Origin of the sequence: Pseudomonas sp. 2957, from assembly GCF_031456345.1 — a bacterium.
Lineage (GTDB): Bacteria > Pseudomonadota > Gammaproteobacteria > Pseudomonadales > Pseudomonadaceae > Aquipseudomonas > Aquipseudomonas siliginis.
The window spans coordinates 285,979-398,408 of sequence record NZ_JAVDUL010000001.1; the positions used below are offsets into that span (position 1 = coordinate 285,979).

A 112,430-nucleotide genomic window follows, 5' to 3' on the forward strand; every position below is an offset into this window, starting at 1 on the left:
ATTGATTACCGAGGGTGGCGGATACCCCCCAGACAATCAGTTCCGGCTGCCAATGACGCAGGCGGGCGAGGGCCAGTTGCAATTGCACGCCGCGTTTGTTGCCGAGCAATTCGTGCCATTCATCCACGACGATCATGCGCAGGGTCGACAACGCCGTGCGCGCATCGGCGCGGGCGAGCAACAGGGTCAGGCTTTCCGGTGTGGTGATCAGCGTCGTTGGCAGACGTCGGCCCTGACGCGCGCGTTCGCTGCTGCTGGTATCGCCGGTGCGCAGGCCGATACTCCACGGAATCTGTAAGTCATCCACCGGAATCTGCAACGCGCGGGCGGTATCGGCGGCGAGGGCGCGCATCGGCGTGATCCACAGCACCGTCAGCGGTTCGGCCGGCGGTTTGCGTTTGCGCGGTGTAGCCACGGGCGGTTGCAGGCGGGCGAAGCGGTTGAGCGCAGCAAACCATACCGCATAAGTTTTGCCGGCGCCGGTGCTGGCGTGGAGCAACCCGGATTCGCCGTTTTTCACCGCCGCCCACACCTGTTTCTGAAAGGCGAACGGCTTCCAGTCGCGGGCGCTGAACCAGGTTTTTGCAAAGTCGGGGGATTTCGCCATGCCGGCTGCGTGCGCTCTGGAGGTGTTGTTTCAGAGACAGCGAAGCGGGGCGACAAGTTTAACTTTGTCGGTCGATGGATTCCCCCTGTGGGAGCGAGCCTGCTCGCGAATGCGATTGCACATTCAACATTGATGTTGACTGATAAACCGCTTTCGCGAGCAGGCTCGCTCCCACACAGGGGTGGGTTGCCAACCTTATTTAAGATTGCCGCTGAGGAACTGCTTCAGGCGTTCACTCTTGGGATTGCCCAGCACTTCTTCGGGCGCACCTTCTTCTTCCACCAGACCCTTATGCAGAAACAGCACCTGATTCGACACCTTGCGCGCAAAACTCATTTCGTGGGTGACCATGATCATCGTCCGGCCTTCCTCGGCTAGACCCTGAATCACTTTCAGCACTTCGCCGACCAGTTCCGGGTCGAGTGCCGAGGTCGGTTCGTCGAACAGCATCACTTCCGGTTCCATCGCCAGTGCCCGGGCGATCGCCACGCGTTGTTGCTGGCCGCCGGACAGAAACGCCGGGTATTGATCGGCGACCCGCGCCGGCAAGCCGACTTTGTCCAGATAACGTCGGGCGCGATCCTCGGCTTCCTGTTTGCTGCAACCCAGCACCCGGCGCGGGGCCATGGTGATGTTTTCCAGCACGGTCATGTGGCTCCACAGGTTGAAATGCTGGAACACCATCGCCAGCCGCGTGCGCAGGCGTTGCAGTTCATCGGCGTCGGCAACGTGCATGCCGTGGCGGTCGGTGACCATGCGGATCGCCTGGCCATCAAGGCTCATGGCGCCGTCATTCGGTTGTTCAAGGAAGTTGATGCAGCGCAAAAAGGTGCTTTTGCCCGAGCCGCTGGCGCCGATCAGGCTGATCACGTCGCCGGTTTTGGCCTTGAGCGAAACGCCTTTGAGCACCTGATGATCGCCATAGCTTTTGTGCAGGCCTTCAACGGTCAGTTTGTACATGGACGAGCATCCTCAAGGCGAAAGTAGGTAGCCGCTGCGATAGGCCTGGGCGCCCGCGACGTGGGCGATGACCATGCCGGCAGTGGCCATGCGCCGCAGCGAGCGCGCATACAGCAGGCCGGCGGCGGTGCAATGAATGGGGGTGACCTTGTCGTGGACCGGGTCGATGATTTCGGCGATCTGCTGGCCGGCTTCCAGGTATTGGCCGGGCGTGGCGCAGTACACCAGCAGGCCGCCGACTGGTGTGGTCACCGGTTCGACCCCGGCCAGCGGCGTGGCAGGGTACGGCAGTGGCGGTTGCGGCTTGGTCTCGCCGACGATGGCATCGAACTGGATCAGATAGTCGATCAGCGCCTGACAATCGCGGCTGGCCAGCGGGTGATTGACGTCGCCCTGGCCGCGCAATTCGACGGTCACCGAAAAGCTGCCCAGCGGAATCTCGAACTGCTCACCGAAGCGCTCGCGCAGTTGCCACCAGAGCAGGGTGAAGCACTCGTCGAACGACTGCCCGCCGGAATCGGTAGCAAGCAGGCTGGCCTGCGCTTCCATGTAGCGCGCCAAGGGCTCGACCTGTGGCCACGCCTCGGGCGTGGTGTACAGGTGCACCACCGATTCGAAGTCGCAGTGCAAGTCCAGCACCATGTCGGCATCGCAGGCCAGGCGTTGCAGGGTCAGACGCTGGGATTGCAGTTGTGTGGTCGGCTTCTGACGGTCGAGGGCGTTGCGCAGGCTGGCGCGGATCAGTTCGAGGTTGTGCTGCGCATCGTCGTTCAATAGGCCTTCGATGGCGTTGCCGATTTCTTCGCTGAGGTCGACGAACCAGCGATTGAAGTTCTGCCCGCTCTCCAGGTCGTAACGGCCCAGCGGCACGTCCATCAGCACTTGTTCGAGGCCGACCGGGTTGGCCACCGGCACCAGGACGATTTCGCTGCGCAGGCGGCCGGCAGCTTCCAGTTCGGCCAGACGCTGTTTCAGGTGCCAGGCGACCAGCATGCCCGGCAGTTCGTCAGCGTGCAGCGACGCCTGGATGTAAACCTTGCCCTTGGCCTGCGGTGGGCCGAAGTGGAAGCTGTGAATCTGCCGTGCGGTCCCCGGCAGCGGGGCCAGCAAGTCATGGATCTGGTGGCGCATTGTTATCTCTTTATTTTCAAACCGGTGCTAGTGAGTCGGCCCGAGGAAGGCCAGCCAGCGGCGTTCGGCGAGGCGGAACAGGCCGACCAGCGCAAAAGTAATGGTCAGGTAGATCAGCGCGGCGATGCCGAATGACTGGAAGGTCAGGAAGGTCGCCGAGTTGGCATCCCGCGCGACTTTCAGAATATCGGGAATGGTCGCGGTGAACGCCACGGTGGTCGAGTGCAGCATCAGGATCACTTCGTTGCTGTAGTAAGGCAACGAGCGGCGCAATGCCGACGGCATGATCACGTAGGCGTACAACTTCCAGCCGGTCAGGCCATAAGCCTTGGCCGCTTCGACTTCGCCATGGTTCATGCTGCGAATCGCCCCGGCGAAAATTTCCGTGGTGTACGCGCAGGTATTGAGAGCGAAGGCGAGGATCGTGCAGTTCATCGCGTCGCGAAAGAAACTGTCGAGGATCGGCTGCTCGCGCACGGCGGCGAGGCTGTAGATGCCGGTGTAGCAGATCAGCAACTGGATATACAGCGGCGTGCCCCGGAACAGGTAGGTGTAGAACTGCACCGGCCAACGGACGTAGAAGTGCGGCGAGACGCGGGCAATCGACAGCGGAATCGAGACGACGAAGCCGATGCAGATCGACGCGGTCAGCAGCCACATCGTCATCGCCAGCCCGGTGATGTTCTGGCCGTCGGTATAAAGGAAGGCGCGCCAATATTCCTGGAGAAGTTCGATCATCGTACGGCCTCCCGGGCACCGGCGGCGTAGCGGCGTTCGAGCCAGCGCAGGATGAAGTTCGAAGCACTGGTGATCAGCAGATAGATCAAAGCGGCGAGGACCAGAAAGTAGAACAGTTGATAGGTGCTTTTACCGGCGTCCTGGGCAGCCTTGACCAGATCGGCGAGGCCAATGATCGACACCAGCGCGGTGGCCTTGAGCATGACCATCCAGTTGTTGCCGATGCCCGGCAACGCGAAGCGCATCATTTGCGGAAACACCACGAAGCGAAAACGCTGGCCACGTTTGAGGCCATACGCGGTGGCGGCTTCGACCTGACCACGCGGCACCGCGAGGATGGCGCCACGGAAGGTCTCGGTGAAATACGCGCCATAAATGAAGCCCAGCGTCAGCACGCCGGCGCTGAACGGGTCGATTTCGATGTATTCCCATTCCATGTAGTCGGTCAGCGACGTCAACCAGGTTTGCAGGCTGTAGAAGATCAACAGCATCAGCACCAGATCCGGCACGCCGCGAATCAGCGTGGTGTAGAGCTGCGCGGGCAGGCGCACCAGTTTGACTTTCGACAGTTTGGCACTGGCGCCGAGCAGGCCGAGCAACACGGCCACCAGCAGCGACATTGCCGATAATTTGATGGTCATCCAGGTGCCTTGCAGCAGCAACGGGCCGAAGCCCTGCAGACTGAACGAGGCCAGCCCCAGATTTTGCAGGAGGGTTTCAAACATAAATCAGCAACCTGAGCGGATGGAAAAGGCGCCCATCGAGGATGGGCGCCGGGGCATTATTTGCCGCTGTACAGATTCAGGTCGCCAAAGTGTTTCTTTTGAATCTCGGCGTATTTGCCGTCGTCGTGTAACGCTTTGATACCTTTATCCAAAAGTGCTTTCAGCTCAGTGTTACCTTTCTTGATACCGATAGCGGTTTTCGACGGCAGCAATTCGCTGTCGACCGGCTGGCTGACTTCGTAACCTTCGCCTTTCGGCGACTTGAGGAAGCCCAGTTCGGCTTGCAGCATGTCCTGGATGGCTGCGTCGAGGCGGCCGGAGGTCAGGTCGGAATACACCTGATCCTGGTTCTGATAGGCCTGGGTTTTCACACCGGCCTTGTCCAGCACGGCTTTGGCGTAGGCTTCCTGGATGGTGCCCTGCTCATAGCCAACAGTCTTGCCCTTCAGCGACGCAACGTCTGCGCTCAGGCCGGAGCCTTTCTTGAACACGTAAGCGGTCGGGCCGGAAAACAGTTCGCTGGAGAAGTCGATGACCTTCTCGCGCGCCGGGGTCACGGTCATCGACGAGATCACACCGTCGAACTTGTTGGCCTTGAGGCCCGGAATCATGCCGTCGAAATCGCTTTCGACCCATTTGCACTTGACCTTCAGTTCGGCGCAGATCGCGTTGCCCAGATCGATATCGAACCCGACCAGGCTGCCATCGGCCGCTTTCGACTCGAACGGTGCGTACGAAGGGTCAACGCCAAAGCGCAGCTCTTTGTATTCCTTGGCCAGCGCGGAGCCGGCGGCCATGCACAACGCCAGTGCAGAAAGGGTCAGCAATGCTTTTTTCATTATTCAATCCCTAAGAACCAATATGAGCGCTTGTGGCGCAGAATTATTGTTACTGCAACGCTTACGACCTATAGAAAGTAGCAATTTCCGAACCAGAGTGCCGAACAGGTGTTTTAAAAGGTTGAGCGGAGAGAGGCAAGGGTAGTTGAATGCACGGAAACGGGCATTGCTGTTTGCATGCACTGTTTCGGTTCAAGCGCGTGGCTCAGAGCAGGGAAAAACTGTGGCAAGGGATTTGTCCCCGATGACTGATCGTTCCCACGCTCCTGCGTGGGAATGCATCAACGGACGCTCCGCGTTCGGCTCTGGGGGGGACGCAGAGCGTCCCGGGCTGCATTCCCACGCAGAGCGTGGGAACGATCAGTGAAAAGGGGTTAGGCCAACAGATCTTGAAGGGTAGCGAGGCTGTCCGCTTCTTCGACGGTCTTGTCCTTGCGCCAGCGCAGCATGCGCGGGAAACGCACGGCGATGCCGCTCTTGTGCCGGCGCGACAGGGCGATGCCTTCGAAGCCCAGTTCGAACACCAGGCTCGGTTTCACGCTGCTGACCGGGCCGAATTTCTCCACGGTGGTCTTGCGCACGATGCTGTCGACCTGACGCATCTCTTCATCGGTCAGCCCCGAATACGCCTTGGCGAACGGCACCAGCGAGCGTTGACTGGATTCCGGCGGGCCGTCCCACACGGCGAAGGTGTAATCGCTGTACAGACTGGCGCGACGACCGTGTCCGCGCTGGGCATAAATCAGTACCGCGTCGACGCTGAACGGGTCGACCTTCCACTTCCACCACACGCCCATGTCCTTGGTCCGGCCGACGCCATACAGCGAATCGCGGGCCTTGAGCATCATGCCTTCGACGCCGAGTTTGCGTGACGCTTCGCGCTGGAGGCCAAGGTCGAACCAGTCCTCGCCGGTCAGTACCGGGGAGGGCAGCAGTACCGGGCTGTTGCAGCGCGCGATGACTTCCTCGAGTTGCGCCCGTCGCTTGACCTGCGGCTGGTTGCGCCAGTCCTCGCCCTGCCATTCCAGCAGGTCGTAGGCCAGCACTACCACCGGTACTTCTTCGAGAATTTTCTTGTCGAGCGTCTTGCGACCGATGCGTTGTTGCAGCAGGGCGAACGGTTGCACGGCCGGCGGCTCATCGGATTGCGGATCGAAGGCATCTTCGGTGGTCGGATGGGTGCTCTTCCACACGACGATTTCGCCGTCGATCACCGTGCCGTCCGGCAAGCCGTGGACCAGCACATCGAACTCGGGGAAGCGCTCGGTCACCAATTCCTCGCCGCGCGACCACACCCACAGCTTGCCGTCGCGCTTGACCACTTGCGCGCGGATACCGTCCCACTTCCATTCCACCTGCCAGTCGCTGGCGGGGCCGAGCAGGGCTTCGAATTCCTCGACCGGTTGCGCCAAGGCGTGGGCAAGAAAGAACGGGTAGGGCTGGCCGCCGCGCTGGGCATGTTCGTCTGCGGATTCCGGGGCGATGAGTTTCAGGTAACTCGCGGCGTTGGGCCGGTTCGACAGATCGGTGTAACCGACCAGACGCTGAGCCACGCGTTTGCTGTCGAGGCCGGCCATCGAGGCGAGGGCGCGAGTGACCAGCAACTTCGACACGCCGACGCGGAAACTGCCGGTGATCAGCTTGATGCACAGCATCAGGCTCGGCCGATCCAGTTGCGCCCACAACATCGGCAGTTGGCGCGCCAGATATTCCGGGGTTTCACCGCGAAGTGGCAGCAGCTTGTCTTCGATCCATTCGGCTAGACCGGCCTCGGAGCTGTGGGAATTTTCCGGCAGCACCAGAGAAATGGTCTCGGCCAGATCGCCGACGGCCTGATAGCTTTCTTCGAACAGCCACGGCTCCAACCCTGAAACTTCTACCGCCAGCTCACGGAGGATGCGCACCGGCACCAGTTGACGAGGCCGACCACCGGAGAGGAAATACACCGCCCATGCGGCATCTTCCGGCGCGGCCTGCGCGAAGTACACCTGCATCGCCGCCAGCTTGGCGTTGCTCGACGTGGTGGCGTCGAGTTCGGCATATAACTCGGCGAACGCTTTCATGGGGACGTCTCGGCAACGGTGGGTTCGGTGGCGATGTTGTCGTCTTCGTCATCGCCGTATTCAGTGGTGAAGCCTTGTGCATCAAGACCCTGTTCGCGCAGATGACGTACGAGCACGCCGATCGAGCCATGAGTGACCATCACCCGCTCCGCGCCGGTCTGGTTGATCGCCCAGAGCAGGCCGGGCCAGTCGGCGTGATCGGAGAGGACGAAACCGCGATCGACGCCGCGCCGCCGCCGGGTCCCGCGCAAGCGCATCCAGCCGCTGGCGAAGGCATCGCTGAAGTCGCCAAAACGGCGCATCCACGTGCTGCCGCCCGCCGACGGCGGAGCAATGACCAAAGCCTGGCGCATGATCGGATCGCTTTTTTTCACGTCGCCCGCATAGATCGTCGGCGGCAGGTACACACCGGCATCGCGGTACACACGGTTCAACGGTTCGACCGCGCCGTGGCTGAGGATCGGCCCGAGGGTTTCGTCGATGCCGTGGAGGATGCGTTGGGCCTTGCCGAAGGAATAGCAGAACAGCACGCTGGCCTTGCCGGCGGCGATATTGGCCGCCCACCACTGATTGATCTCGGCGAAGATCTGCGCCTGCGGCTGCCAGCGGTAGATAGGCAGGCCGAAGGTCGATTCGGTGATGAAGGTGTGGCAGCGCACCGGTTCGAATGGGGCGCACGTGCCATCCGGCTCGACCTTGTAATCCCCCGACGCGACCCAGACTTCGCCGCCGTATTCCAGGCGCACTTGCGCTGAACCGAGGACATGCCCGGCGGGGTGAAAGCTCAGGGTCACGCCGTGGTGGGTCAGGCGCTGGCCGTAGTCGAGTGTTTGCAACTGGATGTCCTGACCCAGACGCGCGCGCAGAATCCCGGCGCTGGCGCTGCTCGACAGGTAGTGCTGATTACCGGTGCGCGCGTGATCGCCATGGGCATGGGTGATCACCGAACGCTCGACCGGCCGCCACGGATCGATATAGAAATCTCCGGCGGGGCAGTAGAGACCTTCAGGTCGGGCAATAACAAGATCCATGTCGTGACCGGAATGGGGGGCTTGTTAGCTATGAGGCGGGCGTGAGGCTGGAAGTTCGATCGGCTTTGAAGCGCTACCCTCACCCCAGCCCTCTCCCAGAGGGAGAGGGGGCCGACCGAGGTGTCTGGTGAGGTACATCGACCTGGGAGACCGAGTTGAATATGGATCCGGCACAGCCTTGAGCCTGATCCAATGTTGGATTCACCTCGCTTTGTAGAGGGGCCGACCGAGGTGTCTGGTGAGGTACATCGACCTGGGGGACCGAGTTGAATATGGATCCGGCACAGCCTTGAACCTGATCCAATGTTGGATTCACCTCGCTTTGTAGAGGGGCCGACCGAGGTGTCTGGTGAGGTACATCGACCTGGGGGGCCGAGTTGAATATGGATCCGGCACAGCCTTGAGCCTGATCCAATGTTGGATTCACCATCTCTCTTTCAGGTCGGCGCAAGACCCAAGCATCCCCCAATCAGTCCCCTCTCCCTCAGGGAGAGGGCTAGGGTGAGGGGCTGTTGATCTTGCTCTATTTCCCGGGGGTGAGGGTCAAGCGGGCCTTGCCATACACCCGATCAAAGTTCTGCGGCTGCATCGGCAGGCCGATGTACTGACCTTTCAGCCACGCATCGATCCCGTTCAGGTAGTTCGGACTCAGTGGATTGCCCGACTGCCCCGTACCGTTCTGCGCCATCAGTGGCTCGCTCTGGCCGAAGTCGACGATAAAACGCATCGACGGCGCGCGCGTGGTGACGAAGTCCTGGCCCCAGGCAAACGCCGAGCTGTTCAGCGTGGTGTGATCGCCTCCAGCCGCCAGCGGCCCGCGTACAGTCTGACCGTTGCTGTTTTTCCACGCATAGCTGTGCAGTTTGCCCCACTGCCAGGCGCGATGATCGCCGCCCAACTGGCTGTCGCCCGCTGTAATCGCTGCAGCGAGACTGCGGGCGAGAATCACGGATTTGTCTTCCTTCTGCGGCGTGCGCAGGTCATCCCAGAACGGACTGTCCTCACGCCCCAAGAGATGATCGGCCTGCGCCGCGTAGGACAGATCGCCATTGGCGACAAAGGCCTTCCACGCCGGGCTCGACTCAGGACCCAGTTCATCGAGGAAGATCTGCTTCATGCTTTCCTGCAGAAACAGTTCATAAATCGCCGCATCCGCCGAGGTCGGGCTGAGCTTGCCGTCGAACGCCATCAAGCGCGTGAAGGCTTCGCGGGCCTTGCTGCGTTCGGCTTCCGGCAGGGCGTCGATCGCCTGTTTCAGCGGTTGTTTCATCCCCGGCGCTTCGAAGACTTTTTTCAGCTTGGCGGCGAAGGTGGTGGTCTGGTCGTACTGCATGGCGATCACGCTGCGGCTGTCGTGCTTGCCGCTGCCGGCCATTTCCGCCAGGCGCTCGCCGCGCTCCGGTGCCGCCCAGGATTTCGACAACTGCATGCCGTAGCCGTCGGGAATTACACGCTGGTTGGCGGTGCCGAGCCAGCCTTGTGCCGGGTCCTGATCGTAGGGGTGCAGCATCGGGTCGGCGTAACCGTCCCAGTCGTAGCGACCGTCCCAACCCGGCGAGGGCAGCAGGCCTTCACCTTCGCGACGGTTGGGGAAGCGCCCGGTGACTTGCCAGCCGATATTGCTTGCATCGGCAAAGACCAGATTCAGGGTAATGGCGCGGATTTCGCGGCTGGCGTCCGAGGCGCGCTCGACGTTCTGCGCGCGGGTCAGATCGAAGAAGGCATCCAGGGTTTTGTCGTCGGTGAAGCTTGGCGTCTGTAAAGCGAGACCGAAACCGCTGCCCTGCGCCGCTGCGTGGGCACTGTTGAGCAGCGCGCCGTGGCGGGTTTCGTAAACGGCTTCACGAATCGGCCGCTGGCCTTTGACGAAATAGGTTTCGTTGCGCACGCCCAACGGCTGCCATTTGCCGTTGACTTCATAAGTGAGGCTGCTGCCCTGACGGCGGATTTTCTCGAGGAACAGGTCCTGATTGTCGCCGAGCACGCTGGTCATGCTCCACGCCACTTTGCCGTTGAAGCCGCCGAGCACCATCGGCAGACCGGCAACCGTGACGCCGGCCGCCTGATATTTCGGCGCGCGGATCTGCACGAAACTCCACAGCGAAGGCGCGGCCAGCGGCCCGTGCGCATCGCTGGCAAGCAGGCTCTTGCCGCTGCGGCTGCGTTGCGGGGCGATTGCCCAGTTGTTCGCAGTCGGTGTGGCGAGCAGGTTCAGCGCCGACAGTTGCTGGCTGGCGTTGCTCAATTCCGTCAGCCCCGGAATCTGCCCGTTGAGCTTGAGGCCTTGCAGTTTGTCGGCTTCAGCAACCGGCAGGTTTTCATCAGGCGCCGACGGGCTCAGCCAGGCGAGTTTGTCAGTGGTCACGGTTTGCGCGAGCACCAGTGACTGGATTTCCTCCGGCAGGTTGGCCGACTGGCTGAAATTCAGCAGGGCGAAAATCAGCGCCGAATCTTCCGGTTTCCAGTATTCGGGCTTGTAACCGCTGGCGGCGAGGTCGCCCGGCAACTTGTCGGCGTAGCGGAACAGGTAGGCGTTGACGCCCCGTGCATAGACTTCGAAGAAGCGCTTGAGCCGTGGCGACGAGGCCTTGTACAGCTCGCCGGCGCTCTTCTTCAGATTGACCGCGCGCATGTAGCGGTCGGCATCGAGCATCGACGCGCCAGACATTTCCGCCAACCGGCCCTGAGCCAACAGGCGCAGGGTGACCATCTGGTTGATGCGGTCGCTGGCGTGGACATAGCCGAGGCTGAACAGCGCGTCATGGAAGCTGTTGCTCTCGATCAACGGCATGCCCATCGCATTGCGCCGCACTGACACGTTCTGCGCCAGGCCCTTGAGCGGTTGCACGCCGGAGGTCGGCGGCAGGCTGTCCTGGGCATTCCAGGTCTGGCAACCGGACAGGCCGAGGACACCGGCCACTGCTGCGGCAACGCCGAACCGGGGAAGAAAATGTGTAAGGGCTGGCGAGGCCATGGCGAAGCTCCTGCGGGGGTATAAGGCTGGGGGCGCAATAAAGCCGCTACGTTAGTGACGGCGCGAGGGCCGCGCAAGCGGGGCGAGCGGTTATTTGTGCTGTTGTCGGCTGATCGGTCAAAGCTGTGACAGTTGCTTGTGGGAAAGCGCTGATGTTGAACTGCGGAATGAGTCCCGAGACCTGTCAGGAGAAAGATCGCTATGGAGCTTCAAAGCAACGCTGCGCTGATCATCATCGACCAGCAGAAAGGCATTCTGCATCCGCGTCTGGGGCGGCGGAATAATCCTCAGGCCGAAGAGCGAATGCTTGAGTTATTGGCGCTGTGGCGCCTGCGCGGGCGCCCGGTGATTCACGTGCAGCACTTGTCGCGCTCACCTGATTCGGTGTTCTGGCCGGAGCAGGACGGAGTGGAGTTTCAGCCGCGCTTTATGCCGCAGGACGCTGAATGGCTGATCCAGAAACAGGTGCCCGATGCGTTTTGTGCCAGTGGGCTGGAGGCGCAGTTGCGTGAGGCCGGGATCGGGCAACTGATCATCGTTGGTGTGGCGACCAATAACTCTGTTGAGTCGACGGCGCGCACTGCGGGCAACCTGGGTTTCGACACATGGGTGGCAGAGGATGCGTGCTTTACCTTCGACAAGGCCGATTATTTCGGCAAACCGCGTACCGCTGAAGAGGTGCACGGGATGTCGCTGGGCAATCTGCATGAGGAGTATGCGACGGTGGTCGGCTCTTCACAGATTCTGGCGGCGGGCTGAAATTTTGTAGCGTATGTGCCGCCGCCTTCGCGAGCAGGCTCGCTCCCACATTCGAGCGCATTTCGTCAGAAGGAATGCAATTCACTGTGGGAGCGAGCCTGCTCGCGAAGCGGTGTGTCAGGCGAAGAAGATCTTCGCCCGTGACATCAAGCGCCGTGGCACTTCTTGAATTTCTTGCCGTTGCCGCATGGGCAAGGGTCGTTGCGGCCGACGTCTTTCAGGGCGTTGCGCACCGGTTCCTGGTGGGCGTGGCCGCAGTTCGGGCCGTGGACATGGCCATGGTCGTGATCATGATGGTGGTCATGATCGTGGTTGCAGTCAGGGCCATGGACATGGGGTTGCTGGGTCATCGAGGTCACTCCGGAGTTAGATCGGCGGGGATTATCACGCCATTGCGCTCAAGGTGCACGTAGTGGGCGATGAATAAACCGGTTTCCATTTCCCCCTGCAATCGATAGGGAATCTGCTGGTTCGGATTTTTCAGCAGTTTCACCACCTGTTTGACCTTAGGCCACAGGTTGGTGCGGATCGGCACTTTGAAGTAAGCGCTGCGCTTTGGCCCCACGGTAAACCAGTGCTCATGCTCGCCTTCGGTGAGCAGCATGTCGGCGAGGTGAATCCGGTATTCGAGGCCGCGCACGGTCAGGTCGCTGTCGTTGGGATTGTCGACGCGAAAGTGCAGGATGAATTTTTGCTCGAGCAGTTTGGCCCGCACCACCTCGACTTTCACCAGATGCACGGCAGGCTCGACGCTGTCATCGCTGAACCACGAGGCACAGCCGCCGAGGTTTACGATCAGCATCAACAGCAGAAAATGTAATGTGCGCCGACGACCGAGCATGAAATTGACTCCCTTTGTGCCCAGTCTAGACCTTAAAAGATTTCAGTCTTCGGCTAATCCCGTGTAGGAGCTGCCGACGGCTGCGATCTTTTGATCTTGGCTTTCAAGCGCCGAAATAACCCGAACAACACTTCTTGAACTTCTGGCCGCTGCCGCAAGGGCAGCCGTCATTGCGCCCCAGCTTCAGCTGCACCGTGGGATCGATGAAGTACCAGCGCCCGCCGTTCTGCACAAACGAAGAGCGCTCGCGATGGCTGTGCTCGCCCTGGCTGTCGTGCCAGCGCGCGGTGAATGTCACAAAAGCGTGTTCCGGCTGGCCGCCGAAAACCTCCGAGCTTTCCACCTCAAGGCCGAGCCAGGTGCTTTGCGCACTCCAGTCGCTGATCGATTGTCGGTTCAGCCCCGCCTGCTGCGCGGGCAGGGTGGTCGCCACCAGATAGTCGATCAGCCCCAGCACATAAGCGCTGTAGCGCGAACGCATCAAGGCTTCGGCACACGGTGCCGGGTGGCCGTCGTGATAAGGGCCGCAGCAGGCATCCAGCAGATTGCCGCTGCCGCAAGGGCAAATGGCTGTACTCATTGCATTACCACCAGTATTTCCCGAAGTTTTCCGGATTGGCCCAGAAGCGTGAATTGAGCCAGTCGGGGACTTGTTTGTAGTCAAGCAGATCGTAGGTAAACAGGGTCAGCACCTGCTCGTCGCGCTGGAAACGCTCGCTGGCCTGCAGTGCCAGCGAATAGAAATCGGTTTCCTGCCAGCCACTGGCGGCCAGATCCGCCAGCACCGCGATGCGACTGGCGTTGAGATTGCGGATGCCGCCCAACAGGTTCAGGCCATCGCGTTTGGGCAAATGTTCCAGGCAATCGACTACCAGCGCCAGATCGAAGCGTTGCGCGGCCAGCTCAGCCGGCAGTGCGCCGGGTGCGGCGTGGGCGACCACGGTGTCTGAATGCGCGTCCTTGAAAGCGCTCAAGGCGGGAAACTCGCTGGCGCCGATCAGCAGCAGACGGGCCGGGGCGTAGCGATCCAGCAAAGCGGCCAGCGCCTGTTGTGGCGTGCGCGAAGAAATGGCGGCGTTCATCGAAGCTCCTCAGTCAGACCGCCAAGACTAGCCTGCCAGGCCGCGTCGGCAAAGCGCCCGGTGGCAGCGGTTTTCGCCAAAAGAGGCAAACCCCTGTGAACACGGTCGCAAACAGCGGTGGCCTATTGCTGGCGGAGATTAAAACTCCGGTCTTTACTCCCTGAATCGGTTTTAAGCCGATCCCTCAGGAGAAAACTAGATGAGCATAGTTCGGACAGCATTACCCTTGGTTCTGCTAACCAGTGTGTTGACTGGTTGTGCAGGTTTGCAGAAAACCGACTGGCCGACCTGTGCGGCGGTCGGCGGTGTGGTCGGTGCCGGTCTCGGCGCGACGGAAAGCGCTTCGTGGGCAGGTTACGGTGCACTGATTGTCGGTGGTACGGCGGCGGCCTATTGCTGGGTGCACGGTGATGGTGATGAAGACGGCGATGGCGTGCCGGACAGTCGCGACAAGTGCCCTGGTACGCCTAAAGGCGTGCAGGTCGATGCTGACGGTTGCCCGCCACCGACGCCTGCGCCAGTGGTCGAAGAAGCGGTTGTGGTCAAGGAAGAAACCATCGTCATTCGTGATGTGCATTTCGAGTTCGACAAAGCCACGCTGACCGGCCCTGACAGGCAAGTGCTGGACAAGGTCGCCGATCGCCTGAAACAGGAATCCTCTACCGCGCAACTGACCGTGACCGGTCACACCGACAGTGTCGGCAGCGATGCCTACAACAAGAAACTGTCGGATCGTCGTGCGCACTCGGTGGTGGAATACCTGATCCAGCAGGGCGTGCCACGTGCCAGCTTCGTTTCGGTGTCGGGCCTTGGTGAAAGCCAGCCTGTGGCTGACAACAAGTCGGCTGATGGTCGTGCACAGAACCGTCGCACCGAAATCAAAATCGTCCGCTAGCCCCTCTCGCATCCGCGGCTTGTGCAGTCGCGGATGCGGGTCTTTACTCCTGTGTAACCGGTATGGGCCGGTACACAGGAGCGTTCACAAATGCGTCTTTTCTCAAGGTCCGTCTTGCCGGTGCTGCTGCTTGGCAGCTTGCTCACCGGTTGTGCCACTCACAGCGATGGCACCGCCCCCCTCAATCAACGTACGTGGCCGATCTGCAGCCTGCTTGGCGGTCTGGTCGGCGGCGGTCTTGGCGCCATTGAAAGCGCCGGCTGGGCCGGCGGCGGCGCGGCATTGGGTATCGTCACCGGCGGGCTGATCTGTTACGCCCAGGATGGCGACGAAGATAGCGACGGCGTCTTCGACCGCCGCGACCGCTGCCCGGACACTCCGGAAAACACCGAAGTCGATCACCGTGGCTGCCCGCTGCCGCAATATCCGGTGGCAGTCAAACCGGTCGAACCGGCGCCGCAATCTGAAGTGATCACCTTGAGCGATGCCGGCAACGTGCTGTTCGATTTCGACAAGTCCGATCTTACCCCGGCGGCCAAAGCCCAGCTCGACACCTTGATGGACAAGCTGCGCAATGCCGATGTGGTCAGCATCAAGGTCATCGGGCACACCGACAGTAAAGGCTCCGACGCCTATAACCAGGCTTTGTCCGAGCGGCGCGCGAGCAGTGTCGCAGCGTATCTGTTGAGTCAGGGGCTGGCGCCGAACAAGCTCACCAGCGAGGGCCGAGGCGAGAGTGAGCCGGTCGCCGATAACGCCAGCGATGAAGGCCGCGCGGACAATCGCCGGGTCGAGCTGCACATCAATCGTTAGCAACCGTCTGTAGTACGCAGGCTAGAGCTGCCGGGTCGAGATCGTCGCCCCGGCAGCCATTTCATCCGCGTTTGCACAAATTTCATTTTTCCCTCTGGCTTATCCCCCGCAGAAGCCGGTACTGTGCGTGCAAAGAATAATTCGCAACACGGGGGAGCGTATGAAGGTGTTCTGGGGGCTGGGGCGTTTGCTGACCCTGCTGTTCTGCTGCGTGGTACTGGCCAATCAACTGGTGCCGTTTGTTCATCCGCTGCATCTGCTGGTGAATCTGGCCGGCGCTCTGTTGTTGCTGATTCATCTACTCGAAGTGCTGCTGTGCAACCGCAGCCTCAAGGGCCGTCCGCACCCTTGGCGAGATCGTGGCCGCATCCTGTTGTTCGGCGTTTTCCACCTGCAAACCATCCCGGCCCCGGCCGCTCCGGAGGCTTCTTCCCATGCGTAAACTCTGCCTGCTCGCTGCATTCATCAGTCCACTGGCCTGCGCCCAGGTGGTCAACGTGCAAAGCAATTCTTTGATGCGCTTGCCCAACACCACCAGCACGCTGCAACTGGAGAAACTGGAAGTCGCCGATTACGGCACCTTGCTGATCCCGTCCAACGTGATTGAATTGAACATTGATGAACTGCGTCTGGGCCACGAAGCACGTATTGCTATCGTTCCGGCTGAACAGGCGCTGGAAGTGAAGGTCAAGCGCGCTGAATTGAGCGAGGGCAGCCAGATCACCGCGCGCGGCGCCCCCGGCACTTATGAAAAAGCGGCCCGGGCCGGGCGCAATCTGAATCTGCAATTTCAGGCCCTGAGCGCGCCGCAACTGACGGTCGATGCCCGTGGCGGCAGGGGCGCGCCGGGTTTCGTCGGCCTCGACGGCGGCAACGGTGAAGATCCGGGCTGCACCTATGGATCGGCCGGCCACGGCGCCGATGGCAGTGACGGCAGCGATGGCCAGCCAGGCGCGCCGGGTGCGCTGGTGCGACTCGCCGTACCACGGGATTTTCCGGCCGAGCTGATCAAGGTCAACGTGGCTGGCGGTGCCGGCGGCCCGGCGGGTGTTGGCGGCAAGGCGGGCAAGGGTGGCAAGTCCAAGGGCTGTCTGGTGTACCGCGCTGACGGCGGCAAGAACGGCAAGGCCGGCGCGGATGGCCAGCCTGGGCCGGAGGGGGCAGCGGGTTCGGTTACCGTGCAACGGCTCTGAAACTGCGACCCACTCTCTGATCAATAAAATGCTTTGGTGAGTGAAGATCTTTGGTGAGTGAAGATCTTTGGTGAGTGAAATTATGTGGCGAGGGGATTTATCCCCGCTGGGTCGCGAAGCGGCCCCGCTCTAAAAATCAAAAGCGGGACTGCTACGCAGCCCAGCGGGGATAAATCCCCTCGCCACAACTGTGTTCACAGCAGAAAAATAGTGCGATTCAGAGCATCGGTCTCGCCGCCGCTACCGCCACCAGCACCAACCCGACAAGCAGATTAAGCCCCACCACCCGCCGAATCCGCCCCAGCACCGCCGCACCCGCCGGCCAATCCTTCGCCTCAACCGCCTTGCGCAATTCTGGCAGCATCAACCCCTGAATGCGGATGAACAGTGCCGTCATCACCACATACAAACCGATCATCACCTGCACGTACTTCGGCGCGGTTTCAAATCCGACCTGCTGCAGATGCAACATGCCCACGCCGCTGATCGGCAACAGGATCACCGCGACCCAAACCCAACGGAAAAAACCTTGAAACACTTCCACCCACAGGGTCAGGCGAGCGGGGCCGTCCAGAGCCTTCACAGCCGCAGGGCGCAAGACCATCCAGGCGAAAAACATACCGCCGACCCACACCAGAGCGGCGAGGACATGCAGGGGGTAAACGAGGCTAAAAGGTGTCATTGGGTCACTCCGTTCTGCGCGGGATCGATTAGCGGGGTATGATAGCCGCCGAATCAAACCACTGAAAATTTATCCAGCGTTTTGCGCCCGACACTCAATGATCAGCACTGAACTCAAAACCACGATCCAGGGCGCCTATTCGCGTTTTCTAGAGGCCAAGAGCCTCAAGCCGCGTTACGGCCAGCGCCTGATGATCGCTGAAATCGCCAAAGTCCTCGGAGATATCGACACCGACGACGAGGGCCGGCGCAGTGGCGACCCCGCGATTGTCGCGGTGGAAGCCGGCACCGGTACCGGCAAGACCGTGGCCTACAGCCTGGCGGCGATCCCCACGGCGAAACTGGCCGGCAAGCGTCTGGTCATTGCCACCGCGACCGTCGCCCTGCAAGAGCAGATTGTCTACAAGGATTTGCCCGACCTGATGCGCAACAGCGGGCTGAATTTCAGTTTTGCCCTGGCCAAGGGCCGTGGTCGCTACATGTGCCTGTCCAAGCTCGACATGCTGTTGCAGGAAGGCCACGCACAAACCGCCACCGCGCAGCTGTTCGAAGAAGAAGGTTTCAAGATCGAAGTCGACGAGGCCAGTCAGAAGCTGTTCACCAGCATGATCGAAAAGCTCGCCGGCAATAAATGGGACGGCGACCGCGACAGCTGGCCGAACGCGCTGGAAGACGCCGACTGGGCGCGCCTGACCACCGATCACAGCCAGTGCACCAACCGTCATTGCCCGAACTTCGGCCAGTGCGCCTTCTACAAGGCTCGCGAAGGCATGGGCAAGGTTGACGTGATCGTCACCAACCACGACATGGTCCTGGCTGACCTGGCACTGGGCGGCGGCGCCGTGCTGCCGGACCCGCGCGACACAATTTACGTGTTCGACGAAGGCCACCACCTGCCGGACAAGGCCATCGGCCACTTCGCTCACTACACGCGCCTGCGTTCCACCGCCGACTGGCTGGAAACCACCGCCAAGAACCTGACCAAGCTGCTGGCCCAGCATCCGTTGCCGGGCGATCTCGGCAAGCTGATCGAGCAGGTGCCCGAGCTGGCGCGGGAGATCAAGACGCAGCAGCAGTTCATGTTCACCGCCTGCGAGCAGATCGCCGATTTCAAACCGGGCGAAGACGTCGAAGGCCGCGAGCGCCCGCGTCATCGCTTTGTCGGCGGGGTGATTCCCGAGGATATGCGCGAGATGGGCATCGAGCTGAAAAAAGGCTATTCGCGCCTAAACGACCTGTTTCAACGCCTGACCGACCTGCTCAAGGAAGGCATGGACGGCGAGGTCAACATCGGTATCGCCAGCAATCAGGCCGAAGAATGGTATCCGCTGTTCGGCAGCCTGCTGTCCCGCGCTTCCGGCAACTGGGAATTGTGGACCGCGTTCACCGCCGAAGACCCGGAAGACAGCCCGCCCATGGCGCGCTGGCTGACCCTGGCCGAAAGCGGGTCGCTGTTCGATATCGAGGTCAACGCCAGCCCGATTCTGGCGGCGGAAACCTTGCGTCGCAGTTTGTGGAACGTCGCTTACGGCTGCTTGGTGACGTCGGCGACGCTGACGGCGCTGGGCACCTTCGACCGTTTCCGCATGCGCGCCGGTCTGCCGAAAAAAGCCGTCACCGCCGTAGTGCCGAGCCCGTTCCATCATGCCGATGCCGGCGTGTTGCGTGTGCCGGACCTGAAGGCCGATCCGCGCGATGCCGCTGCTCACACGGCGGCGATCATTCGCGAACTGCCGGATCTGGTCGACGGTTCCCGTGGCACGCTGGTGCTGTTCTCCTCGCGCAAGCAAATGCAGGACGTATTCGACGGTCTCGACCGCGACTGGCGCAAGCAAGTGTTCATTCAGGGCAACCTGTCGAAACAGGAAACCCTGAACAAGCACAAGGCGCGGGTCGATGGCGGTGATTCCAGCGTGCTGTTCGGGCTGGCCAGTTTTGCCGAAGGTGTCGATTTGCCGGGGGCCTACTGCGAGCACGTGGTGATCGCCAAGATTCCGTTCTCGGTGCCCGATGATCCGGTTGAGGCCGCGTTATCGGAGTGGATCGAGGCGCGCGGTGGCAATCCGTTCATGGAAATCTCCGTGCCCGATGCCTCGCTGAAACTGGTTCAGGCCTGCGGCCGTCTGCTGCGCACCGAAGAAGACCGCGGCACCATCACCTTGCTCGACCGGCGTCTGGTCACTCAGCGCTACGGCAAGGCGATCCTCAATGCGTTGCCTCCTTTCCGTCGTGAAATATCCTGAGACACGGGTGGGCCGATTGGCCCGCCGCGTTGTCTATCTCTCTGCCACCGCTTTTCCACTGGCCTTGACTGGTCGTTAGGGAGAACTCCGTTCTTATGATCCGCCGTTCGTTGCCCGCTGTTTTCGCCTTGATCTTTGCCGCGCCGTTGCTGGCGGCCCCTGCCGGTCAGCAGACGCTGTTCAACTTCGTACGCCCGGCCGACGTGGTCAAGGTCGCCACGGAAAACGCCGACCTGCCACAGGCCAATGCCGAACAGACCGCCGAAGGTGAAGTGCTGCGCCGGGTGACGTTCAACCCGGTCGCCCGCCCGACCTTGCGCCTGACCCCACAGACTGGTGCTTGGGACTGGTCGCAGTCCGACATGATGACTCTGCGTCTGCAAAGTGCGATGAATTGGGCGGTCACAGTCTATGTGCAGATCCAGAGCAACGATGGCCGCACTCTGGTCAGCCGCGTCGATCTGCCGGCCGGCCCCGCGCAGACCTTGCTGGTGCCGCTGGTGGCGTCGACGCCACTGAGCCAGGGCATGAAAGCCGGGCCACCGATGCCGATGACCGTCGATGGCCAACGCATCCTGCTGGCCAGCAGCACGGGCGAGATCGACCGCAGCCAGGTGGTTTCGGTGAGTCTGTCGATGGATCAGCCGAAAGTTGCGCAGAGCCTGTTGCTCGAGCGGTTCGGCGTGCAGGACGGCGAATCGGTGACGCGGGCGGTGTACGGCAATCTGGTCGACGCCTACGGTCAGTCAACCCGTAGTAAATGGCCGGAAAAAGTCAGCAGCGACGAACAACTGAAAAGCGCCGCCAGCAAAGAGCAGCAACAGCTGAATACGTGGCTGGCCGAGCGTGAAAAGGCTTCGCTGGACAAGTTCGGCGGCTGGAACAAAGGCCCGGCGTTCAAGGCCAGCGGTTTCTTTCGCACGGAAAAACGCGATGGCCGCTGGTATCTGGTGACCCCCGAAGGCCACCCGTTCTATTCGTTGGGCGTCAACACCGTCAGCGCGCAGGTCAACCAGACCTACGTCGCCGGCCGTGAATCCATGTTTGAATCGTTGCCTAAGAACGACGACCCGCTGGCCGCGCATTTCGGTGAGGGTGACAACCGTGGCGGCAATGGCGCCGACCAGGGGCGTGGCTACGGCAACGGCCGCTGGTACGACTTCTATGGCGCCAATCTGCAACGCCTGTACGGCGAACCGTGCAAGGCAGACAGCGACAATAAGGCCGGGATTGCCGAAGCGGCGAAGGCTGGGGCGGCTGAGGCCGGTTCGGTGCAGGCCGCTGAAACCGCAGCGGTGCCTGCCGAGCCAAAATCCGGTATTGCCGAAGCGGCGCAGACCGATGCGGTGCAAGCGTCCAGCGCGCAAACCACTCCGTGCACAGCCGCAATTGATGAAGAACGCTGGACCCGGCATACCCTCGATCGGCTGCAAGCCTGGGGCTTCAACACAGTGGGCAACTGGAGCGCGCCGTCGCTGGCGGATGCTGAGCGCGTACCGTACACCTTGCCGCTGTCGATCGTCGGCGATTACACCAGCATCAGCACCGGCAGCGATTGGTGGGGCGGCATGCCGGATCCGTTCGATCCGCGTTTCGCCATGGCCACCGAGCGCGCCGTGGCCATTGCCGCCCGCGATCACCGTGACGATCCGTGGCTGATCGGTTATTACGCCGACAACGAACTGGCCTGGGCTGGCCCTGGCGACGATCCGAAAGCTCGCTACGCGCTGGCCTACGGCACGTTGAAAATGACCACCGACGTGCCGGCCAAACGCGCCTTTCTCAAGCAATTGCGCGACAAGTACCGCAATCAGGCCGGACTGTCCAAGGCCTGGGGCATTGAGTTGCCGGCGTGGGAGTTGATGGAAGATCCGGGCTTCGTGCCGCCATTGCCGAACCCGGAGCATCCGGAGATCGAAGCGGATTTCAAATACTTCCAGAAGGTCTTCGCCGATACCTATTTCAAGACCATTTCCGATTCGCTGAAATGGCACGCGCCGAACCAGATGCTGCTTGGCGGCCGCTTCGCTATCAGTACGCCTGAAGCCGTGGCGTCCTGCGCGCAGTACTGCGATGTGTTGAGCTTCAACATGTACACGCTCAAGCCGCAGGACGGTTACGACTTCGCCGCACTGGCGGCGCTGGACAAACCGGTGCTGATCACCGAATTCAACTTCGGCTCGGCTGACCGAGGGCCGTTCTGGGGCGGCGTGACGCAGTTGGCCAAGGAAGAAGAGCGCGGCCCGGCTTATGCCAACTTCCTCAAACAGGCGCTGAGCGAACCGTCGATTGTCGGCGTGCACTGGTTCCAGTATCTCGACCAACCGGTGACCGGGCGTTTGCTCGACGGCGAGAACGGCCATTTCGGTCTGGTCGGGGTCACTGACCTGCCGTATCAGGGCTTTGTCGAGGCGGTGCGTAAAAGCAATCTGCAGGCGCTGGAGCAGTTGGGCAAGGAGGCGCAGAAAACCCCAGCTGCCGAGGTGGCAGGCGGGCGCAAGGCCGAGGCCGGCAAAGCGCCGGGGGCCGCGCAGGCGGGTGGGCATTCGGGGAATGGTCACTAGGTTTCAGACCGCGTTATCGTTCTTCGCGAGCAGGCTCGCTCCCACAGGGGATCTGCGCTGCTGTTGAGATCCAGCGTGGGAGCGAGCCTGCTCGCGAAGGGATCACCATAAATTGCCGATCAACCGTCTGGCCCGCGCCTGTTCCCAAATCCCTCAAGGGCTGGAACAATGCGGGCCACTTTGTAGAGCGTTTTCGCGGGGGAGTTGCGGGTGCAGATTCAGGGACATTACGAGCTTCAATTCGAAGCGGTGCGCGAGGCTTTCGCCGCACTGTTCGACGATCCCCAGGAACGCGGCGCAGCCCTGTGCATCAAGGTCGGTGGAGAAACCGTCCTCGACCTCTGGTCCGGTACTGCCGACAAGGACGGCGCCGAGGCTTGGCACAGCGACACCATCGCCAACCTGTTCTCCTGCACCAAGACCTTCACCGCCGTTACCGCGCTGCAACTGGTGGCCGAAGGCAAGTTGCAACTCGATGCCCCGGTTGCCCGCTACTGGCCGGAATTCGCCGCCGCCGGCAAAGAATCCGTCACCCTGCGCCAATTGCTTTGCCATCAGGCCGGCCTGCCGGCGCTGCGCGAACTGCTCGCGCCTGAAGCCCTTTACGACTGGCAAACCATGGTCGACGCCCTCGCGGCCGAAGCGCCATGGTGGACTCCGGGCACCGGTCACGGTTATGCCGCGATCACCTACGGCTGGCTGGTCGGCGAATTGCTGCGCCGCGCCGACGGTCGTGGACCGGGTGAGTCGATTGTCGCTCGGGTCGCCAAACCCTTGGGCCTGGATTTCCATGTGGGCCTGGCCGACGAAGAGTTTCATCGCGTGGCGCACATCGCCCGTGGCAAGGGCAACGCCGGCGACGCTGCGGCGCAGCGCCTGCTGCAAGTGACCATGCGCGAACCGACTGCCATGACCACCCGCGCATTCACCAATCCGCCGTCAGTGCTGACCAGCACCAACAAGCCGGAATGGCGCCGCATGCAGCAGCCTGCGGCTAACGGCCACGGCAATGCGCGCAGCCTCGCCGGGTTTTACGCCGGCCTGCTGGACGGCAGTCTGCTCGAAAGCGAGATGCTCGAAGAGCTGACCCGCGAGCACAGCCTTGGCGATGACAAGACCTTGCTCACCCGCACCCGTTTCGGCCTCGGCTGCATGCTCGATCAACCGGACGTGCCCAACGCCACCTACGGCCTCGGACCACGCGCGTTCGGTCATCCGGGAGCGGGCGGCTCGATCGGTTTTGCTGATCCGGAGCACGATGTGGCTTTCGGTTTCGTGACAAATACCCTGGGGCCTTACGTTTTGATGGATCCGCGCGCACAGAAGCTGGCGCGGGTGCTTGCCACTTGTCTGTAAAGCTTCAACAGAGGTTCCAGGGTCGGAACCTCGAAGGGATTTTCGTTTCAAAACGGCTGTTTATCCGGGCGAAAGTGCTCTGATTTTTCATTACTTCATTTTGTGGATTTTCAATGTCATCTAAAAAGACCCTCGCCCTGGCCCTGTGTGTAGCGATCACCGGTTGCGCACAGACTCCGAAAAACGATGCAGATGGCGGCAGTTGGTGGCCGTTCGGTTCTTCCGACAAAGTCGCGGCCAAAGATTCGACTTCGGCTCCAGCTCCTTTGAAACCTGCGGCGACCGCGCCAGTGGCCAAGGCCGAGAGCAGCAACCCGTGGTACTGGCCGTTCGGTTCCAGCGATGAAGCGGCCAAGGCTGATCTGAAAGCCGAGGTCAAACCTGAAGCCAAACCGGTCGAGGTGGCCAAAGCCGAGGCGCAGTCCAATGGCAAATGGTGGTGGCCGTTCGGCGGCAAGGACCAGCCAACCGCCAAAGCCGTGCCGATGCCCGATCCGAAGGTGACTCAGGCCTGGCTCGACGACTACGAGCCGCGTCTGCGTGAAGCGGTGAAAGACAGCAATCTGCAACTCGAGCGTCGCGATAACGTGCTGGTCGTAACAGCCCCTGTCGAAGGCTCGTTCAACCCGGATCGCCCGGCGATGCTGCTGCCGGTCACCCTTGGCCCGTTCACTCGCGTAGCGAAAATCCTTGAAGCCGATCCGAAAACCGCAGTGCTGGTGCTCGGTCACAGTGACACCAGCGGTGCCGCACCGGCCAACGTCAAGCTGAGCCAGGAACGTGCGCAATCGGTGGCAGCGATCTTCCGCCTCAGCGGCTTGCAGCGTGATCGCCTGATGCTGCGCGGCATGGGTTCCGAAGCGCCGCGTGCGGCCAACGACAGCGTTGAAGGCCGCGCCTTGAACCGTCGTGTCGAACTGCTGGTGACTCCGCAAAACACCATGGTTGCGCTGCTGAGCAAATACAACATGCCTGCGCCGAAGCCGGTGACGATGGTTGCTGCGCAAGACGTCAAGCCAGTGGCCAAACCGGTTACCCCGGCGCCTGCCGCGAAAAATGCCGCTGTGCCGGCGGCGAAAAAGGCGCCAGCCAAGAAAACCGCCGCCAAGGCTCCTGCGAAGAAGGCACCGGCCAAGGCTCCAGCGAAAAAAACTGCACCAGCCAAAGCCGCCGCGACCGACAAGAAAGTCGCCGCAGCCGACGCTGCCAAGAAGTGATCCGCTAACGAAAAGGAATCCGCCATGACCCAGGCTCTGGCCGATATGCGTCGCGACTACACCCGTGACGGTTTGACCGAGGCGCAAGCCCCGGCCGAGCCGTTTGCGCTGTTTCACCAGTGGTTCGCCGATGCGGTGAAAACCGAGCAGGCGCCGGTGGAAGCCAATGCCATGACCCTGGCCACGGTCGATGCCGACGGTCGTCCGCATTGCCGCATTCTGTTGCTCAAGGGCCTGGACGAGCAGGGCTTCACCTTCTTCACCAACTACGACAGCGCCAAGGGCCAGCATCTGGCGGCAAACCCGTTTGCCGCCATGACCTTCTTCTGGCCCACCCTGGAGCGCCAGGTGCGCATCGAAGGGCGGGTGGTCAAGGTCACGGCGCAAGAGTCCGACGCGTATTATCAGGTGCGTCCGCTGGGTAGCCGCCTCGGCGCCTGGGCCTCGCCGCAGAGCCGGGTCATCAACGGTCGTGGCGAACTGGAGGATTTGCTCAAGGCCACCGAGCAACGCTTCAGCGACAGCCAGCCGCACTGCCCGGAACATTGGGGCGGTTACCGCTTGTTGCCTGAGCGCATCGAGTTCTGGCAGGGCCGTCCGAGCCGCCTGCACGATCGCCTCAACTACCGCCTCCAGGGCGCCGAGTGGATTCTGGAACGTCTGGCACCCTGAGCAGTCTACCGAGCGAGATAAACGCGGATGGCGCAGGATCGTTGATTTGCCGCTACCTTGAGTGGACGCTCGCGGGCATCTGTACCAGGCCTGAATGGAAGCCAATTTTATCCGGATGGTGTCGTGACAGGCGCCAGGCCACGGGGTTTAATGAACACATGTTCTTTTGGAGTTGATGCTATGCGTAAGTCTGTTCTGCTGGTTGCTTCCTTTTCGACGATGGCGATGTTGCTGACCGGCTGCCAATCGAGCCTCACCGGCGACTCCTACTCCCGTGACGAAGCGCGTCGTGTGCAGACGATTCGCATGGGCACCATCGAATCCCTGCGACCGGTAAAAATCGAAGGCACCAAGACCCCGATCGGCGGCGCAGCAGGCGCAGTGGTCGGCGGCGTCGGCGGCAGCGCTATCGGCGGCGGCAAGGGCAGCATTGTGGCTGCGGTCATCGGCGCAGTGGCCGGCGGCCTGCTTGGCTCGGCCACCGAAGAAGGCCTGACCCGCACCCAGGGCGTGGAAATCACCGTCCGCGAAGACGACGGCAGCATGCGCGCCTATGTGCAGCAGGTTCAGGAGAATGAAGTATTCCGCGTTGGCGAGCGGGTACGGATTTCCACCGTTGGCGGAACCAGCCGCGTTTCGCACTAAGCGGGAAGCCGGGTAAAAGAAAACCCCGATCAGGTGACTGGTCGGGGTTTTTCTTTGTTTGTGAATTGCTCATTCAGTATGTTGCGCAGGTGCCCATGAAGTATTCGAGGCCCTTTGGAAAACTGACGTTGAGCAGGTTTTCCAATGCGGTTACCTGATCCTGAGTCAACAACAGCTCGCCGGGTTCCACCTCATCCAAGGGCTTTGATTCAATGAGCTGAGCCACTTTTTCATTCATCTCGCTGCCTGTGATATCCAGCTCGAATTGCAAGGAGTCGTCTTGGGCTTCGTCAGGGAAAAAACCGGTAATTAAAAGAAAGTGCATGGAGCTAATACTTCCGGGGCTGTTAGCCGTAATCAAACGAAATTTGATAGTCGTGAACTCTCAAATCGATTTGATGTTGAAAATACGGCTGAATGGTGGCGAGCCAATTTTGAGCGACGTTGAAACTGCCATTGTTGATGTTGTCCGCGGCGGGAATCCCCAAGGCGTTTAACACTGACTCGTCACCACCCAGGTCTTTTGACGACTCTTCCCCCTGAAACTCCAAGGTTGCTGTGTCGTACCATTCCAATCTCAGTTCCAGTCCCATCTACCATTGATCCCGGTAAACGAACGATACCTGATAGTCGTAAGAAGAAAATTGAATGGAATGCTGGAAGTGGGGCTGGAGAGTCTTGATCCAATCGGCTTTTACATCAAATCCGCCGTTATTGAAGCTTTTCGACGGTAGGCCTAATGCTTCCATTAATGAGCCGTCCTCGCCAAAGTCTTTCGACAGTTCCTCCCCCTCACCCAGTTCGGTTTGTTGGTCGTACCATTCGAGTCTGGCTTTGAGTCCCATGTAATCCTCATAAATATTTTTTAATACTACGGTTTTTTTTGGGTGGATCTATCTGTTCACCAGTTCTGTGGTCGTAAGAGCCTAAATGGCTGCCATCACTTGCGCGGTAGCCTTCAAGCTCGCCGTGTAAATAGTCCCATTCATAAATTATTCGGCCTTTTGCATTGATCCAGCGATCCCGGAGCCCACCGTTGAACGGCGTTTTCTTTTTTGCTCTTCTTAAATCGGGAAAGGCTGTGATATCCGACGTTTCGGGAGCGGTGTGATAGGTATGTCCCGCTTCAGCGGTGCCTTTCGCAGAGCTGACAACGATGTAAATCGGTTTTACACCCGAGTCTGTGGGAAACACCAGAATGAAATCTTTGTACTCCGGCGGATAAAGCGGATTCACCAGTATCCCGTCCGCCGCCTTCGTCGGTGGATACACCCAGATATGCGGTGCCTGCGGTGCGGCCTCCAGTGCTGGAATGCCGAGAATGTCCGAGCCATCCACCGCCGGGGTCCAGAGCAGTTCGACGCCTTCACCCAGATCGGCAACGAACCGGTCGCCACGCGCAATGAACTGCACGACATCGACCATTTCCCAATCGCGGTTCTTACCGGTGTAGAAACCGTAACCCTTGAGGCTGCCATCGGCCTGTTGCTCGACGCGCAGGCGCACGCGGGTTCGGGCTTGTTTGAGTGTGCTCAGTTGCTCATCGGTGTAGAGCGCGCTGTCGCCCAGGCTGGATGGCATCAAAAGCGCAATCAGCCCCACCAAAGTCGCAGCCGCCGCAGGGGAGGCGAGCGCCGGTAGCACTTCAAAAGCCGAGCCTGCCAAGGCCAGACTGCCGAACCCGACCGGGATGGTGTTGGCGCTGATTTTCTTGAGAGGAATGCCGCCGCTTGCGTCGGCTTCGCGAGCGCCGAGCAGGATCAGCTCGCCGTAATCCTTCAGGCTGTCGGTCGGCACCATGCCGGAAGGATTGCTGTAATCGATAATCGCATCCGGCAACTTGCAGGACTTGGCGAATACACAGCCGGCACGCACGGCTTCAGGTTTTTTCGCAGCCACTTCACGGCTGCGCTCGAACGCCTCCTGCCGCGCCAGCATCGCGTCGTAAGCGTTTTGCCCGGCTTCGCGCTCGGCCAGTTCTGCGGCCGTCATATACCGCCAGGTAACGTGATGCCCGTCGCCCTGCGGTGGGTTTTGCACCCGGGGAATGTCCTTGTTCCGCGCCACTGATCGTCCCTTCGTTCATCATCGACAGCCCCTCGGAAAGGGGCTGCACGACGTTATCGAAGCGGAGAAAGTGTGGCTGTAGGACGGGTCGCTAATGACGTGGGGATTGTTCGCTGCGTAACTGTCAGGCGGAGAATCTGTGGCGAGGGCCAAGCTCCCTCGCCACAGGGGTCATTGCAGTTGTGAATTCTTGCGACTCGCCGCCGCCGTCACCGCATAACCAATCACCGCCGCGAGAATCGAGCCGGTGAGGATGCCCATGCGATCCATGCCGGCGTAATCACTCACGCCCGGTTCGAAGGCCAGCGAGCCGACGAACAGGCTCATGGTGAAGCCGATGCCGCAGAGGATTGCCACGCCGAGGACCTGACCCCAGTTGGCGCCTTGGGGCAGGGCGGCGATGCCAATCTTGACCGCCAGCCAGGTCAGGCCGAACACGCCGATGGTCTTGCCCAGCAGCAGGCCGATGGCGATGCCCATCGGTACGTCGTGGGTGAAGCTTTCGACGGTGACGCCGCTCAGTGACAGGCCGGCGTTGGCGAAGGCGAACAGCGGCAGGATGCCGTAGGCGACCCAGGGGTGCAGCGCGTGTTCGAGGGTCAGCAGCGGCGACGACTCGGCGTTTTTCGTGCGCAGTGGAATGCAGAAAGCGAGGGTCACGCCGGCCAGTGTCGCGTGGACACCGCTCTTGAGCACGCAGACCCAGAGGATCAGGCCGATGATCATGTACGGCCCGAGCTTGACCACGCCGAGCCGGTTCATCGCCACCAGCGCGGCAATGCACGCAGCCGCCAGGCCAAGGGACAGGGTCGAGAGTTCGCCGGAATAGAAGATTGCGATGATGACGATGGCGCCCAGGTCATCGATGATCGCCAGGGTCATCAGGAACAGTTTCAGCGACACCGGAACGCGTTTGCCGAGCAGGGCCAATACGCCGAGGGCGAAGGCGATGTCGGTGGCGGTCGGAATGGCCCAGCCGCTCAGGGCGGCGGGGTTGTCGCGGTTGAGGAACCAGTAGATCAGCGCCGGCACCAGCATGCCGCCGATCGCCGCTGCGCCGGGCAGGACGATCTGCGAAGGCTTGGACAATTGGCCGTCGAGCACTTCGCGTTTGACTTCCAGACCGATCAGCAGGAAGAACATCGCCATCAGGCCGTCATTGATCCACAGCAGCAGGGGTTTGGCGATTTTCAACGCGCCGATCTGCGCCACCACCGGGGTGTCGAGCAGGCCGGTGTACAGCCACGACAGCGGTGAGTTGTTGATGATCAGCGCGAGAACGGCTGCGGCGATCAATAGCAGACCGCTGGCGGCTTCCAACTGAAAGAAACGCGTGAAAGTGCTACGCAGAGGCAAGGTCGCTCTCCATCGAATCAAGAAAAAGGTGAAACACCCTAACCCGTACCGTTAGTTGTTAAAACAAAAGTTATATTCTTTTTTGTTATATGTCGTTACAGGCTGTCTGGCTCGGGCAGCACTGAGCCTAGCAGTTGCCCGACACATTGAGACTCAGCTGTATCTTTGCCGTCTGCGGGATTTTTCCTAAGCTTGCGGCAGACCTTTTTCAGGAGACCGACCTCCTGGCTGATTCAATGAGAACCGAAACCATGAGCGACAACCGACAGTGGGCACGCGAAGCCATCCGCATCATCGAGGCGGACTTCCAGCGCAGCGCCGACACCCACCTGATCCCTTTGCCGCTGCCCGGTTTTGCCGGCATCGAGTTGTATTTCAAGGACGAATCCAGCCACCCGACCGGCAGCCTCAAGCATCGCCTGGCCCGTTCGCTGTTCCTTTACGCGCTGTGTAACGGCTGGCTGAAACCCGGCGCGCCGGTGATCGAGGCATCCAGCGGCTCGACGGCGATTTCCGAAGCGTATTTCGCGCGCATGCTCGGATTGCCGTTTATCGCGGTAATGCCGGCGACGACTTCGAAAGAGAAGATTGCCCAGATTGCCTTCTACGGTGGCCAGAGCCATCTGGTGCAGGATCCGACGCAGATCTACGCCGAATCCGAGCGCCTGGCCCGCGAGCATGGCGGTCACTTCATCGATCAGTTCACCTACGCCGAACGTGCCACCGACTGGCGAGCGAACAACAACATCGCCGAGTCGATCTTCCAGCAGATGCGCTACGAAAAGCACCCTGAGCCGACGTGGCTGATTTCCAGCCCCGGCACTGGGGGGACTACAGCAACCCTCGGCCGTTACGTGCGCTATCGCCAGCACTGTACCCGCGTGTTGTGTGCCGATGCCGAGCGTTCGGTGTTCTTCGATTTTTACCAGACGGGAGATGCCAGCCTGCGTCTGGATTGCGGTTCACGCATCGAAGGCATTGGCCGGCCTCGGGTGGAAGCGTCGTTTCTGCCCAAGGTGATCGATGCGATGGTCAAAGTGCCGGACGCCCTGTCGCTGGCGGCCATGCATTACCTGGCGCAGCGTTTAGGGCGGCATGTCGGCGGGTCGAGCGGGACCAATCTGATCGGTGCGCTGATGGCGGCGCAACAGATGAAAGCGGCGGGGCAGTCGGGGTCGATCGTGGCGATCCTGTGCGATGGCGGCGAGCGTTATGCCGACACGTATTACGATCAGCAATGGCTGAAGGCGCAGGGTTATGAACTGGGTGATTTGATTGCAGCGGTGGCGGCGAGTGCCGAGCGCGGGGAGGCGCTGCCGACCTCGGTGCTGCGCGCGAATATCTAAAGCTCAACGCAGAAACCACTGTGGGAGCGAGCCTGCTCGCGAAGGCGGAATCACATTCAACAACTTCGTTGAGTGACAGACCGCTTTCGCGAGCAGGCTCGCTCCCACAGGGTTTTGTGTTGGGTCAGCTGATGCTGATCAGGCTTCCAGTCCGAGGATATCGCGAGCCACTGCCTCGGCAATGCGAATCCCGTCAACACCCGCCGAGAGAATCCCGCCGGCATAGCCCGCGCCTTCACCGGCCGGGAACAGGCCTTTGACGTTCATGCTCTGCAGCGACTCGTTGCGGGTGATGCGCAGCGGCGATGAAGTGCGCGTCTCGATGCCGGTCAGCACGGCGTCGTGCAGCGAATAACCGCGAATCTGCTTCTCGAACGCCGGCAAGGCTTCACGGATCGCCTCAATGGCAAAGTCCGGCAGCGCCAGCGCCAGATCGCCCAAGGCCACGCCCGGCTTGTACGACGGCTCGACTTCGCCCAGCTCGGTCGATGGAATGTCGTTGATAAAGTCGCCAACCAGTTGCGCCGGAGCCTTGTAGTCGCTGCCGCCCAGAATGAACGCGTGGGATTCCAGGCGCTCCTGCAACTCGATACCGGCGAGCGGGCCGCCCGGATAATCGACTTCCGGGGTAATGCCGACGACGATGCCGGAGTTGGCATTGCGCTCGTTACGGGAGTACTGGCTCATGCCGTTGGTGACCACGCGATTGGGCTCGGACGTCGCCGCGACCACGGTGCCGCCCGGGCACATGCAGAAGCTGTAGACCGAACGCCCGTTCTTGGCGTGGTGCACCAGCTTGTAATCGGCAGCACCAAGTTTCGGGTGGCCGGCGTACTTGCCCAGGCGCGCGCGGTCGATTAGCGATTGCGGGTGCTCGATGCGGAAACCCACCGAGAACGGCTTGGCTTCCATGAACACGCCACGGCTGTGGAGCATGCGGAAGGTGTCGCGGGCGCTGTGGCCGAGGGCCAGAACTACGTGTCTGGAGTGCAGGGTTTCGCCGCTGGCCAGTTGCACGCCGACCAGTTGGTCGTCTTCGATCAGCACGTCGCTGACGCGCTCCTGGAAGCGCACTTCACCGCCCAGTGCGCGGATCTGCTCGCGCATGTTTTCGACCATACCGGTCAGGCGGAACGTACCGATGTGCGGCTTGCTGACGTAGAGGATTTCTTCCGGTGCGCCGGCCTTGACGAACTCGTGCAGGACTTTGCGGCCGAGGAATTTCGGGTCCTTGATCTGGCTGTAGAGTTTGCCGTCGGAGAACGTGCCCGCGCCGCCTTCGCCAAACTGTACGTTGGACTCGGGATTGAGCACGCTTTTGCGCCACAGGCCCCAGGTGTCCTTGGTGCGCTGACGGACTTCGGTGCCGCGTTCGAGAATGATCGGTTTGAAGCCCATCTGCGCCAGCAGCAGGCCGGCGAAGATGCCGCACGGGCCGAAACCGACGACGATCGGCCGCTGACCGAGATCGCTCGGTGCCTGGCCGACGAATTTGTAGCTGACATCCGGCGCCACGTTGACGTTACGGTCGTCGGCGAACTTGCCCAACACTCTGGCCTCGTCGCGTACGTTGAGGTCGATGGTGTAGATGAAGCACAGTTCGGAGGACTTTTTGCGCGCGTCATAGCTGCGCTTGAACAAGGTGAAATCGAGCAGATCATCGCTGGCGATGCCCAGACGCTGCACGATTGCGGCGCGCAGGTCTTCTTCGGGATGGTCGATTGGCAGCTTGAGTTCAGTGATTCGTAACATGGCGGGGATCCGGATTCGCGGGGCGCACAACTGCGCCAGGGCGTTTGAAGGCGGCGATTATAAGCCGCCGCGAGCGGATCCGTGGGGGAAAAACGATCAGTCGTTACGCGCGCCGCCGAAATAGCCGCAGCCGCGCTGGACCTGGCCGTCGATACGCAACTCGGCGCTCATATGCTGCACGCTGCCGGTGCTGCTGTCGACGCAGCGCTGTGGCGCAACCCACAATTCGATGCGCTGGTTGTTGGCTTCGCTGCTGAGATTGAAGCGGCCGTCGCCCAGTTGCTCTTCCACATACGGCACGGCGAGTGGAGCCTGGCCGTCGCGCTCGATGACCATGCCTTTGCCGCTGACCTTGACGTTCCATTCCGGGCCATGGCCGGCAGCGCGCAGGATCAGCAGTTTGAAATTCGGATCGTCGCAGGCCGTGCCCGAGCGCTCGACGCGATACAACTGGCCGAGGTCGAGACGGTCGCCGGAGACCTTGCCGCGCACATCGGCAAACAGCTTGCCCTGCTCGTCGGCAAGGGTGGCGGCCTCTTGCAGGACGCTGGTGCCGCCGATGTCGTTGACCACCAGTTGCCGCTGATCCTGGCACGGCTGGAACACCAGTTTGCCGTCGGCGGCGGTCAGTTGCCCCTGCATGCGCGTCTGCCCGGCATGGGACACACTTTCACGCTGGCCGTCGAACAACTGGCAGGCGGCAAACATCGGCAGTAGGGCAACGAGGACGAACGAACGGGCAACACGCATCTTTGGCTCTCCAGACAAGTGCTGCCACGTTACTGAGGCTGAGTGCCTATCACAAGGTCTGGTCTGCCACTATTGAGTCGGGCGTGGGAGCCCCGCATAGTCTCATGCACGTTTTTTGATGGATCAGGGAGTGTTAAATGAAATGGAAAATTGCGCTGTTGCTGTTGGCATCTGCAAGCGCTGTCAGCGTCCAGGCAGCCGATTTGGCTTTCTCGTCAGGGGTTGATTTCACAAAGATGGTAATGCTGCTCAAGGATGATCAGGGGCCCAATCCGGATCTTGTCGAACTGTCCCTGGTGTTGACACCCGTAGCCACTGAGAGGGCTAAGGCAATCAGTCATGAGGCGATGGGCCAGCCATTGAATCTTTCGATCAACGGCCAGCACATTTCCACGGCGACAGTGCGATCCGAGCTGGGCGGGGAGTTCAGGATCTCAATGTCGCGGTCTGTCGCCAAACGGCTTTTACCTACCCTGATCGATTAATCATTCAGGCCACGTGAAACGTCTGACCGGTTTGCAGGCCTTCGACACTTTTCGCGTAGGCCAATGCCACTTCCGCGGCAGGAACCGGCTTGAAGCCACGGAAGTAGGGCGCGTATTTGCCCAAGGCTTCGGTGAGTACGGTCGGGCTCACCGAGTTCACCCGCAGGCCACGCGGCAGTTCGATGGCGGCGGCGCGGACGAAGCTGTCGATGGCGCCGTTGACCAGCGCTGCCGAGGCGCCGCTGCGAATCGGATCGTGGCTGAGCACGCCGGTGGTAAACGTGAACGAAGCGCCATCGTTGGCGTACTCGCGGCCGATCAGCAGCAGATTGACCTGACCCATCAGTTTGTCTTTCAGGCCGAGGGCGAAGCTGTCTTCGGTCATGTCGTCCAGCGCTGCAAACGTCACGTTGCCCGCCGCGCAGATCAGCGCATCGAACTTGCCGGTCTGTTCGAACAGCTTGCGGATTGAGGCGCTGTCGCTGATATCCACTTGCAAGTCACCGCTGTTACGACCGATACGAATGACCTCGTGGCGTTGCGACAATTCTTTGTCCACCGCTGAGCCGATGGTGCCGCCTGCGCCTATCAACAGAATTTTCATCGTGCTGTACCCCATGTGTGTGAATGAGGTTTCAGTCTAGGGTGGTTTTTTCAGCGGATAAGCGCACTAATAGGCAACCTTTGGTTTTCAATTGGAAACAATCCATGAGCGAAATGGATGATCTCGCCGCGTTCGCTGTGCTGATCGAGGCCGGCAGTTTCACCCTTGCGGCGCAGCAGTTGGGCTGCAGCAAAGGCCAGTTGTCCAAGCGCATCAGCCAGCTCGAAGCGCAGTTCGGTGTGGTATTGCTGCAACGCACCACCCGGCGCTTGAGTCTGACGGCGGCGGGGGCGGCGCTGCTGCCGCAGGCCCAGGCGCTGGTGGTCCAGGTCGAACGCGCACGGCAGGCTTTGGCGCGGTTGAAGGACGACATGGCCGGCCCCGTGCGCATGACGGTTCCGGTGTCGCTCGGCGAGACCTTCTTCGATGGCTTGCTGCTGGAGTTTTCCGGGCAATACCCCGAGGTGCAAATCGAGCTGGAGCTGAACAACAGCTATCGCGATCTGTCGCGCGATGGCTTTGATCTGGCGATTCGCGCCGAAGTCGCCAATGACGATCGGCTGGTGGCCAAGCCGTTGTTGGCGTGGCACGAAATGACCTGCGCCAGCCCGGCCTACCTCGAGCGCTTCGGCGAGCCGGCGACGCCCCATGCCTTGGCCGAGCATCGTTGTCTGCTCAACAGCCATTACAGCGGTCGCGAAGAATGGCTGTATCACCAGCAGCACGAGTTGTTGCGGGTGCGGGTTTCGGGTCCGTTTGCCAGCAATCACTACAGCCTGTTGAAGAAAGCAGCGCTGTCCGGCGCCGGCATCGCCCGTTTGCCGTCGTATCTACTGCAAGCGGAACTGGCTGACGGCCGCTTGCGCTGGTTGCTGCGCGATTACCAGACCCGACGCATGCCGATGTATCTGGTGCACCCGTATCAGGGTGGATTGCCCAAGCGCACGCAGGTGTTGGCGGATTATTTGATGGGCTGGTTCAAGCGCAGTGGCGAGGCGCTGGATCGACTCCAGCGCTGACACCGAACCTGTGTAGGAGCTGCCGAAGGCTGCGATCTTTTGATTTTTAGAAGCAAGATCAAAAGATCGCAGCCTTCGGCAGCTCCTACAGTTTCAGGTCAGCCTTGGCATCGGCGGGCAATCAGGTGATCGATCGACAGTTTGCCCGGCCCGGTCGCCATCAGGTACAGCAACACCGCCGCCCAGGTGCCGTGGGTCGGGTAGGCATCCGGGTAGACAAACAGTTGAATGGTCAGGGTCATGCCGAGCAATGCCAGCGCCGAAAACCGTGTGGCGAAGCCGAGCAGGATCAGCAGCGGAAACACATGTTCGGCAAACGCCGCCAGATGCGCGGCAATTTCCGGCGACAGCAGCGGCAGGTTGTACTCGCTCTGAAACAGCGGAATCGTCGAGTCGGCCAAACGCGGCCAGCCCAGTTCAAAGGTGCCGTCAATCAAATCGACGGCCAGGCCTTCGACCTTGGTTTGCCCGGATTTCCAGAACACCGCAGCGATGGAAAAACGCGCGATGAAGGCAATCAGGCTGTGCGGGATTTTTTCCAACAGCGCGATGACGCGCGGGATAAAAGCGTTCATGGCAACTCCTTGTAATTCAGCTGGGTGATCGCGTTATGCGCAATCAGTAAGGCGAGGGTTTGCGCGAGATCGAACGGCGGGCTGTTTTCTGCCGCCGCGAGCAGTGGCGAGCCCTGGAGCAGATGACCAATGAACACGCTCGCACCCGCCTCAAGAGCGAACACCTCAACGTCGAGACCGTTGCGCAGCACCAGGGCATGCTGGCCTTGATGGAGGCCAATGCCCGCGAGACTTGGCTCCTGCTGATGCGCGGCCCAGATCGCCACCACCGCAAAAGCAGAGTCGAGCAGGTGCAGCGAGGGATGGAGTTCGAAACACAGTTCACTCAGCGTCTGCGGATCGGCCAGCGCGGCACTGACTTGTTCAGGCCGGATCGGCTGCGCATCGGCGGCGTGGTAGGCAACAGTACGCAAGTGCTCCAGTCGCGCGACGTCTGCGACATAAGGCACGCCGGCAATGGGTTCGAATTGTGCGATGAAGTCGGCGAAGTCCTCGCCATAGAGGCTCATCAACGGACTGTGAGGCGGCTGACTCTGGACGAAAATCGCCGCCATGGCGCGGAAGAATTCCTCGCCGACCAATTGCAGCACCACCGGATAACTGTCGGCCAGGGCATTGATCAGCGAGCTTTGCACGTTGTTGCGATAGACCGCGAAACGCCGCGACGGATCAGCGCCATTGCGGCTGCACAGGCCCTTGGGATGCGGCAGTTGCGCATTGAGCAGGGCGGCGGCGAAGTCCGCTTGCGTGCTCATGCCGCACGCTCCGCGCGGCGCAACAGCGTCTCGGCTTGCTGCGCTTCGGCGAGCAAGACGTCGAAGGCCGGCACCTGATTATCGCGTTCGATCAACGTCGCCACCGGGCCGATACGTTGCAGCACTTGCCGGTACAGATCCCAGACGGCCTGATCAACCGGCGCGCCGTGATCGTCAATCAGCAAGCGGTCGCCAAGGTTGTCGCAATCTTCAGCGAAGCCGGCCAGATGAATCTCGCCGACTGCGTGCAGCGGTAACGCATCAAGGTAGGCCGACGGATCGCGCTGATGATTGATGCACGACACGTAGACATTGTTGACGTCGAGCAACAAGCCGCAGCCGCTGCGGCGGATTACTTCGGCGATGAACTCGGCCTCGTCGATCGTCGAGTGCTCAAACCCCAGATAGGTCGCCGGGTTCTCCAGCAGCATCGGTCGCTTCAGAGTGTTCTGCACCTGGTCGATGTGCGCACAGACGCGGTTCAGCGTCGGCGTGTCGTAAGCCAGTGGCAGCAGGTCATTGAGGAACACCGGGCCGTGGCTCGACCATGCCAGATGTTCGGAAAAGGCTTGCGGTTGATAGCGCTCGATCAGCTCGGCGAGGCGTTTGAGGTGCTGGCTGTCCAGCGGGCCTTCGCCACCGATCGACAGTCCAACGCCATGCAGTGACAGCGGGTACTGTTCGCGAATCAGACCGAGAAAATGATGAAACGGGCCGCCGGCCACCATGTAGTTTTCGGCGTGGACCTCGAAGAAACCGAGGTCCGGTACGGAGCCGAGCACATCAAGGAAGTGCCCGGTCTTGAGCCCCAGCCCGGCGCGGGCAGGGAGCTCGGTGCGAGCTGCCTGAGTGCGCGGCAGGGACGGTTCGTGATGACTGAACATGGGCGTCACTCAGGCAGGCCGTGGATCAGGACTTGGCTTTGAAGGCTTCGAGCTGACCGAAACCGGTCGGCGAGGTTTTGCTCTCGGTGGTGGCGCAGGTGCCCTTCGGAACGAGCTTCCAGGCGTTGGCCTGATAGTCCATTTTCGCCGTGCCGGCGCAGGTGGTGCCGGCACCTGCGGCGCAATCGTTCTTGCCTTTCAGGGCTACGCCGAAGCATTTTTCCATGTTGGCATCAGCGGCCTGAGCGGTGGAGACAGTGGCGATGCTCAGAGCGGAACCGAGGGCCAGAACCAGGGCGGTAGCGGACAGGGTACGGGTAGTCGCAGTCATGATGTTTCTCCAGTTTTTATCAGGGTTTCTGCAAGCGGTTTGCGCTTGCTTGTCCCTCTAGAGAACGGGTGGGGGGATGCGTTACAGGTGGGGCGAGAAATTTATAAAAAATTTCGGATTCAGCAGTATCCCTGTGGGAGCGAGCCTGCTCGCGAAGGCGGTGTGACATTCAACATTATTGGTGCGTGATACATCGCTTTCGCCAGCAGGCTCGCTCCCACAGAGGATCGGTGTTTTTCGTTTGGGCATAAAAAAACGGCCCGAAGGCCGTTTTTCTGTGCAGCGATAACACTCAACCGCCGAGGTACGCCTCGCGCACTTTCGGGTCGGTCAGCAGCGCTTCACCGGTGCCTTGCATGACCACGCGGCCGTTCTCCAGAACGTAGGCGCGGTCGGCGATTTTCAGCGCCTGGTTGGCGTTCTGCTCGACCAGGAACACCGTCACACCGTCCTTGCGCAGCTGTTCGATGATGTCGAAGATCTGCTGGATGATGATCGGCGCCAGACCCAGCGATGGCTCGTCGAGCAGCAGCAGCTTGGGCTTGCTCATCAGTGCACGGCCGATGGCGAGCATCTGCTGTTCGCCGCCGGACATGGTGCCGCCGCGCTGGTTGAAACGCTCTTTCAGGCGTGGGAAAAGTCCGAGGACCTTGTCCATCTGTTCCTGATAGTCGCCCTTGTCGGTGAAAAATCCGCCCATCGACAGGTTTTCTTCCACGGTCAGACGGGCAAACACTCGACGACCTTCCGGGACCACGGCGATGCTCTTGCGCATGATCTGCGACGAGTCCTGGCCGACCAGTTCCTCACCCATGTAGCGGATGCTGCCGCTGTGCGCCTGCGGCGAACCGCACAGCGTCATGAGCAGCGTGGATTTGCCGGCACCGTTGGCGCCGATCAGCGTCACGATCTCGCCCTGACGGACTTCGACGTTGACGCTGTGCAGGGCCTGGATCTTGCCGTAGAAGGTGGAAACGTTTTCGAACTGCAGCATTTACGCTTCCCCCAGGTAGGCTTTGATCACTTCAGGATTGTCGCGGATCTGTTCCGGCGTGCCGTCGGCCAGCGGCGTGCCCTGGTTGATCACGACGATGTGGTCGGAAATGCTCATGACCAGTTTCATGTCGTGTTCGATCAGCAGCACGGTGACGTTGTGCTCTTCGCGCAACACACCGATCAGCGCCTTGAGGTCTTCGGTTTCCTTCGGGTTCAGGCCGGCGGCCGGTTCGTCGAGCATGAGAATCCGCGGGCGGGTCATCATGCAGCGAGCGATTTCCAGACGCCGTTGCTGGCCGTAGGCGAGGGTGCCGGCGGTGCGGTTGGCGAACTCTTTGAGGTTGACCTTTTCCAGCCAGTACTCGGCAAATTCCATGGCCTCGCGCTCGCTTTTGCGGAACGCCGGGGTTTTGAACAGGCCGGACAGGAAGTTGGTGTTCAAGTGACGGTGCTGGGCGATCAACAGGTTCTCGACCGCAGTCATGTCCTTGAACAAGCGCACGTTCTGGAAGGTCCGCACCACGCCTTTGAGGGCGATCTTGTGGCCCGACAGGCCCTGGATCGGCTCGCCGTCGAGCAGGATGCTGCCGCCGGTAGGCTGATAGAAGCCGGTCAGGCAGTTGAACACGGTGGTCTTGCCGGCGCCGTTCGGGCCGATCAAGGCAACCACCTGCTTTTCCTTGACGGTCAGCGCCACGCCGTTGACCGCGAGCAAGCCGCCGAAGCGCATGCTCAGATTTTCGACTTTAAGGATCTCGCGGCTCATTTGCGCAACTCCATGTGTGGGCGTTGCATCGGCAGCAGACCTTGTGGACGCCAGATCATCATCAGCACCATCAGCGCACCGAACATCAACATGCGGTACTCGCTGAACTCACGCATCATTTCCGGCAACAGGATCATCACGATCGCCGCCAGAATCACACCCAATTGCGAGCCCATGCCACCCAATACGACGATGGCGAGGATGATCGCCGACTCGATGAAGGTGAACGACTCCGGCGTTACCAGCCCCTGACGTGCAGCAAAGAAGCTGCCGGCGAAACCGGCGAACGCAGCACCCAGGGTGAACGCGGAGAGCTTGATCACGGTCGGGTTCAGGCCCAACGCGCGGCAGGCGATTTCGTCTTCACGCAGTGCTTCCCACGCACGGCCGATCGGCATGCGCAGCAGACGGTTGATCACGAACAGCGCGGCCAGTGCGAGCAACAGCGCAACCAGGTAAAGGAAGATCACCTTGTTGATCGAGTTGTATTGCAGGCCGAAATACTCGTGGAACGTCTGCAGGCCTTCGGCGGCTTTGCGCTCGAAGGTCAGGCCGAAGAACGTCGGTTTTTCGATGTTGCTGATGCCGTTCGGGCCACCGGTGATGTCGGTCAGGTTACGCAGGAACAGACGGATGATCTCGCCGAAACCCAAGGTCACGATCGCCAGATAGTCGCCGCGCAGACGCAACACCGGGAAGCCCAGCAGGAAGCCGAACGTCGCCGCCATCAGGCCGGCAATCGGCAGGCAGATCCAGAAGCTCAAGCCGTAGTAATGCGACAGCAGCGCGTAGCTGTAGGCGCCGACGGCGTAGAAACCGACGTAGCCCAGGTCAAGCAGACCGGCCAGACCGACGACGATGTTCAGGCCCAGGCCGAGCATCACGTAGATCAGGATCAGCGTTGCGATATCCACCGCGCCACGGGAGCCGAAGAACGGCCAGACCAGGGCGATCAGAATCAGCGCAATGATGAAATAGCGCTGGGTGGTTGGCAGGGTCAGGAAGTTGCTGGCCTTGGCCGGGATCAGCGGCATGCCCGGCGAGGAGCGCCAGGCCTTGCTGATCTGCTGGTTGAACAGCACGCGCAAGAACATCAGCACCGAGCAGATCGCGATGGTCGCAAGTACCGCAGGGCTGGTGTTGTGCACTTCCAGATTGATGCCGACGATGGTCAGTTTCAGACCCAGTACCGGGTAGGCCACCGCCCACACCAGCAAGGCACTGAACAGTGCCTGTTTAAGATTCCTAGTCATACTTTCTCAACCTCCGGACGGCCCAGAATGCCGGTCGGACGGAACAACAGCACCAGAACCAGCAGGCCGAACGCAACGACGTCCTTGTACTGGTCGCCGAAGATATCGGCACCGAACGCTTCCGCTACACCGAGCACCAGGCCGCCGAGCATTGCCCCGGGGATGCTGCCGATGCCGCCCAGTACCGCAGCGGTGAAGGCCTTGAGGCCGACGAGGAAACCGGCGTTAGGGTTGATCACGCCGTATTGCATGCTCAACAGCACGGCAGCGACCGCCGCCAGCGCAGCACCGATGACGAAGGTCAGGGCGATGATGTTGTTGGTGTTGATGCCGAGCAGGTTGGCCATCTTGATGTCCTCGGCACAGGCGCGGCAGGCGCGGCCCAGACGGGAACGGGAGATGAACAGGGTCAGGCCGAGCATGGCGATCAGGGTCACCACGAACACCACGATCTGCATGTAGGAAATCAGCACTTCTTGTGCGCCACCCGGACCGAAGGCGAAGTTGCCCGGGATCAGGTTGGGGATAGCTTTGTCCTTGGAGTCTTGCGCCAGCAGAACAGTGTTCTGCAGGAAGATCGACATACCGATGGCAGAAATCAGCGGGATCAGACGGTTACTGCCGCGCAGGGGGCGGTAGGCGATCCGTTCGATGCTGTAACCGTAGGAACTGGTCACGACGATGCTGGCGATGAACGCCGCGGTCATCAACAGCGGGACACTGTCGAGTCCCATCATGGTCAGCCCGGCGATGGCGATGAAGGCCACGTAGGAACCGATCATGTACACCTCGCCGTGGGCGAAGTTGATCATTCCAATGATGCCGTAGACCATCGTGTAGCCGATGGCGATCAGGGCATACATGCTGCCAACGTTGAGGCCGTTAACCAGCTGTTGGAAGAAGTGATAGAGGTCAGGCATTACAGCGCTCCTAAAAACCTGTACGCATTTCACTGGTGGAGTCATTTTCCCGCCCGGCCCCGTGGATCTCTATCCACTTCGAATCCGGGTTTTGCCAGCGAACCGCTGATGACGGTTTTGAGATTTTCAGGTGGGTCGACTGGCGGATCACGCCAGCGCGGCCCATACATTCGCAAAACAAAGCCCACGGCACGCCGTGGGCTTTATTGGCAGTCAGTCGGGCAAGGCCTTACTGAGGCGAAACTTCGGTTTTAGGTTTGCCGTTGTGCCACTCGTACACGACAAATTTGAAGTCCTTCAGGTCGCCCTTGTCGTCGAAGCTCAGGTCGCCGGTCGGGGTCTTGAACGAACCGGCGTGGATGGCTTCAGCCACTTTGGTAGCGTCTTCGGACTTGGCCGCCTTGATGCCTTCGGCAATCACGGTCACTGCCGAGTAGGACGGGAACACGAACGGACCGCTCGGATCTTCCTTCTTGGCCTTGAACGCGTCAGCGAGGGCAACGTTGGCCGGATCCTGGTCGAAGGATTTCGGCAGGGTCACCAGCAGGCCTTCGGACGCGTCCTTGGCGATCTGGGTGATCGAGTCGTTACCCACGCCTTCCGGACCCATGAAGCGGGCTTTCAGGCCTTTTTCCTGAGCCTGACGCAGGATCAGACCCAGCTCCGGGTGGTAGCCGCCGTAGTAGACGAAGTCGACGCCGGCTTGCTTGAGCTTGGCGATGATGGCGGAGAAGTCTTTGTCGCCGGCGTTGACGCCTTCGAAGACGGCAACCTTGGTGCCTTTCTTCTCGAGGGTCGATTTCACCGCGGTGGCAATGCCTTCACCGTACTGCTGTTTGTCGTGCAGCACGCCAACCACTTTCGGTTTCACGTGATCGGCGATGTAGTTGCCGGCGGCAGGGCCTTGGGCGCTGTCGAGACCGATGGTGCGGAAGATCATTTTGTAGCCACGGGCGGTGATGTCCGGGCTGGTGGCAGCCGGGGTGATCATGATCACGCCTTCGTCTTCGTAGATGTCCGAAGCGGGCTGAGTGGAGCTGGAGCACAGGTGACCGACCACGAACTTGACGCCGTCGTTGACGACCTTGTTCGCTACCGCTACCGCTTGTTTCGGATCGCAGGCATCGTCGTATTCAACGGCTTCGAGTTTCTTGCCGTCGACGCCGCCCTTGGCGTTGATCTGCTCGATGGCCATCTTCGCGCCACTGAACTGCATGTCGCCGTACTGGGCTACTGGACCGGTTTTAGGACCGGCGATACCGATTTTGATGGTGTCAGCTGCGAACGAATGGCTGGCAACCCCGGCCAGAACCATAGCGGCAAACAGTTTGGAAATCTGCTTAGTAGCCTTAGTCATAGTGCTCCACTCTTACTGTTGTATTTTTTAGAGTTCTGGCGCCGTAGCAGCAGAACCGGGTCAGATATCTTTGCGATACCCTCCGGAAAATGCCCCGGCAACTGTACCGGTACAGTGTAGAGCGCCGCTTGATCAACTGGGAAGCGGGCGCCACGGGGCAAAACTTGGGGGTGTCGCATTTTTGAATGAAAGAGACAGAATTGCGGCGGGGCAATCGGGGGCATATATCCCAAAAGGCAGCATTCCCTGGCGTTCCTGCTCTTTTCGTTCGGTGCAGCGATTTGCAACCGGGTTTTTCTGACGGACCACCGACGTTATCATTCGCGTCGATTTCTTTTCCGGACAGCTCCCATGAATCAAGAACCTAGCACCCTCTATGCCAAGCTGCTTGGTGAAACGGCATCTATTACCTGGAAAGAGCTGGAGCCGTTCTTCGCCAAGGGTGCCCTATTGTGGGTCGACCCTGACCTCGATTTGATCGCCGCCGCCGAGGCCGTGGCCTCGGATGAAGGCGAGAAAGTCGCGGCCTGGCTGGCCGACGACAAGGTCGCCAAGCTGTCTGAAACGCGGGCGCTGGATATTTTCGAACGTGATCCGCAGCTGTGGGCCGTGGTGGTTTCGCCGTGGATTCTGATCCAGGAAAGGGCGGCCGTTTAATTGCCTGCACCCTTTTGGTGCCTCGATTGCCGCACCGCAAGTGTGTAGCGGAGTAGCGTGATAGCACCTTGCCGTGGAGAAATGCCACGCCTCACGGTGACGTAAACGTAACGGGAACAGTTCATGGAGCGGCCTGAGGGTCGCTTAATTGTTTCTGAATGTTCGCAGCGTTGGAGTTTGTCGGTGAAGTCGAGGGCGCCTTCGCGAGCAGGCTCGCTCCCATACTGGAATGCACTTTCCTGTGGGAGCGAGCCTGCTCGCGAATAGGGCGACTCGGTGCTGGATCAGACCGAGTAAGTCTTGCCGGTATGGTTATTCAGCGAAATGACCTTGGTCTTGCCAATCCGGTGGCGGTAGATCTCGCGCAGGTACTTGATCGACTTCTTCACGCAATCGCGTGACAGGCGAATGTCATTGATCGAGACGAACTTGTCCTTGTCGTTGATCAACTCACGGTATTTCTTCTCGTACATCGGTATGATCGCGTACCAGTTGGTATCGAGGATCTTCGCCGGGTTCTCGAATTCGTTGAGCAGGTCGTCGATCCGCTCCTCGTCGAAGTCTTCCTGAATGATGAAGTCGAGAATCGAGTTATCCAGCGTCTCGTCGAAACGGTACGGATTCTTCGCAAAGCAGCGCTTGATGAATGCCACGATCAGTGTGAGGAAGTCGTCCGACAGGCACGGGCTCTTGGCGATCAGGGTGGTCAGCGACAGGTTGGCCGAAGCGCCGATCACCAGCGCATAGCGCTTGAGCGTGGTGTTGGGGAACAGGCTGTTGAGGTGGGTCTTCAACCGGTTCAGATCCATGTACGACAGTTTGTAGTCTTTCGGCAGCGAGACGATCGAGACCACCGACGAGCAATTCTTGAAGAAGTGCAAATCGTGCAGCGCGGCGGCGTCGTAGCCGGAATTCTTGTACTGCTCAAGCGAAGCGCGATAACGCTTGGATTCGATCGGCAGCAGGCTGATGCCTTCGATGGCCTGAGTGACCTTGTTGAAGTGCGGCAGGTCGATCGAACGGAAGAACAGGTCGTCGATGTTCAGGCGCTGCGGCTCTTTATCGAAGACCTTGAACTTGTCGCTGCTCGGCGGCGGAGTTTCCGGGACTACCGATTCGGCGTAGGCAATCGCCACAGGGCCGGCCAGACTCATGAACAGGTCGTTGGCATCCAGGCGGATGGTTTCGCCGATGTCGATGCCGGCGCGGCGGAAGTAGTTCTGGTCGTAGTCGGTGGTGACTGCCTGCGCCGTCAGAATATTGAAGATCTGCTGCGAGATGTACTGGTTGGCATGCTTCTCCATGGCATTGACATCAATGTTCTGGATATTGCCGTCATCGCTTTCTTCGGCGTAACGCATGATGTCGTTGGAGATCAGCATCATCGCGTTCCACGGGCGGATACGCCCCATCACGCTGGCTTCGCTGCTGTCTTCGTTGGCGAAGTTGTAGGAGAAATCCCATTCCTCCGACAGGTATTTGCACAGCAGGCGCCCGGCGTTGATGTGCAGCGCTTCGGACATTTCGCTGCGGTGGTCGGAAATGTTCGGCAGCACGCAGATGCCGCTGGTGAAGATCGGCTCAAAGACAAACGAATGGCCGCTCTTGCCGTCATGCTCGTCCATCGGCTTGGTGTCGAAGGTCTTGTTCATGTACGAGTGCTGCTGCGCCAGACCGAACTCCGAGGCCATGCCCGAACCGGTACCGCCGCCGGCACTGAAGATCGAGAAATACAGTCGCGACTGGTTGGCCTTGATCCCGCAGCTGTCGATCAGGTACGAGTGGATCATTTTCCAGTCAGGGCTGGAGAAGCGCTGAGTGTCCTTGTTGAGGATGATCTTCGCCAGGTACTGGCCGAGGATCGGCGCGTTACCGGCGCCACCGGCGTGGACTTCGGACAAGTCCATGATCTTCATTTTGCTGTAGTCGCGCAGAAAGCCGCTTTTCTCGCCCTTGCGCGAGAAACGGATGCGCCCGGCGATGTCCTTGTCGAGGTCGCCAAGCATCACCAGCGGTTCGACCAGAAACACCGGTTTGGTCGATTTGCTGGTGCCGATGCGCAGGTTGTTCTTGATCCACTGCGCTGGGCTGTAGCCCTTGTCGGCCAGGCGTCGGTCGCTCGGGCGGTCTTCGTTGTTGAATTCGTTGAGGTAGAACTTGCGCGCGTTGTACACCAGCTCCGCCACGTCGAGGGCGATGTTGGAGCCGCAGCGACCGAGGCCGATCAGGCACACCGAGGGAAATTCCTGGTCGTTGTGCTGCTCGTTGTCGCCTTCCTGATGCGCCGGGCGCGGGAATACCGAATCGCGCAGGCCGTCGAGGTTATCGAGGATGCGGTCAGTGTTGGTTTCGGTGAAGTACAGGTATTGCTGGGTCGACAGCGGACGCGAAGGCGGCGTCGGCCTGGATGATGACGCGCTGTTCGCGGCGGGGCTCAGGGTCAGATCGGCTGTTGCACTGGCGGGGTTGTTTTTAGAGGTCATGGTGCGCCATTTACCTGGACTGGGTTGGCCCGCCGAACAGTGCCGGCGAACCTCACGGAATAAGATCTCGCGTCTTGTGTGCGCGAATACGGCCCGGGCGTCGTAGTGCTGGCTGGTCTGATCGCCGGGCGGAATCCTTTCCTGATCGTTGATGAATCGGCCATGATTCGGTGATCTTTAATCGAAAAGAGGCGAAATGATGTCAACGCTACCTTCGTTGGGGTTTGCCGGAATCGGCCTGATGGGCCTGCCCATGTGCCGGCGTCTGCTGGCGGCGGGTTACCCGTTGACGGTGTGGAACCGCAACCCGGACAAGTGCGCACCGCTGGTTGCGGCCGGCGCCCGCCAGGTATCGAGCCCCGCCGAACTGTGCGCGCACGCCGACATCGTCATGCTGTGTCTGGCCGATACCGCCGTGGTGCGTGAAGTGGTGTTTGGCACTGGCGGTATCGCCGAAGGGGCAAAAAACGGCCAGCTATTGGTGGATTTCTCCAGTCTTGAACCGACCGCGACTCGCGAGATGGCCGCAGCGCTGGCCGAGAAAACCGCCATGGGCTGGCTCGATTCACCAGTGTCCGGCGGCGTGGTCGGCGCCGAGGCCGGCAGTCTGGCAATCATGGTCGGTGGTGCAGCGGCAGATCTTGAGCGCGTACGCCCGGTGCTGCTCAGCCTCGGTCAGCGCGTCACGCACATGGGCGGCGTTGGCGCCGGCCAGGTGACCAAGGCCTGCAACCAGATGATCGTCGCGTGCAATGCGCTGGTGATTGCCGAAGTGGTGGCGTTGGCCGAGCAGGCGGGGGTCGATGCCAGTCTGATCGCCGAGGCGCTGGCCGGTGGCTTTGCTGATTCGAAGCCGTTGCAGATCCTTGCCCCGCAAATGGCCGAAAGCCGTTTCGAACCGGTCAAGTGGCACGTGCGCACGCTGCTCAAGGATCTCGACACAGCAGTGAAATTTTCCCGTGAGCAGGGCTCGGCTACGCCAATCAGCGGATTGGCCGCACAATTGATGCGCCTGCATGGGGCGCAAGGCTTTTTAGCGAAGGATCCAGCGACGCTGGTGCAAATGTATCGCGCGCCAGACTCAACGGATTGACCCCCAGGACGGGTTTGCGCTGGTTGATTTCATCGAGCACCGCGCGCAATTCGTCCAGCGGCACCGGGCGGCTGAGCAGATAACCCTGAATGAAGTCGCAGCCCGAACGCTCGAGAAACTCATATTGCTCCAGGCTCTCGACGCCCTCGGTAACCACCTGCAGATGCAGGGTGTGGGCCATGACGATGATCGCCTGGACGATCTCCATGTCCGCCGTGGCGGTGGGGATGTCGAGGATGAACGAGCGGTCGATCTTCAGGGTGTTCAGCGGCAGGCGCTTGAGGTAGGCCAGCGACGAATAGCCGGTGCCGAAATCATCGATCGACAGCGATACACCGAGGGCGCGGATCTGCCGCAGCAGCACCAGAGTGTCGGCGATATTGCCCATCAACGCGTTTTCGGTGACCTCCAGTTCCAGGCGTTCCGGAGCAACGCCTGCTGTGTGCAAGGCGTGCTCGATCTCCTCGGCCAGCTCTTCGCGCGCCAGATTCAGCGGCGAGCAGTTCCAGGCGATTTTCAATTCGGCACAACCATGCCGCGACAGCTCGCCAAGATCCTTGCAGGCGCGGCGCAGCACCCAATTGTCCAGTTCGGCGATCAAACCGTTGTTCTCGGCGATACCTATGAAGCGATCCGGTGTGAGCAAACCGTGAACCGGATGCTGCCAGCGAATCAGCGCCTCGAGCTTGGTCACGCGTCCGGTTTTCACTTCGAAGATCGGCTGGTAGTAGAGCATCAGCGCGTTGTCTTGCCGTAGCGCACTGCGCAGTTCTTCTTCCAGTTGCAGCTCGAAACTGGCGCGGGTCTTCAGGCTGGAATTGAAGAAGTGCAGACCGTTGCGCCCGGCGCCTTTGGATTGGTACAAGGCCAGGTCGGCGTGTTTGAGCAGCTCTTCGCAGGTAGTGCCGTCTTCGGGAAACAGGCTGATGCCGATGCTGGTGGTCATCACCATGCGCCGGCCGGCCAGTTCGATCGGCTCTTTCATCTTGTGCATGATGCGCTGCGCCATACCGCGCGCCTCTTCGCGGTCACGCAGGCTGATGAGGATGCAGAACTCGTCGCCGCCAAAACGCGCGACCACGTCTTCATGGCTGCGCACTGAGCTCTTGATGTGTTGGGCGATGACTTTGAGCAGCGCGTCACCGGCATCATGGCCGAGGCTGTCGTTGATGCGCTTGAAGTGGTCGATGTCGAGAAACATCACCGCGAGCATGCCGCCCTCGCTGGTTTTCTGGCTGAGTTTTTCGGCGAACATCTGGTTGAAACCACGGCGGTTGATCAGATTGGTCAGTGCGTCGTAATTGGCCGCTTGCTGCAGGGACATGCGCGCCTGATCGAGTTGGCTGAGCAAGGCGTTGACCCGGCGCAGGTCGTTTTCCTTGTTCTGCAGCTTCTTGTCGGCGAGGGCGGCGCTGATCGCACTGCCGAGGATCAACAGGATGATCAGCGCCACGGTCAGGCCAAGTTGCAAATGCCCGGTTTCACTGCCGCTCGCTGCCAGGGCACCTTCGGGAAGCACCAGATCCAGCGCAGCCATGCCGGTGAAGTGCATGCTGATGATGCCGGCGCCGAGAATCAGCGCCGCGCTGTACTTGAGCAATTGATGCGCGACGCCGCTGCCTTCGCTGAGATAGCGCGCCACCCACAGCGCGGTGAAGCTGGCGCCGATGGCAATCAGCACCGACAGCGCGAACAGCCCTGGCTGATAGTAGGCGGTGGCGCTCGACTTCATCGCGGCCATGCCGACGTAATGCATGCCAGCGATGCCCAAGCCGATGACACACGCGTCTTCAGGCAATGCAGCGCGCTCGGCTGCACCTCACTGAGGGTGTGCATCGCCAGCCACGAGGCGAGCAGGGCGATCAGTAACGACAAGAGGGTGATGCCGAGGTCGTACTGAATATCGATGGGGGTCTGGAAGGCCAGCATGCCGATGAAGTGCATGGCCCAGATGCCGCCGGCCAGGCAGGTCGCGCCAATCCAGCGCCAGATGCGCCGCGAGCCCGGATCTTCGGCATGCACCAGGCGCTCTGCCATGTCCAGGGTGGCGAAACTCGCCGCGCAGGCGACCAGGTAGGCCACCATCACCAACAAAGGGTTGTGGCTGCAATCGAGGAGAATCTGCCCGCTCGCCGGCAGCTCGGCAACAAACTGCAAACCAAGCCACTCCATAGCATGCCCCGTCTCGGATTCATCTGGCCCGTGCGTCAATCAACGCAGGCGAATGGACGGAGTATAGAGGCGGTTTTCACGCTGCAAGGCGTAGTGGCACATTGGTGGTAATGATTTTGCCATTAGCCTCATAGCGATTTGCGCTAAGGCTCAGGCAATGCGCTCCAGCGGCAGATCATTCCAGTGTGGCGGCAAGGGCGGCAGGCCGTGGGCGGCGCGGGCCTTGTCGCAGTCCGGGTTGTGCTCGCCGTTCTCCCACGACGCCTCGAACTCACGACACGTACTCGAGCGCTTGTCATAGATCGTGCAGGCCACGGCACTGCCGACCTCACCCGCCAGGGACATGCAACGCGCCGGTTTGCGATCGGTGCCGATCATTGCCACCCGGCTCGGGGTGATCTGCGCGACCAGTTCATCGGGCACCGTCCCGCCAGAGGATGAGCACTCACCCCAGAAAAAAGACACGCGAAAATGGGAACAGCAGGCACCGCAATTCAGACACGGACTGGCTTCGGACATGAGCGGGGGTATCAAAGGGATTGATCGGAAGATCCGGACGGATCCGGCGGCCATTCTAGACTTTGCCATGGCGTTGGGAAGGGGGGCGCGAAACTATTTTTTTGTCGCCGGATTTTGCCGCGAAAGCCCCGTATGGCGGGGGATTCCAGAGTTATCAAGGGCTTACGTTTCGTTACAGTGCGATGGGTCGATATCAGGCTGACGAATGATGACAGACAGCCCCCGCGCGGCTGACTAGATTGCAGGTTCCGGGCTCGACGCGCTGGCAGTGAAGCCCTCATAACAATAAAGAGACGGACCCATGCAGAACTCGACCCAAGCGGCGAATGCCTGGCGCATTCTGTTCCTGCTGTTCCTCGCCAACCTGTTCAATTTCTTCGATCGCACCATCCCGGCGATCATCATCGAACCGATCCGCATGGAATGGCACCTCAGCGACTTTCAGCTGGGCATCATCGGCACTGCGTTCACCATCGTTTACGCGATTGCCGGCCTGCCACTCGGGCGCATGGCCGACACCGGTTCACGCAGCAAACTGATGGGCTGGGGCCTGGCCACCTGGAGTGCGCTGACTGCGGTCAACGGTATGGTCGGCAGTTTCTGGAGCTTTTTGATCGTGCGCATGGGCATCGGCATCGGCGAAGCCAGTTACGCACCAGCGGCCAACTCGCTGATCGGCGATCTGTTTCCGGCGCACCGTCGGGCGCGGGCGATGGGTATTTTCATGCTGGGCCTGCCGCTGGGGCTGCTGCTGGCGTTCTTCACCATCGGCGCGATGGTCAAGGCCTTCGACAGCTGGCGCGCGCCGTTCTTCATCGCCGCCGTGCCGGGGCTGATCCTCGCGGTGTTCATGTTCTTCATCAAAGAGCCGAAACGCGGCGCGGCTGAAACCGTGCAGGTCTCGCAAGAGAAAGTCGACAGGCCTATCCGCCGCGTTCTCGCTGTGCCGACCTTCCTGTGGCTGGTGATGGCCGGGCTGTGCTTCAACTTCGCGACCTATGCCTGCAACTCGTTTCTGGTGCCGATGCTGCAACGCTATTTCCTCATGCCGTTGCAGGAGGCGGCGGTGGCAACTGGTCTCATCGTTGGCGTGACGGGATTGGTCGGGCTGACCCTTGGCGGCTGGATCGCCGACAAGATCCATCAGCGTTTCGCCAGTGGGCGGCTGTTGTTCGCCGCGTTCAGTCTGATCATTTCGACGTTGTGCACAGCCTGGGCGCTGCATGCTGGGCGCATTGAGATCGGCGTGTTCGTCGCGGTGTTCAGCGTTGGCTGGCTGTTCGCTTACAACTTCTATACCTGCGTGTACACGGCGATTCAGGACGTCGTCGAACCGCGCCTGCGGGCCACGGCGATGGCGTTGTTCTTCGCCGGTCTGTATCTGCTCGGCGGCGGGTTGGGGCCGGTGGTCGTGGGTGGTCTGTCGGATCACTTCGCGCACACGGCGATGCTGGCGGCAGGGGCTGAGCAGATGACCGAAGCGTTCAAGGCTGTCGGCCTGCACGACGCGATGTACCTGATCCCGGTAGCGCTGTTCCTGACCATGGTCTTTCTGTTTCTGGCATCGCGGTGTTTTGTTCGCGATGCACAGCGGATGAAGGAGGGGTTGGTGGCTGTGGTTGAGCCTGAAATTTCTGCGGCGACTGCCTGACCGTTTTCGCGAGCAGGCTCGCTCCCACATGATCGTTCCCACGCAGAGCGTGGGAATGATCGGCCCGCATCACTGCGGGCCTCTTGGTTTTCAGCGGTGAAGCGGGGCGGTTAACCCGCCACCAACACCCGAATCGCTTCCAGGCGCAGCGCCGCTTTGTCGAGCATCGCCAGACCTTGCTCACGCTGAGTGCGCAACGCCTCCAGTTCGCTGTCGCGCACGGTCGGATTGACCGCCTGCAACGCGGTCAGGCGCGCCAGTTCTTCGTCGGTGTCGGCGGCCAGACGGCGGCGCGCTTCGGCCACACGTTCGGCGTGACGCGGGGCGATCTTTTCTTCGCCGGCATTGATCCGTGGCGTCAACTGATCGCGTTGAGCCTGGATGAATTTGTTGGCGCTGGCGCGGGGCACGCTTTCCAGCTGATCGTTGAGGGTTTCGAACGACACCCGGGGCGACAAGTCGTTGCCATTGGCATCGAGCAGGCAACGCAGCGCCGCCGGTGGCAGGTAGCGACCCAGTTGCAGCGAGCGCGGTGCGACCACTTCGCTGACGTAGAGCAATTCCAGCAACACGGTGCCTGGTTTCAGCGCCTTGTTCTTGATCAGCGCGACGGCGGTGTTGCCCATCGAACCGGACAGCACCAGATCCATGCCGCCCTGCACCATCGGGTGTTCCCAGGTGATGAACTGCATGTCTTCGCGCGACAGCGCCTGGTTGCGGTCGTAAGTGATGGTCACGCCTTCGTCGTCGCCCAGCGGGAAACTGGCGTCGAGCATCTTCTCGCTCGGCTTGAGGATCAGGGCGTTTTCCGAATGGTCTTCGCTGTCGATGCCGAACGCGTCGAACAGGGTTTCCATGTAGATCGGCAGGGCGAACTGATCGTCCTGCTCGAGAATCGCCTCGACCAGCGCTTCACCTTCGCCAGCGCCGCCGGAGTTCAGTTCCAGCAGACGGTCGCGGCCGGTGTGCAGCTCGGCTTCGAGACGCTCACGCTCGGCGCGTGCTTCGTCGATCAGCGCTTGCCACTCGCCGTCATCGGCTTCTTCGAGCAGCGGCAGCAGGCGTGGGCCGAACTGATGCTGCAAGGCGTTGCCGGTCGGGCAGGTGTTGAGGAAGGCGTTGAGCGCTTCGTGGTACCACTGGAACAGGCGCTCTTGCGGGCTGGTTTCCAGGTACGGCACGTGCAGTTCGATGATGTGCTTCTGGCCGATCCGGTCGAGACGGCCGATGCGCTGCTCGAGCAGGTCCGGGTGCGACGGCAGATCGAACAGCACCAGATGGTGAGCGAACTGGAAGTTGCGACCTTCACTGCCGATTTCCGAGCAGATCAGCACTTGCGCGCCGAACTCTTCATCAGCGAAGTAGGCGGCGGCGCGGTCACGCTCAAGGATGTTCATGCCTTCGTGGAACACCGTGGCCGGGATGCCGGAACGCACGCGCAACGCGTCTTCCAGGTCCATCGCGGTTTCGGCGTGGGCGCAGATCACCAGCACCTTGGTGCGCTTGAGCATTTTCAGCTGATCGATCAGCCACTCGACGCGCGGATCGAATTTCCACCAGCGCTCTTCTTCACTGGCTTCCGGCTGGGCCTGGAAGCTGACTTCCGGGTACAGCTCGGCATGTTCGCCCAGCGGCAGTTCGAGGTATTCGTCCGGGCACGGCAACGGGTACGGATGCAGTTTGCGCTCCGGGAAACCCTGCACGGCCGCGCGGGTATTACGGAACAGCACGCGACCGGTGCCGTGGCGATCGAGCAGCTCACGGACGAGGCGGGCGCTGGCTTCAGTGTCGCCATCGTTGACGGCGGTGAGCAGGGCTTCACCTTCGTTGCCGAGGAAACCGTGAATGGTCTTGTGCGCTTCGGCCGAGAGACGGCCCTTGTCGAGCAGTTCCTGCACGGCTTCGGCGACCGGGCGATAGTTGTCGCTCTCGGCGCGGAACGCGGCCAGGTCGTGGAAACGATTCGGGTCGAGCAGGCGCAGACGGGCGAAGTGGCTGTCCTGACCGAGTTGTTCCGGGGTGGCGGTGAGCAGCAGCACGCCGGGAATCACTTCGGCCAGTTGCTCGACCAGCGAATATTCCGCGCTGGCCTTGTCTTCATGCCAGACCAGGTGATGCGCTTCGTCCACCACCATCAGGTCCCAACCGGCAGCGAACAAGGCGTCCTGCGCCTTCTCGTCGTCGACCAGCCACTCCAGCGCGACCAGCGCCAGTTGCGTGTCTTCGAACGGGTTGGTGGCATCGCTTTCGATAAAGCGTTCTTCGTCGAACAGCGCGACCTGCAGATTGAAACGGCGGCGCATCTCCACCAGCCACTGATGCTGGAGGTTTTCCGGGACCAGAATCAGCACGCGATTGGCGCGGCCCGAGAGCAGTTGGCGATGGATCACCAGACCGGCCTCGATGGTTTTACCCAGACCTACTTCGTCCGCCAGCAATACGCGCGGGGCGATACGGTCGGCGACTTCGCGGGCGATGTGCAGCTGGTGCGCGATCGGTTGCGCACGCACGCCACCCAGGCCCCACAGCGAGGACTGCAACTGGCGGCTGGTGTGTTCAAGGGTGTTGTAGCGCAGGGAGAACCACGGCAGCGGGTCGATCTGTCCGGCGAACAGGCGGTCGCTGGCCAGACGGAACTGAATGAAGTTCGACAGCTGGGTTTCCGGCAGGGTGACGACTTCGTTCTGCCCGTTGAGGCCGTGATAGACCATCAGCCCGTCGACGTCGTCGACCTGCTGCACGGTCATCTTCCAGCCTTCGAAATGGGTGATGGAGTCGCCCGGCGAGAACCGCACGCGGGTCAGGGGCGCATTCCGTAGCGCGTACTGGCGGGTTTCGCCAGTGGCCGGGTAAAGCACGGTCAGCAAGCGGCCGTCCTGTGCCAGAACGGTGCCTAAACCAAGCTCTGCTTCGCTGTCACTGATCCAGCGTTGCCCCGGTTGATACTGCTGCGCCATGCTGCCTGACTCCCACCTTGAAAAAGCGGGCTATCTTAACGGAATGAGGGCTTCAGGGCCAAAGATTACTGGCGTAGGAGCTGCCGAAGGCTGCGATCTTTTGATCTGTGGGAACACTTGGGTTTTGCGTTGTCCCATGAAAGATCGCAGCCTGCGGCAGCTCCTTCGGGTGCGAGGTGCATCACACAATTACGACAGGCGGCTCAAGGCGCCTGCACCCCAGCCGATAGCCTGCAGACAGGAGACCTTTATATGTTGCCACCGATGCTCCCCTTGAGCGCCGTGCCGATCACTTCCCAGCAGGATCCGATCCGACAGCGGCCGGACATCCCGCCGGTGGTGCCGGTGCAGGAAAGCTCCAACGAAAGCACGATCGATCTGCAGAAGCGTGATCCGGAAGAGGATCGTCTGCTGGCGCGAGAAGAACAGCGCCGCCAACAGGAACGTGACCGCCGACGTCGCGAGGCCGATGAGGATCCGGAAGAGCATCTGGCCGTGCCGGGCACTGAGCTCAATGCCGATAACACCGTGCCGGTGGTGCCGCTGATAGACGATCAGCCGCGTCAGGGCTTGTGGGTCGATATCGAGATTTGAACAGTGACTGGTCAGCGCCTGCGCCAGGCGGCATGATTGGCGCAATCCTGTCGGTGACGGCAGCTGTGATCTCTTCTGCGATGTGCCGGACGCCATGAGCCAAGACGACAAACTGATCGACCTCAGCACTGAACGCGCCAAGCGAGTGCATGACCTCAACGAAAAGCGCCTGAACGAAGTGCGCCAGGCTTTCGAGCAGGCGATGCCGTTGGGAAAGCCAAGAAAAAGTCGAAGAACAAACCGAAAAAGCGTTGATCTCCCGCTGCATTGGTTGATGCAGATCAGTTATTTCCCCTCCTTTATTTCCCTTCGTTGCGGATATTGATCCTGATCAATATGTGCGCCTGTGTGTTTGTTAATTTGAGTCCATCGCAGCAAAGCAAAGCAAAGCAGGGCCGGGAGGTCAGTCATGTTTTTCGATAACGTGGTGTTTGCCGGGGTTCTCACGGTGGGGCTCATGGTGCTGTTTTTTGCAGGGTTTGGATTTTTTATCTGGAAGGATGCGCATAAGCGGCGCAAGTGAGTTCTTCTGGATTGATGGGCACGCAAGGCATTTTGGGGCGACTTCGGTTGCCCCTTTTTTTTTGTGCCTTGGCGGCCTTGGCGGCCTTGGCGGCCTTTGGGCCGACCAGGCTGTTGGGGGTTTGGGTGAATATCCGTTGCTTCGGTAGCGGCTGCTGGCGGTTTCGCCTGACGGCGACTTACTTTTTTACAAGCGCCTAAAAAAGTAAGCAAAAAACGCTAGCTCCTGCGTTCGGCCCTCGCAGGCTCGGCTCCCTTCGCTCCGGGACTGATCCGGGCGCAGCGGCTCCGGTTTGCTTCGCTGCACCTCCTTCCGCTGTGTCTGGCTGCGCCAGACGGTCGCTGCGCTCCCACGCCCGGATCAATCCCTCCACTCAGCCTTCCGACGTCGCCCGTAGATCAAAAGCACTCGAGCTTGCGCTCATTGTTGAGTGGTTAGAAGCGTCGCATGGCTTGAGATTTTCGGTGGATTCGCCCCTCACCCCAGCCCTCTCCCGAGGGAGAGGGAGCCGATTTTTGCGGTGTTCAAAACCTGCATTCGACTCGGTATCGCAAGTCGGCGTGTTTCGCCCAAACACCTCGGTCAGTCCCCTCTCCCTCTGGGAGAGGGCTAGGGTGAGGGGCTCTTGATCTGGCTTTGGCTTTTGCTTTTGATCTTTTGCCCCTTCGGCAGGCTTCGTTACGGGATCGATCCGGGGGTGGGAGCGTAGCGACCGTACGACGCAGTCGTACACAGCGAGTGTAGGTGCAGCGAAGCCAACCGGAGCCGCTGCGCCCGGATCGGTCCCGTAACGAAGGTACCCCGAGCTCCAGCGAGCGGGCCGTACGCCGGGGCAAAGCCTTTTGGGTTACCTTTTCGGCGTTTGGAAAAGGTGACTCGCTGTAAGAGCGAAACCGCCAGCGGCAGCACCCGCAGCAACGGATATGCCCCCAATCCAAAAAACAAAAAAGGCGCGATTCCAAAGAATCGCGCCTCCTTCACAAGCAACAATCGATCAACTACCCAAAGCCTTCGAAGCCAACCAGAACAACCCGGCCGACAGCGCCACGGTCGCTGGCAAGGTCAACACCCAGGCCAGCAGAATAGTCTTGACCGTGCCACCCTGCAGGCCGCTTTTATTGGCAACCATGGTCCCGGCCACACCCGAAGACAACACATGAGTGGTCGACACCGGCAGGCTGAAAATGTTGGCCATGCCGATCAGGCTGGCTGTGGTGATCTGCGCCGACATGCCCTGGGAATAGGTCATGCCCTGCTTGCCGATCTTCTCGCCAATGGTCAGCACCACACGCTTCCAGCCGACCATGGTGCCCAGGCCCAGTGCCAGGGCGACCGCCAGGATCACCCAGAACGGGGCGTATTCAGTGGTGGTGGTCAGGTCTTTGCGCAGCTTGTCGAGGTCAGCCTTTTCACGGGCTTCCAGGCCTGGCAGCTTGCCGACTTTCTTGGCCGTGTCGTCCAGGCAGAGCAGGTAGCGACGCACTTCGATGCGGCTGTCCGACGACAGCGAATGGTAGTCCGCTACACCTTTGAGGGTATGCAGCAGGGCGGTGATGGTCGGTTCGGTCTGCTGCGGGTTGCAGCGGAACTTCTCCGGCAGGTCGCCTTCCACGCTCTTGCCCAGGGCCAGGAATTCACCCAGCGAATCGGCGTTGCGCTGGTAGAACTGGCTCAGGTGCAGGGTCGCGTCGCGGGTGCGTTCGATCTGGTAGGTGGTGCTGTTCAGATCGAGTACGAACTGCGCCGGGACAATACCGATCAGCACCAGCATGATCAGGCCGATGCCTTTCTGGCCGTCGTTGGAACCGTGCACGAAGCTCACGGCCATGGCCGAGATCACCAGGACCAGACGATTCCAGAACGGCGGGTGCTTTTTGTCGTCGATCTTGCGGCGCTGTTCCGGCGTCTTGTGCATCTTCGACAGCGGGCGCCACCATTTCAGGCCGATCAGCACCAGCGCGGCGATGAGGAAGCCGGCCATCGGCGAGAACACCAGCGAGGCGCCGATGTCGATCGCTTTCTGCCAGTTCACGCCATCTCTCAACGGAATGTCGTTGATCAGTGCGTTGGCCAGGCCGACGCCGAGGATCGAGCCGATCAAGGTGTGCGAGCTGGAAGCCGGGATACCGAAGTACCAGGTGCCCAAATTCCAGGCGATTGCCGCGGCGAGCAACGAGAACACCATCGCCAGGCCATGGCCGGTGTTCACATTGATCAGCAGCTCAACCGGCAGCAGGTGGACGATGGCATACGCCACGCCAACGCCGCCCAGCAGCACGCCGAGGAAATTGAACACACCGGAAAAGAACACCGCCAGGTGTGGCGGCATGGCTTTGGTGTAGATAACAGTGGCTACCGCGTTAGCGGTGTCATGAAATCCATTGATGAACTCGAAGGCGAGGACAAACGTCAGGGCGAGCAAGAGGCTCACAAGCACCCAAGCATCCAGTCCGCTGAATAAATCGATCATGAAGGTTTTCTGACCCGGTCGTAAGGGGGCGCGATTATGCCAGAAAAGACAGGAAATCGATGCCCCGTCTGCTCACTGGTCACACCCTTCTTCGATTTAATTTGTTGCAGGGCGTGAAAACCAAGCAGCACGCAGGGTTTTTCAACTACTTGATTTTATTGAATAAACTATATTTTCGAGCCGTTTTTTCAGACATCGCAAAGGCTCAAACGCTTGTCTGAAATATCTCTGAAACCTGTGGGACGCTCGTTCATAAGCCCCAGAACAGCGATGCAGCCGCTGCCCGCAGATAGCGGGCGCGCGAGGTGTCGTCTTCCACCGCGCTGTGGCTCAGGCGGACGCCGACTTTCGAATGCTCAACCGCCGTGGCTCATGGCTCTTCGGCTTTGAGTTCCTTTTCGATCTTTTCGATTTCCTGCTTGAACACCTGATCCTGAACAGTAGGGCGCTTGCGCCATGCCTTGCGTTCCGGTTCCGGCTGAGCGGCGTAGGTGGTGACTTCCCCGCCGTAAACTTCCTTGTAACGTTGTTCCTGGCGCTCTAGTTCCGCGCGCAGTTCGTCTTTTGTCACGGTGCTACCTGTATGAGTTGAATTGAATATCCGGTGAAACACACTGCAACGAGTCAATTGAGCGAACCCGCCAGTCATCCACAGCCCGATCAGGCGCGGAGACATTGCAGAGGCGATCAAGACTTCCGTGTTACAGGCGGCTACGGCACCAGATAAAAACTGACGCAGCATCAGTTTCCTGTTTCAGCGAGCGCTGGCGTTGCATGTGTGATGGGCGCCGGGCGCTGGCCGGAGCTGAGACGAAGGACCTCGTTTCAGCAAGTCGCGGGCTTTTGATTAAAGCGCCGCGACTAGGGTGCATTATAGCGGCCGATTCGGGAATGACTATCTTTGCCAAGTTAAAAACGGTTCTGAATGTGTGAGGGTTTTGTTACCGGCAACTTTTACCGCTAGTTAAGTGTAAAGACCGCGTTATAGAACAGGCGTTCTGTTTTTGGCGCCATTAACTGGAACAACTAAGTTGCGAGCAGAATCGCTAAAGCTGCCTCGAGGATGAAGAGGAGGGCGGGGCACTGGATTGCGATTATCGGTCGGCGGTTCGATAATCGCCCAATGTTGGCGCCGCGATGCTTGTGCATCGCGCGGCGAGCCGTTTGACTAGGCATCGATGTGTGCCGGACAAGGACAAGAAATGAACGATCAAATGCGCAACTCCTTCACGTCGGTGGCGCCGCCCATCGTCGCCTCGCCGGCCAAGCGCATTCAGGCGCTGACCGGTGATCCGGATTTCATGACGTCCCTGGCCCGTGGTCTGGCGGTGGTGCAGGCGTTTCAGGAGCGTAAACGCCACCTGACCATCGCGCAGATCAGTCATCGCACGGAAATTCCCCGCGCCGCCGTGCGCCGTTGCCTGCACACGCTGATCAAACTCGGCTACGCCACCACCGACGGGCGCACCTATTCGCTGCTGCCGAAAGTGCTGACCCTCGGCCACGCCTATCTGTCCTCAACCCCGCTGGCCGTTTCCGCACAGCCGTATCTCGACCGTATGAGCGAGCAACTGCACGAAGCCTGCAACATGGCGACGCTGGAGGGCGATGACATTCTCTATATCGCTCGCTCGGCAACCACGCAGCGGCTGATTTCGGTGGACCTGTCGGTGGGCGGTCGTTTGCCGGCGTACTGCACGTCGATGGGGCGGATTCTGCTAGCGGCACTGGATGACACTTCACTGGGCGAATACCTCGACCATGCCGAACTGGTGGCCAAGACCAGCCGCACCATCCACACCCCCGACGCTTTGCTCGAATGTTTGCAGCAGGTGCGGCAGCAGGGCTGGTGCATTGTCGATCAGGAACTGGAACAGGGCCTGCGCTCGATCGCCGTTCCGGTGTACGACGCCTCTGGGCAAGTGGTCGCCGCGCTGAATGTCAGCACCCACGCCGGGCGAGTCAGCCGCGCCGAGCTGGAGCAGCGCTTCTTGCCCGGCCTGCTCAGCGCCAGCCGCGACCTCAGTGCGCAGTTGTTCGCCTGAGGAAGCTGTTCGATAAACGCACAGTGTTGCGTTTATCGAATTGACGCTAAAACCCTCGGATCATTAATGTCGCGGCAGCGTCATCCGGCGCTGAAGTGAATGAGCTCGCCGGACTGTCGACCCCATAATAATGACAAGAGGCAACTCACCATGCGCTCGCTCCCCGACTGTCCGTATCCCACCCGTTGTTGCCGGGTTCACCGCAACGCCTGATAACAACCTTCTATTCTTGTGACCGTGCCTTCCTTTGGCCGGCCGCCGTTCGACTGCGTTTTTTGCGTGGAATAAAAATAATGAACCAGCCTCAGTCCGCTGTGGGTAACTGCCTCGATGTGCAGACCTTCATCAACGCCCAACCGATCTCGCGCTATCAGTGGCGGGTGGTGATCCTGTGTTTCCTGATCGTATTTCTCGACGGCCTCGACACCGCCGCCATGGGTTTCATCGCCCCGGCGCTGTCGCAAGACTGGGGTATCGACCGCGCCAGCCTCGGCCCGGTGATGAGTGCCGCGCTGATCGGCATGGTCTTCGGTGCACTCGGCTCCGGCCCTCTGGCTGACCGCTTCGGGCGCAAAGTCGTACTCGTCGGCGCGGTGATTCTGTTCGGCGGCTTCAGCCTGGCCTCGGCCTACAGCACCAACGTCGAGCAACTGCTGGTGTTGCGCTTCCTCACCGGCCTCGGTCTCGGCGCGGGCATGCCCAACGCGACGACGCTGCTTTCGGAATACACACCCGAGCGCAAGAAGTCGCTGCTGGTGACCAGCATGTTCTGCGGCTTCAACCTCGGCATGGCCGGCGGCGGTTTCATCTCGGCAAAACTGATCCCGGCGTTCGGCTGGCACGCGCTGTTGATGATCGGCGGGATCCTGCCGCTGATCCTCGCGGTGGTATTGGTGTTCTGGCTGCCGGAGTCGGCGCGCTACCTGGTCGTACGCAACCGTGGCACCGACAAAGTACGCAAGACCCTGGCACCGATAGATCCGGTTACCGTTGCCCAGGCTGCGAGCTTCAGCGTGCCGGAACAGAAAACCGTCAAGGCGCGCAATGTCTTCGCGGTGATCTTCTCCGGCACTTACAGCACCGGCACGCTGCTGTTGTGGCTGACCTATTTCATGGGCCTGGTGATCGTATACCTGCTGACCAGTTGGCTGCCGACGCTGATGCGCGACAGCGGTGCGAGCATGGAACAGGCCGCGTTCATCGGCGCGTTGTTCCAGTTTGGCGGCGTGTTGAGCGCGGTCGGGGTGGGCTGGGCGATGGACCGCTTCAATCCGCACAAGGTCATCGGCATTTTCTACCTGCTGGCCGGGGTGTTTGCCTACGCGGTAGGGCAAAGCCTGGGCAACATCACCTTGCTGGCGACGCTGGTGCTGGTGGCAGGCATGTGCGTCAACGGCGCGCAATCGGCGATGCCGTCATTGGCCGCGAGGTTCTACCCGACTCAAGGCCGCGCGACCGGTGTGTCGTGGATGCTCGGCATCGGCCGCTTTGGCGCGATTCTTGGGGCGTGGATGGGCGCAACCTTGCTCGGCCTGGGCTGGAATTTCGAGCAAGTGCTGACCGCGCTGGTGATCCCGGCGGGGTTGGCGACGGCGGCGGTGTTGATCAAGGGCATGGTCAGTCATGCGGATGCGACCTGAATCGGGCGCAGATCGTTATTGAACAGGCTGGCCCCTTCGCGAGCAGGCTCGCTCCCACATTCTGGAATGCATTCCAAGGTGGGAGCGAGCCTGCTCGCGAAGCTTTTGATCTGATTGTTAGCTGAACAACAATCCGTTCGATAAACGAACACTCAGTCGATTATCGGATTGTTTGGCGATTTTCCCGAGCTTAATCTTCAGTGACTCCGGCGCTGAACCTCGCGCCTTTTTATCACTGGCGATTCCTTACAAGAACAGGAGCCCGCTCCATGGCTGAGATCCTTTCGCTGCACGACGCGGTGAAGCAATTCGTCAACGACGGCGACACCGTCGCCCTCGAAGGCTTCACTCACCTGATCCCTACGGCAGCGGGTCATGAAATCATTCGTCAAGGCAAGAAAGATCTGACGCTGGTGCGGATGACGCCTGACCTGATCTACGACCAACTGATCGGCGCCGGTTGCGCGCGCAAACTGATTTTCTCCTGGGGCGGCAACCCGGGTGTGGGTTCGCTGCACCGTCTGCGTGACGCGGTCGAAAAGCAGTGGCCACACGCGCTGGAAATAGAAGAACACAGCCACGCCGACCTCGCCAACGCCTACGTCGCCGGCGCGTCCGGGCTGCCGTTCGCGGTGCTGCGTGCCTACGCCGGTTCCGACCTGCCGAAGGTCAATCCGCTGATCAAAACCGTGACCTGTCCGTTCACCGGCGAAGTGCTGGCGGCAGTGCCATCGGTGCGCCCGGACGTCACCGTGATCCACGCGCAAAAGGCCGACCGCAAAGGCAACGTGCTGCTCTGGGGCATTCTCGGTGTGCAGAAAGAAGCCGCGCTGGCGGCCAAGCGCTGCATCGTCACGGTGGAAGAGATCGTCGATGACCTCAACGCACCGATGAACGCTTGCGTACTGCCGACCTGGGCCTTGAGCGCGGTCTGCCACGTGCCGGGCGGCGCGCATCCGTCCTACGCCCACGGTTACACCGAGCGTGACAATCGTTTCTATCAGGCGTGGGACCCGATCGCTCGCGACCGTGAGACGTTTACCGCGTGGATCAACGAATACATCCATGGCTGCGCTGACTTCAGCGAATTCCAGGCCAAATTGGCCGCTGCTTCGGAGGCCAAGTAATGACTTACACCACCAATGAAATGATGACCGTCGCGGCGGCCCGGCGCCTGAAGAACGGCTCGGTATGCTTCGTCGGCATCGGCCTGCCATCGAAAGCCGCCAACCTCGCGCGCCTGACTTCATCGCCGGACGTGGTGCTGATTTACGAATCCGGCCCGATTGGCGCTAAGCCGAGCGTACTGCCGCTGTCCATCGGTGACGGTGAGCTGGCCGAGACCGCCGACACCGTGGTGCCGACCGGTGAGATTTTTCGCTATTGGTTGCAGGGCGGGCGCATCGACGTTGGCTTCCTCGGCGCCGCGCAGGTCGACCGTTTCGGCAACATCAACACCACCGTGGTCGGCGACTACCACGCGCCGAAAGTGCGCCTGCCGGGTGCCGGTGGCGCGCCGGAGATTGCCGGTTCGGCGAAAAGCGTGCTGATCATCCTTAAACAGTCGGCGCGTTCGTTTGTCGACAAACTCGATTTCATCACCTCGGTCGGTCACGGCGAGGGCGGCGATTCGCGTAAACGTCTCGGCCTGCCGGGCGCCGGGCCGGTGGGGATCATCACCGACCTGTGCATCATGGAACCGGAGGAGGGCACCCACGAATTTGTGGTCACCGCGCTGCATCCGGGCGTGACCCGCGAGCAAGTGGTCGCCGCCACCGGTTGGGCGATCCGTTTTGCCGACTCTGTTGAAACCACCGCTGAGCCGACCGAAGTCGAGCTGACGGCGCTGCGTGATCTTGAAGCGCGCACCGCTGCCGCCCACGGTCAGGCACCGGGAGAAGCATGATGCGTGACGTGTATATCTGCGACGCGATTCGCACCCCCATTGGCCGCTTCGGTGGCGCATTGTCCGCCGTGCGCGCCGACGACCTGGCCGCCGTGCCGATCAAGGCCCTGATGGAGCGCAATCCATCGGTGGACTGGAATGCCGTCGATGAGGTGTTCCTCGGCTGCGCCAATCAGGCCGGCGAAGACAACCGCAACGTCGCACGCATGGCATTGCTGCTCGCCGGCCTGCCGGACAGCGTGCCCGGCGTTACGCTCAATCGCCTCTGCGCTTCGGGCATGGACGCGATCGGCACCGCATTCCGCGCTATCGCCAGTGGCGAGATGGAGTTGGCGATTGCCGGTGGCGTCGAGTCGATGTCCCGCGCGCCATTCGTGATGGGCAAGGCCGACGCGGCGTTCTCGCGCAACATGAAGCTGGAGGACACCACCATCGGCTGGCGTTTCATCAACCCGCTGATGAAGGCGCAGTACGGCGTCGATGCCATGCCGCAAACCGCTGACAACGTCGCCGACGACTATAAGGTCTCGCGCGCAGATCAGGACGCCTTTGCCTTGCGCAGTCAGCAACGTACCGCCGCCGCGCAGGCCGCCGGTTACTTCGCCGAAGAAATTGTTGAAGTACGTATTGCCCACAAGAAGGGCGAAACCGTGGTCAGCCAGGACGAACATCCGCGCGCCGATACCACGATTGAAGCGTTGACCAAGTTGAAACCGGTCAACGGCGCAGACAAAACCGTCACCGCCGGCAATGCCTCCGGGGTCAACGATGGTGCTGCTGCGCTGATTCTGGCTTCGGCCGAAGCGGTGAAAAAACACGGCCTGACCGCCCGCGCGAAAGTGCTCGGCATGGCCAGCGCCGGTGTCGCACCACGGGTGATGGGCATCGGCCCGGTGCCGGCGGTGCGCAAACTCGCCGAGCGCCTTGGCGTCGCGGTCAGCGATTTCGACGTGATCGAGCTCAACGAAGCGTTCGCCAGCCAGGGCCTCGCGGTATTGCGCGAGTTGGGTCTGGCCGACGATGCGCCGCAGGTCAACCCGAATGGCGGCGCGATTGCCCTCGGTCACCCGTTGGGCATGAGCGGTGCGCGGCTGGTGCTGACCGCCCTTCATCATCTGGAAAAGACTGGCGGCAAGAAAGGTCTGGCGACCATGTGCGTTGGTGTTGGCCAGGGTCTGGCCCTGGCCATCGAACGTGTCTGACGCGCTGCGGCACTTACAAGAACTGAGGAAAGCGAAATGACTGACAAGCCTGGTTACCGTCGCCCACAGGCAGGCACTCAGCCTGACTACCTGCACCCGACGTATCAATCCACCAACCTGCGCTCGCCGTCCAAGCCGTTGGTGCACCTGCCCCATTCACTCTCGGAAATCACCGGGCCGACCATCGGCGCCGAACACGTTGCCGAGAAGGACAATGACCTCACCGCTCAGCACGACGGCGAGCCATTGGGCGAGCGCATCATCATACACGGCCGTGTGCTCGACGAAGACGGCCTGCCGGTGCCGGGGATTCTGGTGGAGATCTGGCAGGCCAATGCCGCCGGCCGCTACAACCACGCCCGCGACCTGCACGACGCGCCGCTGGACCCGAACTTCACCGGCACCGGCCGCACCGTCACCGATGCCGATGGCTGGTACCAGTTCCAGACCATCAAGCCCGGCGCCTATCCGTGGGGCAACCACCACAACGCCTGGCGCCCGGCGCACATCCACTTTTCCCTGTTTGGGCCGAGCATTCTTACGCGTCTGGTCACGCAGATGTACTTCCCCGGCGACCCGCTGCTGGCGTATGACCCGATCTACAACTGCGTGCCGGACACTTCGGCCAAGGAACGCCTGATCGCCAGTTTCGATCTGGAAAAAACCATTCCGTCCTACGCCCTCGGTTACCGCTGGGACATCGTGCTGCGCGGCCGTGAAGCCACGCCGATGGAGAAATAAGATGACGCTCTATGCGACCACGTCCCACACCGTCGGGCCGTATTACCACATCGGCCTGACCTGGCTGAACCGCGAAACCCTGGCCAACGAGCTGACCCTCGGCGAGCGCGTGGCAATCACCGGCCAAGTGGTGGATGGCAATGGCGATGTCGTCAACGACGCCATGCTCGAAGTCTGGCAGGCCAACGCCGCCGGCAAGTACGACCACCCGGAAGATCAGCAGGACAAACCGCTCGACCCGAATTTCGAAGGCTTTGGCCGGGTACCGGTGGACGCTGAAGGGCGCTTCCGTTTCACCACGATCAAACCGGGCACCGTGCCGGGGTTGAAAGGCTCGACCCAAGCGCCGCATCTGGTGGTGCTGGTGTTTGCCCGTGGTCTGGTCAAGCATTTGCTGACGCGGATTTATTTCGAGGGCGAACCGGCAAACGTTGCTGACCCGTTGCTCGAGTGCGTGCCGGCGGAGCGTCGCCAGACGTTGCTGGCCAAGGCGGATGCGTCGGGTGTGTACCAGTGGAATGTAGTTCTGCAGGGCACCGATGCCGAGACGGTGTTCTTCGATTATTGAGAGAACACCCCAAATCCCCTGCAGGACAGAGTCCCTGTGGTGAGGGGATTTATCCCCGCTGGGCTGCGAAGCAGCCCCAAAAACCAGTCGGCGCGGTATTCAGATGAACCGCGTGTATCTGATTTGCGAGTGCTTCGCACTCGAGCGGGGATAAATCTCCTCGCCACAAAGGCTGATCCATACGTGGGTGATGATCCGATGCGGAACGGGACTGTTGCAAAGTATGTCTAGACTGTGACTGTCCCTATCGAGTGAAAAACAATGACAACCACCACCTCCCACTACACCGGCGAAGAGCGCAGCAAGCGCATCTTTGCCATCGTCGGCGCTTCGTCCGGCAACCTCGTCGAATGGTTCGACTTCTACGTCTACGCCTTCTGCGCGATCTATTTTGCCCCGGCGTTCTTCCCTTCCGATAACCCCACTGTGCAACTGGTCAACACCGCTGGCGTATTCGCCGCCGGGTTCCTGATGCGGCCGATTGGTGGCTGGATTTTCGGCCGGGTCGCTGACAAGCACGGGCGCAAGAACTCGATGCTCATCTCGATTCTGATGATGTGCTTCGGCTCGTTGCTGATCGCCTGTTTGCCGACCTACAAGGACATCGGCGTCTGGGCGCCAGTGCTGTTGCTGTTTGCGCGTTTGCTGCAAGGTCTGTCGGTCGGCGGCGAGTACGGCACCACCGCGACTTACATGAGCGAAGTCGCGCTCAAGGGCCAGCGCGGATTCTTCGCTTCGTTCCAGTACGTGACGCTGATTGGCGGACAACTGCTGGCGGTGTCGCTGGTGGTGGTGCTGCAACAGTTCCTCACTGAAGAAGACCTGCGTGCCTACGGCTGGCGGATTCCGTTCGTGGTCGGTGCGGTGGCGGCGCTGATTTCGCTGTTCCTGCGTCGTTCGCTGAAGGAAACCACCAATAAGGAAACCCGTGCGCATAAAGACGCCGGCAGCATCACTGCACTGTTCCGCGATCACAAAGCGGCGTTCATCACCGTGCTCGGCTACACCGCTGGCGGCTCGCTGATTTTCTACACCTTCACCACCTACATGCAGAAATACCTGGTGAACACCGCCGGGATGCACGCCAAGACCGCCAGCTACATAATGACCGGCGCGCTGTTCCTGTATATGTGCATGCAGCCGTTGTTCGGCATGCTCGCCGACAAGATCGGCCGGCGTAATTCGATGCTCTGGTTCGGCGCGCTTGGCACGCTGTTCACCGTGCCGATTCTGCTCAGCCTGAAAAGTATCAGCAGCCCGTTCCTCGCCTTCGTGCTGATCACCCTGGCGCTGGCGATCGTCAGTTTCTACACCTCGATCAGCGGGCTGGTGAAAGCCGAGATGTTCCCGCCGGAAGTCCGCGCGCTTGGTGTCGGCCTGGCTTACGCGGTGGCGAATGCAATCTTCGGCGGTTCGGCGGAATTCGTTGCCTTGAGCCTCAAGGCTGGCGGCATGGAAAACGCCTTCTACTGGTACGTCACGGCGATGATGGCGGTGGCTTTCCTGTTCAGCCTGCGTTTGCCCAAGCAGGCGAAGTATTTGCACCACGATCTGTAAACCCATGTGCGCGGGCTGCGAGGCCCGCGCCGGCAAGGACTGTTTATGACTCAGCGACCGGGCAATCAATTGTTCGATGCCTACTTCACCGCCCGCGATATGCGCGAAGTGTTCTGCGATCAGGGCCGGGTGCAGGCGATGCTTGATTTCGAAGCGGCGCTGGCCCGGGCCGAGGCGCGGGTCGGGCTGATTCCTTCATCGGCCGTGGCACCGATTGCCGCAGCGTGCGACGCGGGCCTGTATGACTTCGCGGCGCTGGGCGAGGCGATTGCCACGGCCGGCAATTCGGCGATTCCACTGGTCAAGGCCTTGGGCAAGCAGATCGCCTCGAGCGATGCCGAGGCCGAGCGCTATGTGCATCTGGGTGCGACCAGCCAGGACGTGATGGATTCCGGGCTGGTCTTGCAATTGCGCCAGGCGCTGGCGCTGATCGAAAACCAACTGGCACAACTGGCCGACTCGCTCGCCGCTCAGGCACAACGTTTCGCCGCCACGCCGCTGGCCGGGCGCACCTGGCTGCAACACGCGACGCCAGTGACCCTCGGTATGAAAATCGCCGGTTGGTTGGGCGCCGTGACGCGCAGCCGTCAGCGTCTGCAACAACTGAAGCCACGGCTGCTGGTGCTGCAATTCGGTGGCGCCTCCGGCACGCTCGCGGCGCTGGGGGAACAGGCGTTGCCGATTGCCGAAGCCTTGGCCGAGGAACTGCAACTGACCCTGCCCGAGCAACCGTGGCACGCCCAGCGTGACCGCATCGTCGAGTTCGGCGCGGTGCTTGGCCTGATCGCCGGCAGCCTCGGCAAATTCGGCCGCGACATCAGCCTGTTGATGCAGACCGAAGCAGCGGAAGTTTTTGAGCCAGCGGCACCGGGCAAAGGCGGGTCGTCGACCATGCCGCACAAGCGCAACCCGGTCGGCGCGGCGGTGCTGATCGGCGCGGCCACGCGGGTGCCGGGGCTGGTGTCGACGCTGTTCAGCGCGATGCCGCAGGAGCACGAACGCAGCCTCGGTTTGTGGCACGCCGAATGGGAAACCTTGCCGGAGATCTGCTGCCTGGTGTCCGGTTCGCTGCAACAGGCGCGTTTGCTGGCCGACGGTCTGGAAGTCGACGCGGCGCGCATGGCCCGCAACCTCGAACTGACCCAAGGCCTGGTGCTGGCCGAAGCGGTGAGCATCGTCCTCGCCCAACGCGTCGGCCGCGACACCGCGCATCACCTGCTCGAACAATGCTGCAAACGCGCCGTGGCCGAGCAGCGCCATCTGCGTGCGGTGCTGGCTGACGAGCCGCAAGTCACCGCCGAACTCAGTGGCGCTGAACTCGATGATCTTCTGAACCCCGCGCATTACCTTGGCCAGGCGCAAGCCTGGGTCGAGCGCGCGGTGGCTGAACACAACGCTTTGAATGTCTGAAGGAGAGGGCTGTGGCTTTCGTTCAACTCGCCGATGGCGAACTGCACTATCAAATAGAAGGCCCGGCCGCTGCGCCGGTGCTGGTGCTGTCCAACTCGCTGGGCACCGACCTGCACATGTGGGACGCGCAGATGCCGGCGTTCACCGAGCATTTCCGCGTGCTGCGTTTCGACACGCGCGGCCATGGGCAATCGCTGGTCACCGAAGGGCCGTACAGCATCGAGCAGTTGGGCCATGACGTACTCGGTCTGCTCGATGCGCTGCATATCGAGCGCGCGCATTTCTGCGGGCTGTCGATGGGCGGGCTGATCGGTCAGTGGCTGGGGATCAACGCAGGCCATCGTCTGCACAAATTGATCGTGTGCAACACGGCGGCGAAAATCGGCGATCCGTCGGTATGGAATCCACGCATCGAAACCGTGTTGCGTGACGGCCCGGCGGCGATGGTCGCACTGCGTGATGCCTCGATTGCGCGCTGGTTCACCCCAGACTTTTCCGCAGCGCATCCCGAGGCGGCGAAGAAGATTACCGACATGCTCGCCGCGACCAATCCACAAGGTTATGCGGCCAACTGCGCGGCCGTGCGAGATGCCGATTTTCGTGAACAACTGGCTTCGATCAACGTGCCGTTGCTGGTGATTGCCGGCAGCGAAGATGCGGTGACGCCGCCGTCCGGCGGGCACTTCATTCGCGACCATGTGCGCGACGCCGAGTACGCCGAGTTCCATGCGGCGCATTTGTCCAACGTGCAGGCCGGCGCCGATTTCAGCGACCGTGTGCTGGCGTTTTTGCAGGCTCAGTGAGGAAGATTTTGTGGACGAGAAACAACGTTACGACGAAGGCATGCAAGTCCGCCGCGCGGTGCTGGGCGATGCCCACGTTGATCGCAGCCTGACCACGCTGACCGAGTTCAACTCGGAATTCCAGGAGATGATCACCCGCCACGCATGGGGCGACATCTGGACCCGCCCGGGCCTGCCCCGCCATACCCGCAGCCTGATCACCATCGCCATGCTGATCGGCATGAACCGCGAGGGCGAACTGAAACTGCACCTGCGCGCGGCGGCCAATAATGGTGTGAGCCGGGGCGAGATCAAGGAAGTGATCATGCAGAGCGCAATCTACTGCGGCATACCGGCGGCGAACGCGACGTTTCATCTGGCCGAATCGGTGTGGGATGAACTCGGGGTTGAATCCCGCGAGTGAGGTTGTTGCACTGACGCCTTCGCGAGCAGGCTCGCTCCCACATTGGAATGCATTTCCCTGTGGGAGCGAGCCTGCTCGCGAAAGCGGTAGCGGCCGTAACGAATCACACCCTGGCGACAATAAATATTCGCTTGAATGCAAACAACGTATGCCCATCCCCCTCCTGCGGATAATGCTCATGCACCCGCATCAGGTAGTGATAGATATACCGCGCCTGTTCCGCTGAACTCAACGCCTGCATCACCGGCCGCAGCGCCGAGACCTTCACCCAGTCATACACCGGCGACTTGCCGTCAACCACCTGCAACTGCTCGGTCTCCCAGATATCCAGCGACGTAGTCATGGGCGCGAGCAACCGATAGTAATCCTCCAGTGCCAATAACGGCCGCGCCGCCATGCGCTGGCGCAGTTCAGGTGTGCCCAGTGGTGTGCCACCGGGGCCGCCGTTTTCGAGGGTGTCGAGCATCAGCCGATACCACAGCGCATCGCGCCAGTCCGGCATGTGCGCCGCCAGACAGCCGCCGGGATTCAGATAACCGAGCAGGCGCGGCAGCAGTTTTTCATGGCCTTCGATAAAGTGCAGCACGGCGGCCGCGAACAGCAGATCCGCCGGCTGCTCAGGTTGCCAATCAAGCAGGTCGCAATGTTTCCACAGCGCCCGGATCGGCAGGCAGCGTGCCTCATCGAGCATCTGCGCGGAGCTGTCGACGCCCTGCAACTGCGCGCGCGGCCAGCGTTTGGCCAACAACTGCGTGGCAATGCCGGTGCCGCAGCCCAGATCGTAAATGCGTTGGGGGTTTTGCAGTTCGATACGGTCGAGCAATTCGTTGACCGGACGTTGTCTGAGACGGGAAAACTGCTGGTACGCCTTGGCGTCCCAATCGGGTGCAGTGGTGCGGCGCGTGATCATGAGGTGATCCTCCGGTGATCAAATGGTGTCTTCCGATGACAACCTGGTGCACAGCTGGAGACCGACTACGAAACGGAAGCGTGAAGGGTTGGAGCACCTGAGTCCTTCAGGTTTGCTCACTGTAACCGCCGCCCGCAAAAGCGCTACATGGCCTGACCAATGACATGCATCTGTGATGGGAATCAAATGTGGGAGCGAGCCTGCTCGCGAAGGCCATTTCATATTCGACACAGATGTCGACTGAAGCAGCGCTTTCGCGAGCAGGCTCGCTCCCACAGTGGAGCATGTTTGGTTAAAGCAGGCTGATCGGGTAGCTGACGATCAATCGGTTCTCGTCGAACTCGTTGTTGCTGAAGTCGCGGCGCATGGTCGAGTTGCGCCATCTGACGTTCAAATCCTTCAAAGTCCCGCTCTGCACCGTGTAACCGAGTTCCGATTCGCGACCCCATTCCTTGCCGTCGGTGATCGTCCCGGTGTGCACGTTGTCGCCGCTGATGTAGCGGTTCATCAGGGTCAGGCCGGGGATGCCCATGGCGGCGAAGTTGTAGTCGTGGCGCAGCTGCCAGGAGCGTTCCTGAGCGTTGTCATAACTGGCGTTGTAGCTGTCGTTGGCCAGGGTGCCGCCGCTGGTGCCATTGACGCGCATCCAGGCGCTGTCGCCGGTGAGTTTCTGCAGGCCGAGGTAGAACGTGTTGCCGCCGTACTTGGCCGAAAACATCCCGTACCAGGTCTTGTTGTCCAGATCGCCGGCACGCGCGCTGCCATCTTCCTTGCCGTAGAAAAAGCCGAGGTTGGCGCCCAGCGTCCAGTCGCCGAGCGGCTGACTGTGCAGCACATTGAGGTACTGCTGGCTGTAGATGTCCTTGAGTTGCGCATTCCATAAGCCGATCTGTGTGCGCTTGTCGTTGAACAGGTATTCGCCGCCCTGGAAGTTGAAACGGTCAGAGGTGAACGCGGCTTTGCCGGTCATCGACATGTCGCTCATGCTGCTGTCGTCGCGCGGGCTGTTGGCGCGGAACTGGCCGCCATAGAGGGTCAGGCCGGCGATTTCCTTGGAGGTGATCTGGCCGCCACGGAAGGTTTGCGGCAGCGAGCGACCGTCGTCCGAACGCAGAATCGGCAATACCGGCATCCACTCGCCGACCTTGACCTCGGTCTGCGAAAGTCTTGCCTTGAAGGCGACGTTGGTGCGACCGAAGTTGTCCGCCGGGCGGCCGTCATGGTCCAGCGGCAACAACTGCGTGCCGCCCGTGCCTTTACCGCCATCGAGCTTGATCGAATACAGCCCGAGTACGTCCATGCCGAAACCGACGGTGCCTTGGGTAAAGCCGGATTTGGCGTCGAGGATGAAACTCTGCGTCCATTCTTCAGCCTTGCCCTGGGTTTTGGTCGGGTTGGTGAAGTTGCGGTTGATATAGAAGTTGCGCAGGTTGAGGTTGACCTTGGCGCCTTCGATGAAGCCGGCTTCTTCGGCGCTTGCCGGCAGGGCCAGACCGGCGATGGCCAGGGCGATCACAGCGGGCAATGCGTAGGGCACAGGGAAAACTGTCATGGACTTGGGTCTCTCTTGTTTTTTTAGGGCGAACGGCTGCGCTGTCGCGGCGGGTGCGGCGCAGGCAACGTGATGCAGGTCTGAGATGCAGCGGTGGCGGTCAGCCGGGCGGGGCAGGGCGCTGGAGCATGGTGTCGAACCTTGTTGTTATTGGTTTTCTGGTTCGAATGGTGAAGGGACTGTGTGTTCAGGTTCAATTGCTGAAAGCGGGTTTTGGGCGGTTATCGAACAGCAAAAGATCGCAGCCTTCGGCAGCTCCTACAGGGCAACGCATTTCAAATGTAGGAGCTGCCGAAGGCTGCGATCTTTTGATCTTCAGAAAACAAAAAGCCCACCAATAAGGTGGGCTTGATGTATTCAGCCGAGGATCAGAACAGCTTCATCTTCGGCGCTTCTTCTTTCAGCGCTTCGTTCTGCGCGGTCTGCGCATTCCAGCCACCACCCAGGGCCTTGTACAGGTTGACCGCACTGGTCAACTGCGCGAGGCGGTCGGTGATCAGCGCTTGTTGTGCGCTGAACAACTGACGCTGGGCATCGAGGAAGGTCAGGTTGCTGTCGACGCCTATGCGATAGCGACGTTCGGCCAGGCGGTAGTAATCCTGGTTGGCCTGAACGAAGTCACGCTGCGCTTGCAGCTGCTCGGTGTAGGTCTGGCGCGCGGCCAGGCCGTCGGCGACTTCCTGGAAGGCCGTTTGAATCGACTTTTCGTAGTTCGCCACGCCAATGTCCTTCTGGATCTTGGCGTAGTCGAGGCTGGCGCGCAGGCTGCCGGCGTTGAAGATCGGCAGGTTGATCTGCGGCTGGAACAGCCACGTCCCCGAACCGCCCTTGAACAGGCCGGACAGATCCGGGCTCAGGCTGCCCGCGTTGGCGGTCAGGCTGATGCTCGGGAAGAACGCTGCACGGGCCGCGCCGATATTGGCGTTGGCCGCCTTCAGGTTGTACTCGGCCTGGAGGATGTCCGGACGACGTTGCAGCAGGTCCGAAGGCAGACCGGCCGGTACGTCGCTGAGCAGATCATCAGACAGCGGTTTGGCAGCTTGCAGATTGGCCGGGATACCGGTGCCGAGCAGCAGGGTCAGGCTGTTTTCGTCCTGCGCGACCTGGCGGGTATAACGCGCCAATTGTGCCCGGGCGTTTTCCACGGAAGTGCGCGACTGTGCCAGATCCAGCGCCGAGGCCACACCGACTTCGTTGCTGCGGCTGGTCAGCTTGTAGCTTTCTTCGAAGGCACCGAGGGTGTCCTGCGTCAGCTTGAGCAGTTCCTTGTCCGCTTGCCAGGTCAGGTAGGCATTGGCGACGTTGGCGACCAGACTTATCTGGGTGCTGCGGCGTGCTTCTTCGGTAGCGAAGTACTGTTGCAACGCTTGCTCGCTCAGGCTGCGCACCCGACCGAACAGGTCGAGTTCGTAGGCGCTGACGCCGACGGTGGCGGAATACGAACTGCTGATCATCGACTCGCCGGTCTGCGAGGCACGGGCCGGCAGACGCTGGCGGCTGCCGGCGGCATTGGCCGACACTGCCGGGAACAGGTCGGCGCGCTGGATGCGGTACTGCGCCGCGTAAGCGTCGATGTTCAGCGCCGCGACACGCAGGTCGCGGTTGTTTTCCAGGGCGACCTGGATCAGCTGTTGCAGGGCAGGGTCATGGAAAAACTGCTTCCAGCCCTGTTCGGCAGCGGCTTGCGCCGGAGCCTGGGCCGGCGAATATGCCGGCCCCTGCGGGTACTGGCCTGCGACCGGAGCCTCAGGCTGCTGATAGTCAGGTATCAGCGAGCAACCGCTCAGCACGAAGGCGGCGACTGCGATGGAGAGTAGCGACTTGCTCATTGGCCAGCCTCTTTAGGAGTTTCAGTAGTCTCATCCGCGTCGGTCTTTTTACGCTGACCGATGGACGACACAGTAACGAAGAACAGTGGGACCCAGAAGATCGCCAGGATCGTGGCCGTGAGCATACCGCCAATCACGCCGGTACCGATCGCGTGCTGACTGCCTGAACCGGCGCCGGTGGAAATCGCCAGCGGCACAACACCGAGAACGAAGGCCAGCGAGGTCATGATGATCGGGCGCAGACGCATGCGGCAGGCTTCGATTGCCGCCTCGCGCAGGCTGCGTCCCTGTTCATGCAGTTCCTTGGCGAATTCGACGATCAGAATGGCGTTTTTAGCCGCCAGACCGATGGTCGTCAACAAGCCCACCTGGAAGTACACGTCGTTGGACAGACCGCGCAGGCTGGTAGCCATCAGTGCACCGATGATCCCCAGCGGTACCACGAGCATGACCGCGATCGGAATCGACCAGCTCTCATACAGCGCCGCCAGACACAGGAACACCATCAGCAGCGACAGGGCGTACAGCGCTGGCGCTTGCGAGCCGGACAGACGTTCCTCGTAGGACAGACCGGTCCAGGATATACCGACACCGGCCGGCAGCTTCTTGGCAATCGCTTCGACTTCAGCCATCGCTTCACCGGTGGAGTAGCCCGGCGCCGGAGCCCCGAGGACCTCGACCGCTTCCACACCGTTGTAACGCGCCAGTTTCGGCGAACCGTAGACCCACTCACCCTTGGCGAACGCCGAGAACGGAACCATGGTGCCTTCGGCGTTGCGCACGTACCACTTCTTCAGGTCTTCGGGGCTCATGCGCGAATCCGGCTGGCCCTGCACGTAGACTTTCTTCACCCGACCACGGTCGATGAAGTCGTTGACGTAGCTACTGCCCAGCGCGATCGACAGGGTGTTGTTGATATCGCTGATGGTGATGCCGAGGGCACTGGCCTTCTCGTCGTCGATTTCCAGCTGGAACTGCGGCTCATCGTTCAGGCCGTTCGGACGCACTTGGGTCAGCACCTTGCTTTGCGCCGCCATGCCAAGGAACTGGTTGCGCGCTTCCATCAGTTTTTCGTGACCGATACCGGCGCGGTCTTGCAGGAACACGTCGAAACCGGTGGCGTTACCCAATTCCAGAACCGCTGGCGGGGCGAAGGCAAACACCATCGCGTCACGGAAACTGAAGAAGTGTTGCTGGGCACGCGCGGCGAGCTTGAACACGCTGTTGTCGGCGTTACGTTCGCCCCACGGTTTGAGCATGATGAACGCCATACCCGAGCTCTGCCCACGGCCGGCGAAGTTGAAGCCGGTCACGGTGAACACCGAAGCCACCGCGTCCGCTTCACCACCGTCCTTGTTCGGACGCAGCAGGTACTCACGCATTTCATCCACGACCACCTGCGTGCGCTGGGCACTGGAACCGGCCGGGGTCTGCACTTGGGCGAACAGTACGCCCTGGTCTTCTTCCGGCAGGAACGCGGTCGGGATGCGGGTGAACAGCCAGATCATGCCGACGACGATCAGCAGATACGCCAGCAGGTACGGCGCCTTGCGGGTCAGCATATTGCCGACGCCGCGCTCGTAGCTGCGCACGCCACGGTCAAAGTTACGGTTGAACCAGCCGAAGAAACCTTTCTTCGGAGTACCGTGCTCGCCTTTCGGAATCGGCTTGAGCATGGTCGCGCACAGCGCCGGGGTGAAGATCAGGGCAACCAGCACCGACAGGGCCATCGCCGAAACGATGGTGATCGAGAACTGCTTGTAGATCACACCAGTGGAGCCGCTGAAGAATGCCATCGGCAGCAGTACCGCCGAGAGTACGAGGGCGATACCGACCAGTGCGCCCTGGATCTGGCCCATGGATTTCTTCGTCGCTTCCTTCGGTGACAAGCCTTCTTCGCTCATCACCCGCTCGACGTTTTCCACCACGACGATGGCATCGTCCACCAGCAGACCGATGGCCAGCACCATGCCGAACATGGTCAGGGTGTTGATGCTGAAACCGGCGGCGGCGAGGATGCCGAACGTACCGAGCAGTACCACCGGCACGGTCATCGTGGTGATGACGGTGGCGCGGAAGTTCTGCAGGAACAGGAACATCACCAGGAACACCAGAGCGATCGCTTCGACCAGGGTGTGCACCACGCCTTTGATCGACTCGGTCACCACCGGAGTGGTGTCGTACGGGAACACCACTTCCATGCCTTGCGGGAAGAACGGCTTGAGGCTGTCGATAGTGTTGCGCAGCGCTTTGGCGGTATCGAGGGCGTTGGCGCCGTTGGCCAGTTTCACCGCCAGACCGGACGCCGGGCTGCCGTTGAACTGGGCACTGATCGCGTAGTTCTCGCCGCCGAGACCAACTTCAGCCACGTCTTTGAGGCGAACCTGCGAGCCGTCCTTGTTGACCTTGAGCAGGATTTCCTTGAACTGCTCGGCGGTCTGCAGACGGGTCTTGCCGATGATCGTCGCGTTCAGTTGCTGGCCCTGCACGGCAGGCAAGCCACCGAGCTGACCGGACGACACCTGGACGTTCTGCGCAGCAATGGCGTTCTTCACGTCGACCGGGGTCAGGTTGAAGTTGTTCAACTTGGCCGGGTCGAGCCAGATACGCATCGCGTACTGCGCACCGAAGACCTGGAAGTCACCGACACCGGCGGTGCGCGAGATCGGGTCCTGCATGTTCGACACGATGTAGTTGGACAGGTCGTCCTTGCTCATGCTGCCGTCACGCGAAACCACGCCGATCACCAGCAGGAAGTTCTTCACTGCCTTGGTCACGCGGATACCCTGTTGCTGCACTTCCTGCGGCAGCAGCGGGGTGGCCAGGTTCAGCTTGTTCTGAACCTGGACCTGCGCGGTGTCGGAGTTGGTGCCTTGCTCGAAGGTCGCGGTGATGGTCATGCTGCCGTCGGAGTTACTTTCCGACGACACATAACGCAGGTTGTCGATACCGTTGAGCTGTTGCTCGATGACCTGGACCACGGTGTCCTGCACGGTTTGTGCGGACGCACCCGGGTAGGTCACCTGGATCGCAATGGCCGGTGGCGCAATGCTCGGGTATTGGTTGATCGGCAATTTCAGGATCGAAAGTGCCCCGACCAGCATGATCACCAGGGCGATTACCCAGGCGAAAATCGGACGGTCGATGAAGAATTTTGACATGGGTTACTCCCCTTTGCCGCCGGCGGCTTTGTCAGCTGCCTGTGCGGGGGCCGGGTTCTTGGTGCCGACGTTAGTCGCCTCGGTCGCTTTGACCTCGACGCCCGGTTTGACGTACTGCAGCCCTTCGGTGATCAGACGATCGCCGGCTTTCAGGCCGTCTTCGATCAACCACTGGCTGCCGACAGTGCGGCTGGCCTTGAGCTGACGCAGTTCGACCTTGTTGTCGGCGCCGACCACCAGTGCGGTCGGGGTGCCTTTGAGGTCGCGGGTCACGCCTTGCTGTGGCGCGAGGATCGCTGCGCTGTTGACGCCGGCCTGCAACTGGGCGTGGACGAACATGCCTGGCAGCAGGGTGTGATCGGGGTTGGGGAACACTGCGCGCAGGGTCACCGAGCCGGTGGTCTGGTCAACCGAGACTTCGGAGAATTCCAGCTTGCCGTCGAGCTTGTACTGGCTGCCGTCTTCCAGGGTCAGCTTGACTGCGGCGGCGTTGTCGCCAGCCTTCTGCAGACGGCCACTTTCCAGTTCGCGGCGCAGTTCCAGCAGTTCCACCGACGACTGGGTGACGTCGACGTAGATCGGATCGAGCTGCTGAATCACTGCCATTGCATCGGCCTGGCCATTGCTGACCAGTGCGCCTTCGGTCACCGAAGAGCGGCCGATACGGCCGGAGATCGGCGCATAGACCTTGGTGTAACGCACGTTGATCTGCGCAGTCTGAAGCGACGCTTCCGATTGCAGGCGGTTGGCCAATGCGGTGTCGTATTCCTGACGGCTTACGGCTTGCTCATCGACCAGTTGCTTGTAGCGGTCGGAGATCGACTTGGTCGAACGCAGGTTGGCTTCGGCACTTTTCAGCGTCGCTTCATAGACCGACGGATCGATCTGATAAAGCTGCTGACCGGCTTTGACGTCGGCGCCTTCCTTGAACAGACGCTTGAGAATGATGCCGTTGACCTGCGGGCGAACTTCAGCGATGCGGAACGCACTGGTGCGGCCCGGAAGTTCCGAGGTCAGGGTAAAGGCTTGTGGTTGCAGGGTGACGACGCCGACCTGAGGGGGCGGAGCGGCAGGGGCCGCTTCTTCCTTTTTACATCCGCTGAGCAGCGATGCCAGGGCGACGGCAGTGACCAGAGCGGTAACAGCTGGCTTGAATTGCATGAAGATCCTCGGGTCAGGCGCGCATGAAGCGCACAAGAAGTGTGAAAGAGTAAAAATCGGGCACCGGGTGGATAAGTAGCTTGCTAAGTAATATACTTACGTTCATGGTTGTTTGTAAACACCTGCGCCGCGTACCCACCCTGATACAAAAGTCGTGGCAAGGTTTGAAATTGTAGGCCGGGGAGTCGATTCACGAGAGATCGCCCCCTCTTTATTCAGCGGATATTCAGCCATCCCTGAAACATCCTGTTTGAGGTTTTACTGCCATGGTCCGTCGTACCAAAGAGGAAGCTCAGGAAACCCGCAGCCAGATTCTGGAAGCGGCCGAGAAAGCCTTTTATGAAAGGGGGGTTGCCCGCACCACCCTGGCGGACATCGCGACCCTCGCCGGCGTAACGCGTGGCGCCATCTACTGGCATTTCAGCAACAAGGCCGATCTGGTCCAGGCGATGCTCGACAGCCTGCACGAACCGCTGGATGAACTGGCCAAGGCCAGCGAAAGCGAGGACGAACCGGACCCGCTGGGCTGCATGCGACAGTTGCTGATTCATTTGTTTCATCAAGTTGCACTGGACCCGAAAACCCGGCGCATCAACGAAATTCTGTTTCATAAGTGCGAGTTCACCGATGAAATGTGCGATCTGCGCCAGCAGCGCCGGACGGCCAGTCTCGATTGCAATCTGCGCATCGGCCTGACCCTGCGTAATGCGGTGAATCGCGGCCAGTTGCCGGAAGACCTCGACACTGCCCGCGCGGCCATCAGCATTCATGCCTACATCGACGGCCTGCTGTACGGCTGGCTGCTGGCCCCGGACAGCTTCGAACTGCACGCCGAGGCTGAACGCTGGGTCGACACCGGGCTGGACATGCTGCGCCTGAGCCCAAGCCTGCGCAAATGAAACAAAATGCGCAATTGCCCGGCAGGATGTCAATCAGCCGCCATGGCTGATCATCGCGGCGGGGAGTTTAAACGTAGCGAGTCGTGGATTTTGTAGGGAAATTGTGTCGCTGTTGTTAAACGGTGTTTGCTTGCGCTCGTCCTGCGCCAATAGCAAAAAGCCCCTGACTCTTAAAAGTCAGGGGCTTTTTCATTTCTGCGCTACAGCCTGATTACAAGGTCGGATAGTCGATGTAGCCGACCGGACCCTTGCCGTAGAAAGTCTCCGGATGCGGCTCGTTCAACGGCGCATCGGCCTGCAAACGTGCCGGCAGGTCCGGGTTGGCAATGAACGGCACGCCGAACGCTACGGCGTCTGCCTTACCGCTGGCCAGCCACTCGTTGGCGCTTTCCTTGGTGAACTTCTCGTTGGCGATGTACGGGCCACCGAAAGCTTCTTTCAGTTGCGGGCCGAGGCTGTCGGCGCCTTCTTTTTCGCGCGAGCAGATGAACGCGATGCCACGCTTGCCCAGTTCACGGGCGACGTAGGTGAAGGTCTCGGCAAGGTTGTCATCGCCCATGTCATGGGAGTCGGCACGCGGTGCCAGGTGCACACCAACGCGGCCAGCGCCCCAGACTTCGATCGCGGCGTCGGTCACTTCCAGCAGCAGGCGCGCACGGTTTTCCAGCGAGCCGCCGTACTGGTCGGTGCGCTGGTTGGTGCTGCTTTGCAGGAACTGGTCGAGCAGGTAGCCGTTGGCACCGTGGATTTCCACGCCGTCGAAACCGGCGGCCTTGGCGTTCTCGGCACCGGTGCGGTAGGCGTCGACGATGTCGGCGATTTCAGCGGTTTCCAGGGCGCGCGGCGTTGGGTAGTCGGCCAGCGGGCGGACCAGGCTGACGTGGCCCTTTGGCTGGATGGCGCTTGGCGCAACCGGTGCTTCACCGTTCAGGTACGAAGGGTGAGAAATGCGGCCAACGTGCCACAGTTGCAGGAAGATCTTGCCGCCGGCGCCGTGAATCGCCTTGGTCACGTTGGCCCAGCCACGCACTTGATCGTTGGACCAGATGCCCGGGGTGTCCGGGTAGCCGACGCCCATCGGCGTTACCGAAGTGGCTTCGCTGAGGATCAGGCCGGCCGAGGCGCGTTGTACGTAGTATTCGGCCATCAGCGCGTTCGGCACACGACCTTCGTCGGCGCGGCAGCGGGTCAGCGGGGCCATGATGATGCGGTTGTTCAGCTCGATGTCGCCGAGTTTGATCGGGTCGAAAATAGTCGCCATGTCTAAAAGCCTCTCTTTAATAAAGGAAGTTGATCAGTTGGAAGCAGGGGCCAGCTCGGCATTGCCGTTCTGGCGGAAGGTAATCAGGGTTACCAGCAGGGCCAGTACAGCCAGCGCGGCGGCAGCCAGTGGCACGCTGGTCAGGCCGTAGCCGTGGGCGATGACGCTGCCGCCGACCCAGGCGCCAAGGGCGTTGCCGACGTTGAAAGCGCCGATGTTCAGGGTCGAAACCAGGTTCGGCGCAGCCTTGCCGAAGGTCACCACATTGACTTGCAACGCCGGCACAGCGGCGAAACACGCGGTGGCCCAAAGGAACAGGGTGATCTCGGTCGGGATCAGCGCGACGCTGGTCCAGCTCAACACCGTGGAAACCACGGCCATGGCGATGAACACGCCGATCAGCGTGGCGGCCATGCCTTTGTCGGCGAGTTTGCCGCCGATGATGTTGCCGACAGTCAGGCCCAGACCGATGAGCATCAGCGTCCAGGTCACGCCACGCGGCGACACGCCGGTGACTTCGCCAAGCAGTGGGGCAACGTAGGTGAACAGGGTGAAGACCGAGGCGGCGAACAACGCGGTCATGCTCAGCGACAGCCAGATGCCGGCGCCTTTGAGCGCGGCGAGTTCGGCGCGCATGTCGAGTTTCTCTTCGTCACGCTTGGCCGGCAGAAAGCGGATCAGGCCGATCAGCGCGATCACACCGATGACGGTCACTGCCCAGAAGGTCGAACGCCAGCCGGCTTCCTGACCCAATGCGGTACCCAGCGGTACGCCAAGTACGTTGGCCAGGGTCAGACCGGTGAACATCAAGGCTACTGCCGAGGCACGTTTGTTCGGCGCGACCAGATTGGCCGCCACTACCGAGCCGATGCCGAAGAACGCGCCGTGACACAGCGCGGTGACTATCCGGGCAAACATCAGCACGTTGTAGTCGCTGGCGATGGCGCAGAGCAGGTTGCCGACAATGAAGATGCCCATCAACGCCACCAGCGCTGCCTTGCGCGGCAACCTGGCGGTGGCCAGCGCCATGAACGGTGCACCGATGGCCACGCCCAGGGCGTACCCGGTGACCAGCCAGCCGGCGCCGGGAATCGACACGCCGAGGTCCGCCGCCACGTCGGGCAGCAGGCCCATGATGACGAACTCGGTGGTGCCGATGGCGAAGGCGCTCAGGGCGAGGATGAGAAGCGAAAGGGGCATGCAGGTTTCCTTGTCGGCTGGCTGACGTTAAGGGTCAGAGCTCTTTACTGAGGGTGCTGAGAAACGCCTGGATGACGTCCTCGTTACGTTTGAAAAAATGCCACTGCCCGGCCTTCTGGCTGCTGATCAGCCCGGCCCGTTGCAACGTCGCCAGGTGTGCCGACACGGTCGATTGCGACAGGCCGCAACGTTGATCGATCTGCCCGGCGCAAATACCGTATTCGTGGTTGTGCAACTGCTCGGGGAATTCGCCTTTCGGGTCTTTCAGCCAGTTGAGGATGTCTCGCCGTACTGGGTGCGCCAGGGCTTTTATTATTTCGTCGAGGTCGAGGTTCATGGCTTGGGCTCGTAGTGGCAGTAGCGATATATCGCGATGGAGCGAACTTTAAATCGTTGGATCGCGATATACCAATATGAATTCGGTCTGACGAGCGCATAAATCGCTATATCGGGTTATAACGATGCGAGGGTGCTGGAGCAGCAAGCGCAGTGCTAAGCTGCGCCCATGAACTATCTCGCGCATTTGCATCTCGGCGGCCAGCGCCCCGGTCAGTTACTCGGCAGCTTGTATGGCGACTTCGTCAAAGGTCGGCTGCAAGGCCAGTTCGACCCGGAAGTGGAGGCGGCGATTGCGCTGCATCGGCGCATTGACGTGTTCACTGATCGGCATCCACTGGTGGACACTGCCCTGGGCCGCTTCAGCGAAACGCGGCGGCGTTATGCCGGAATCGTCCTCGATGTGTTTTTCGATCATTGCCTGGCGCGGGACTGGACGCTGTATGCCGACCGACCGCTGGAGCAGTTCACCGCAGACGTCTATCAGGTGCTGTCCCGCGAACGGCAATTGCCGGAGCGGCTGGCGAAGATCGCCCCGCACATGGTCGCCAACGACTGGCTGGGCTCGTATCGCGAATTTGAGGTGCTGGAACAGGTGCTGCGCGGGATCTCGCGACGGCTGACCAGGCCGGAGGAATTGGCCGGGGCAATGGCGGAGTTGCGGCGGTTGTATGAGCCGTTGAGTGAAGACTTCAGCTTGTTCTACCCGCAATTGCAGGATTTCGCACAAAACTCTGATCCACTGAAGATCTGAATGTGGGAGCGAGCCTGCTCGCGAAGGCGTCCTGTCAGTCAATATATTCGGCGACTGACAGGTCGCATTCGCGAGCAGGCTCGCTCCCACAGGGGATTTGTATTTTCAGGCGGCGATCAAATCGCCTGCGCGACGCGGTTCGGCAGGTTTCGCCACCTCACCAAACAACACCTTCTGCACCGCCTGCTGCGCTTCGAACGCCAGCGCCGCGCGCTCGCGGCCCTGACAGGCAATCGGCTTGAGCAGATGCACCTGGACATCGCCGCAGTCATGGCTGAACAGACGCATCAGATGCGAGAGCAAATCATCGTCACCAATGAACGGTGCGAGCGTATCGATTTCGCCGTCGCGCAGATAACGAATCGCCACCGGTTGCAGCATCACCTCGGAATCGATCGCCGCCGACAGCAGGCGACCATGAAAGGTGCGCAGCGAACGGCCATCGGTGGTGGTGCCTTCGGGGAACATCAGCAGCGCGTGTTCGGTTTGCAGATGGCGGGTCATCTGCTTGCGGATCAACTGACTGTCGCCCGACCCACGGCGGATGAACAGGCTGCCGGCCTTGGCCGCGAGCCAGCCGGCCACCGGCCAAGTGCGCACTTCGGCCTTGGACAGAAACGACAGCGGCGTGAGCATGCCCAGCAGCGGAATGTCGGTCCACGACACGTGATTGCTGACCCACAGCATCGGCTGTTTCGGCAGCTCGCCATGCACGCTCACGCGAAACGGCAGGGCATTGCTCAAACGCGCCATGAAAAAACGCGACCAGCGCTGACGCCGCTCCATCGAGTGCGCCAGACCAATGCGCTCGAACACGCCGAAGACGCTCGCCATGGTCAGCCCCAGCGTCACCACCAGCAGCACTCGCGCGATTCGCGCGTACACCCGCAACCGGCTCATCACACCGCCGCCTTGAAGTGTTTGGCGTAGCGCGGGCAGAGTTCGTCGCGCTTGAGCAGGATGAACACGTCGGCGACCTGGAAGTCTTCGTCCCAGCACGGCTCGCCGCAGATCTTCGCCCCGAGGCGCATGTAGGCCTTGAGCAGCGGCGGCATTTCGGCGATGACGTTGGACGGGATATCCAGCGTCGGCAGCGGATTTTTCGGCTCGGCGCGCAAGTGTTCGGTGCACAGATAACGCTCGCGCAGACGCTGCATGATCGCGTGGGCCTGAATGCCGCCGTCCTGCATCGGGATGCTCGCGCAACCCATCAGGTAGCTGTAGCCGCCCTGATTGAGCACTTCGGCCAATTCGCCCCAGAGCACGGCGATGGTGCCGCCGTTGCGGTATGCCGGATCGACGCAGGTGCGGCCGATTTCCAGGATCGGGCCTTGCAGATGGGCGAGGCCGTGCAGGCTGAATTCTTCTTCGCTGTAGAACTTGCCGAGGCTGCTGGCGGCAGTGTGATCAAGCAGACGCGTTGTGGCGACCAGGCGCCCGGTGTTCAGATCACGCACGCCGATGTGGCTGCAGTGAACATCATAATCATCCATGTCCAGACCCAGTTCGGCGCCTTTGAGTTTGGCGTTGAACTCGCCGCTGAAGACGGCGAAGCGCAGGGCCTGGGCTTGCTGCAAGGCTTCGGCGCCGATCAGGCGTTCGGCTTGCAGGCGGCGTTCATTGCCGGTGTCGCTGATGCGGGCGATTTGCGTCATGTGAATCTCCGTACGGGCCTTTAACCCGTCGTGGGTTGCAGCCGATCGACTTTCTTTATGCAGCCGTGTTGTGCAAAGTCAGGCTATGTAGCCCCGGTGTCATCGCCATGAACGTTCGGTGATGCTTATATGACAGCCCACGAGGAGGCGCCCATGCCCTGGCCAGATCTGCTGCACCGCCGTGAACGCTTGCCCGCCGCAGCTGATCTGGCCGAGGGCTTTGCAACGTTGTTGCAGACGCTGGGCAACGTCACGCCGTTCGAATTGGCGGTGGCCGGCGGGCGGCGGATGGCGACGCCGGGGCTGGCGTTTCTGGTGGGTTATCAGGCGGCGCTGCGCATGTTGTGGCCGAGCGCGCCGCTGAGCCTCGGCGCCTTGTGCGCGACCGAGCAACGCAGCCTGCGTCCGGCCGATATGCAAACGCGGCTGCGCGATTTGCGCTTGAGTGGGCGCAAGGATTTCGTCACCGCAGGCGACGCCGCCGATTGGTTACTGGTGGCTGCGCGCAGTGAGGAGCCTGGCGAAACACCGCGCCTGAGTCTGGCGGTGGTCTATCCCGGCGAGCCCGGCGTGAGGGTGGAAAAGCTGCCCGCCTTGCCATTGATGCCGGACATCAGCCACGGCCGCCTGTACCTCGACGGCGCCCTGTGCGAATTGCTCGCCGGCGACGGCTGGGACGCCTACGTCAAACCGTTTCGCACCCTTGAAGATGTCTACGTGCTCAGCGCCATGACCGCGTGGTTGTACGGCGTCGGCCAGGACAGCGACTGGCCGCAGGCCCTGCAATTGCGTTTGCTGGCGCTGCTGGCCGGGTGCGCCGAGGCCAGCCGGCAAGCGCCGAACAATCCGCCCGGGCATGTGCTGCTGGGCGGGTTGTTTGCGCAGTTTGAAGCGCTGGCGGGGGAGGTGGACCAGGCATTGGGCAATGGCCCGGTGGAGTGGGCGCAGATGTGGCAGCGGGACAAGGGCGTGATGCAGTTGGCGGCAGGGGCGAGGGCGAAGCGGTTGGCCAAGGCTTTGGCGGTGACCTGAGCGGCCCCTTCGCGAGCAGGCTCGCTCCCACAGGGACGGTATTCTTCAATTGAAATGCGATCAACTGTGGGAGCGAGCCTGCTCGCGAAGGCGGCCTCAAAATCACCATACATCTGTCATAAACCCCGACTAGTCTCGACAGGTTCATTCCCTGAGCGCCCACCATGTTCAAAGGCCTGTCCCTGTTCCTGCTGCTGATCAGCCTCACCGTCCGCGCCGAACAATGGCCCGGCGAGCAATGGCCAATCGCCCCGCAGATCACCGGCCCGGCCGTCGAGGCGCTGGAAAACTACGCCTTCGCGCCGCGCAACGACGCCACCCGCGACGGCATCCGCACCGACGCCTTGCTGATCATCCACGACGGCCAGATCATCTACGAACGCTACGCCGCTCCGACCACTGCTCAGACACCGCATCTGACCTGGTCAATCAGCAAAAGTCTGCTGGCAACCGTTCTCGGTGTGGCCTACGGCGAAGGCCGGTTCAAACTCGATGATCCAGCGCTGAAGTTCTACCCGGCGCTGGAAAAACACCCGGCGATCACCCTCGGCCATCTGCTGAACTGGGCCTCCGGTCTCGATTGGCAGGAGGACTACGAATACGCCCCGCTGAAATCCTCGGTGGTGGCAATGCTCTACACCCGCGGCCATCGCGACATGGCCGCGTTCACCGCCGCACACGACAGTTATGCCGCAGCGGGTCAGGCTTTCCGTTATTCCAGCGGTGACAGCAATCTGCTCGCCGCTGCCCTGAAAACCATGGTCGGCGCAGAGCGTTACGCCGACTATCCGTGGACAGCATTGTTCGAGCCGTTGGGCATTCGCCACGCCGTGTGGGAAAGCGATGCCAGCGGCACATTTGTCGCCTCGTCCTATGCCTATCTCACCGCGCGGGATCTGGCGCGGGTCGGTCTGCTGATGGCGCGCGGCGGGCGCTGGAACGATCGGCAGTTGCTGCCCGAGAATTGGCTCGCGTTCAACCTCACACCGTTTGCCGGCTACAAGGCGCATCAGGACGAAGCCGTACCCGGTGGCCATTGGTGGCTCAATCGTCCTGTCGACGGCGCCACATCACCATGGCCCGACGCCCCACCCGACACCTTCGCCGCCCTCGGCCACTGGGGCCAGGCGCTGTACGTGATGCCTAGCGAGAAACTGGTGATCGTGCGTTACGGCGATGATCGTGATGGCAGCTACCAGCACAACGAATTGCTCAAACGCGTGTTGCAGGCGGTGCGGCCATGAAGCGCTTTCTATTGTTGCTGTTGGTCGTGCTGCTCGGTTGGGGTTGGTATGAACGGGAAAACCTCTGGGCTTTCCCGGACATCATCAGCGCCTACACCGCCAAGGAATATTGCTCGTGTCGTTATGTGATGAACAACGATGCTGGGTATTGCCGTGGCTATGTGAAGCAATGGCTGCCAACCAGCCGTTTTACCGATGACGCTTCGAGCAAAACCATCACCGTCAGCGGCTTGGGCCGCAGCCACAGCGCGCAGTGGCTGAGCGAACGCCAGGGCTGTCGCCTGAATCCTTGAATTATCTGGTCTCCCCTGTGGGAGCGAGCCTGCTCGCGAAATCGTCGCAAGCCGCAATACATGCTGTGCGGGGAGCATTGCATTCGCGAGCAGGCTCGCTCCCACAGGGCTTGCAATAACTTGGCGGGCGGTTAAGGTTCGTGCAGGTTTATCGCCCCCACGAGTGTTCAATGTTCAACCGCTCCCTCTATACAACCTTCGCCAGTCTGCTGTTGACCGCCGCTGCGCTGCCGGCCCAGGCCAATTGGTATCTGGACGGCGAGTCGTCGCGGCTGTCGTTCGTCAGCACCAAAAATGCCAGCGTTTCGGAAGTGCAGCGCTTTCTGGTGCTGCACGGCAAGGTCGACCCCAACGGTCGCGCCGAGGTCGAAGTCGAGCTCGAATCGATCAACAGCGGCATTCCGCTGCGCGATGAGCGCATGCGCAAGGAGCTGTTCCAGATCGAGCAGTTTCCCGCAGCCACCATCACCACCCAGATCGACCTGCGCCCGATCAACGATCTGGCGCCCGGCGCGCAGCTGGAGTTGCGCCTGCCGCTGACCGTCAGCCTGCACGGCAAGCAGCACGAATACCCGGCCGAGTTGCTCGCCACGCGTCTGGATGATCGGCGTTTTCAGGTGGTCACGCTGGAGCCGCTGGTGATCAACGCCGAGGATTTCGATCTGGCGCCGGGCCTGGAAAACCTGCGCAAACTCGCCGATCTGTCGGCGATCAGTCTGTCGGTGCCGGTGGGTGCGGTGCTGATTTTCACGGCGCGCTGACATGCGCGGTGCGGTGTTCCCCTGGCGTGACGGCAACCGTTTCGAACTGTTGATCGACGGCCCGCAGTTCTTTCCGCGCATGCTCGAGCATATCGCTGGAGCTACAGAGCAGATCGAACTGGAGCTGTATCTGGTCGAGGCCGGCGCCTGCGCCGAAGCCATCGTCCAGGCGCTGGTCGCGGCGGCCGAGCGCGGCGTGCGCGTGCGTTGCTTGTTCGATGATTACGGCAGCCTCGCGTTCACGCTGCATCTGCGCCAGCGCCTGACCCAGGCCGGCGTCGAGCTGCGTTTCTACAATCGCCTGAGCTGGCGGCGCTGGGTCGGCAATTTCTATCGCGACCACCGTAAATTGCTGCTGGTCGACCAATGCCTGGCAGTGGTCGGCGGCACCGGCGTGACCGATGAATTCTGGACGCCGGGCCATGATGTCAGCGAGTGGCACGAGGTGATGGTCGAGATCAGCGGCCCATTGGTGATCGACTGGCAATTGCTGTTTGATCGCCAGTGGATCGCCAACCGCTACCGCCGCGCCTGGCGCCCGGCCGCGCATTTCGGCTTGCCGCGCCTGCCGCGTGTGCCGGACAAGGGCGAAGGCATGGGCCGCGTGGCGTATGCCGATGCCCGTCAACATCGCGACATTTTGCAGTCGTTGTTCCGTGCGTTGAACAGCGGGCAAAAACGCATCTGGATGGCCACGCCGTACTTCCTGCCGACCTGGAAAATCCGCCGCTCCCTGCGCAAGGCTGCCGCGCGCGGCGTCGATGTGCGCTTGCTGCTGACCGGGCCGCGCACCGATCACCCGTCAGTGCGCTACGCCGGGCACCGCTATTACCCGCGCCTGCTCAAGGCCGGCGTGCAGATCTTCGAATACCAGCCGTGCTTCCTGCACCTGAAAATGGTTCTCGTCGACGAATGGGTAAGCATCGGTTCGTGCAACTTCGATCACTGGAATCTGCGTTTCAATCTGGAGGCGAATCTGGAAGCGCTGGACCCGGCGTTGACGGCAGCAGTGGAGGCGAGCTTTGTGAAGGACTTCGGCTTGAGTCAGCTGGTGAGCCTGGAGGAATGGCAGCGCCGACCGTTGTGGCGGCGGGTCAAGCAGCGGGTGTGGGGCTGGGTGGATCGGTTGGTGGTGAATATTCTCGACCGTCGCGGATAGCGGGGACACCCAAAACCACTGTGGGAGCTGGCTTGCCAGCGATGAGGCCATCACATTCAACATATCAGTTGACTGTCAGGCCGCCATCGCTGGCAAGCCAGCTCCCACAGGTTTATGTGTTACCTGAAAAAATTACAGCAATTCAAAACTCTGCTGCGTCACCGCCTGCGAATCCAGGCCGATCTGCACGTTGAACTTGCCAGGCTCGGCCGCGTATTTGAGCTGGGCGTTGTAGAACTTCAGGTCTTCCTCGGTAATGGTGAAGTGCACGACCTTCTGTTCGCCGGCCTTGAGCATGATCTTCTGGAAGTTCTTCAGTTCTTTCACCGGGCGGATCATCGAACCGGTGACGTCCTGGATGTACAACTGCACCACGGTTTCGCCGTCACGCTTGCCGGTGTTCTTGACCATGACGCTGGCGTCGAGCTTGCCGCTGGCGTTCAGGGTGGTCGATGACAGCGCCATATCGCTCAGGGCGAAGGTGGTGTAGCTCAAGCCATAACCGAACGGAAACAGCGGGCCGGTGGTGTCATCGAAATACTGCGATGTGTAGTTGCCCGGTTTGCCCGGAGTGAACGGCCGGCCGATGCTCAGGTGGTTGTAGTAGGTCGGGATCTGGCCCACGGAACGCGGGAAAGTCACCGGCAGTTTGCCCGACGGGTTGTAGTCGCCGAACAGCACGTCGGCGATGGCGTTGCCGCCCTCGGTGCCGCTGAACCAGGTTTCCAGAATCGCATCGGCCGACTGGTTCTCTTCGAGAATCGTCAGCGGACGGCCGTTCATCAGCACCAGTACCAGCGGTTTGCCAGTGGCTTTCAACGCACGGATCAATTCGCGCTGGGTTTCCGGGATGTTCAGGTCTGTGCGGCTCGAGGATTCGTGGGACATGCCACGGGACTCGCCGACAGCGGCGACGATCACGTCAGCATCCTTCGCCGCTTTCACCGCTTCGTCGATCAGCACGCTGGCCGGGCGCGGGTCATCGACCACTTCCGGGGCGTCGAAGTTGAGGAAGTTCAGGTAGTCGAGGACCTTCTTGTCGCCCGTGATGTTGGCGCCACGGGCGTAGATCAGGTTGGCCTTGTCGCCGATCACCGAACTCATACCGTCGAACAGGGTGACCGATTGCGCCGGGCGCCCGGCGGCGGCCCAACTACCCATCATGTCGATCGGCGCTTTCGCCAATGGACCGACCAGCGCGATTTTCGCGTCTTTCTTCAGCGGCAGGGTTTCGTTGTGGTTCTTCAGCAGCACCAGACTGCGACGTGCCACTTCGCGGGCCTCGGCGCGGTGCAGGCGGCTCTCGGCGTAGGTGTCGGCCGGATCATCCTCGGCCTTGCCGATGCGCAGGTACGGGTCCTTGAACAGGCCCATGTCGTACTTGGCCGCGAGGACTTCGCGCACAGCGTTGTCGATGTCTTTCTGTTCGATCTCACCAGACTTGAGCAACCCCGGCAGCTCTTTGCCGTAGAGGGTGTCGTTCATGCTCATGTCGATGCCGGCCTTGATCGCCAGCTTCGCCGCTTCGCGACCGTCGCGAGCGACACCGTGCTTGATCAGTTCGAAAATCGCGCCGTGATCGCTGACTGCCAGGCCTTTGAAGCCCCAATCCTTGCGCAGCAGGTCGTTCATCAGCCAGGTGTTGGCCGTGGCCGGAATGCCGTTGATCGAGTTCAACGCCACCATCACACCACCGGCTCCGGCATCGATCGCGGCGCGGTACGGTGGCAGGTAATCCTGGTACATCTTCACCGGGCTCATGTCGACGGTGTTGTAGTCGCGACCGCCCTCGACCGCGCCGTACAGGGCGAAGTGCTTGACGCTGGCCATGATGCTGTCGGCAGCGCTCGGGGTCTCGCCCTGATAGGCCTTGACCATGACTTTGGCGATGCGCGAGGTCAGGTAAGTGTCTTCGCCGAAACCTTCGGAGCTGCGGCCCCAGCGTGGATCGCGGGAGATATCCACCATCGGCGCGAAGGTGATGTCGAGGCTGTCAGCGGCGGCCTCTTTAGCCGCAACGCGACCGGACTGGCCGATGGCGTCCATGTCCCAACTCGACGCAAGGGCCAGCGGAATCGGGAAAATCGTACGGTGACCGTGGATCACGTCGTACGCGAAAAACATCGGAATCTTCAGGCGACTGCGCATGGCCGCGTCCTGCATCGGACGGTTTTCCGCGCGGGTGATCGAGTTGAACGTGCCACCGATGTTGCCGCCGGCAATTTCCTTGCGGATCAGTTCGCGGGGCATTTCCGGGCCGATGCTGATCAGGCGCAACTGGCCGATCTTCTCGTCGAGGGTCATTTGTTTCATCAGGTTGCTGATGAAAGCGTCCTTGTTTTCCAAAGGTACCGGGGTCGTGGCGGCCAGTACCTGATGACTGGCCAGGCTGACGAACAGACCCAGCAAACACAGCTTCTTCATGAATTTTTTCTCTAGAGCCCAAACGGTGATGTAACACCGGCCAGCCAAAATGTAGGGAGCGACTATTGTTGTTCGGGTGCCGGCGCAAAATCCTGAGCCGGAAAACCGCAGCCGACAGCGGCAACGTGAACGCGAAGGGCACTTTTTAGCCGATTAACCCGTCGCATGCCAGTGGCGGCGCCGATTATGCCCCAACCGCTGGCCGGGAATGCCCAGCGCTCGGTTTTTAAATCAAATGTGTCATGGAGCATCACTGCAATGAATATCAGCTCAACCTCCCGTTCACGGCTACAGATCGCCACGTTGCTGGTGTTCGCCACGCTGTTGACCGCGTGCGGCATCAACAATATCCCGACCCTCGACGAACAGGTCAAAGCCGCCTGGGGCCAGGTGCAGAACCAGTATCAGCGCCGCGCCGACCTGATCCCCAATCTGGTGGAAACCGTGAAGGGCTATGCCGCCCATGAGCAGGAAACGCTGACCGCCGTGATTGAGGCGCGGGCCAAGGCGACGTCGATTCAGGTCGATGCCAGCACCCTCGACAATCCCGAGAAGCTCAAGCAGTTCCAGCAGGCACAGGATCAACTGACCGGCGCATTGAGCCGTTTGATGGTGGTCTCCGAGCGCTATCCGGATCTGAAGGCCAACCAGAACTTCCTCGCCCTGCAATCGCAACTTGAAGGCACGGAAAACCGCATAGCCGTAGCGCGTCGCGACTTCATTCTGGCGGTGCAGAAATACAACACCGAGATCCGCACCTTCCCCGGTCGCCTGTGGCACAGCGTGATGTACAGCGATCTGCCAATGCGCGAAACCTTCGAAGCCACCACGCCCGGCGCGGAGAAGGCCCCGGAAGTGAAATTCTGATTCGAGGTTGCCCATGCGTGTGTTGAAACTGAGCCTGGTGCTGCTGCTCTGGCTGTTCGCCGTCAGCGCCCGGGCCGAACTGACGTTTCCGCCGCTGAGCGGGCGCGTGGTCGATCAGGCGCAGATGCTCGAGCCATCGATTCGCGCGCAACTGAGCCAGCAATTGCAGGCGCACGAACAGGCCACCGGCGAGCAATTGGCGGTGGTCACGTTGCCCGATCTGCAGGGCACCACCATCGAGGATTTCGGCGTTCAGCTCGGTCGGCACTGGGGCATCGGTCAGAAGGACAAGAACAACGGCGCCTTGCTGATCGTCGCCCGTGACGAGCGCAAACTGCGCATCGAAGTCGGCTATGGCCTGGAGGATCGCCTGACCGATGCGCAGTCGTCGGTGATCATTCATCAGGTCATCACGCCGGCGTTCAAGGCCGGCAATTTCAGCAAAGGCATCAGCGATGGCGTTGCGGCGATGCTGGTGGTGCTCGGTGGCAATCCGCTGGACGAACCGTCGACCGTGTACGAATCCAGCGGCGACCCGGCGGATGATTTCATCTCGCGGCACCCGGCGCTGTTCATGTTTCTGGTGATGTTGTTCATCGTGACGGTGTTTGTCTGCCAGATGCTCGGTATCCTGCCTGCCGGCCGGGGCGGCTCCGGAGGAGGGGGCGGCTTTGGCGGAGGCGGCGGATTCGGCGGCGGTGGCGGCTTCAGCGGTGGCGGGGGCAGTTTCGGCGGCGGCGGTTCGTCCGGCGGCTGGTGAGATCAAAAGAATAATGAGCAGGCAATTTTCGACATGGCATTACTGACTGAACACGAACAACGCAAAGTCGCCGAGGCCATCGCCCGGGTCGAGCGCGACACCGACGCCGAACTGGTCACGGTGCTCGCTGCCCGTGCCGACGATTACGCGTACATCCCGCTGCTCTGGGCCAGCCTGCTGGCGCTGGTGTTGCCGGGCATCGTCCACTATCTCACGGGCTGGCTGACCCTGCGCAGCCTGCTGTTGGTGCAGTGGGGCATGTTCATCGTCCTGTGCCTGTTGTTCCGCCTGCCGAAAATCACCACTCATCTGGTGCCGCGCCGCGTGCGCCACTGGCGCGCCTCCAACCTGGCGCGGCGGCAGTTTCTCGAACAGAACCTGCACCACACCGTGGGCAGCACCGGCATGCTGATTTTTGTCTGCGAGGCTGAGCGCTATGTGGAAATTCTGGTGGACGAGGGGATTTCCAAACGGCTGGACAACAGCAACTGGGACGCGATTGTCGCGGCGTTTACCGAACAGGTCAGGCAGGGGCGCACGCTGGAAGGGTTTGTCACGTGCGTGGAGGCGTGTGGCGAGTTGTTGAAGGTGCATGTGCCGGTGACGCAGGTGAGGAATGAATTGCCGAATCGGCTTGTGGTGTTGGGGTAGATCAAAAGCTCGCAGCCTTCGGCAGCTCCTACAGGAGAATGCATTCCAATTGTAGGAGCTGCCGAAGGCTGCGATCTTTTGATTTTTGCCGTTGGGTAAATAAGAGGGTGTCCCCAACCCCCATCCTCCCTAAAATACCCGCCATTCCCGATTCCGCCCGTCCGAGGCCGCTTGTCCATGTCCGTTTCCGCTTCTTCCGCGCCGTCCGCCAAAGCGGCCGCCGATCACCACGCCCAGTTCATCGAGCTGCTGCAAACCAGCCTCGACGACAGCGGTTTCATCAAACTGGTGCTGGCCAAGTACGTCGGTGAAGAGGCGGATCTGCAACGGGTCATCATCAAACCGGTGACGGTCAAGGCGCAGCCGTGCCTGTCATTCGTTTATCGCTACAAGACCCGCGACATCACCAAAAATCTGCCGCTGAGCGAAGGCGTGGCGCTGATCGCCGGGCTGCTGCCGGCCTCGTTCAAAAATGCTCATTTACTGGCGCTGACCGACGAAGCGCAGCTGGAATACAGCAAAAAGGGCAAGAGTTCGCTGTTCAAGAGCAAACCTCAGCAATTGCGTGAAGCGCCGTCCGCCGAGCACAACCGTGAGAAAAACCGCTTCCTCGAATTGAGCCGTCCGTTCCTCAAGGACCTGGGCGTGACCAATGCACAACACGAGCTGATCCCGGCGATGTCGCGCAAGTGGAAGCAGATCAACAAGTTCATCGAAGTGTTCAGCCATGCCCTGACCTCGTCGCCGCTGGCGCTGGACAAACCGGTGCGGGTCGCCGATTTCGGTTCGGGCAAGGGCTACCTGACGTTCGCCATTCACGACTACCTGCGCAACACGCTCAAGGCCGAGGGCGAAGTCACTGGCGTCGAGCTGCGCGAAGAAATGGTCAACCTGTGCAACGCCGCAGCGGCGAAGCTCGAGCATCCGGGGCTGGTGTTCAAGTGCGGTGACGTGCGCACGGTGGCGCCGAGCGAACTGGACGTGATGATCGCCCTGCATGCGTGCGACATCGCTACCGATTACGCGATCCACACCGGCATCCGCTCGGGTGCGTCGATCATCATGTGCTCACCGTGCTGTCACAAACAGATCCGCCTGCAGATCCAGAGCCCGGCGCTGCTCAAGCCGATGCTGCAATACGGCTTGCACCTCGGCCAACAGGCGGAAATGGTCACCGACAGCTTGCGTGCACTGTTCCTCGAAGCCTGCGGTTACGAGACCAAAGTCTTCGAATTCATTTCGCTGGAACACACCAACAAGAACAAGATGATTCTCGCGGTGAAACGCGCCGAGCCGGTCGATTCGACGCAACTGTTGGCGAAGATCGCAGAGCTGAAAGCGTTCTATCACATCAGCGAACACTGCCTGGAAACCCTGCTGCGCGCTGACGGTTTTCTCGCCTGATAGCCTGAAATACACCTCTGTAGGAGCCGCCGAAGGCTGCGATCTTTTGATCCTGATTATTTAAATGCAAGATCAAAAGATCGCAGCCTTCGGCGGCTCCTACATTTATCGCGATCGAGCGTAGTAAGCCTGGAATTACCGCAACCCTTGGATACGGTCTACCTTGAATACTCCCAGACCTTTCCCCGAGGAGTTTTCCCATGGCCGCGAAAAAGATCCTGATGCTGGTCGGCGATTACGTCGAAGACTACGAAGTGATGGTGCCGTTCCAGGCCCTGCAGATGGTCGGCCACACGGTGCACGCCGTGTGCCCGGACAAGTCCGCCGGCAGCACCGTGCGCACGGCGATTCATGATTTTGAAGGTGATCAGACCTACAGCGAAAAACCCGGTCACCTGTTCGCGCTCAATTTCGACTTCGCCAAGGCCCGCGAAACTGATTACGACGCGCTGCTGATTCCCGGCGGTCGCGCTCCGGAGTACCTGCGGCTGAACGACAAAGTCCTCGAACTGGTGCGCGCCTTCGATACCGCCGGCAAGCCCATTGCCGCGGTCTGCCATGGCGCGCAACTGCTCGCGGCGGCGGGTGTGCTCGAGGGGCGTGAGTGCAGCGCGTATCCGGCCTGCGCCCCGGAAGTGCGTCTGGCCGGTGGCACCTATATCGACATTCCGGTGACCGACGGCCATGTTCAGGGAAATCTTGCCACCGCTCCGGCCTGGCCGGCGCATCCTAAATGGCTGGCCGGTTTCCTCGGTCTGCTCGGTACGAAAATCACCTTGTAGTCGATGCAGGCGACAGATCGCAGGCGCTGGTCTTTACTCTGAAGCGCGAAATCTCTCAATCGCCCCCAGGAGAAACAGACATGTCCGGATGGTACGAAGTGAGCAAAAGCAGCAACGGCCAATTCAGGTTCGTGTTGAAAGCGGCGAACGCCGAAACGATCCTGACCAGCGAACTCTACAGCACCCGCGCCGGCGCCGACGGCGGCATCGCCTCGGTGCAGGCCAACAGCCCGCTGGATGAGCGCTACGAGAAAAAGTCGACCAGGGATGGCCACCCGTACTTCAACCTGAAGGCGGCCAATCACCAGGTCATCGGCAGCAGCGAGTCGTATTCATCGGATGGCGCGTGTGACAAGGGCATTGCCAGCGTGAAGGCCAACGGCCCGACCAAAGTGATTAAGGACAAGACCCAGCCGGTGCTCTGAAATCCGACATCAACCTGTGGGAGTGAGCCTGCTCGCGAAAGCGGTGTTCCAGTCACCTTTTGGGTTGGCTGATATGCCGTCTTCGCGAGCGGGCTCGCTCCCACAGGTGACCGCATTCCATTGTGGGAGCGAGCCTGCTCGCGAAGGCGTCAGCCCGGCCAATATCAAACCTCAACCGGTACCGACAATTTCGGATCGCCCAACGCATGGCTCTTGGCATCAAAGAACCGCAACTCAACCCCGGTACCTTCAAACACCCTGGCGTAGTGACGCTTCTGATGCTGGATGAACGCGGCACTGCGCGGATAAATCGAGACCGCCACGCACTTCGGTCGGGCCAGGCGCAACGCCCGCACCAGATGCGCATCCTGCTCGCCCAGCGCGTGGCCGAAGATGCACAGGCTGTCGCCATGGGCCAGTAACTGCTCGTAGCAGAACGACAGATAATCCGAGCTGCGGATGGTCTTGAGCTTTTCCGCGCTCGGCCCTTCGGTGACGAACAGCGGCACGTCGTCCAGGGTCTTGATCGTATTGTTGATGGCGAAACTGCCGAGCAGGGTGCCCTCGGTCGAGGTCAGTTTGCGCGCGGTGCCGTCCTGATTGCGCACCAGATGCAGACCGCCGTGCAGATACAGCAGGCGCGGTTTGTCGGTGGCGCTCTGGCTCAGATCGAAGCTCGCGTCGGCGCCGTTGAACAGGTCGTCGATGGCCTTGCCCGGGTGTTGCAGCGCCCAGTAATTGAGCAGGTCGTAATTGGTGGTGAACACCGTGCGATAGCGCGCCAGTTCAGCATTGAGCACCGTCAGTGTCGAAGGCTGCACCAGCCGCCACGGGATGTGCACCGCATGCACGGTGTTGATCAGCGCTTCCTTGATCGCGTAATAGCGATTGCGCGGCGCCGCCGAGCTGACCGCCAGGGCCTTGTTGACCCGGCTGGTAGTTTTCAGGGCGCCCAGCACTTGCTCGAAGCTGCGGGTTTGCAGCGCGTCGAACACCGCCAGTTCCGATGGGCTCAGCGGTTTCTCTTCGACCGTACGGGCGTTTTCGAACAGCGAGTCGTAGCCGAAGTCATCCCAAACCGCACGGCTGGCGCCATTGCCCACCAACAAACCCTGGAAATCGTTCGCGGCGCGCAAGGCGTTCCAGTCTTCGAGGGTGGCGTCGACATTGAGAAAATCGGTCATTGCGTGGGCGGTCTCAAAACAAAGGGCAGATGGACGGCGACTTTATCACGAGCGGACATTGAGCCAGATCAACATCGCTCGTGACCGATCGGTCGATTCTGTGCGCACCCGCCGAATCGAGGCAGTCGATCCGGCTTCAGTCAGGAGACACACGATGAGCAGCACCTTCTTCATTCCGGCGGTCAACATCATGGGCAGCGGCTGCCTCGACGAAGCCATGGTCGCGATTCGCAATTATGGCTTTCGCAAGGCGCTGATTGTCACCGACGCCGGGCTGGCCAAGGCTGGCGTCGCCGCAATGATCGCCGAGAAACTGGCGATGCAGGACATCGATTCGGTGATCTTCGATGGCGCCAGACCGAACCCGACTACGGCCAATGTCGAATCCGGGTTGGGGCTGCTGAAGGAAAGCCGTTGCGATTTCGTCGTGTCGCTGGGTGGCGGCTCGCCGCACGATTGCGCCAAGGGCATCGCCCTGTGCGCAACCAATGGCGGGCAGATCGGCGACTACGAAGGCGTCGACCGCTCGAGCAAGCCGCAATTGCCGCTGATCGCCATCAATACCACCGCCGGCACTGCCAGCGAAATGACCCGCTTCTGCATCATCACCGACGAATCGCGCCACGTGAAAATGGCCATCGTCGACCGCAACGTCACGCCACTGCTGTCGGTCAACGACCCGGAGTTGATGGTCGCGATGCCCAAAGGCCTTACCGCCGCCACCGGCATGGACGCGCTGACCCACGCCATCGAAGCCTACGTCTCGACCGCCGCCAACCCGATCACCGACGCCTGCGCTTTGAAGGCCATGAGCCTGATCAGCAGCAACCTGCGTCTGGCCGTGCGCGACGGCAGCGACCTGGCGGCGCGGGAGAACATGGCTTACGCGCAGTTCCTCGCCGGCATGGCGTTCAACAACGCCTCGCTCGGATTTGTCCACGCCATGGCGCATCAGCTCGGCGGCTACTACGACTTGCCCCACGGCGTCTGCAATGCCGTGCTGTTGCCGCATGTGCAGAGTTTCAATGCGCTGGTCTGTGCTGACCGACTCAGGGATGTCGCCCACGCCATGGGCGCGGATATTCGTGGTTTCAGCGCGGAGGAGGGCGCACAGGCGGCGATCAATGCCATTCGCAACCTTGCCAAGGACGTCGAGATTCCCGGCGGACTGCGTGAGCTGGGCGCGAAACTCAGCGATATCCCGGTGCTCGCCACCAACGCCTTGAAGGACGCCTGTGGACTGACCAATCCACGGGCGGCGGATCAGCGCCAGATCGAGGAAATTTTCCGCAATGCGTTTTGAATGAAGGCGCGCAGGCGAGCGAAGTCGGACAAGCCTTCGCTTGCTTCTGCGACCACGGCAAATGTCCGCACACGGCCCCAATCTGAAACCTGGCCGGCGATGTTGTGTACGGCGGAGATACGGTACTGCCCGACCGCCAGGGAGGGTGCTGCCGGGGTTTGCCATTTCCGGTCGCTTTCGACCGCTGCTCTGGCAATCTCCAGGCCAGTGTCCAGATCGAAAATACTGACGAAACCCTCGGCTCGCGTGACATCTCCCGAAAAGATCAGAGGCGTATCGACCTGCGCGCCCTCAATCGGTTCGACAACGACCGGGACGTCGATCTCGGGCCGCAGTCGCACCTCATATCCGCGCTCTTCGCTCCATTCGGACGTGATGCCTGCATACGTCTGGTGGGCGTGAATCCTCTGCTGACCCTGGGCCTGAACGCCGGTGATGCTGAACGCCCATCGTCCATTTGCGCTGACCAGCCCTTCGCCAAGCGAATGGGTGTTTTCAATGTTCCAGACCTGCACAAGAGCATTGGGTATGCCGCTGCCGAGCAACAATGTCGCAGGTCCCGTCGTGCTGGCCTCTTCGGGATAGGTGATGGTCGGGGCCGGTTGTGAAGTTTGCTCGTCGCGAGTGCTCATCATGCTTCTCGTTCATGGCTGATTTGAACGCTGAGGTTGGCATGACGTGCCTGAATTCGAACCTGTAAGAACTACCAGTCATTCAGTCTTTTTTACACAGTCGGTAATTTCTTTTTCTTCTAAAAAACTGTCATTTCTGTCAGTTGTCCGGCGTGGTGGCCTGGGGTCGAATGCTCGCTACGAGGGGATCGACGTCGATCTCTTGAGGAGCATACGAACATGTCGGAATCTATCGCGCCATTGTCCCCAAACGTGCAGTCAGCCGGGGAGCTGGATGCGCTCTTTGGTCTGCGAGCGCTGAAATTCCCCGGAGCGGGCAAGACCATTGCCAAAGGCGTGGCGATCACGCCTTCGGAGCAGATCATGGTCAGCGCTACCGTCGAGCAATCGGGCCATTCGTACTACGGCCTTGCGCGCCTGGATGCCGATGGCAATCCGGATCCGGCTTTCGGCACCGGCGGATATCTCAGCGGCCAGTTCGGCACAGGCTCGCTCACGCAAGGCGGGCCATTGATTGTTGATGCGCTCGGACGGATCTGGATGTGCGGTGTGATTGGCGTCGTCAAAGACCAGGCTCTTGAATACCAGCAAGTCATCGCCCGGTTTCTGCCCGACGGCTCGCCGGACATCGAGTTCGGCGGCGACAGGAATGGCTACCGGATTGTGCCCATGCGGATTCCGTCACTCTTTGGGGCCACGCATGGGCAACTGCTGCTGGCCAAATCCGATCCGCAGCTTGCGCAGCCGGACAGGCTGCTGTTCGTGACGGCGCAAAAGGGCAGTGGCCTGTTGACGCGGTTCAATCTCGATGGCTCGGACGATTTATCGTTCGCCAGCAACGGTTGGCTGCCCCTGTCACTGCCAGGGGTGGCCATTTCGCTGTCCGGGATCATCCAGCTCGACGATGGGCTGATTCTGCTGCATGGCAAAACGGAAGTAACCAATCAGGGACTGGTCATGGCGTTCGACCACAGCGGGAAAGTTGCACAAGCGTTCGGCGACAAGGGGGTACTGCTGTTGAACATTCAGCGCGATGGCCAGCCGCTCGAAAGCAGCGTGACGGACATCGCGGTGCAAACGGCGCAGCGCCTGCTTCTGCTCGGTTCGGCGGTCGAGTCAACGCAAGGCAAGAAACTGCAACACGGGTTCATCAGTGGTATTACCTACGCCGGCCAAATGGATGACGCGTTCAACAATCCTGTCCTCACCCCGACGGCGCATGAACGGGATCTGAGAGGTTGGCAAGCAGGGGTTGCGCTGGATGACATCGCCGGTAAACGGATTGTGGCGGTCGGACAGACCTCTGGCAGCGCACGAGGCTTGTTGACGGCAGGCTTTCTGGTCGATGGCGCAGTGGATGATTCGTTTGATGTCGAGGGCGCGAGAGACATTTCATGGTCAGCCATTGATGCCTGCCTGCAAGGCTCTTCAATTCTGGTGTTGGGACGCAAGGACGATAGTGCGCAATTGGTCCGCTTGCTGACTGCGCCTGTCACAAAACAGCGCGCCAGCATGAGCAACTGAGCAGTCAGCGGTAAAACCGGGCTATCCTGCCGGCTCGGATGAACCCTGCCTTCGAGCCCACCATGCTGCAAAAAAGCCTGATCCGCCGTCTCGACCTGATCACTCTGCAACTGTTCGTCGCCGTCCACGAGGAAGGTACGTTGACCCGTGCGGCTGCGCGCGAAGCCATCGCGGTGTCGGCGGCGAGCAAGCGCCTGATGGATTTGAAGGAGGCGCTGGGCATCGCTTTGTTCGTGCGCCAAGCCAAAGGCATGATCCTCACGCCGGCCGGTGAGACCCTGCTGCACCATGCGCGGCAGATGCTCTTCAACGTGGAAAAGATGGGCCTGGAACTGGGCGAGCACAGCCACGGTGTGCGGGGTTACGTGCGCATGCTGGCCAATCTTTCGGCGATCATTCAGTTCCTGCCCGAAGACTTGCGCGACTTCTCCGCGCGGCAGCCGCAGGTCAAGACCGACCTTGAAGAACGCCCCAGCGCCGGGGTGATTCAGGGCGTGCTCGATGGCGTCGCCGACCTCGGCATCTGCTCCGACGACAGCGACACCAAAGGCCTGCACAGCGTGTTGTACCGCCAGGACAAACTGGTGGTGGTGATGCTCCCGGAGCATCCGTTGGCTACGCGCGCATCGGTGACTTTCGATGAAACTCTCGACAGCGATTACGTCGGCTTGCACGCAGCCAGTTCGATCAACATGCGTACCCATGCGGCGGCGCGGCAGGCCGGCAAAGTCCTGCGCATCCGCATTCATGTGCCGGGATTCGATGCGGTGTGCCGGATGGTCCAGGCGAACATGGGCATCGGCATTCTGCCGCAGCGAGCCTATGAGTTGTTTGGTCAGGCACTGGGCTTGCGTGCGGTGCCGCTGACCGATGCCTGGGCGGATCGCGCGCTGATTGTGGTGGTGCGCGATGAGGCAGGGTTGTCGCCGGTGAGCCGGATGTTGTTTGAGCATTTGCGCGGGCGGTAGATCTTCATTGCGGCTGATGGCCTCTTCGCGAGCAGGCTCGCTCCCACATTGAACTTGTGTGAACACAGAATCTGAAACCACTACAGATCCTTGTGGGAGCGAGCCTGCTCGCGAAGGCGGCCCTGAATTCACCCCGCAATCACAGAGGAGCATTCGCATTTCGCGAACGCCCATTGCCGAGAGACGGCTGGATTCGCTGACGATCGTTCCTCTAGCCTTGGCGACATATTCCAAGAACAAGAGGTACCCGCGATGACTGCCCCTTTGAGTGCAATCAAAGTGATCGAGATCGGCACCCTGATCGCCGCGCCGTTTGCCGCGCGCATGCTTGCCGAGTTCGGCGCCGAGGTGATCAAGATCGAAGCCATGGGTCAGGGCGACCCGCTGCGCAAATGGCGCAAGCTGCACGAAGGCACATCGCTGTGGTGGTACCTGCAATCGCGCAACAAGAAATCCCTGGCGCTCAATCTCAAATCCGCTGAAGGCATCGAACTGGTCAAGCAACTGGCCGGCGACGCCGACGTGATCATTGAAAACCTGCGCCCCGGTGCGCTGGAAAAACTCGGTCTGGGTTGGGACGTGCTACATGCGCTGAATCCGAACCTGACCCTGGTGCGTATCTCCGGCTACGGCCAGACCGGCCCTTACCGTGACCGGCCCGGTTTCGGTGCGATTGGCGAGGCCATGGGCGGCATCCGCTACACCACCGGCAATCCCGATTCGCCACCGGCGCGGGTCGGCGTCAGCCTCGGCGATTCGCTGGCCTCGCTGCACGCGGTGATCGGCGCGCTGATGTCGCTGTTGCGGGTCAAGACCGGGCAGGGCGGTGGACAGATCGTCGATGTGTCGCTGGCCGAAAGCGTGTTCAACGTCATGGAAAGTCTGGTGCCGGAATACGACATGCTCGGCCATGTCCGCGAGCGCAGCGGCGGCGCCTTGCCGGGCATCGCGCCCTCCAATACTTACCTCACGTCCGACGGCGCTTATGTGGTGATTGCCGGCAACAGCGACCCGATCTACAAGCGCCTGATGCACACTATCGGCCGCGCTGATCTAGCCGAGGCAGAAGAATTCGCCCACAACGACGGCCGCGCGGCGCAGAGCGGTTTGCTCGATGCGGCCATCACACACTGGACCAGCAGCCTGCCGATCGACGAGGTACTGGCTGCTCTCGAAGCTGCCGAAGTGCCGGCCGGGCGCATCTATTCGGTGGCTGATATCGTCGCCGATCCGCACTATCAGGCGCGGGACATGCTGCTCGATGCCGAGTTGCCCGGTGGCGCAACGGTGAAGATGCCCGGCATTGTCCCCAAACTCTCGGAGACCCCCGGCGGAGTGAACTGGTCCGGGCCGAAACTGGGCCAGCACACCGACGCTATTCTCACCAATCTTGGCCTGACTGAACTCGACATCGAACGCCTGAAAAACCAAGGGGTGGTGCAATGATCACTGACTATTCGAAAACCCTGATCGTCCAGGAAGTCTCACCCCGCGACGGTTTGCAGATCGAGCCGACGTGGGTGGAAACCGCTGACAAGATCGCCCTGATCAATCAATTGTCACAGGCCGGATTCAGCCGCATCGAGGCCGGCTCGTTCGTCTCGCCCAAAGCCATTCCGGCCCTGCGTGACGGCGAGCGAGTGTTCAACGGCATTCAGCGCCAGCCGGGTGTTATTTACGTGGCGTTGATCCCCAACCTCAAAGGCGCGCAACGTGCATTGGCAGCGAATGCCGATGAGTTGAATCTGGTGATGTCCGCCAGCCAGACCCACAACCTGGCCAATATGCGCATGCGTTGCGAAGAGTCGCTGGCGGCATTCGCTGACATTGTTGCGTTTGTCAGCGGCTCAGGTGTGCGCCTCAACGGCAGCATCGCCACCACGTTCGGTTGTCCGTTCGAAGGCCGGATCGATGAGGATCGCGTACTGCAGATCGTCGACGCTTATCAAGAGCTCGGCATTCAGGGCATCAGCCTCGCCGATACCACCGGCATGGCCAATCCGCGTCAGGTCGATCGCTTGGTGCGGCGCGTTTTGCAGCGGGTTTCGCCGGCCGATCTGACCCTGCATTTCCACAACACCCGCGGCCTCGGCCTGTGCAATGTGCTGGCCGCTTACGAGGCCGGCGCGCGGCGCTTCGATGCGGCGCTGGGTGGCCTCGGTGGCTGTCCGTTTGCGCCGGGGGCGTCGGGCAATATCTGCACCGAAGACCTGGTGAACCTGTGCGCTGAAGTCGGCATTCCCACGGGGATCGATTTGCCGCTGCTGCTGAAGCTTTCGCGCGGCTTGCCGGCGCTGTTGGGCCACGATGTCCCCGGCCAACTGGCCAAGGCCGGGCGCAACTGCGATCTGCATCCGATGCCCACCTGAGAAACACCAGTACCCCTGTGGGAGCGGGCTTGCCCGCGATGACGGCAGCAAATTCAACGAAAGCGTTAGCTGAACTGACGCCATCGCTGGCAAGCCAGCTCCCACACAAAAGCGCTCCACAGGGAGCGTCATCACCAGACAACAAAAACAATCGGACGCCCATCGGCAGTCCGCCTGGAGAAAATCTATGAGCCTCAATGTAATGGAGGCGGGCGTGAATCCGTCCGTCGATCACGACGCCGAAAAAGCCCTGGTCAGCAAAGTTGCCTGGCGCCTGATGCCGCTGATCATGGTCTGCTACCTGTTCGCCTTTTTCGACCGCATCAACATCAGCTTCGCCAAATTCCAGTTGCAGACCGACCTGAGTCTGAGCGACACCGCGTATGGCTTGGGCGCCGGGCTGTTCGTGGTCGGTTACGTGCTGTTCGAAGTGCCGAGCAACATGATGCTGTACAAGGTCGGCGCGCGGCGCTGGATCGCGCGGATCATGATGTCGTGGGGCGTGGCGACGGCGGCGATGGTCTTCGTCAACAGCGAATGGCAGTTCTATGCGCTGCGCTTCGTCATCGGTGCGATGGAAGCCGGGTTTGCTCCGGGCGTGCTGTATTACCTGACGCTGTGGTTTCCGCAGCACTTCCGTGGCCGCATCACCTCGATGCTGTTTCTCGCCTCGGCGTTTGCCGGGCTGGTCGGCGCACCGTTCTCAGGGCTGGTGTTGCAACACCTCGATGGCGTATTGCAGATGCGCGGCTGGCATTGGTTGTTCCTGCTCGGAGGCGTGCCGTGCATCGCGCTGGGTTTTCTGGTGCTGACGCAGCTGAAGGACCGCATCGAGGATGCGCACTGGCTGACGGCTGACGAGAAGAAATTGCTCTCCAGTCGCATCGCTCATCACGAACCACACAAGAGCGGCGGCTCATTGCTCGCGGCGCTGAAAATTCCCGGGTTCCTGACGTTGGGTTTGATCTACTTCCTGATCCAGGTCGCGTCCTACGGTTTGAATTTCTGGGCACCGCAATTGATCCGCAGCGCCGGCACCGAAAGCCCGGTGATGATCGGCCTGCTGACCGCCATTCCGTACATCTGCGGGGCGATCAGCATGGTGGTGATTGGACGCTTGTCCGACGCCACCGGTGAACGGCGCAAGTTTGTCGCCGGGCTGGTGATCGTCGGCGCGATCGGCTTCTTCAGCGCGGGAATCTTCGCCAGCCACACGACCTTCCTGATCGTCGCGCTCGGCCTGCTCGGCGCCGGCATCATCGCTTCGATTCCGAGCTTCTGGACCCTGCCACCGAAACTGCTGGCGGGCGCAGGTGCCGGCGCGGCGGGCGGGATCGCAGTGATCAATACCCTGGGGCAGTTCGGCGGGATCGTCAGCCCGGTCATGGTCGGACGCATCAAGGACCTCACCGGCAGCACCACCCCGGCGCTGTACGTCATCGGCGTCGCCGCGCTGATTGCGGCCGCTTTGCTGTTGTGGGGCTTGCCGCAGAAGTTGCGCACGCTGGATAAGTTCTGAGACTCGCGGCGTCTGTGATGACGCCTTCGCGAGCAGGCTCGCTCCCACTTTGGAATGCGCTTTCCTGTGCGAGCGAGCCTGCTCGCGAATTCCGACTTCAGACACATGAGAAGATTCGCTGGCCAGATCTGTTGAATCCTCCGATGCAGAAAGGGATAGTGCGCGCCTGGAAATATCTTCAAGGAGCGGGAAGTGACAATGAAGTCCACGTGGATCAGCGCTGCCGCGCTCTGCGGGTGGTTGATGGCTGGGCAGGCGTGGGCAGATTGCACGCCGCCGGCGGTCAGCGCGGAAGCGGATTTCTCGCTGTGCAAAGAATGGCCGGCTTATCCGCAGCTGACGATTACCGCGCTATCGACGTTCGTGCCCGATCCCGTCTATGGCCAAGACGGCAGCGTGGGCTCGTACGATCTGGATCTGGCTATCATCACGGCCGGCAGCCCCAAACCGCTGGCGACCTATCATCAGCGGTCGGCGTTTCTCTCCGATGCCATCGCGCTGGAGAGTCTGGAGCTGGATACGGCGCGTTATAAACTCACGCCCGACTTTCGTGCATTCGGCGTCCGCGCCCATTTCAAAGGCTCGTCGCGCGTCAATCCGCTGGATGAAACCCTGCTGTCGCTCTACGTGAAAGAGGGCAACAAGGTGCGCCCGGTGCTGGATCGCTTGGTCGTCTACAGCTTCAGTGGCGAGTGGGATGGCAATTGCGCCGGAGAGCGAGCGGAGACGGTGCGTACGCTTGAGATGGGCAAAACCAGTTCCCATGGTTACGCCGATATCATTGTCCGCTCAGTCACCACGGGTCTGGTCGGTGAGGGTCCACCCGACACCTGCGAATCGAAAACTACCCACGAAAAGCCGGTGCTGACCACGTTGCGCTATGACGGACAGCAATATTTCGTTCCCGAAAATCTGAGAGGCTATTGAAGGCGCGTCGTTCTACTTCCTCGATCCCGACGGGCACAAGCTGGAAGTCCACGTCGGCGATTTGCAATCGCGGCTGGCTACGTGTCGGCAGAAACCGTACCCCGGCATGCGTTTTCACGACGCGCAGTGATCCGCCGTGACCCTCTGATATAGACTGGCCGCCAAGTATTCTGGCGCTTGCAGGTTTCTCATGACTCCATCATTGCTGTTGGCCGTTCTGGCTTCGGGTTTCATCTACGGGATCACGCCCGGGCCGGGCGTGCTGGCGGTGTTCGGGATTGGCGCGGCCCATGGCCGGCGTGCCGGGGCGGGGTTTCTGTGCGGGCATCTGCTCGGCGATGTGATCTGGTGCAGCACCGCGCTGGTGGCGATTGTCGGTGCGCGGGAAATCGGCAGCACCGCGTTCGATGTGCTCGGCGTGCTCAGCGCGTTGTACCTGTTCTGGCTCGGCTGGCGTGCGGTGCGTGCCCAACGCCGCAATGGCGACGAGGCGCAAGGGGCGGCGCGGCAGCCGTTCTGGCACGGCATCGTCTTCGGCCTGACCAATCCCAAGGCCTATCCGGTGGCGGTGGCGACCTTTACGGCGCTGTTGTCGAGCCGCGCCGAACTGCTCAACTGGTCGATGCTACCTGCACTGATCGCCCTGAGTTTCATCGGCGGCGCCCTGGCCTACGCTATCCTCATCGGCGTGGTCGGCGCACAGCGAGTGCGCATGGTGTATCAGCGGCATGAGCTGCTCATCACGCGTTTATGCGGCGTGATGTTTATCGGCTTCGCCATCAACGCGTTGATGCACGCGCTGCCGGGGCTGCTGCCGAACAAGACTTGATGGAATGGGCAGGGACGCGCAATTACGATCATGGATGATTGAAATCGCTGCACTGCGCGGACACCCCGTAGAACCATGCAAAGCCCCAACCCTGCGCCGCTGGCGAGCTACATTGACCTGTTGCTGGACGCCGTTTGCGCGGTCGACAAACAGGGCCGTTTCGTTTTTGTCAGCGCTGCCTGCGAGCGGATTTTCGGCTACACGCCTGACGAACTGATCGGCCGCTCGATGATCGAGCTGGTGCACCCGGCTGATCGCCAGCGCACCCTTGCGGCCGCTGGCGAAATCATAGACGGCGACCCGAAGCACAATTTCGAGAACCGCTATCTGCGTAAGGACGGCAGCGTCGCGCACATTTCCTGGTCGGCGCGCTGGTCGGAAGTCGATCAACTGCGCATCGCCGTCGCCCGCGATATCACCGAGCGCAAGCAGGCCGAGTCGCGGCAAGCGGCGTTGTACGCGATTTCCGAGGCGGCGCATGCGGCGGAAGATTTGCTGGCGCTGTTCAAAAGGGTTCATTTGCTGATTGGCGAGTGGCTGCCGGCGCTGAATTTTTCCGTGGCGCTGTACGACGAACACTGCGCGCAGCTGAATTTTCCCTATCACGTCGACGATCACGAATTGCAGCCCGAGCAGCCCGGCACCGTCATCGGACGGCTCTGCGCGCAAGTGATCCGCAGCGGCCAGCCGATGTTGCTGACGCCGGACAGCGCCGATGCCACGCCCGATTTTGCTGAGCTGGTGGCGGAACAAAACGCGCCTTGCTGGCTCGGTGTACCACTGAACTCAAAAAACGGCACCATCGGCGCCTTGATCGTCAAAAGCCTCGCTGGCGGCGAACGCTACACCGAGCAGGACAAGGAACTGCTGCAATATGTCTGTGCACAAGTCGCCACGGCCATCGAGCGCCAGCAATTGCACGCGCGGCTCAAACGCATGGCGCAATACGATCAACTGACGCAACTGCCCAACCGCGAACTGCTGCGTGATCGGCTCAAGGCTGCGCTGGCCCATGCGCGAACCGGGCACGGGCGCATGGCGCTGCTGTATGTCGATCTGGATCGCTTCAAACAGGTCAACGACACCCATGGCCATGCCGTCGGTGACATGCTCCTGCAAACCGTGGCCAACCGGCTGAAAGGCTGCGTGCGTGAAACCGACACGGTGGCGCGTATCGGTGGCGATGAGTTCGTCGTGCTGCTGCACAGCGTGCATGCCGCCGGCGATCCCGACAGTGTCGCCGGAAAAATCCGACAGGTGCTGGCGCAGCCCATGCGCCTCGACGGGCATGACCTGTGGATCGAATCGAGCATCGGCGTGGCGCGCTTTCCTGAACACGGCGAAGAAGAACAGCAACTGTTTCGGCATGCCGATCAAGCCATGTATGCGGCCAAACGCCTGAATCATCGGGCCTTGGGCAGCTGAAGCGAGCGCGCCGTTCGTCGCGGTTCAGGCAGATTTTCTAAACCTTTGACCGCTAAAGCATTCCTAACTGAGGCGGACAATTGTCCGCCGCGACATTTGAGCAGCGGGCGAATCACGGCCCGTTTGAATTTTCCACGAAGGAGGGCGCGACCATGAGCCGGATGGCCACCCGTTTACGTAACGTCAGTTTTGCAACCCTGCTGGGCCTGTGCGCCAGCAGTGCGTTCGCCCAGTCGCCTGCCGAATTCATCAACGATGCCTCTGCCAAAGGCATGGCCGACATCGAAGCCAGTCGTCTGGCCCACGGCAAGACCGAATCGAAAGAGGTCAAGGATTACACCATCGTTGTGATCAACGACCGCACCACGGCCAACCAGCACCTTGCGAAAATCGCCAAGAAACTCGACCTGCCGGTTGCCCCCCGCGAAGAACTCGCCGACAAGGCCAAAGAGCTGATGCCGGAAGTGAAGGACGGCACCACATTCGATCAGGCCTACGCTGCCAGTCAGGTCAAGGCGACCGAGGAGGCCATCACTCAGATCGAGCAACAGGCACAGACCACCGACGTGCCGGAAATCAAAGCGTTTGCCGATGAGACTTTGCCGAAACTGCAAAGCCATCTGGAGAAAGCTCGAGCGTTGCAGGCCAGTCGCTAACTTCGCCTTGTTGTTGCAGCGCGAGCGAAACCTTCAGTTGAAATGCGATGCTTCCCCTGTGGGAGCTAGCCTGCTCGCCAAAGCGGTGTGTCAGTCAATGATGTTTTGACTGACCCGCCATCTTCGCGAGCAGGCTCGCTCCCACAGGGTGTGTTTACTTGCTCAGCACTCATTCAAATCCTGCTTTGGCTTGCTCTTGTCGCCAAGCCCCTCAAGATCAAACACCTGATTCTCACCCAGCGCGCGGTAATGCCGGCGCAGCGCTTCGAGCTGCTTCAGATCCAGCGCCTCCAGCCCGAGCATCGCGTTCTGCGCTTCCTTGTTCACTCGCAACAGCTCATCGAGTTTCAAATGCAGAATGTCGGTATCGCGGTTCTGCGTGTTCTGAATCAGGAACACCATCAGGAACGTGATGATCGTCGTCGAGGTATTGATGATCAGCTGCCAAGTGTCGTTGTAACCAAAAATCGGCCCGCTCAACCCCCACAGCCCGATCAGAATCAACGCCCCCATGAACGTCTTCGGGCTACCGGCCCACAGGGCAAGTTTCTGGGCAATCTTTGCGAATTTCATGATGGAAGTCCTTGTTTTGGGAGCTTGAAATTCAGACATCGGCGTTGTGCTGAAAATTCTAATTACAAATAACCGGGCGGGACGCCGGAGGCGAGGCGAGCTCATCGGCCTTATCGCTGTATGGTATGGGCAGCTGCACTTCCCGGTTTCAAGCCATGCCCCGACAGGAGAACGCAATGAGTTGGTCTGCCAAGCAATACGTCGCTTTCGAAGATGAACGCACCCGCCCGGCCCGTGATCTGTTGGCGGCGATACCCACGGCGCAGGCCCGAGCGGTGGTGGACATTGGTTGCGGACCGGGCAATTCCACCGAATTGCTGGTGCAGCGTTTTCCCGAGGCGAGCGTCAGTGGCCTCGACAGTTCGGCGGACATGATTGCCGCCGCGCGCAAGCGCTTGCCTGACGTGCAGTTTCAGGTGGCCGAGGTCGACAAATGGGCTGACCAGGGGCCGTTCGATGTGATCTTCGCCAATGCGGTGCTGCAATGGGTGCCTGATCACGCTTCGTTGTTGCCAGCCCTGGCGAGCAAGCTTTCAGATGGTGGCAGCCTGGCGATTCAAATGCCGGACAACCTCAACGAACCGTCCCACCGCTTGATGCGTGAAGTCGCCGCCAATGGGCCGTGGGCGAGCAAGCTCGCAGACGCTGCCGGGCAGCGCACCGACATGGCCAGTGCCAGTGAGTATTTTTCAATGCTGCGGCCGCACTGCGCGCGGGTCGATGTGTGGCGCACCACCTATCACCATCAGCTTCGGGACGGGGCGGCGGGAGTGGTGGAGTGGTTCAAGGGTAGCGGGTTGATTCCATTCCTGAGCCCATTGACCGAGGAGGAGCGGGCGCAGTATCTGCAGCGGTATCTGCCGGAGGTTACCAAGGCTTATCCGGCCTTGGCTGACGGCTCGGTGCTGTTGCCGTTTCCACGATTGTTCATTATTGCGACCCGTTGAGTTACGCCACCAAGTGTCTTGAGTTCGCCACGTTATCTCTGGTCGGCGCATCTCTTGAACGCAACACGGTCGGTCCCCTCTCCCTCGGGAGAGGGTTAGGGTGAGGGGCTTATTGGCGCAGAAACCCGATCACCGCTGCACCGCCAACATCATCGTCCTCTGGCATCCTTTCAACTCGTTCACGCTGAGCTCGTCGGAAATTTCCTTCTGTTTTCCAGGCTTTTACACTTGGTGCGCTATGGCTGTTTAAAGTTGAATCACGTTGCGTCCCGATGCCTACAAATCCTTGCGCCGCTGCCTACCGGTACGCCAGAATCCGCCGGCTTGTGCGCCTGGAGGGCGGTCGGTAACTTGGTTCGCGTCACTGATTTCCAGTGATCGGGTTTAGTAGCCCGGTAATGTCCTCCTCGTAACG

105 protein-coding genes and 2 pseudogenes (1 of these 107 running past the window's edge) are annotated in these 112,430 nt (G+C 61.0%); 56 read left to right on the forward strand and 51 right to left on the reverse strand.

From position 1 onward, the window contains the following. From J2Y39_RS01295 to J2Y39_RS01335, 9 genes are all read right to left on the reverse strand, one after another. Positions 1-607, reverse strand: the start of a protein-coding gene (locus J2Y39_RS01295; RefSeq protein WP_310214580.1) for a ligase-associated DNA damage response DEXH box helicase. 1,883 nt of this gene lie to the left of the window's left edge; the window shows 607 of its 2,490 coding nt (coding positions 1-607); the start codon lies at positions 605-607; its stop codon lies off the left edge, out of view. A 195-nt stretch (positions 608-802) separates the two neighbouring features. Continuing rightward, positions 803-1,567 carry an ATP-binding cassette domain-containing protein gene (locus tag J2Y39_RS01300; protein WP_310214583.1) on the reverse strand — a complete coding sequence of 255 codons (765 nt, stop codon included), beginning with the start codon at positions 1,565-1,567 and terminating at the stop codon, positions 803-805. A gap of 12 nt (positions 1,568-1,579) precedes the next feature. After that, positions 1,580-2,698: a M14 family metallopeptidase gene (locus tag J2Y39_RS01305; protein WP_310214586.1), complete on the reverse strand. Its 1,119-nt coding sequence runs from the start codon at positions 2,696-2,698 to the stop codon at positions 1,580-1,582. 27 nt (positions 2,699-2,725) lie between these two features. Continuing rightward, a complete protein-coding gene (locus J2Y39_RS01310; protein WP_130912856.1) occupies positions 2,726-3,436 on the reverse strand; it encodes an ABC transporter permease in 711 nt (236 codons plus the stop codon). Continuing rightward, positions 3,433-4,161 carry an ABC transporter permease gene (locus J2Y39_RS01315; RefSeq protein ID WP_016771383.1) on the reverse strand — a complete coding sequence of 243 codons (729 nt, stop codon included), beginning with the start codon at positions 4,159-4,161 and terminating at the stop codon, positions 3,433-3,435. Before J2Y39_RS01315 ends, J2Y39_RS01310 begins: the two co-directional genes overlap by 4 nt. 56 nt (positions 4,162-4,217) lie before the next feature. Beyond that, positions 4,218-5,000 (reverse strand): transporter substrate-binding domain-containing protein, encoded by a 783-nt coding sequence (locus tag J2Y39_RS01320; RefSeq protein WP_024011901.1) that lies wholly within the window; start codon positions 4,998-5,000, stop codon positions 4,218-4,220. Between the two features lie 374 nt (positions 5,001-5,374). Beyond that, the gene (locus tag J2Y39_RS01325; protein WP_252887411.1) at positions 5,375-7,063 is read right to left on the reverse strand and encodes an ATP-dependent DNA ligase; all 1,689 of its coding nucleotides are present in this window, start codon (positions 7,061-7,063) and stop codon (positions 5,375-5,377) included. Further along, positions 7,060-8,094 carry a ligase-associated DNA damage response exonuclease gene (locus J2Y39_RS01330; RefSeq protein WP_041478061.1) on the reverse strand — a complete coding sequence of 345 codons (1,035 nt, stop codon included), beginning with the start codon at positions 8,092-8,094 and terminating at the stop codon, positions 7,060-7,062. Before J2Y39_RS01330 ends, J2Y39_RS01325 begins: the two co-directional genes overlap by 4 nt. Positions 8,095-8,617: 523 nt before the next feature. Beyond that, a complete protein-coding gene (locus J2Y39_RS01335) occupies positions 8,618-11,068 on the reverse strand; it encodes a penicillin acylase family protein (RefSeq protein ID WP_310214594.1) in 2,451 nt (816 codons plus the stop codon). Between the two features lie 201 nt (positions 11,069-11,269). Here J2Y39_RS01335 and J2Y39_RS01340 point away from each other — a divergent pair, with 201 nt between their 5' ends. Next, a complete protein-coding gene (locus J2Y39_RS01340; protein WP_310214595.1) occupies positions 11,270-11,827 on the forward strand; it encodes a cysteine hydrolase family protein in 558 nt (185 codons plus the stop codon). Positions 11,828-11,973: 146 nt separating this feature from the next. On the opposite strand, the gene J2Y39_RS01345 is transcribed toward J2Y39_RS01340, so the two are convergent. From J2Y39_RS01345 to J2Y39_RS01360, 4 genes are all read right to left on the reverse strand, one after another. Next, on the reverse strand, positions 11,974-12,177 hold the full coding sequence (locus tag J2Y39_RS01345; protein ID WP_003198420.1) for an SEC-C metal-binding domain-containing protein: 204 nt from the start codon (positions 12,175-12,177) through the stop codon (positions 11,974-11,976). Positions 12,178-12,182: 5 nt separating this feature from the next. Further along, the gene (locus J2Y39_RS01350; protein ID WP_024011906.1) at positions 12,183-12,668 is read right to left on the reverse strand and encodes an LEA type 2 family protein; all 486 of its coding nucleotides are present in this window, start codon (positions 12,666-12,668) and stop codon (positions 12,183-12,185) included. A 103-nt stretch (positions 12,669-12,771) separates the two neighbouring features. After that, positions 12,772-13,248 (reverse strand): YchJ family protein, encoded by a 477-nt coding sequence (locus tag J2Y39_RS01355; RefSeq protein WP_041478058.1) that lies wholly within the window; start codon positions 13,246-13,248, stop codon positions 12,772-12,774. 4 nt (positions 13,249-13,252) lie between these two features. Continuing rightward, positions 13,253-13,750, reverse strand: a complete 498-nt coding sequence (locus J2Y39_RS01360) for a DUF6231 family protein (protein WP_310214599.1) — start codon at positions 13,748-13,750, stop codon at positions 13,253-13,255. Between the two features lie 199 nt (positions 13,751-13,949). Between J2Y39_RS01360 and J2Y39_RS01365 the strand changes: the two genes are divergently transcribed. From J2Y39_RS01365 to J2Y39_RS01380, 4 genes are all read left to right on the forward strand, one after another. After that, positions 13,950-14,645, forward strand: coding sequence for an OmpA family protein (locus tag J2Y39_RS01365; protein WP_056783352.1), 696 nt, complete (start codon positions 13,950-13,952; stop codon positions 14,643-14,645). A gap of 90 nt (positions 14,646-14,735) precedes the next feature. Further along, positions 14,736-15,458, forward strand: a complete 723-nt coding sequence (locus J2Y39_RS01370) for an OmpA family protein (protein WP_056783354.1) — start codon at positions 14,736-14,738, stop codon at positions 15,456-15,458. 160 nt (positions 15,459-15,618) lie between these two features. Further along, complete coding sequence (locus J2Y39_RS01375; protein ID WP_016771375.1) at positions 15,619-15,900, forward strand: DUF1145 domain-containing protein; 282 nt, start codon at positions 15,619-15,621, stop codon at positions 15,898-15,900. Continuing rightward, the gene (locus J2Y39_RS01380; RefSeq protein WP_310214605.1) at positions 15,893-16,651 is read left to right on the forward strand and encodes a collagen-like protein; all 759 of its coding nucleotides are present in this window, start codon (positions 15,893-15,895) and stop codon (positions 16,649-16,651) included. Before J2Y39_RS01375 ends, J2Y39_RS01380 begins: the two co-directional genes overlap by 8 nt. Positions 16,652-16,868: 217 nt before the next feature. Here J2Y39_RS01380 and J2Y39_RS01385 read toward each other — a convergent pair whose 3' ends face one another. Next, positions 16,869-17,333, reverse strand: coding sequence for a CopD family protein (locus tag J2Y39_RS01385; protein ID WP_016771373.1), 465 nt, complete (start codon positions 17,331-17,333; stop codon positions 16,869-16,871). 97 nt (positions 17,334-17,430) lie between these two features. On the opposite strand from J2Y39_RS01385, the gene dinG reads away from it, so the two are divergent. The 6 genes from dinG (at position 17,431) to J2Y39_RS01415 (ending at position 26,029) form a co-directional block, all read left to right on the forward strand. Continuing rightward, a complete protein-coding gene (gene dinG, locus J2Y39_RS01390; RefSeq protein WP_150636400.1) occupies positions 17,431-19,575 on the forward strand; it encodes an ATP-dependent DNA helicase DinG in 2,145 nt (714 codons plus the stop codon). A gap of 95 nt (positions 19,576-19,670) precedes the next feature. After that, entirely contained in the window at positions 19,671-22,139 is a 2,469-nt protein-coding gene (locus tag J2Y39_RS01395) for a beta-galactosidase (RefSeq protein WP_310214611.1), read from the forward strand. A 210-nt stretch (positions 22,140-22,349) separates the two neighbouring features. After that, complete coding sequence (locus J2Y39_RS01400; protein WP_056783360.1) at positions 22,350-23,495, forward strand: serine hydrolase domain-containing protein; 1,146 nt, start codon at positions 22,350-22,352, stop codon at positions 23,493-23,495. 113 nt (positions 23,496-23,608) lie between these two features. Next, on the forward strand, positions 23,609-24,712 hold the full coding sequence (locus J2Y39_RS01405) for an OmpA family protein (protein ID WP_310214614.1): 1,104 nt from the start codon (positions 23,609-23,611) through the stop codon (positions 24,710-24,712). A gap of 24 nt (positions 24,713-24,736) precedes the next feature. Next, positions 24,737-25,384 carry a pyridoxamine 5'-phosphate oxidase gene (gene pdxH, locus J2Y39_RS01410; RefSeq protein WP_024011915.1) on the forward strand — a complete coding sequence of 216 codons (648 nt, stop codon included), beginning with the start codon at positions 24,737-24,739 and terminating at the stop codon, positions 25,382-25,384. 180 nt (positions 25,385-25,564) lie between these two features. Next, positions 25,565-26,029 carry a glycine zipper 2TM domain-containing protein gene (locus J2Y39_RS01415; RefSeq protein ID WP_016771369.1) on the forward strand — a complete coding sequence of 155 codons (465 nt, stop codon included), beginning with the start codon at positions 25,565-25,567 and terminating at the stop codon, positions 26,027-26,029. Between the two features lie 73 nt (positions 26,030-26,102). On the opposite strand, the gene J2Y39_RS01420 is transcribed toward J2Y39_RS01415, so the two are convergent. From J2Y39_RS01420 to nhaA, 5 genes are all read right to left on the reverse strand, one after another. Next, positions 26,103-26,354 (reverse strand): pyocin S6 family toxin immunity protein, encoded by a 252-nt coding sequence (locus J2Y39_RS01420; RefSeq protein ID WP_122705009.1) that lies wholly within the window; start codon positions 26,352-26,354, stop codon positions 26,103-26,105. A gap of 22 nt (positions 26,355-26,376) precedes the next feature. After that, positions 26,377-26,622 (reverse strand): colicin E3-like toxin immunity protein, encoded by a 246-nt coding sequence (locus J2Y39_RS01425; protein ID WP_095180547.1) that lies wholly within the window; start codon positions 26,620-26,622, stop codon positions 26,377-26,379. After that, positions 26,623-26,874 (reverse strand): colicin E3-like toxin immunity protein, encoded by a 252-nt coding sequence (locus J2Y39_RS01430; protein WP_095180548.1) that lies wholly within the window; start codon positions 26,872-26,874, stop codon positions 26,623-26,625. A 7-nt stretch (positions 26,875-26,881) separates the two neighbouring features. Further along, positions 26,882-28,096, reverse strand: a complete 1,215-nt coding sequence (locus tag J2Y39_RS01435; protein WP_310214619.1) for an S-type pyocin domain-containing protein — start codon at positions 28,094-28,096, stop codon at positions 26,882-26,884. Positions 28,097-28,267: 171 nt separating this feature from the next. Next, complete coding sequence (nhaA, locus tag J2Y39_RS01440; RefSeq protein ID WP_041478038.1) at positions 28,268-29,452, reverse strand: Na+/H+ antiporter NhaA; 1,185 nt, start codon at positions 29,450-29,452, stop codon at positions 28,268-28,270. A 251-nt stretch (positions 29,453-29,703) separates the two neighbouring features. Here nhaA and J2Y39_RS01445 point away from each other — a divergent pair, with 251 nt between their 5' ends. Further along, the gene (locus J2Y39_RS01445) at positions 29,704-30,798 is read left to right on the forward strand and encodes a PLP-dependent cysteine synthase family protein (protein ID WP_041478037.1); all 1,095 of its coding nucleotides are present in this window, start codon (positions 29,704-29,706) and stop codon (positions 30,796-30,798) included. A 138-nt stretch (positions 30,799-30,936) separates the two neighbouring features. Here J2Y39_RS01445 and J2Y39_RS01450 read toward each other — a convergent pair whose 3' ends face one another. Next, positions 30,937-32,550 carry an NAD(P)/FAD-dependent oxidoreductase gene (locus tag J2Y39_RS01450; RefSeq protein ID WP_256810515.1) on the reverse strand — a complete coding sequence of 538 codons (1,614 nt, stop codon included), beginning with the start codon at positions 32,548-32,550 and terminating at the stop codon, positions 30,937-30,939. A 96-nt stretch (positions 32,551-32,646) separates the two neighbouring features. Further along, positions 32,647-33,300: a COG3650 family protein gene (locus J2Y39_RS01455; protein WP_252868910.1), complete on the reverse strand. Its 654-nt coding sequence runs from the start codon at positions 33,298-33,300 to the stop codon at positions 32,647-32,649. Between the two features lie 137 nt (positions 33,301-33,437). Here J2Y39_RS01455 and J2Y39_RS01460 point away from each other — a divergent pair, with 137 nt between their 5' ends. After that, positions 33,438-33,785 carry a hypothetical protein gene (locus J2Y39_RS01460; protein WP_252868911.1) on the forward strand — a complete coding sequence of 116 codons (348 nt, stop codon included), beginning with the start codon at positions 33,438-33,440 and terminating at the stop codon, positions 33,783-33,785. 4 nt (positions 33,786-33,789) lie between these two features. Here the strand turns inward: J2Y39_RS01460 and J2Y39_RS01465 are convergent, their stop codons facing one another. Next, positions 33,790-34,389 (reverse strand): short chain dehydrogenase, encoded by a 600-nt coding sequence (locus J2Y39_RS01465; RefSeq protein WP_252868912.1) that lies wholly within the window; start codon positions 34,387-34,389, stop codon positions 33,790-33,792. Between the two features lie 104 nt (positions 34,390-34,493). Between J2Y39_RS01465 and J2Y39_RS01470 the strand changes: the two genes are divergently transcribed. Further along, positions 34,494-35,408, forward strand: a complete 915-nt coding sequence (locus J2Y39_RS01470) for a LysR family transcriptional regulator (protein WP_056783386.1) — start codon at positions 34,494-34,496, stop codon at positions 35,406-35,408. A 98-nt stretch (positions 35,409-35,506) separates the two neighbouring features. Here J2Y39_RS01470 and J2Y39_RS01475 read toward each other — a convergent pair whose 3' ends face one another. The 9 genes from J2Y39_RS01475 to J2Y39_RS01515 all read right to left on the reverse strand — a co-directional run bounded on the left by J2Y39_RS01475 (position 35,507) and on the right by J2Y39_RS01515 (position 43,245). Next, positions 35,507-35,983, reverse strand: coding sequence for a DoxX family protein (locus J2Y39_RS01475; protein ID WP_252887416.1), 477 nt, complete (start codon positions 35,981-35,983; stop codon positions 35,507-35,509). Then, entirely contained in the window at positions 35,980-36,738 is a 759-nt protein-coding gene (locus J2Y39_RS01480) for a DUF2063 domain-containing protein (RefSeq protein ID WP_252887417.1), read from the reverse strand. Before J2Y39_RS01480 ends, J2Y39_RS01475 begins: the two co-directional genes overlap by 4 nt. Beyond that, the gene (locus tag J2Y39_RS01485; RefSeq protein ID WP_252887418.1) at positions 36,735-37,622 is read right to left on the reverse strand and encodes a DUF692 domain-containing protein; all 888 of its coding nucleotides are present in this window, start codon (positions 37,620-37,622) and stop codon (positions 36,735-36,737) included. The genes J2Y39_RS01480 and J2Y39_RS01485 overlap by 4 nt, the downstream gene beginning before the upstream one ends. A 25-nt stretch (positions 37,623-37,647) precedes the next feature. After that, complete coding sequence (locus tag J2Y39_RS01490; protein ID WP_041478029.1) at positions 37,648-37,953, reverse strand: DUF2282 domain-containing protein; 306 nt, start codon at positions 37,951-37,953, stop codon at positions 37,648-37,650. Positions 37,954-38,245: 292 nt separating this feature from the next. Next, on the reverse strand, positions 38,246-38,947 hold the full coding sequence (locus J2Y39_RS01495; RefSeq protein WP_003222380.1) for an ABC transporter ATP-binding protein: 702 nt from the start codon (positions 38,945-38,947) through the stop codon (positions 38,246-38,248). Further along, entirely contained in the window at positions 38,948-39,715 is a 768-nt protein-coding gene (livG, locus tag J2Y39_RS01500; protein ID WP_310214638.1) for a high-affinity branched-chain amino acid ABC transporter ATP-binding protein LivG, read from the reverse strand. It abuts the gene before it with no gap. Continuing rightward, complete coding sequence (locus tag J2Y39_RS01505) at positions 39,712-40,968, reverse strand: high-affinity branched-chain amino acid ABC transporter permease LivM (RefSeq protein ID WP_016771356.1); 1,257 nt, start codon at positions 40,966-40,968, stop codon at positions 39,712-39,714. Before J2Y39_RS01505 ends, livG begins: the two co-directional genes overlap by 4 nt. Continuing rightward, complete coding sequence (livH, locus tag J2Y39_RS01510; RefSeq protein ID WP_016771355.1) at positions 40,965-41,888, reverse strand: high-affinity branched-chain amino acid ABC transporter permease LivH; 924 nt, start codon at positions 41,886-41,888, stop codon at positions 40,965-40,967. Before livH ends, J2Y39_RS01505 begins: the two co-directional genes overlap by 4 nt. A 229-nt stretch (positions 41,889-42,117) precedes the next feature. Continuing rightward, entirely contained in the window at positions 42,118-43,245 is a 1,128-nt protein-coding gene (locus J2Y39_RS01515; protein WP_016771354.1) for a branched-chain amino acid ABC transporter substrate-binding protein, read from the reverse strand. Positions 43,246-43,596: 351 nt separating this feature from the next. Here J2Y39_RS01515 and J2Y39_RS01520 point away from each other — a divergent pair, with 351 nt between their 5' ends. Further along, on the forward strand, positions 43,597-43,902 hold the full coding sequence (locus J2Y39_RS01520; RefSeq protein WP_016771353.1) for a DUF2288 domain-containing protein: 306 nt from the start codon (positions 43,597-43,599) through the stop codon (positions 43,900-43,902). A 284-nt stretch (positions 43,903-44,186) separates the two neighbouring features. Here the strand turns inward: J2Y39_RS01520 and J2Y39_RS01525 are convergent, their stop codons facing one another. Next, entirely contained in the window at positions 44,187-46,385 is a 2,199-nt protein-coding gene (locus tag J2Y39_RS01525) for a hypothetical protein (protein WP_310214644.1), read from the reverse strand. Between the two features lie 196 nt (positions 46,386-46,581). On the opposite strand from J2Y39_RS01525, the gene J2Y39_RS01530 reads away from it, so the two are divergent. After that, entirely contained in the window at positions 46,582-47,478 is an 897-nt protein-coding gene (locus J2Y39_RS01530; protein WP_310214647.1) for an NAD(P)-dependent oxidoreductase, read from the forward strand. Here J2Y39_RS01530 and J2Y39_RS01535 read toward each other — a convergent pair. Next, positions 47,369-49,650 (reverse strand): annotated as a pseudogene (locus tag J2Y39_RS01535) (putative bifunctional diguanylate cyclase/phosphodiesterase). The gene J2Y39_RS01530 and the pseudogene J2Y39_RS01535 sit on opposite strands and share 110 nt — an antisense overlap. 150 nt (positions 49,651-49,800) lie before the next feature. Continuing rightward, entirely contained in the window at positions 49,801-50,169 is a 369-nt protein-coding gene (locus J2Y39_RS01540) for a YkgJ family cysteine cluster protein (RefSeq protein ID WP_024011928.1), read from the reverse strand. Positions 50,170-50,470: 301 nt separating this feature from the next. Between J2Y39_RS01540 and J2Y39_RS01545 the strand changes: the two genes are divergently transcribed. Further along, entirely contained in the window at positions 50,471-51,820 is a 1,350-nt protein-coding gene (locus J2Y39_RS01545; RefSeq protein WP_056783397.1) for an MFS transporter, read from the forward strand. Positions 51,821-51,930: 110 nt separating this feature from the next. Here the strand turns inward: J2Y39_RS01545 and rapA are convergent, their stop codons facing one another. Then, complete coding sequence (rapA, locus tag J2Y39_RS01550; protein ID WP_041478023.1) at positions 51,931-54,777, reverse strand: RNA polymerase-associated protein RapA; 2,847 nt, start codon at positions 54,775-54,777, stop codon at positions 51,931-51,933. A gap of 252 nt (positions 54,778-55,029) precedes the next feature. On the opposite strand from rapA, the gene J2Y39_RS01555 reads away from it, so the two are divergent. The 3 genes from J2Y39_RS01555 to ccoM all read left to right on the forward strand — a co-directional run bounded on the left by J2Y39_RS01555 (position 55,030) and on the right by ccoM (position 55,894). After that, positions 55,030-55,371 (forward strand): hypothetical protein, encoded by a 342-nt coding sequence (locus J2Y39_RS01555; RefSeq protein ID WP_024011931.1) that lies wholly within the window; start codon positions 55,030-55,032, stop codon positions 55,369-55,371. Between the two features lie 94 nt (positions 55,372-55,465). Then, positions 55,466-55,696, forward strand: a complete 231-nt coding sequence (locus tag J2Y39_RS01560; protein ID WP_310215818.1) for a hypothetical protein — start codon at positions 55,466-55,468, stop codon at positions 55,694-55,696. 84 nt (positions 55,697-55,780) lie between these two features. Then, positions 55,781-55,894, forward strand: a complete 114-nt coding sequence (gene ccoM / locus J2Y39_RS01565) for a cytochrome c oxidase subunit CcoM (protein WP_016771346.1) — start codon at positions 55,781-55,783, stop codon at positions 55,892-55,894. A gap of 994 nt (positions 55,895-56,888) precedes the next feature. Here ccoM and J2Y39_RS01570 read toward each other — a convergent pair. Continuing rightward, on the reverse strand, positions 56,889-58,364 hold the full coding sequence (locus J2Y39_RS01570; protein ID WP_016771345.1) for an inorganic phosphate transporter: 1,476 nt from the start codon (positions 58,362-58,364) through the stop codon (positions 56,889-56,891). A 370-nt stretch (positions 58,365-58,734) separates the two neighbouring features. Further along, positions 58,735-58,935, reverse strand: coding sequence for a hypothetical protein (locus tag J2Y39_RS01575; protein ID WP_008080067.1), 201 nt, complete (start codon positions 58,933-58,935; stop codon positions 58,735-58,737). Positions 58,936-59,566: 631 nt separating this feature from the next. On the opposite strand from J2Y39_RS01575, the gene pcaR reads away from it, so the two are divergent. The 11 genes from pcaR to pcaC all read left to right on the forward strand — a co-directional run bounded on the left by pcaR (position 59,567) and on the right by pcaC (position 70,639). Next, positions 59,567-60,409: a pca regulon transcriptional regulator PcaR gene (pcaR, locus tag J2Y39_RS01580; RefSeq protein ID WP_016771343.1), complete on the forward strand. Its 843-nt coding sequence runs from the start codon at positions 59,567-59,569 to the stop codon at positions 60,407-60,409. A 293-nt stretch (positions 60,410-60,702) separates the two neighbouring features. Next, entirely contained in the window at positions 60,703-62,049 is a 1,347-nt protein-coding gene (locus J2Y39_RS01585; RefSeq protein WP_073475852.1) for an MFS transporter, read from the forward strand. 269 nt (positions 62,050-62,318) lie between these two features. Continuing rightward, complete coding sequence (locus J2Y39_RS01590; RefSeq protein ID WP_024011937.1) at positions 62,319-63,176, forward strand: CoA transferase subunit A; 858 nt, start codon at positions 62,319-62,321, stop codon at positions 63,174-63,176. Further along, a complete protein-coding gene (locus J2Y39_RS01595; RefSeq protein WP_016771341.1) occupies positions 63,176-63,955 on the forward strand; it encodes a CoA-transferase subunit beta in 780 nt (259 codons plus the stop codon). Before J2Y39_RS01590 ends, J2Y39_RS01595 begins: the two co-directional genes overlap by 1 nt. Continuing rightward, on the forward strand, positions 63,952-65,157 hold the full coding sequence (gene pcaF, locus J2Y39_RS01600; protein ID WP_191622378.1) for a 3-oxoadipyl-CoA thiolase: 1,206 nt from the start codon (positions 63,952-63,954) through the stop codon (positions 65,155-65,157). The genes J2Y39_RS01595 and pcaF overlap by 4 nt, the downstream gene beginning before the upstream one ends. A gap of 36 nt (positions 65,158-65,193) precedes the next feature. After that, positions 65,194-65,898, forward strand: coding sequence for a protocatechuate 3,4-dioxygenase subunit beta (pcaH, locus tag J2Y39_RS01605; protein ID WP_041478916.1), 705 nt, complete (start codon positions 65,194-65,196; stop codon positions 65,896-65,898). Position 65,899: 1 nt separating this feature from the next. Then, positions 65,900-66,466, forward strand: coding sequence for a protocatechuate 3,4-dioxygenase subunit alpha (gene pcaG, locus J2Y39_RS01610; RefSeq protein WP_076566302.1), 567 nt, complete (start codon positions 65,900-65,902; stop codon positions 66,464-66,466). A 261-nt stretch (positions 66,467-66,727) separates the two neighbouring features. Continuing rightward, the gene (locus J2Y39_RS01615; protein WP_041478914.1) at positions 66,728-68,023 is read left to right on the forward strand and encodes an MFS family transporter; all 1,296 of its coding nucleotides are present in this window, start codon (positions 66,728-66,730) and stop codon (positions 68,021-68,023) included. Between the two features lie 45 nt (positions 68,024-68,068). Beyond that, the gene (locus J2Y39_RS01620; protein ID WP_150636440.1) at positions 68,069-69,433 is read left to right on the forward strand and encodes a 3-carboxy-cis,cis-muconate cycloisomerase; all 1,365 of its coding nucleotides are present in this window, start codon (positions 68,069-68,071) and stop codon (positions 69,431-69,433) included. Between the two features lie 11 nt (positions 69,434-69,444). After that, a complete protein-coding gene (pcaD, locus tag J2Y39_RS01625) occupies positions 69,445-70,236 on the forward strand; it encodes a 3-oxoadipate enol-lactonase (protein ID WP_310214661.1) in 792 nt (263 codons plus the stop codon). A 10-nt stretch (positions 70,237-70,246) separates the two neighbouring features. Continuing rightward, positions 70,247-70,639, forward strand: a complete 393-nt coding sequence (pcaC, locus tag J2Y39_RS01630) for a 4-carboxymuconolactone decarboxylase (RefSeq protein WP_007917093.1) — start codon at positions 70,247-70,249, stop codon at positions 70,637-70,639. Positions 70,640-70,742: 103 nt separating this feature from the next. Here the strand turns inward: pcaC and J2Y39_RS01635 are convergent, their stop codons facing one another. From J2Y39_RS01635 to emhA, 5 genes are all read right to left on the reverse strand, one after another. Then, complete coding sequence (locus tag J2Y39_RS01635; RefSeq protein ID WP_310214663.1) at positions 70,743-71,549, reverse strand: methyltransferase domain-containing protein; 807 nt, start codon at positions 71,547-71,549, stop codon at positions 70,743-70,745. A 292-nt stretch (positions 71,550-71,841) separates the two neighbouring features. Next, positions 71,842-73,101, reverse strand: a complete 1,260-nt coding sequence (locus tag J2Y39_RS01640; RefSeq protein WP_217864176.1) for an OprD family porin — start codon at positions 73,099-73,101, stop codon at positions 71,842-71,844. A 368-nt stretch (positions 73,102-73,469) separates the two neighbouring features. Beyond that, complete coding sequence (gene emhC, locus J2Y39_RS01645; RefSeq protein ID WP_024011945.1) at positions 73,470-74,930, reverse strand: efflux RND transporter outer membrane subunit EmhC; 1,461 nt, start codon at positions 74,928-74,930, stop codon at positions 73,470-73,472. Continuing rightward, positions 74,927-78,091 (reverse strand): efflux RND transporter permease subunit EmhB, encoded by a 3,165-nt coding sequence (gene emhB, locus J2Y39_RS01650; RefSeq protein ID WP_041478908.1) that lies wholly within the window; start codon positions 78,089-78,091, stop codon positions 74,927-74,929. The genes emhC and emhB overlap by 4 nt, the downstream gene beginning before the upstream one ends. A gap of 3 nt (positions 78,092-78,094) precedes the next feature. Further along, positions 78,095-79,252 (reverse strand): efflux RND transporter periplasmic adaptor subunit EmhA, encoded by a 1,158-nt coding sequence (emhA, locus tag J2Y39_RS01655; RefSeq protein WP_039762673.1) that lies wholly within the window; start codon positions 79,250-79,252, stop codon positions 78,095-78,097. A 266-nt stretch (positions 79,253-79,518) separates the two neighbouring features. Here emhA and emhR point away from each other — a divergent pair, with 266 nt between their 5' ends. Beyond that, positions 79,519-80,151, forward strand: coding sequence for an efflux system transcriptional repressor EmhR (gene emhR, locus J2Y39_RS01660; RefSeq protein WP_016771330.1), 633 nt, complete (start codon positions 79,519-79,521; stop codon positions 80,149-80,151). A 211-nt stretch (positions 80,152-80,362) separates the two neighbouring features. On the opposite strand, the gene J2Y39_RS01665 is transcribed toward emhR, so the two are convergent. Genes J2Y39_RS01665 through J2Y39_RS01675 form a run of 3 tightly spaced genes read right to left on the reverse strand, consistent with a single transcriptional unit; the run spans position 80,363 to position 82,949 of the window. After that, complete coding sequence (locus J2Y39_RS01665) at positions 80,363-81,412, reverse strand: alkene reductase (protein WP_016771329.1); 1,050 nt, start codon at positions 81,410-81,412, stop codon at positions 80,363-80,365. 33 nt (positions 81,413-81,445) lie between these two features. Beyond that, entirely contained in the window at positions 81,446-82,612 is a 1,167-nt protein-coding gene (locus J2Y39_RS01670) for an MFS transporter (protein WP_150636450.1), read from the reverse strand. Positions 82,613-82,646: 34 nt separating this feature from the next. Then, complete coding sequence (locus tag J2Y39_RS01675; protein ID WP_016771327.1) at positions 82,647-82,949, reverse strand: helix-turn-helix transcriptional regulator; 303 nt, start codon at positions 82,947-82,949, stop codon at positions 82,647-82,649. Positions 82,950-83,117: 168 nt separating this feature from the next. Here J2Y39_RS01675 and J2Y39_RS01680 point away from each other — a divergent pair, with 168 nt between their 5' ends. After that, complete coding sequence (locus J2Y39_RS01680; protein WP_095180569.1) at positions 83,118-83,702, forward strand: ACP phosphodiesterase; 585 nt, start codon at positions 83,118-83,120, stop codon at positions 83,700-83,702. Between the two features lie 105 nt (positions 83,703-83,807). Here the strand turns inward: J2Y39_RS01680 and J2Y39_RS01685 are convergent, their stop codons facing one another. Together J2Y39_RS01685 and olsB are read right to left on the reverse strand one after the other, a co-directional pair. Continuing rightward, positions 83,808-84,602 (reverse strand): 1-acyl-sn-glycerol-3-phosphate acyltransferase, encoded by a 795-nt coding sequence (locus tag J2Y39_RS01685; RefSeq protein WP_041478905.1) that lies wholly within the window; start codon positions 84,600-84,602, stop codon positions 83,808-83,810. Next, on the reverse strand, positions 84,602-85,357 hold the full coding sequence (olsB, locus tag J2Y39_RS01690; protein ID WP_016771324.1) for an L-ornithine N(alpha)-acyltransferase: 756 nt from the start codon (positions 85,355-85,357) through the stop codon (positions 84,602-84,604). Before olsB ends, J2Y39_RS01685 begins: the two co-directional genes overlap by 1 nt. Before the next feature lie 153 nt (positions 85,358-85,510). Here olsB and J2Y39_RS01695 point away from each other — a divergent pair, with 153 nt between their 5' ends. The 5 genes from J2Y39_RS01695 to J2Y39_RS01715 all read left to right on the forward strand — a co-directional run bounded on the left by J2Y39_RS01695 (position 85,511) and on the right by J2Y39_RS01715 (position 89,846). After that, complete coding sequence (locus J2Y39_RS01695) at positions 85,511-86,389, forward strand: acyl-CoA dehydrogenase family protein (RefSeq protein WP_310214676.1); 879 nt, start codon at positions 85,511-85,513, stop codon at positions 86,387-86,389. 164 nt (positions 86,390-86,553) lie between these two features. Continuing rightward, the gene (locus tag J2Y39_RS01700; protein ID WP_310214679.1) at positions 86,554-87,633 is read left to right on the forward strand and encodes a serine hydrolase; all 1,080 of its coding nucleotides are present in this window, start codon (positions 86,554-86,556) and stop codon (positions 87,631-87,633) included. Then, the gene (locus J2Y39_RS01705; RefSeq protein ID WP_236167999.1) at positions 87,630-87,926 is read left to right on the forward strand and encodes an amidase; all 297 of its coding nucleotides are present in this window, start codon (positions 87,630-87,632) and stop codon (positions 87,924-87,926) included. The genes J2Y39_RS01700 and J2Y39_RS01705 overlap by 4 nt, the downstream gene beginning before the upstream one ends. Positions 87,927-88,096: 170 nt before the next feature. Further along, positions 88,097-88,687 carry a YceI family protein gene (locus tag J2Y39_RS01710; RefSeq protein WP_039762684.1) on the forward strand — a complete coding sequence of 197 codons (591 nt, stop codon included), beginning with the start codon at positions 88,097-88,099 and terminating at the stop codon, positions 88,685-88,687. A gap of 1 nt (position 88,688) precedes the next feature. Next, the gene (locus J2Y39_RS01715) at positions 88,689-89,846 is read left to right on the forward strand and encodes a phosphatidylserine/phosphatidylglycerophosphate/cardiolipin synthase family protein (protein ID WP_056783426.1); all 1,158 of its coding nucleotides are present in this window, start codon (positions 88,689-88,691) and stop codon (positions 89,844-89,846) included. A gap of 132 nt (positions 89,847-89,978) precedes the next feature. Here the strand turns inward: J2Y39_RS01715 and bglX are convergent, their stop codons facing one another. Beyond that, on the reverse strand, positions 89,979-92,270 hold the full coding sequence (gene bglX, locus J2Y39_RS01720; protein WP_130887059.1) for a beta-glucosidase BglX: 2,292 nt from the start codon (positions 92,268-92,270) through the stop codon (positions 89,979-89,981). 258 nt (positions 92,271-92,528) lie between these two features. On the opposite strand from bglX, the gene J2Y39_RS01725 reads away from it, so the two are divergent. The 6 genes from J2Y39_RS01725 to J2Y39_RS01750 all read left to right on the forward strand — a co-directional run bounded on the left by J2Y39_RS01725 (position 92,529) and on the right by J2Y39_RS01750 (position 97,159). Further along, positions 92,529-93,137 carry a LemA family protein gene (locus J2Y39_RS01725; protein ID WP_095180575.1) on the forward strand — a complete coding sequence of 203 codons (609 nt, stop codon included), beginning with the start codon at positions 92,529-92,531 and terminating at the stop codon, positions 93,135-93,137. A gap of 13 nt (positions 93,138-93,150) precedes the next feature. After that, the gene (locus J2Y39_RS01730) at positions 93,151-93,897 is read left to right on the forward strand and encodes a TPM domain-containing protein (RefSeq protein WP_310214687.1); all 747 of its coding nucleotides are present in this window, start codon (positions 93,151-93,153) and stop codon (positions 93,895-93,897) included. 33 nt (positions 93,898-93,930) lie between these two features. After that, positions 93,931-94,548 (forward strand): TPM domain-containing protein, encoded by a 618-nt coding sequence (locus J2Y39_RS01735; protein WP_016771315.1) that lies wholly within the window; start codon positions 93,931-93,933, stop codon positions 94,546-94,548. A 177-nt stretch (positions 94,549-94,725) separates the two neighbouring features. Next, the gene (locus tag J2Y39_RS01740; protein ID WP_310214690.1) at positions 94,726-95,952 is read left to right on the forward strand and encodes an SAM-dependent methyltransferase; all 1,227 of its coding nucleotides are present in this window, start codon (positions 94,726-94,728) and stop codon (positions 95,950-95,952) included. A 200-nt stretch (positions 95,953-96,152) separates the two neighbouring features. Further along, positions 96,153-96,734, forward strand: coding sequence for a DJ-1/PfpI family protein (locus tag J2Y39_RS01745; protein ID WP_258707721.1), 582 nt, complete (start codon positions 96,153-96,155; stop codon positions 96,732-96,734). Positions 96,735-96,814: 80 nt separating this feature from the next. Further along, positions 96,815-97,159, forward strand: coding sequence for a YegP family protein (locus tag J2Y39_RS01750; RefSeq protein WP_150742377.1), 345 nt, complete (start codon positions 96,815-96,817; stop codon positions 97,157-97,159). Positions 97,160-97,323: 164 nt separating this feature from the next. Here the strand turns inward: J2Y39_RS01750 and J2Y39_RS01755 are convergent, their stop codons facing one another. Then, positions 97,324-98,343: a DUF4917 family protein gene (locus J2Y39_RS01755; RefSeq protein ID WP_310214697.1), complete on the reverse strand. Its 1,020-nt coding sequence runs from the start codon at positions 98,341-98,343 to the stop codon at positions 97,324-97,326. Positions 98,344-98,497: 154 nt separating this feature from the next. On the opposite strand from J2Y39_RS01755, the gene yiaY reads away from it, so the two are divergent. Continuing rightward, positions 98,498-99,646, forward strand: a complete 1,149-nt coding sequence (gene yiaY / locus J2Y39_RS01760; protein ID WP_056783452.1) for an L-threonine dehydrogenase — start codon at positions 98,498-98,500, stop codon at positions 99,644-99,646. Here yiaY and J2Y39_RS01765 read toward each other — a convergent pair. Then, positions 99,607-100,278, reverse strand: coding sequence for a hypothetical protein (locus tag J2Y39_RS01765; RefSeq protein ID WP_310214700.1), 672 nt, complete (start codon positions 100,276-100,278; stop codon positions 99,607-99,609). The two genes, yiaY and J2Y39_RS01765, sit on opposite strands and share 40 nt — an antisense overlap. A 219-nt stretch (positions 100,279-100,497) precedes the next feature. On the opposite strand from J2Y39_RS01765, the gene J2Y39_RS01770 reads away from it, so the two are divergent. The 10 genes and pseudogenes from J2Y39_RS01770 (at position 100,498) to J2Y39_RS01815 (ending at position 110,495) form a co-directional block, all read left to right on the forward strand. Continuing rightward, complete coding sequence (locus J2Y39_RS01770) at positions 100,498-101,802, forward strand: hypothetical protein (protein ID WP_310214703.1); 1,305 nt, start codon at positions 100,498-100,500, stop codon at positions 101,800-101,802. Between the two features lie 62 nt (positions 101,803-101,864). Then, positions 101,865-102,770, forward strand: a complete 906-nt coding sequence (locus J2Y39_RS01775; RefSeq protein ID WP_310214705.1) for a LysR family transcriptional regulator — start codon at positions 101,865-101,867, stop codon at positions 102,768-102,770. A 252-nt stretch (positions 102,771-103,022) separates the two neighbouring features. Continuing rightward, positions 103,023-104,216, forward strand: a complete 1,194-nt coding sequence (locus tag J2Y39_RS01780) for a CaiB/BaiF CoA-transferase family protein (RefSeq protein ID WP_150636481.1) — start codon at positions 103,023-103,025, stop codon at positions 104,214-104,216. Then, a complete protein-coding gene (locus tag J2Y39_RS01785) occupies positions 104,213-105,139 on the forward strand; it encodes a hydroxymethylglutaryl-CoA lyase (protein WP_310214710.1) in 927 nt (308 codons plus the stop codon). The genes J2Y39_RS01780 and J2Y39_RS01785 overlap by 4 nt, the downstream gene beginning before the upstream one ends. Before the next feature lie 187 nt (positions 105,140-105,326). After that, positions 105,327-106,658, forward strand: coding sequence for an MFS transporter (locus tag J2Y39_RS01790; RefSeq protein ID WP_150636483.1), 1,332 nt, complete (start codon positions 105,327-105,329; stop codon positions 106,656-106,658). 192 nt (positions 106,659-106,850) lie between these two features. After that, positions 106,851-107,585 (forward strand): hypothetical protein, encoded by a 735-nt coding sequence (locus tag J2Y39_RS01795; RefSeq protein WP_310214713.1) that lies wholly within the window; start codon positions 106,851-106,853, stop codon positions 107,583-107,585. After that, a pseudogene (locus J2Y39_RS01800) lies at positions 107,584-107,715 on the forward strand (glutathione transferase); the annotation flags it as partial. The gene J2Y39_RS01795 and the pseudogene J2Y39_RS01800, both read left to right, overlap by 2 nt. Before the next feature lie 60 nt (positions 107,716-107,775). Beyond that, a complete protein-coding gene (locus J2Y39_RS01805) occupies positions 107,776-108,414 on the forward strand; it encodes a LysE family translocator (RefSeq protein ID WP_041478891.1) in 639 nt (212 codons plus the stop codon). 75 nt (positions 108,415-108,489) lie between these two features. Then, on the forward strand, positions 108,490-109,839 hold the full coding sequence (locus J2Y39_RS01810; protein ID WP_310214718.1) for a diguanylate cyclase domain-containing protein: 1,350 nt from the start codon (positions 108,490-108,492) through the stop codon (positions 109,837-109,839). Positions 109,840-109,991: 152 nt separating this feature from the next. Further along, a complete protein-coding gene (locus tag J2Y39_RS01815; RefSeq protein ID WP_095180584.1) occupies positions 109,992-110,495 on the forward strand; it encodes a DUF4142 domain-containing protein in 504 nt (167 codons plus the stop codon). A 162-nt stretch (positions 110,496-110,657) separates the two neighbouring features. Here J2Y39_RS01815 and J2Y39_RS01820 read toward each other — a convergent pair whose 3' ends face one another. Then, positions 110,658-111,068 carry a low affinity iron permease family protein gene (locus tag J2Y39_RS01820; RefSeq protein ID WP_016771301.1) on the reverse strand — a complete coding sequence of 137 codons (411 nt, stop codon included), beginning with the start codon at positions 111,066-111,068 and terminating at the stop codon, positions 110,658-110,660. A gap of 176 nt (positions 111,069-111,244) precedes the next feature. On the opposite strand from J2Y39_RS01820, the gene tam reads away from it, so the two are divergent. Further along, on the forward strand, positions 111,245-112,015 hold the full coding sequence (gene tam, locus J2Y39_RS01825) for a trans-aconitate 2-methyltransferase (RefSeq protein WP_310214721.1): 771 nt from the start codon (positions 111,245-111,247) through the stop codon (positions 112,013-112,015). Positions 112,016-112,430 lie beyond the last annotated feature (415 nt).

What these genes read in the sequence shown, in the direction of transcription:
- J2Y39_RS01740 (WP_310214690.1), top strand. Translation starts at nt 94,726, where the DNA reads ATGTCCGTTTCCGCTTCTTCCGCGCCGTCCGCCAAAGCGGCCGCCGAT.
- J2Y39_RS01665 (WP_016771329.1), bottom strand. Translation starts at nt 81,412, where the DNA reads ATGGCGACTATTTTCGACCCGATCAAACTCGGCGACATCGAGCTGAAC.
- J2Y39_RS01425 (WP_095180547.1), bottom strand. Translation starts at nt 26,622, where the DNA reads ATGGGACTGGAACTGAGATTGGAATGGTACGACACAGCAACCTTGGAG.
- J2Y39_RS01755 (WP_310214697.1), bottom strand. Translation starts at nt 98,343, where the DNA reads ATGACCGATTTTCTCAATGTCGACGCCACCCTCGAAGACTGGAACGCC.
- J2Y39_RS01685 (WP_041478905.1), bottom strand. Translation starts at nt 84,602, where the DNA reads ATGAGCCGGTTGCGGGTGTACGCGCGAATCGCGCGAGTGCTGCTGGTG.
- J2Y39_RS01490 (WP_041478029.1), bottom strand. Translation starts at nt 37,953, where the DNA reads ATGACTGCGACTACCCGTACCCTGTCCGCTACCGCCCTGGTTCTGGCC.
- J2Y39_RS01310 (WP_130912856.1), bottom strand. Translation starts at nt 3,436, where the DNA reads ATGATCGAACTTCTCCAGGAATATTGGCGCGCCTTCCTTTATACCGAC.
- J2Y39_RS01765 (WP_310214700.1), bottom strand. Translation starts at nt 100,278, where the DNA reads ATGAGCACTCGCGACGAGCAAACTTCACAACCGGCCCCGACCATCACC.
- tam (WP_310214721.1), top strand. Translation starts at nt 111,245, where the DNA reads ATGAGTTGGTCTGCCAAGCAATACGTCGCTTTCGAAGATGAACGCACC.
- J2Y39_RS01515 (WP_016771354.1), bottom strand. Translation starts at nt 43,245, where the DNA reads ATGACTAAGGCTACTAAGCAGATTTCCAAACTGTTTGCCGCTATGGTT.
- pcaH (WP_041478916.1), top strand. Translation starts at nt 65,194, where the DNA reads ATGACTGACAAGCCTGGTTACCGTCGCCCACAGGCAGGCACTCAGCCT.
- J2Y39_RS01380 (WP_310214605.1), top strand. Translation starts at nt 15,893, where the DNA reads ATGCGTAAACTCTGCCTGCTCGCTGCATTCATCAGTCCACTGGCCTGC.
- emhR (WP_016771330.1), top strand. Translation starts at nt 79,519, where the DNA reads ATGGTCCGTCGTACCAAAGAGGAAGCTCAGGAAACCCGCAGCCAGATT.
- J2Y39_RS01700 (WP_310214679.1), top strand. Translation starts at nt 86,554, where the DNA reads ATGTTCAAAGGCCTGTCCCTGTTCCTGCTGCTGATCAGCCTCACCGTC.
- J2Y39_RS01385 (WP_016771373.1), bottom strand. Translation starts at nt 17,333, where the DNA reads ATGACACCTTTTAGCCTCGTTTACCCCCTGCATGTCCTCGCCGCTCTG.
- livH (WP_016771355.1), bottom strand. Translation starts at nt 41,888, where the DNA reads ATGCCTGACCTCTATCACTTCTTCCAACAGCTGGTTAACGGCCTCAAC.
- J2Y39_RS01790 (WP_150636483.1), top strand. Translation starts at nt 105,327, where the DNA reads ATGAGCCTCAATGTAATGGAGGCGGGCGTGAATCCGTCCGTCGATCAC.
- J2Y39_RS01365 (WP_056783352.1), top strand. Translation starts at nt 13,950, where the DNA reads ATGAGCATAGTTCGGACAGCATTACCCTTGGTTCTGCTAACCAGTGTG.
- dinG (WP_150636400.1), top strand. Translation starts at nt 17,431, where the DNA reads ATGATCAGCACTGAACTCAAAACCACGATCCAGGGCGCCTATTCGCGT.
- emhC (WP_024011945.1), bottom strand. Translation starts at nt 74,930, where the DNA reads ATGAGCAAGTCGCTACTCTCCATCGCAGTCGCCGCCTTCGTGCTGAGC.
- J2Y39_RS01505 (WP_016771356.1), bottom strand. Translation starts at nt 40,968, where the DNA reads ATGACTAGGAATCTTAAACAGGCACTGTTCAGTGCCTTGCTGGTGTGG.
- J2Y39_RS01810 (WP_310214718.1), top strand. Translation starts at nt 108,490, where the DNA reads ATGCAAAGCCCCAACCCTGCGCCGCTGGCGAGCTACATTGACCTGTTG.
- J2Y39_RS01540 (WP_024011928.1), bottom strand. Translation starts at nt 50,169, where the DNA reads ATGTCCGAAGCCAGTCCGTGTCTGAATTGCGGTGCCTGCTGTTCCCAT.
- rapA (WP_041478023.1), bottom strand. Translation starts at nt 54,777, where the DNA reads ATGGCGCAGCAGTATCAACCGGGGCAACGCTGGATCAGTGACAGCGAA.
- J2Y39_RS01430 (WP_095180548.1), bottom strand. Translation starts at nt 26,874, where the DNA reads ATGGGACTCAAAGCCAGACTCGAATGGTACGACCAACAAACCGAACTG.
- J2Y39_RS01680 (WP_095180569.1), top strand. Translation starts at nt 83,118, where the DNA reads ATGAACTATCTCGCGCATTTGCATCTCGGCGGCCAGCGCCCCGGTCAG.
- J2Y39_RS01775 (WP_310214705.1), top strand. Translation starts at nt 101,865, where the DNA reads ATGCTGCAAAAAAGCCTGATCCGCCGTCTCGACCTGATCACTCTGCAA.
- J2Y39_RS01530 (WP_310214647.1), top strand. Translation starts at nt 46,582, where the DNA reads ATGATGTCAACGCTACCTTCGTTGGGGTTTGCCGGAATCGGCCTGATG.
- J2Y39_RS01555 (WP_024011931.1), top strand. Translation starts at nt 55,030, where the DNA reads ATGTTGCCACCGATGCTCCCCTTGAGCGCCGTGCCGATCACTTCCCAG.
- J2Y39_RS01415 (WP_016771369.1), top strand. Translation starts at nt 25,565, where the DNA reads ATGCGTAAGTCTGTTCTGCTGGTTGCTTCCTTTTCGACGATGGCGATG.
- J2Y39_RS01335 (WP_310214594.1), bottom strand. Translation starts at nt 11,068, where the DNA reads ATGGCCTCGCCAGCCCTTACACATTTTCTTCCCCGGTTCGGCGTTGCC.
- J2Y39_RS01325 (WP_252887411.1), bottom strand. Translation starts at nt 7,063, where the DNA reads ATGAAAGCGTTCGCCGAGTTATATGCCGAACTCGACGCCACCACGTCG.
- J2Y39_RS01770 (WP_310214703.1), top strand. Translation starts at nt 100,498, where the DNA reads ATGTCGGAATCTATCGCGCCATTGTCCCCAAACGTGCAGTCAGCCGGG.
- J2Y39_RS01300 (WP_310214583.1), bottom strand. Translation starts at nt 1,567, where the DNA reads ATGTACAAACTGACCGTTGAAGGCCTGCACAAAAGCTATGGCGATCAT.
- J2Y39_RS01350 (WP_024011906.1), bottom strand. Translation starts at nt 12,668, where the DNA reads ATGCTCGGTCGTCGGCGCACATTACATTTTCTGCTGTTGATGCTGATC.
- J2Y39_RS01330 (WP_041478061.1), bottom strand. Translation starts at nt 8,094, where the DNA reads ATGGATCTTGTTATTGCCCGACCTGAAGGTCTCTACTGCCCCGCCGGA.
- J2Y39_RS01570 (WP_016771345.1), bottom strand. Translation starts at nt 58,364, where the DNA reads ATGATCGATTTATTCAGCGGACTGGATGCTTGGGTGCTTGTGAGCCTC.
- J2Y39_RS01475 (WP_252887416.1), bottom strand. Translation starts at nt 35,983, where the DNA reads ATGAACGCTTTTATCCCGCGCGTCATCGCGCTGTTGGAAAAAATCCCG.
- J2Y39_RS01375 (WP_016771375.1), top strand. Translation starts at nt 15,619, where the DNA reads ATGAAGGTGTTCTGGGGGCTGGGGCGTTTGCTGACCCTGCTGTTCTGC.
- J2Y39_RS01315 (WP_016771383.1), bottom strand. Translation starts at nt 4,161, where the DNA reads ATGTTTGAAACCCTCCTGCAAAATCTGGGGCTGGCCTCGTTCAGTCTG.
- J2Y39_RS01585 (WP_073475852.1), top strand. Translation starts at nt 60,703, where the DNA reads ATGAACCAGCCTCAGTCCGCTGTGGGTAACTGCCTCGATGTGCAGACC.
- J2Y39_RS01370 (WP_056783354.1), top strand. Translation starts at nt 14,736, where the DNA reads ATGCGTCTTTTCTCAAGGTCCGTCTTGCCGGTGCTGCTGCTTGGCAGC.
- J2Y39_RS01735 (WP_016771315.1), top strand. Translation starts at nt 93,931, where the DNA reads ATGGCATTACTGACTGAACACGAACAACGCAAAGTCGCCGAGGCCATC.
- J2Y39_RS01340 (WP_310214595.1), top strand. Translation starts at nt 11,270, where the DNA reads ATGGAGCTTCAAAGCAACGCTGCGCTGATCATCATCGACCAGCAGAAA.
- J2Y39_RS01620 (WP_150636440.1), top strand. Translation starts at nt 68,069, where the DNA reads ATGACTCAGCGACCGGGCAATCAATTGTTCGATGCCTACTTCACCGCC.
- J2Y39_RS01545 (WP_056783397.1), top strand. Translation starts at nt 50,471, where the DNA reads ATGCAGAACTCGACCCAAGCGGCGAATGCCTGGCGCATTCTGTTCCTG.
- J2Y39_RS01355 (WP_041478058.1), bottom strand. Translation starts at nt 13,248, where the DNA reads ATGAGTACAGCCATTTGCCCTTGCGGCAGCGGCAATCTGCTGGATGCC.
- yiaY (WP_056783452.1), top strand. Translation starts at nt 98,498, where the DNA reads ATGAGCAGCACCTTCTTCATTCCGGCGGTCAACATCATGGGCAGCGGC.
- pcaF (WP_191622378.1), top strand. Translation starts at nt 63,952, where the DNA reads ATGATGCGTGACGTGTATATCTGCGACGCGATTCGCACCCCCATTGGC.
- J2Y39_RS01420 (WP_122705009.1), bottom strand. Translation starts at nt 26,354, where the DNA reads ATGCACTTTCTTTTAATTACCGGTTTTTTCCCTGACGAAGCCCAAGAC.
- J2Y39_RS01710 (WP_039762684.1), top strand. Translation starts at nt 88,097, where the DNA reads ATGTTCAACCGCTCCCTCTATACAACCTTCGCCAGTCTGCTGTTGACC.
- ccoM (WP_016771346.1), top strand. Translation starts at nt 55,781, where the DNA reads ATGTTTTTCGATAACGTGGTGTTTGCCGGGGTTCTCACGGTGGGGCTC.
- J2Y39_RS01705 (WP_236167999.1), top strand. Translation starts at nt 87,630, where the DNA reads ATGAAGCGCTTTCTATTGTTGCTGTTGGTCGTGCTGCTCGGTTGGGGT.
- J2Y39_RS01615 (WP_041478914.1), top strand. Translation starts at nt 66,728, where the DNA reads ATGACAACCACCACCTCCCACTACACCGGCGAAGAGCGCAGCAAGCGC.
- J2Y39_RS01725 (WP_095180575.1), top strand. Translation starts at nt 92,529, where the DNA reads ATGAATATCAGCTCAACCTCCCGTTCACGGCTACAGATCGCCACGTTG.
- J2Y39_RS01345 (WP_003198420.1), bottom strand. Translation starts at nt 12,177, where the DNA reads ATGACCCAGCAACCCCATGTCCATGGCCCTGACTGCAACCACGATCAT.
- J2Y39_RS01560 (WP_310215818.1), top strand. Translation starts at nt 55,466, where the DNA reads ATGAGCCAAGACGACAAACTGATCGACCTCAGCACTGAACGCGCCAAG.
- pcaR (WP_016771343.1), top strand. Translation starts at nt 59,567, where the DNA reads ATGAACGATCAAATGCGCAACTCCTTCACGTCGGTGGCGCCGCCCATC.
- J2Y39_RS01525 (WP_310214644.1), bottom strand. Translation starts at nt 46,385, where the DNA reads ATGACCTCTAAAAACAACCCCGCCAGTGCAACAGCCGATCTGACCCTG.
- J2Y39_RS01715 (WP_056783426.1), top strand. Translation starts at nt 88,689, where the DNA reads ATGCGCGGTGCGGTGTTCCCCTGGCGTGACGGCAACCGTTTCGAACTG.
- J2Y39_RS01670 (WP_150636450.1), bottom strand. Translation starts at nt 82,612, where the DNA reads ATGCCCCTTTCGCTTCTCATCCTCGCCCTGAGCGCCTTCGCCATCGGC.
- J2Y39_RS01455 (WP_252868910.1), bottom strand. Translation starts at nt 33,300, where the DNA reads ATGCGTGTTGCCCGTTCGTTCGTCCTCGTTGCCCTACTGCCGATGTTT.
- pdxH (WP_024011915.1), top strand. Translation starts at nt 24,737, where the DNA reads ATGACCCAGGCTCTGGCCGATATGCGTCGCGACTACACCCGTGACGGT.
- J2Y39_RS01595 (WP_016771341.1), top strand. Translation starts at nt 63,176, where the DNA reads ATGACTTACACCACCAATGAAATGATGACCGTCGCGGCGGCCCGGCGC.
- J2Y39_RS01675 (WP_016771327.1), bottom strand. Translation starts at nt 82,949, where the DNA reads ATGAACCTCGACCTCGACGAAATAATAAAAGCCCTGGCGCACCCAGTA.
- J2Y39_RS01520 (WP_016771353.1), top strand. Translation starts at nt 43,597, where the DNA reads ATGAATCAAGAACCTAGCACCCTCTATGCCAAGCTGCTTGGTGAAACG.
- J2Y39_RS01485 (WP_252887418.1), bottom strand. Translation starts at nt 37,622, where the DNA reads ATGTTCAGTCATCACGAACCGTCCCTGCCGCGCACTCAGGCAGCTCGC.
- olsB (WP_016771324.1), bottom strand. Translation starts at nt 85,357, where the DNA reads ATGACGCAAATCGCCCGCATCAGCGACACCGGCAATGAACGCCGCCTG.
- bglX (WP_130887059.1), bottom strand. Translation starts at nt 92,270, where the DNA reads ATGAAGAAGCTGTGTTTGCTGGGTCTGTTCGTCAGCCTGGCCAGTCAT.
- J2Y39_RS01460 (WP_252868911.1), top strand. Translation starts at nt 33,438, where the DNA reads ATGAAATGGAAAATTGCGCTGTTGCTGTTGGCATCTGCAAGCGCTGTC.
- J2Y39_RS01695 (WP_310214676.1), top strand. Translation starts at nt 85,511, where the DNA reads ATGCCCTGGCCAGATCTGCTGCACCGCCGTGAACGCTTGCCCGCCGCA.
- J2Y39_RS01780 (WP_150636481.1), top strand. Translation starts at nt 103,023, where the DNA reads ATGACTGCCCCTTTGAGTGCAATCAAAGTGATCGAGATCGGCACCCTG.
- J2Y39_RS01320 (WP_024011901.1), bottom strand. Translation starts at nt 5,000, where the DNA reads ATGAAAAAAGCATTGCTGACCCTTTCTGCACTGGCGTTGTGCATGGCC.
- J2Y39_RS01750 (WP_150742377.1), top strand. Translation starts at nt 96,815, where the DNA reads ATGTCCGGATGGTACGAAGTGAGCAAAAGCAGCAACGGCCAATTCAGG.
- J2Y39_RS01445 (WP_041478037.1), top strand. Translation starts at nt 29,704, where the DNA reads ATGAGCGACAACCGACAGTGGGCACGCGAAGCCATCCGCATCATCGAG.
- J2Y39_RS01470 (WP_056783386.1), top strand. Translation starts at nt 34,494, where the DNA reads ATGAGCGAAATGGATGATCTCGCCGCGTTCGCTGTGCTGATCGAGGCC.
- J2Y39_RS01635 (WP_310214663.1), bottom strand. Translation starts at nt 71,549, where the DNA reads ATGATCACGCGCCGCACCACTGCACCCGATTGGGACGCCAAGGCGTAC.
- livG (WP_310214638.1), bottom strand. Translation starts at nt 39,715, where the DNA reads ATGAGCCGCGAGATCCTTAAAGTCGAAAATCTGAGCATGCGCTTCGGC.
- J2Y39_RS01785 (WP_310214710.1), top strand. Translation starts at nt 104,213, where the DNA reads ATGATCACTGACTATTCGAAAACCCTGATCGTCCAGGAAGTCTCACCC.
- J2Y39_RS01395 (WP_310214611.1), top strand. Translation starts at nt 19,671, where the DNA reads ATGATCCGCCGTTCGTTGCCCGCTGTTTTCGCCTTGATCTTTGCCGCG.
- J2Y39_RS01590 (WP_024011937.1), top strand. Translation starts at nt 62,319, where the DNA reads ATGGCTGAGATCCTTTCGCTGCACGACGCGGTGAAGCAATTCGTCAAC.
- J2Y39_RS01305 (WP_310214586.1), bottom strand. Translation starts at nt 2,698, where the DNA reads ATGCGCCACCAGATCCATGACTTGCTGGCCCCGCTGCCGGGGACCGCA.
- emhB (WP_041478908.1), bottom strand. Translation starts at nt 78,091, where the DNA reads ATGTCAAAATTCTTCATCGACCGTCCGATTTTCGCCTGGGTAATCGCC.
- J2Y39_RS01805 (WP_041478891.1), top strand. Translation starts at nt 107,776, where the DNA reads ATGACTCCATCATTGCTGTTGGCCGTTCTGGCTTCGGGTTTCATCTAC.
- J2Y39_RS01495 (WP_003222380.1), bottom strand. Translation starts at nt 38,947, where the DNA reads ATGCTGCAGTTCGAAAACGTTTCCACCTTCTACGGCAAGATCCAGGCC.
- J2Y39_RS01815 (WP_095180584.1), top strand. Translation starts at nt 109,992, where the DNA reads ATGAGCCGGATGGCCACCCGTTTACGTAACGTCAGTTTTGCAACCCTG.
- J2Y39_RS01640 (WP_217864176.1), bottom strand. Translation starts at nt 73,101, where the DNA reads ATGACAGTTTTCCCTGTGCCCTACGCATTGCCCGCTGTGATCGCCCTG.
- J2Y39_RS01450 (WP_256810515.1), bottom strand. Translation starts at nt 32,550, where the DNA reads ATGTTACGAATCACTGAACTCAAGCTGCCAATCGACCATCCCGAAGAA.
- J2Y39_RS01480 (WP_252887417.1), bottom strand. Translation starts at nt 36,738, where the DNA reads ATGAGCACGCAAGCGGACTTCGCCGCCGCCCTGCTCAATGCGCAACTG.
- J2Y39_RS01745 (WP_258707721.1), top strand. Translation starts at nt 96,153, where the DNA reads ATGGCCGCGAAAAAGATCCTGATGCTGGTCGGCGATTACGTCGAAGAC.
- emhA (WP_039762673.1), bottom strand. Translation starts at nt 79,252, where the DNA reads ATGCAATTCAAGCCAGCTGTTACCGCTCTGGTCACTGCCGTCGCCCTG.
- J2Y39_RS01360 (WP_310214599.1), bottom strand. Translation starts at nt 13,750, where the DNA reads ATGAACGCCGCCATTTCTTCGCGCACGCCACAACAGGCGCTGGCCGCT.
- J2Y39_RS01405 (WP_310214614.1), top strand. Translation starts at nt 23,609, where the DNA reads ATGTCATCTAAAAAGACCCTCGCCCTGGCCCTGTGTGTAGCGATCACC.
- J2Y39_RS01465 (WP_252868912.1), bottom strand. Translation starts at nt 34,389, where the DNA reads ATGAAAATTCTGTTGATAGGCGCAGGCGGCACCATCGGCTCAGCGGTG.
- J2Y39_RS01820 (WP_016771301.1), bottom strand. Translation starts at nt 111,068, where the DNA reads ATGAAATTCGCAAAGATTGCCCAGAAACTTGCCCTGTGGGCCGGTAGC.
- pcaG (WP_076566302.1), top strand. Translation starts at nt 65,900, where the DNA reads ATGACGCTCTATGCGACCACGTCCCACACCGTCGGGCCGTATTACCAC.
- J2Y39_RS01730 (WP_310214687.1), top strand. Translation starts at nt 93,151, where the DNA reads ATGCGTGTGTTGAAACTGAGCCTGGTGCTGCTGCTCTGGCTGTTCGCC.